This is a genomic window from Mesorhizobium calcicola, assembly GCF_042682105.1.
Taxonomy (GTDB): Bacteria; Pseudomonadota; Alphaproteobacteria; order Rhizobiales; family Rhizobiaceae; genus Mesorhizobium; species Mesorhizobium calcicola.
This window is the reverse complement of sequence record NZ_JBHUGY010000031.1, coordinates 111,752-224,381: the sequence shown is the minus strand read 5'-3', so window position 1 is coordinate 224,381 and position 112,630 is coordinate 111,752. Positions and strand designations below refer to the sequence as shown.

Sequence of the window (112,630 nt, the reverse complement as noted above, 5' to 3'; positions counted from 1 at the left end):
GGCCGAACCGGGTCGACCGCTTTTGCGGCGACCGTCTATGTCATCGATGATGATAATGCTGTGCGGGATGCCCTGAGGGGCCTGTTCAGATCCGTGGGGCTGCATGTCGAGCTGTTTGCCTCCGCCAGCCAATTCCTGCAGGGCAAGCTGCCGGAAACGCCAAGCTGCCTCGTGCTCGATATCCGGTTGCCCGGCGTAAGCGGCCTCGATTTCCAGGCTCATCTTGCAAAGTCGAACATTCAAATGCCGATCGTCTTCATGACCGGACACGGCGATGTTCCGATGTCGGTGCGCGCGATGAAGGCCGGGGCGATCGATTTTCTGACCAAACCATTCCGGGACCAAGACATGCTTGATGCGGTCTACGGCGCGCTCGAGACCGATCGCATAAGGTGGGAATCCGACCAGGAAGCGGCGACGATATCAGCCCTGTACCAAACACTGACTTCTCGCGAAAAGGAGGTCATGCTTTTCGTGACCAAGGGCTTGATGAACAAGCAGATAGCGGGCGAGATGGGCCTCAGCGAAATTACGGTCAAGATCCATCGCGGGCATCTCATGCGGAAGATGGCGGTCCGAACCTTGCCCGATCTGGTACGGATTGCAGAGCGGTTTGGCCTTCGAAGCGCAAACCAATAGCGATGGCAAAGTCGTCATCGTGCAAAAATCTTTCGATCCCACCCGCTCGCTCCAGCAGTTCTCGATGCGGCAGCCGCGGTCCGGCCCCACGCTGGCTCCGCCGTTCGCCGGATATCATCCAGTGACGCCGCCGGCGTGGACGGCCGGTGCCTTGGGCTCGTCATGCAAACGGCGCCGGTTCATTCTTCGCTCACCCTGGTCGTCCTGGCCGCGAGACACCTTCGAGGATCGATCGCAGCTCCTCTCTGCCCCTGGCGATCCGCGACGTCAGCGTGCCTGCCGGAATACCCAGCGCTTTCGTGGCATCGGCATAGGAGAGGCCTTCGACCGCGACAAGCACGAGTGCTGCACGCCGTTCAGGATTGATCTGCTGAAGCGCCGAGAACACGTCCACCGATATGAGCCTGTCGATCTGTGGCGACGTCGCGATCGCATCTATCGTTTCTGAGATCGTGGTCACCGCCTGGGCATGGCGTTTGGCGCGCCGCAACTGGTCGACGAACAGATTGTGCATGATCGTGAGCAGCCAGCGGCGCGGCGTATCGCCAGCCGTCCAGTTCGCCATCCTCGACAGCGCCCGTTCGAGGCTGTCCTGCACAAGGTCGTCGGCGGCATCGCGGTCCCGCAGCAGCGCGCGCGCATAGCCGCGCAGCCGTGGAATCTCCGCGGCGGGCGGCAGTGGCGCACCGCGGCCTTTTTGTTTCCCACCTTGTTTGCGCTGCAGCAAAGTTCTCAGGTCAAGATAGCCTACAAGAACGGGAGTGGTAAACGCCGTCGAGAACTTTAGCAGGAAGGTAAGATCATGAGACGCGACAGCTTGCTGCGCGAGCAGATCGCCTTGTCCAGTGGAGCCAACGCCAGCGCCCTTACGCGTTCCGCCGGATCGGCTTCTGAACGCTGCAAGGCGAGCTGCCAGGCGGCCCGAAACTCTGCTGCCAGCGTGTCGATCACGCACTCGAACAGGCTTTCCTTGCTGTCGAAATGGAAGTTGACCAGACCATGGGAAAGGCCGGCGTGCCGGGCGATATCGTAAACGGTGCAGGCCGCAAATCCACGCTCTGCGATTGCTTCCAGGGCAGCATCGATCAACTGACGGCGGCGCTCGGCGCGCTGTTCTTCGCGCCGAGGCGTGTCGGGGACGGCACGGACGCGATGCGCGGGTCGCCGCCCTTCCTTGGAATCTTCCGTCTTCGACATGGAACTGGATTAGGCAAGCGCAAGGGCACCGTCAAGCGAGCTGTCGAACCGGTGTCACCAACCTTGGGGCGAGACGGCGAACGCTTTTGGGCGAGTTTTCTTAAGCTGCCGGCTGCATGGCCGCTCTCAGCAGCATGCCGAACAGGTCGCGCGGCTCGTCCGGATCGGCGAGCAGGTCGAGTTCCTCGTAGAGGCCGGTTGCTTGCAACTGGTCACGCACATAGCGCAGCGCCGAAAAATCCTCGATGGCGAAGCCGACCGAATCGAACAGCGTGATCTGCTTGGCGTCCCGGCGGCCTTGCGCCCTGGCGGCGATCACTTGCCAGAGTTCGGTCACCGGATGGTTGGGATCCAGCTGCTGGATCTCGCCCTCGATGCGTGTCTGTGGCGGGAACTCGACGAAGATGTCGGAGCGCAGCAGGATATCCCTGTGCAGTTCGGTCTTGCCGGGGCAATCGCCGCCGACGGCGTTGATGTGGACGCCGGCGCCGACCATGTTGTCGGTGAGAATGGTGGCGCACTGCTTGTCTGCGGTAACCGTCGTGATGATGTCGGCACCTTCAACCGCTTCCTGACCGGTTTCGCATATGGTGATGTCGAAACCCATGCCAGCCAGGTTCTTCGCGCATTTCAGCGAGGCGGACCGGTCGATGTCATAAAGCCTGAGCCGGTCGACGCCGGTCAGCGCCTTGAAGGCGATCGCCTGGAATTCCGACTGCGCGCCATTGCCGATGATGGCCATGGTGCGCGCGCCGCTCGGCGCCAGATACTTGGCCGCGACGGCGGATGTGGCGGCGGTGCGCAGCGCGGTGAGGATGGTCATTTCGGTGAGCAGCATCGGGTAGCCGCTGCCGACATCGGCGAGCACGCCGAAGGCAGTGACCGTCTGCAAACCCTGGCGCATGTTCTTCGGATGGCCGTTGACGTATTTGAAGCCGTAGAGGCGCCCGTCGCTTGTTGGCATCAGTTCGATGACGCCGTCATGGCTGTGCGAGGCGATGCGAGGCGTCTTGTCGAAAAGTTCCCAACGACGGAAGTCTTCCTCGATGTAGCTGGCGAGCTCGGTCAGGAAGCGCTCGACACCGATGGCAATCACCAGCTTCATCATGCGGTCGACGCTGACGAAGGGGACGATGTTCAGCTTTGCCGTAGTCATGATCAAAAACTCCCGGAATGGCTGCGGGTCGGGCGGTCCATGATGCGGCGGCCCATCAGGCTCGCCGTCAGGTCGACCATCAGCGTCGCGGTTCGGCCACGTTCGTCCAGAAACGGATTCAACTCGACCAGATCCAGGCTGGAGACGAGGCCGCTGTCGGACAGCATCTCCATCACCAGATGCGCCTCGCGGAACGTCGCGCCACCGGGAACCGTGGTGCCGACTGCCGGGGCAATGGACGGGTCGAGGAAGTCGACGTCGAGACTGACATGCAGCAGCCCGTCTTCCGCCGACACGCGCGCCAGGAAGGCGCGCAGCAGCGGCGCGATGCCATGCTCGTCTATGGCGCGCATGTCATGCACAGTCACGCCGGCCTCGCTGAGCGCGCTGCGCTCGGCCGGATCGACACTGCGCAGGCCCATGGTGCAGATACGCGTGGGATCGACCGCTGCCGGCAGATCCGGGAAATAGCCACTAAAACCCGGCTGGCCGCTGGCATAAGCGAGCGGGACACCGTGCAGATTGCCGCTGGCGGTGGTGTCGAGCGTGTGGAAGTCCGGATGCGCGTCGAGCCACAGCACGAACAGCGGGCGCCCGGTCTCGGCGGCACGGCGGGCGAGGCCCGACACGGTCCCGGCCGAGATCGAATGGTCGCCGCCGAGAAAGATCGGCATGGCATCCTCGCTCGCCGCGTAGGCGGCCGCGGCAATGGCGGATGTCCAGGCCGATATTTCGGGCAGGGCCTTCAGCGCCAAATTGCCATGCACGACGCGCTTTGCCGGAATTGCCTGGACGGCGCCCATATCCTCGACAGCGTGGCCGAGGCCGGACAGCACCTCAACAAGTCCGGCGGTCCGCAGCGCACTCGGCCCCATTTCGCAGCCCATTCTGCCGGCACCGTCCTGCACCGGCGCCCCGACGATTCTGCAAAGCATTGTTGTTCTCGCTCCCCAAGTTCGAATGGGCGAGAGGAGATCATGGCGAGCCGGCAACATGAACAGGTAGAATTGGCAATTCGCAAAGCATCATCTATCGTAATGGCGGCAGAATTGATCAAAGTGGTAACACCCTGATGGATGCGCTGGACGAACGGCTGGTGACGTTGCTGCGGCATGACGCGCGGCGCAGCGTGTCGGACCTCGCCGTCGATCTTGGCGTCTCGCGCGCCACGGTCAGGGCGCGTATGGAGCGGCTGGAACGGTCCGGCGACATCATCGGCTACACGGTGGTGCTGCGCGCCGATGCCGTCGATCAGCGCATCCGCGGTATCATGCTCATCGAGATCGAGGGCCATGCCGCCGACCGCGTGGTCCGTGCGCTGGGCGGCTTCCCCGAAGTCTCGACCATCCACACCACCAATGGCCGCTGGGACCTGGTGGTCGAGCTCGGGACCGCCTCACTGACCGATTTCGATGCAGTGCTGCGGCGCATCCGCCTCATAGCCGGCATAACGGGCAGCGAAACGAGCCTGCTCCTGGCCACGCCGCGCACGACGCGAGCACGACTAACGTAAGGAGCGAACAGGCGATTCTGCAGGCTTGCGACGCCACGCAGAACGGAGGAGCCGCGGTTCAGGCATGAGCCTGGGCGCGAAACTCGCTCGGGCGGCACCAATGGCGCGCCATTGAGACCAATGGCGGCGGCGCGATTATTTCGCGCCGCCGCCATCTTCCGAACGGGATTCGATTCCGCCCATCGTTTCCTAAATCTGGTTTACGCCCATATTGGCGAAGCGGACTGGATCGGCCTTCTCCAGCCGCAACGCCAATATGTATCCCACCACGGCGGCGGCCGGGATCAATGCCGGCAAGATGATCCCGAGCATGCCGCCGGTGGTGCCGGTGAGGTCGCCGAAATGCAGGAAGATGTAGACGAACAGGGCGGCCATGATGAGCCCTGACAGGGCAGGCAGGATCACGGTCGACAGCGCTGGCGCGCCGCTGTGCTTCTTGCGGAAGAAGACGATGACCGCGAGCGAGGTGACGGTCATCATGCCGAGCACGCCGAGCGTGCCGACCTGGCTGATCCAGGTGAACATGTTGAGCACCGGGTCCAGCCCGAGCGCTGCGAAGATCGCCAGCACGACCAGGGCGCCGATCGTCTGAACGACCGAGCCGATGTGCGGGCTCTGATGATCCGCGTGGGTGCGCCCGAAGGCTGCAGGCAGCAGGCCTTCGTCCGGCTCCGCCGTGAAGGACGCAACCCCGGAGAAAAACCATGACAACCAACGTCGCTGTTATCGCAGGTGTGGGATCCGGGCTTGGCGCCTCGTTGGCGAGGGTATTCAGCCGCCAGGGATTCAAGCTGGTGCTGGCGGCGCGCAATGTCGCAAAGCTCGACGCGCTTGCCACCGAGACCGGCGCCGAGGTGATTTCAACCGACGTGTCGGACCCGGCATCGGTGGAAGACCTGTTCCATGCGGTGGATGGCATCGGCCCGCTCTCGCTGGCGATCTTCAATGCGGCCGGCCGGGTGCGCGGCGGCATTGCCGATCTCGATCCGGAGGAGGTGAAAAAAGCATTGCTCGTGGGTGCCTATGGCGGCTTTCTGTTCGGCCAGCAAGCCGCACGTCGGTTGCAGGCCGCAGGCGCCGGATCGATCCTGTTCACGGGAGCCACGGCCAGCGTCAAGGGCTTCGCCATTTCTGCCGGTTTCGCAATGCCGAAGTTCGGTCTGCGTGGGTTGGCGCAGTCGATGGCGCGCGAGCTTGCGCCAAAGAACATCCACGTGGCGCATTTCGTCATCGATGGCGGCATAGCATCCGGCGACCCGGTGCGGTCGCCGGACTCGACCCCGCCCGACCGCTGGCTTTCGCCGGACGCGATCGCCGATGCCTATCTCGCGATCCATCTGCAGCATCGAAGCGCCTGGACGTGGGAGATCGAATTGCGGCCTTGGGTGGAGAATTTTTGACGCACAGGTAGCAGATCTCCGCAGCCGGCGGCCGTTGCCGGCTAATAGTGTATCGGCCCCTTGATCCCGCCGCCGCAGGCGATCGCGTCGCCGTTGATGGCAACGCTTCGCGGCGAAGCCAGGAATGCAACGACGTCGGCGATCTCGGCCATATCGACGAGGCGACCGATCGTGACATTGGCGGCAAGACGTTGTTCGATCTCCTCGGGCGAAACGCCTGCCGAAGCCGCGCGGGCGGCGACCAGGGGAGCGGTCTTTTCGGTGCGGGTCAGGCCAGGATGGACCACTGTCACGTTGATCCCCTTCGGGCCCAATTCGTCGGCGAGATTCTTGGTCAGGGCAGAGACGGCAACATTGCGGATCGAGCCGACGATCGAGCCGGTCTGGCGCGCGGCGAGGCCGCTTATGTTGATAATCCGGCCCCAGCCCGCGGCGGCCATGTGAGGAGCGGCCTCGCGCGCCGTACGAAGATAGCCCATCACCTTGACGTTCACGTCATCCCAGAACAGGTCGTCGGTGATCTCGGCCAGTTTCGGCGGTGGTGCCTGCCCGCCCGGTTTGGCCGCGGCGTTGACCAGGATGTCGAGGCCGCCGAGTGCCGCGACCGTACCAGTCACCAGCGCTCTGACCGAGCTGTCGTCCTGTGTGTCGACGGTCAGTCCGACGATCTTGCGTCCGGTCTCCGTCGCCAGTTCGCGCGCGGCAATGTCCACATCGGCAACGTTGCGGGCGGCGATGACGAGATCGACGCCTTCCAGCGCCAGTTGCCGGGCGATGGCGCGACCAATTCCCTTGCTGCCGCCGGTGACCAGGGCGCGTTTGCCGTCCAGTTGCAGATCCATGGCCTACTCTCCTTGGGTTAGATGGGTGGCTTTACCACTGAAGCTGCAAAGCGGCGGTGCCAAAAAACCATGCAGCACGCAGCCATGGAAGGGCCGCACCAGCAGACTGTTTCTTGCGTCACACCGCCAGGAGCTTGCGGAGAGGGCCGACGATCGCCTCGTCCTGCGGCTCGGTGTCGGAGCCAAAGCGGGCGACGACGATCCCCTTGCGGTCGATCAGAAACTTCTCGAAGTTCCAACTCACCTCGTCGGGTCCGGGCGCGGCACTTTTCCCGGCCATCCGGGCCGCCAGCGTGCTACCCGGTTGGAAGACAGCCTTCGGCAGCGCCTCGATCAACGCTTGATAGACCGGATGCTTCCGTGGCCCTTTCACCGCGATCTTGGCGAACACCGGGAATTCGACACCATGGGTCAACCGGCAGAACTCCTGGATTTCGGCGTCTGTGCCCGGTTCCTGGCCGGCGAAGTCATTGGACGGAAAGCCGAGCACCACAAAACCCTGGTCGCGATAGGAGCGGTAGAGCGCCTCCAGCCCATCATATTGCTTGGTGTAGCCGCATTTGGAGGCGACGTTGACGATCAGCAGGACCCTGTCGGCATATTCACGAAGGCTTGTGGTCGAGCCGTCGGCGCGGCTGAACGGAATATCGTAGATCGAGGCTGTCATAAGCAAAAAATCCTGCAGACAAGATGGCCCCCGTACATTGGTCGCCTAGCCGCTCCCGTCAAGGAAAGCTGTTCTCCAGAACCAAATTGCTGGGCATCTTTCGAGACAGCCTTTAAGTATCTTGGCCGCCGGAATAAGTTGGGTCATGAGCCCCTGTGGGAGATATGAAATGGGCCTTTCCGACGAGAAAGATGCGCCAAGGCTGCTTTCGGAAATCGCCAGCTATCATGCGCATGTCTATTACGACCGACTGAAGACCCGCCCAGTCGCGGAATGGCTGCGCGCCGCGATCGGCGAGCGCTTTCTCGTTCGGCTCGGGAATTGGCATGACGAGAAGGTCGGGCCGCATGACCAATCGATGTTTCAGGTCTCATTCCCAAACGACGTTTTCACCAGCCTGGTGCCGTGGCTGATGCTCAACCATCGCGGCCTCAGCATTCTCGTCCATCCGAACACCACGAACCCGCGGCGGGACCATCTGATTGATCCGATCTGGATAGGAACGCCGCTGCTCGTTCACGGGGAAAGTCTTCCAGACGAGCATGAGGCCGAGGAGGCGTTGCTCCCCAACACCACACCGACCGTCGTGGCCTAATGCATGCCGCCCAAAAGTGGCCCGGTTTTGGGAAACGACATGCATAAAACAAAAGCCTGAAGCGCGTCGCCAGGCGCACGCCCCGATCAGTGTTCGGGTATGCACAAAATCTCCTGCCTTGACCGCGCCGAGCGCGGCCTTCCCATCGACCAGCATCCCACGTCTATCTCAACTCACTTCTTCTTCGGAAGGCGTGGATTTTCTGGTGCAGTGCCCAATTCCGACCGTGCCAGGCGCTTTGGCCTCATCCATTCGGCGCGCGCTTTTTCCGATAACACCAGTCCGTGGCCGGGTCGATCGGGCGCATAAGCGTAACCATCTCGGATTTCGATGGGCTGATCCACCAGATGATCGAAGTTCTGGAATGAATATTCCAACCATTCGACTTCAGGAAGTGCGACCGCCATGTGCACGCCGACTTCCAGGAAAGTGTTGCCTATACTGACCGGTATCCCGAGTTCCGCGGCCAGCCAGCCGATACGCATGACATCCGTCACTTGACCGTGGACATTCAGGATGTCGGCCGCATGCGCTTCCAGAAGAAGCCGCTTGCCCTGCTGATCCAGATACTCGCCGCTGTTGATCTGGGTCCATGTCACGGCATGCCTGAGTGTTCTCAACCCTTCATGGTCGTGACGCAGGATCGGGTCCTCGACCCAGAGAAGATCGTGGCCGGCATCGCGGATCGCCACCAGTTTCATGAGCGCCTCCTTCGAGTTCCAAGCCTCGTTCGGATCGATCATGATTTTGGACCCTGCCGGCACACAGGTCTTCAACAGTCCCAGGCGTCGCAGATCGCGGTCGAAATCCCGGTGGCCGACCTTGATCTTGAAAGCGGAGTAGCCGAGCGACGCCGCGTGGGAGAACAACGTGACGAAGGCATCATCGTCGAGGTGAAAATCGAGGCCGCTGGCGTAGGCCTTCACCCGGTTGCGGCGACTGCCGAGCAAGACATGGAGGGGCAGGCCAGCTTCTTTCGCCGCAAGATCCCAAAGCGCCACCTGAACCGCCTCGTGAAAGGGCAGCGTGTAGCCCCGTTGATTGCCGCCGCGCGGGCGGTTCACACGGTGAACCAGCGCGATCGCCTTGTGTCCGTTCAGGGTCGGCCAAACCTCGTGTTCGAAAACAGCTTCGATCTCCGTCTGGTCAGGCAGCGGATTGAAGAGCGTCTGGATGAACCCCAGGCCCACCTCGCCACTTTCGGAAACGAGTTCCAGCGCGGCGACGTTGACGTCGTCCGCTCGAACCTGACTGTCCCCGATTATCCGGTCGCGGGCGAACTGAAATCGGGTTATACGAAAATGCGAAAGGCTCATCACAAAGGCTTTCTGATCGTTTACAATGATCAACTGATCTATCAGATCGCATCTTATTATCGGACCAACGGAGGTGTCGCAAGTGGCGGGCAAAGCAAAAACCGTCTCTCATCCCCTCGCGGCAGGCACCCGCATGAGCGATGTTGCCTATGAGCGGATACTGGAGGGCTTGTTCGATCGGCGTGTTCCGGCCGGGGCTTTCATTTCGCAAAATGAATTGTCCGCGATCGTCGACGTGCCTGTCGCCCCGCTTCGCGACGCTCTGCGTGTTCTTGAGGCGGAAGGGATTCTGACCATTCACCCGCGCTCCGGTATCCAGTTCATCAGGCCCGGCCTGGAGCTTACGCGCGCAACCTACCAATTCCGCGCCATCATTGAGCGCTCGGCGATCCGCGTCTTTGCCGAGCAAGGCGATGAAGCCGTCATGAATGCCTTGGAAATCCGGCATTCCCGGCTACTTCGGCGCGTCGAGCGAGATGGCCTCGGAAAGGAACAACTGGAGGAGATGGATGCGCTCGAGGGAGAACTGCACGGCGCAATCATCGCCGCACTGCGCAATCCTCTGATCGATAGCACCTACCGACGCATGCACAATTATCTGCGTCTGCTGCGGCTCGACAGGAAGATCACCACACCTATCATGGTCCGGACGCTCAAGGAGCACCTCGACATCCTTGAGGCTTGCGGCACAAGGAATGCCGACGCCGCCGAAGGAAAGCTGCAGTCACATTTCCAGGCCGCGATGCAGCGGAACCTGGGTCTCGTCTGACACGTCAGTAGCGATCCGTCGTTTTGCCGGTTGCGCTCCGCGGTGGTTGCGCGGGGGAATGGTGCTACCTCAACTCCGATTGATCGATCAGTTTGCTGATCTGATATTTCGGGGGAGGTCGCGTGCAGGTGAACAAGCCTGCCGCCGAGGTTTGCAGGCCGCAGAAAAGAGCCGATTTTTCTTTCGGTCGATCCGGCGAGCGTCAACCTGTTCGATCCCGGCAGCGAGCAGCGCATCTAAGGCAGGGCAGCCTAGAGGCGGCGGGGGTAGCGGAACGACGTTGTCCCACATTCAGCCTCAGCGGGTGTGTGCAATCAGGTCCGCCAGGCAATCGCCAGCCTGGGTTCCCGGCACGCCCAGATCTCTGACACTGTCCATGTGGTTGCGGTTCGCAAGAACGAGCGACGTTACTGGCGAGCCCTCCCGCAGCAAGCTCGCTGTGAAGCGATCCGCTTGCCGATGGAAAGGCGGCGTCTCATCGGCTCCGACCAAAACCGTCGTCTTGGTTTGAGCATCATGGCGGTAGGCAAGCGGTGTGAACGTGGCGACTTCCTGATCGGTGATTCCGATCTCGTTGGCGAGAAAGGAATCCTGGAGCGGTTTCAAATCGTAGAGCCCGCTGAGCAGAAGGGCGGCTCTCACATTCGAGGGGGTCTGCTCGCTGTTGAACAGAAACGTTGCAAGATGTGCTCCAGCCGAATGACCACTGACGGTCAGCTCTGCCGGGCTCCCGCCATGGTCGGCGATGTTGGCCAGGACCCACTGCTTGGCGCGGCGCACCTGGTCGACGATCGTCGCCATTCTGACCTTGGGCATCAGCGCATAGTCGAGGATGACGGCAATGGCCCCGGCCTTGGTAATCGTCTTCGCGACGTATGAATAGTCGCGCTTGGAGAACATTCTCCAGTAGCCGCCATGCACAAACATGTGCACCGGCAGGCGATCTCGTTTGCCCTCCGGAAAGAACAGATCGACGGTTTCGGTGGCATCGGGTCCGTAGGCGACATCGGCGACCATTGGAAGGTTCGCCCTGGCATCCTCGCTTCTGCGAACGATCTCGGCGACGATGTCGTCGAACTCGACCACATGATCGCGAATGCGAAACGGATCTTTCAGCATGGTGTCTGCTCAGATGGTCACGGCGATGTATTTCGCCTCCATGAACTCGGAAATGCCGTGCTGGCCACCTTCGCGGCCGAGGCCACTCTGCTTGACCCCGCCAAAAGGCGCCGCCGGATCCGACATCAGGCCGCGGTTCAGTGCGATCATGCCCGACTCGATCCTGGCAGCCACCCGCATTCCACGCGCCAGATCGCGCGTGTAAATGTAGGCGGCAAGCCCATATTCGGTGTCATTGGCGCGCGCGATGACCTCGACCTCGGTTTCGAAGCTAGAGATTGGCGCCACGGGCCCGAATATCTCCTCATGTGCCATCCTTGCGTCGCCCGGCACATCGCGAAGCACCGTGGGAGGATAGAAGAATCCACCTCCGGACAGGACGGAGCCGCCGCACATGATCCGCGCGCCGCGTGCGACCGCGTCAGTGACAAGGCGGTCTATCTTCTCGACCGCCTTTCTGGTGATCATGGGGCCGCATTCCGTGTCCGGGTCGGTCCCCGCCCCGACCATGAGCGATGACATTCGCTTCTCAAGTCCGTCACAGAAGGCTTCATAGATGCCGGATTGCACGTAGAGGCGGTTCGCGGCCGTGCAGGCTTCACCGGCGTTACGCATCTTCGCCACCATTGCGCCATCGAGCGCCGCTTCGAGATCGGCGTCGTCGAACACGATGAATGGGGCGTTGCCTCCAAGTTCCATGGAACACGAGACAACGTGCTTGGCGGCCTCTGCCAGCAAAGCGCGCCCGACACCCGTCGAGCCGGTGAAGGAGAGTTTGCGCACTCGCGGATCGGCCAGCATGGCGGCCGTCACAGGGCCGGGACTTGTGGTTGTCAGGACGTTGACTACCCCCGGTGGAACGCCTGCGTCCTGATAGAGCGCGGCGAGCGCGTAGGCCGTGAGGGGGGTCTCACTGGCCGGCTTCAGGATCACCGTACATCCAGCGGCAAGTGCCGGCGCGATCTTGCGCGTCGCCATCGCGGCAGGAAAATTCCAAGGCGTGATCAGGACACAGATGCCGATCGGTTCGTAGTCGACCACGATGCGGTTGGTGCCGGAGGGGGCAGTGCCGAATTCACCGGTAATGCGAACCGCCGCCTCGGCGTTCCAACGGAAAAATTCCGCTGCATAAGCGATCTCGCCGCGTGCATCTCGCAGGGCCTTGCCGTTCTCCAGCGCAATAAGGGTTGCCAGCGCCTCCGATCGCTCCGTCATCAGCTCGAAGCAGCGCCGCAGTATCTCGGAACGCCTTCGCGGCGACATCGTCCGCCAGCCGTGCGCTGCCTTGGCCGCGGCGTCAACTGCGGCGGCCGCGTCCTCCAAGGTCGCATCGGGTACGGCAGCTATGATGGCTTCCGTCGAAGGATCGATGACCCGAATTCCCCTGCCATCCGCGGACTGCCGCCATTGGCCGCCAATATACAGCCCGTGCGAGATTGTGTGGAACTCGCTGATGCCCTGATCATCCGCCAGAGCCTGTGAAGACGTGTTCATCTCGATATTCCCGGTTGCTTACATGGCACAGCTGGCGAGGTCGCCATCAAAGGCGGCCTGGACCAGGCGTCGCATGGATCCCAAATCGAATGGACGCGGATTGTTCTTGATGAGGCGTTCGATGCCGATCGCTTGTTGCGCCGTCCAATCGAGCTTTTCGGCGGGCAGCCCCAACTCGGCCAACGAGGGGGTGATCCCGATTGCCCCAAACAGCCGGCTGACCTCGCCAATGGTCGCGTCGGCCATCTCGTCGGGCGTCCGGCCTCTTCCATCGAGGGAGAGCGCGTTGGCGATCTCGGCCATCTCGGTTGCCGCGGCTGTTCTGTTGTACTTCATGACATACGGCAGCATGGTCGCGACACCCAATCCGTGAGCGGTGTGGGTGATCGCGCCAACCGGATATTGCACGGCGTGCGCTGCCGCCGTGCCGGCCGTTCCGAACGCACAGCCGGCCGCGAGTGCGCCCATCATCACGTCGGCCCGGGCGTCCTCGTCGGAGGGCTGGCGGTATGCCGTTTCAAGGCTTCGGCCAAGCAGCTTGATCGCCAGCAGTGCGAAATGATCGGTCAAGGCGGTTTTGCCGATAAAGACATGTTTTTGCGGAAGGCCGGGATCGGTCCCGCGCCTGACCGCGGTGAAGGCCTCGATGGCATGCGTCAGCGCATCGGCGCCCGCGATCGCCGTCAATCCCGGCGGGCATGTCATCGTCAGTTCAGGGTCGCAGATAGCCGCGGCCGCGATCAGATACGGGCTGGAGATGCCGACCTTCAGCGTGCGATCCGGATCGGAGATCACTGCAACCGGGGTCACTTCAGAGCCAGTGCCGGCTGTCGTCGGCACCGCGATCAACGGCAGCGTCGGACCGGGCACCTTGAACTCGCCGTAGTAATCCTGGAGCTGGCCGCCGTGACTGATGAGCAACGCGGCGCATTTGGCTAGGTCGAGACAACTGCCGCCCCCGATGCCGATCACCATGTCGGGCGCGAACTCCCGCGCCTCCTCGACGCAGACGGCAACGGTGTCTCGGGGGACGTCGGGTAGCACACGGTCATGCACGAACACATCGATCGAGGCGGCTCGCAGCGCCGCGACGATCTCCCCGAATGGGCCTGTGGCGGCAAATCGTTCATCGGTACAGACGAGCGCGCGACGCCCCAGCCTTGCCGCGACGGCCGGAATGATGTGGCGTTGGCCCTTCCCGAAGAGGATTTCACTCGGCAGCCTTATGGCAGCGAAAAGGCTCATGCTCTGTATCCTGTGATGATGTCTGGATTGGAAGGGCGTTCAGTTCGGTCCAAAGGCGGGCATGGGCCGCGGGCGCGGCACGCTGCTCCAGCAGGGCCATCGCAAGCGCCATTGCGTTGTTTCGAAACAGTCTCAAAAAATATCCTCTATAAAATCGTATAGGATATAGGATTGTATTCGCCGGAGCATCGTGCTAGCAACTCAATGTGTCAAGAGGCAAAACATGCAGGCCATGAACTTACCCATTGCAGACGAAACGAACCTCGCCGGCGGGCGTATCCAGCGATCGGGCAGCTTGGTTGAGGACGTCTATGAAGCGATTTTTGCGCAACTCATGTCGCTAAGGATTGCACCAGGTTCCCGGATCACGGTCGACAGCCTGGTCAAGGAGTTCGATGTGTCACACACGCCAATCCGCGAGGCGCTTGGCCGGCTCGAAGGCGAAGGCCTGGTGCTGAAGACGCATCTGATCGGTTACCGTGCCGCGCCGCAGATCACGAAGCGACGGTTTGACGAACTCTACGAGCTTCGCCTGTTGCTCGAGCCTCATGGCGCAGCCAAGGCAGCCGCCCTCATGGACGAGGCAAAGCTCGCCCTGCTTCAGGAATCGGCGGGCGTCATGGCGCGTCGTGAGGGCAAGGACGAGCGCCTGCGGTATTCCAACTTTGCCCGCCAGGACGCCATTTTCCATGACAGGGTCATGGAATTCGCCAACAACGAGCTCGTGCGCGAGACGCTGGCGCACCAGCATACCCACTTCCACATATTTCGCCTGATGTTCCATTCGCGCGTCACCGAAGAGGCGCTCGACGAGCATGAGGCCATCCTGGCTGCTTTCGCTGCGGCCGATCCTGCCGCGGCCGAGCAGGCGATGCGTCGTCATATCGAGCATTCCCGCGACCGTTTGTTGCTGGCGTTCGACTGAGACTCTCCCGATGTCCATTGCGGCCCGTATCGATGCAGGGAAGGGAGGCGAATTGCATGGGGGTGACCGCGCAAGGCGTTCGGATCCGGTCTTGCGGGCGGAAAATCTCTCCAAGCAGCATGGTCCCGTGACGGTGCTTTCGGAAGTCACCGGTCCAGGGCAACGTCAAGCTGGATGCGCCGTTGATCACGCAGGCCAATGCCAAGGAATTCTTCTTCCCCGTTTCACCCTTCTGAAAACCCAAATCGGCGGGCGAACGCAAGTCTCGCCCGCCCCCTTGTCATAGGAAAGGAACGACCATGCCAGGCAAGAGAATCCTGATGCTGACCGGTGAGTTCACCGAAGAATATGAAATCTTTGTCTATCAGCAGGCGATGGAAGCGGTGGGGCACACCGTCCACGTCGTGTGCCCCGACAAAAACGCCGGTGACGTGATCAAGACATCGCTGCACGACTTCGAAGGCGATCAGACCTACACCGAAAAGCTCGGCCACTATGCGCTGATCAACAAGACCTTCTCCGACGCTGAGAAGCAGCTGGATCAATACCACGCCGTTTACTGCGCTGGCGGTCGTGGCCCCGAATACATCCGCACCGACAAGCGCGTGCAGGCAATGGTGCGTCATTTTCACGAGACCAAAAAGCCGATCTTCACGATCTGCCATGGTGTCCAGATTCTGATTGCGGTCGACGGGGTCGTTCGTGGCAAGAAGGTGGCGGCGCTCGCGGCTTGCGAGCCGGAGGTGACGCTTGCTGGCGGCACTTACATCGATCTAACTCCCACCGAAGCCTATGTGGACGGGACGATGGTTTCGGCCAAGGGTTGGACGGCGCTTGCAGCGTTCATCCGGGAATGCCTGAAGGTGCTGGGAACGGAAATCCGTCACGCTTGAGCTTTGGTCTCGACGCATCCCGGGGGATGCGTCGGTTCCCTTCAAAGGCGAGTCGATTTCATCATTCATCAAATCCAATCAGCGAACGCATCAGGGTTGCTCTTGCCGAAGCCAGATGCCCTCGGCACGCTCGCTCAATCCGCTCGGAGTCGCGGCTTTCGAGCGCATCGATATAGGCGAGATGTTCGAGGATCGCCGCCTGGTTGCGCTGCTTTTCATCCTGCTTGTTCCATTGATAGTGGTAGTGAAAAATGAAGCTGATGATGTCGTAGAAATCGTCGATGAAGCGGTTCGGTGACGCCTCGTTTATGACCCGATGAAACCGGTTGTCGAGGCCGGAAAAGTCGTGAAAGCGGCTTTCAATCCGCTTCAGCAGTTCGGTATGCGCAATCTTGAGCGCGGCGAGCTTGCCCCACAGGGGAGAATTGTCGGGCTGCCGTGAAAACAGATGCGCCGAGCGCAGCTCGAACATCACCCGGATCTCGAACAGCTCAAGTGCGAAATCCTCCGTGAAGCCTTTGAAAAGCCAGCCCGTATTCGGCCTTTTCTCGATCAGTCCAAACCGGCTGAAGCGGATCAGGAACTCGCGAATTCCGTTGGTTGCGACACCGAACTGCCGCGCAAGCTCGAGTTCTTTGATGCTTGCTCCAGGCCTGGTGTCACCCCGCAGCATCCACTCCATGAACTGCTGTTCGACATGCCTGGCCCGTGACGTGGTTTGGGCGTCGGGATAGTAGTCATTTTCGTCGACCGCTCGTCCCGCCGCCCGGATGCCGTTGCGCTCAGTTATGAGTTCGCGGTGAACAAGTTCCTGCAGAACCTTCCGGACGGTCGTGCGGCTGACTCCTATTCGCCGTCTCAGCTCATTCTCGGAGGGGAAGTTCCCGACCAGTTGTCCATCGCGCAGCATACTTGCAGTTCGATTGAAGGCCTTCTTGTAGACGGTGTCGGTTCGCATCGGACCTCCCCTAAGAAATACCTTGTTCTTTCTAGCATGAACTTTATCCATAAAAAACAACTTGACCGAGAGCGATGCCGGTTGTTTTTTATCGATAAGAAGAACCTAAAATACAGCAACGGTTTTTGACGACGAGGCCCGCATGGCTTCGGCGGGGAGGAAGATTTGCCCGAAACGGGAAACACCGGCACGGCTGTCGGCGAGACCGCACTGCTGGCCTCGAAAAAGCCGGAAGCCGTACCTGGCTTGGCGCTCGGCCTGACGCTGCTGAGCGCTGGCCCGGTCATCATACTGCTGCTGCTGATCGCCGTTCTCAGTTTTCTGTCACCCTATTTCCTGACCGGGCGCAACCTCAGCAACATCCTCGCCCAGACCGCCGTCATCTCGGTTGTGGCGATGGGACAGCATCTGGTCATCCTGACGCGCGGTATCGATCTGTCCGTCGGCTCGAACGTTGCACTGGCTTCTGTTGTCGGCGCGCTCAGCTTTCACGCCGGCGCTCCCGCTTTCGCGGTGATTGCGGTGATGGTTGGCTGCGGTGCGGCGGTCGGCGCCATCAACGGGCTCTTCTACGTCTTCGGCCGGCTGCCGCATCCTTTCATCATCACACTGGCGACACTAAGCATCGCCAAGGGCCTGGCGCTCCAATTGGCCGATGGGCGCGCCATCCCAGGAATGCCAGATGCCATCGATGCGCTTGGCCGCGAGGCGGTCTGGGGTCTGCCTGGATCGGTTTTTGTTGTTGCGGGCGTTGCCGCGCTGCTTTTCGTCATGGCCAAGACGATGGTCTGGGGGCGCTGGATCTATGCCGTAGGCGGCCGGCCCGACGCGGCGGTGCGCATGGGCATTCCCGTGTCCTGGGTCCTGGTTTCGGTTTATGTGATCTCAGGGCTGTGCGCCGGCATCGGCGCCGTCATCCTTGCCGGCCGCACCGACGCCGGTTCGCCTTTGTTCGGCAATCTGTTGGAACTGGATACGATCGCCGCGGTGATCATCGGCGGTGCCAGCTTTCTCGGCGGCCGCGGCCATCTTGGCCATGCGTTGATCGGTGCCATCATGATCGGCGTCATCCGCAACGCGCTCAACCTGCTCAACGTCAACGTCTTCTTCCAGCTCATCGTCATCGGCGTGGTCATTGTCATAGCGGTTGAGTCCGATGTGCTGCGCAACTACCTCGAAGGGCGCGTGCGCGTTGTGCAGGCCGGGAGGCAAGCATGAGCGCCGTTGCGTCCAATGGCGATCATGCGGCCACCGCCGACCACCCCGTGCTCGCGGTGCGTGGTGCTACCAAGCGTTTCGGCTCGGTTCTGGCGCTGGACGATGTCAGCATCGAGGTCCGGCGCGGCGAGATCCTCGGGCTTCTCGGCGATAACGGCGCTGGCAAGTCGACGTTGACCAAGTGCATCAGTGGCGTCCATCAGCTCGACACCGGGGCCATCGTTCTCGACGGTTTGCAAACCCAGATCCGCTCGCCGGCGGATGCACGCTTTGCCGGCATCGAAACCGTCTACCAGGACCTGGCGCTGTTCGACAATTTGACGCCCGGACAGAACTTCTTTGCAGGTCGCGAGTTGGCCTGGCCGCAATGGCTTCCGCGCGGCCTGCGATTTCTCCAACAGCGCAGGATGGACGCCGAGACCCGCGTTTTGCTGGCAAACCTCAAGGTCACGTTGCCGCGGCTGGACGCCGTCGTCGCCATGATGTCGGGTGGACAAAGGCAAGCCATCGCCGTTGCCCGGTCGACCGTATTTGCCCGCAAGGTTGTGATCCTGGACGAGCCGACGGCCGCACTTGGCCTGCGTGAATCGCGGCAGGTGCTCAACCTGGTCGCCGCCCTGCGCGACCAGGGCAACGCCGTCATCCTGATCACCCACAATATGGAGCATGTCGTCGAGCTTGCCGATCGCGCCGTGGTGCTTCGCCAGGGCCGCAAGGTTGGTGAACTGGTGCCGACCAAGGACAACAAGCAGGAGCTGGTTTCCATGATCGTTGGAGCCTGACCCGATCGAGATTTGGGGACCGTTCCGGTCCGCAAATGCCTGAAGCGACTTCCGCCGGAAGACGCCTCAATTCCAAGGGAGGAATGGAATGCCAATGAACCGAAAACTGTTCGCTGGGCTGGCGATCGCCGTTGCGTTTGCGATGCCGGCTTCGGCCGCCGACAAGGTCAAGGTCGGCCTGATTACGAAATTCCCGGTGCCGTTCTACTCGACCATGGAAGATGCCGCCAAGAAATACGCGGCCGCTCATCCGGAGATCGAGCTGGTCACCGGCCAGGGCCAGGCGGCTACCGACATTGAAGGCCAGATCGCGCTGATCGAATCCATGATCACGCAAGGCGTCAAGGGTCTGGCGATCACTCCGGTCGATCCGACCGTTGCGCCAGCGCTCGACAAGGCCGTCGCCGCCGGCATCAAGGTGGTTCTCGTCGACAACAGCATTCCTGACTGGAAAGGTCAGACGGCGCTGGTCTCGACCAACAATCTCAACGGCGGCAAGATTGCCGGAGAGTACCTGAAGACCGTGCTCAAGAGCGGCGACAAGATCGGCATCCTGCAAGGTGTTCCCGGCGTGCCGGCGCTGGACGACCGGGTCACCGGCATGATGGAGGGCCTCGGCGACGTCAAGGTCGACGTCGTCGGCAAGGGTGCAACCAATTGCACGCTCGAGCTCGGCACGTCCGTGACCGAGGATATCCTGACCGCCAATCCCGATCTCAAGGCGATCTACTCGGCCTGTGGCCCGCCAATCCCGGGAGCCGTCAAGTCGATCAGCAATGCGGGCATCGCCAACGACAAGATCATCCTTGTCGGCTTCGACGCCTGCTGTGGTGAGATCGAAGCGATCAAATCGGGCGGTGAAGACGCCAGCGTCGCGCAATTTCCAGCAAAAATGGGTGAACTTGGCATCGACACGGTGGTCAAGGCGATCCGCGGGGAAACCGTGGAGGCCAATGTCGACACCGGCGCCGGCCTGGTGACGCCGCAGAACGTCAAGGACTTCGAATAGGCTCCACACCTTGGCCCGGCGGTCTGTCTCAACCGCCGGGTTCTTTTTGGAACATTTCAGGAAGACGGTCCGCATGAAAGCGCTCATATGCCGAAAGCCCGGCGAACTGATCTTCGAGGATCGCCCCGCTCCAGGCCGGCCTGGCGCCGGATGGGCGCTGGTCAGCATCAGCCATGTCGGTATCTGTGGCACCGATTACCACATTTTCGAAGGCAAGCATCCCTACCTGGCCTATCCGCGTATCATGGGGCATGAGCTCTCTGGCACCGTGACCGCGGTAGGCGAAGGCGTTGCCATCGCGCGCGGTGAGCGGGTCGTCGTAAATCCCTATTTTGCCTGCGGCAAATGCATTGCGTGCCGTCGCGACAAGCCAAATTGCTGTGTATCAATCGAAGTGTTGGGCGTTCATCGCGACGGCGGCATGTGTGAAGAATTGCTGGTGCCTGCCGGCAACCTTTACCCGGCCGCAGGACTGTCATTCGTTGACGCGGCCGCTGTCGAGTTTTTGGCGATCGGCGCCCATGCGGTGAGGCGCTCCAAGCTTGCTGCTGGCGTACGCACGCTGGTCATCGGCGCCGGACCCATCGGACTTGGCACGGCACTGTTTGCGCGTATTGCCGGCCAGGCGGTGACGATCATGGACATGAGCAGGGAGCGGCTCGACTTTGCCGAAGGTCAACTCGGTTTTCCCGTTATCGATGGTGCGACGGTGTCACCCGTCGACCCGGTGAGGGAGCGCACCGATGGCGATTGCTTTGACCTCGTCTTCGACGCCACCGGCAGCAAGGCCTCGATAGAAGCCGCCTTCGCTTATGTGGCGCATGGCGGCGCGTTGGTAATGGTCAGCGTCGTCAAGGGCGAGATCAGCTTCTCCGACCCAGAATTCCACAAACGCGAGATGATGGTGATTGGTAGCCGCAACGCGCTTCGCGTTGACTTTGACCACGTCATGGCGGCAATGCACCATGGTGCCATTCCCGTGGCCAAGCTGATAACGCACCACACGACCCTTCAGAACAGTCCGCACGATATTTCTCGCTGGGCACATCAGAAGTCCGGGCTCATCAAGGCCGTGATCGCCTTTTAGATGAATCCGCGCGCTGACGGTACGCTTAAGGACGACCGCGGGATTTTCGCGCTCGGCAGTTCACTCACCGTCTCTCGACGAACCGAGCCGCGCTTCATTCGCCCATATTGCTTAGTACGTCCTGCTTGACGATTTCGACGCAGCGCAGATTGAGCAGTCGAATGACGCCTTTCTCCTTCAGCTTGGTGAAAACCCGCGAGACGGTCTCGATGGTAAGGCCGAGATAGTCGCCGATATCCATGCGCGACATCGGCAGCTCGATTTGCCGCAATCCGCCCTGCCGCTCCGCCATGTCGATCAGAAAGGCAGCGACGCGTTCGATGGCGTTCTGACGACCGAGGACCAGCAGGTGTTCCTGAGCTCTGGTCAGCCCCTTGAGCGCCAGCGGCAGCAACTGATGCGACATGTCGGTCCCGGCAGCCAAACGGAAGACGCGGACACCTGTGGCATTGATCGCTTCGGCGAAGAAATGATGCGTCGTGCCGGCTTCGAAGCCGAATGTCTCTCCCGCCAGATGAAAGGCGCTTATCTGCCGGCGGCCGTCGGCAAGCAGGCGGTAGACACGGACCGCGCCGAACTCGACCTGGTAGAAAGCTCCGGCCTTCTCGCCCTGGGCATAGATTTCCGAACCGGCAGGAAAGAAGCTGATCGGTTGCAGCGGTGCCGAGCCGTAGCTTGCCGGCTGGGCAGGCTTCAAGGGCAGTGCAATTCTGGAGGTTTCGTAGGCGTGCATGGCTGTTTCCCTGGTTGATCCGTGTCACAGCAATCGCTCGAATCCGCGCCACACGAAATTCGGTTATGTCCCTACGGGAAACTACTTAGGAGCAATCCACGCAAGCCTGTTCATGCCCTGAACGCAGGGCAATCCCAGCATCCTTTCAGCCCGCTTTGCTACGGGGCTTGTGCATTGCCTCGGCGAATCCTCGGCAATCGAAGCCTGTAGTGGCTCGGCGTCCAATGGCGAATGCGCCAAGGTCGGCCATGACCGGTCGTCCATTGGATGTTCGTGTCAGGCTATTCCATTGCTTCCCGGCCGGACAACTGCTCGATATGGATGCGGAAGAAAACATGCGGCGTGCTGTCGGCAAGTGAAGGTTCGACCGGTTTCAGAGCGCCAGGCTCCCACCAATCGGCATGCTTGCTCAGCATCGACCACGCATGGTCGCGCTCCACCTTGTGACCGATCCGGTCGGGAAGTTCTTGATAGCGGCCGTGGACGACGACGCTTCTCCATGTTCGCCCTTCGCCGCGCTCATCGACCTGAACGCAGACCAATGGATTGGCACGCATCCATTCGATCTTCTTGCCCAACATGGAAAACGCATAAAGGTGGTTGTCCGAATGGGCGTAGTGTATCGGCACGACGTAGGGCTGGCCGTCCTTCGCGCAGGCCAGGTGGCCGACACGATTGGCGGTCAGTAATTTCGTGCATTCCAGCACGGAAAGAGTGCGGATCAACATTGGCGCGATCTCCTGCTTTTCGAGGCTGCGCTGGACCGAGGTTTCAACACCCCTGCCAGTGTCATGGTTTTGACCCCCAAGGCGGACATTGATCGTGATCAAGCGGTCGGTCCGGCAACGCACATGATTGCCGGCTCAATGTGGCATGCATTTGGTTTGTCGGAAAATGATTCAAATCAAGGCGGGGGCTTGGCACTTTGCGCATCCTGGGGGGATGTGGAAACCGATCCTAAGCGCTCCGTTCGACAGCGATCTCGAACTGGCCGTCCTCGACGAGGATGGCGAGCATGTGCTTGTATTTCCCTGCAGGAAGACACGGAATGGATGGAAGAGCGCCGCGACCGGCGCATATGTCGACATTCACCCGACCCATTGGCGCGACTGGGACTCACAGAGGGCGCCGACAAATATCGGCAATTCCCTTCCTCAATCGCCTTAATTCCTGGGGTCCACGATCAGCGCCATGCGAACCAGATGTGACAGGCTGCTCGCGGCCATCTTGCTCATGACATTGGCGCGATGGATTTCGACTGTCCGCGGGCTGATTCCCAGATCATAGGCGATCGTCTTGTTGGGCAGTCCCGACACAAGGCCATCCAGCACCTGCCGCTCCCGCTCCGAAAGCGTTGACAGGCGCCCGCGGATCTCCGCGGATTGCGGATGGGTTGCATCGACTCGATTGCGATTGCCCAGCGCTGAACGAATCGCTTCGATCAGAATGTCGTCGTCGAACGGCTTTTCGATGAAATCGGCAGCGCCTTCCTTCATCGCTTGAACGGCCAGCGCCACATCGGCATGGCCTGTCATGACAATAACCGGAAGCCTGTGTCCGCGGGTTCTCAACTGGCGCAGGAACTCGATGCCGTCGATACCCGGCATGCGCACATCGGTCACGATGCAACCGTCGACATTGTCCGTTGCCGTGGCCAGGAAGGCTGTCGCGGATTCATGCAGGCGCACTGCAAAGTCGGCTGTGGCCAGAAGAAACCCAAGCGACTTGCGAACGTCGACATCATCGTCGACCACATGCACGAGTTCATTCCCGGCCATTGGCGATCTCTTCCTTGTCCACGACGCGCAAGGTGAACCGGAAAGCGGTTCCTCCAGACGGCATTGCCTCGGCCCAGATATGACCGCCGTGCGATTCGACGATAGTACGGCAAATGGAGAGGCCGACACCCATGCCTTGCTTCTTGGTGGTGACGAAAGGCTGGAAAAGCTGTGCGGAGACCTCCGGCGCGAGGCCAGTCCCTGTATCGATCACGCTCACTTCGGCCATTCCGTCGTCCCTGGCAACGGTCATCACGTGCAACTCGCGGCGGACCGTTCCCTGCATGGCCTCCACCGCGTTGCGCATCAGGTTGAGCAGAACCTGCTGAATCTGGATGCGGTCGGTCAAGACCAGTTCGGCCGCAGGATCGAGCTGGTAGCTGACACGCACATCGGCTTCCCTTGCGCCAACCAGGGCCAGGGATGACGCCTCCTCGATCAGCGCCGGCAGGCGCTCGACGTGGCGCTCGCTTTCACCTCTTGAAACGAAGTCGCGAAGGTGGCGGATCACATTTCCCGCCCGCAAGGCCTGTTCCGCTGCCTTCTCGACCGCCTCCTTCAGCATTGGTGCGTTCTCTTCCGTGCTTTTCTCGAGAAGCCGGCGGCTGCCCTTGAGGTAGTTCGTGATCGCCGTCAGCGGCTGGTTGATCTCATGCGCGAGCGTCGAGGCCATTTCGCCAAGCGCGGTAAACCGCGCCATGTGGAGAAGCTCCTGCTGCTGCTCCTGTATTCTTGCTTCTGCCCGATGGCGCTCGGTCAGGTCGCGGCAAAAGCCGGTGAAGAAGCGTCCGGTTCCCGGATGCATCTCGCCGACGGAAAGCTCCATGGGAAAGGTCGAACCGTCCTTGCGCATCCCCGTGACGGTGCGACCAAGCCCGATGATCCGGCGCTCGCCGGTCGTCAGATAGCGGTGCAGGTAGGCGTCGTGCTCGGCGCGATAAGGCGACGGCATCAGCAGGCTGACATTCTGGCCTATGACTTCGCTGGACTTGTAGCCGAACAGCATTTCCGCGGCCGTGCTGAAAGATTGGATGCGGCCTTGTTCGTCGATGACGACCATTGCGTCTGGCACCGTTGCCAGGATCGAGCGCAGGTGATCCTCACGCAGTCGAAGTGCGGCATTCGCAAAGGAGAGTTCGCTGACATCCGTGCCTTCGACGAAGATCGCGCCGATGCGGCCATCGTCGGCCTTGATCGGCTGATAGACGAAATCCAGGATGCGCTCTTCCGCCGGCTCGTCGTCCTTGTTGCGAAGGGCTACCTTCATGCCCTGGCCTCTGTACGGTTCGCCGGTCTTGTACACTTGGTCCAGCCGTTCGAAGAAGCCTTGCCCTTCCAGCTCGGGAAGGGCCTCGCGTACCGACTTTCCGATCACCCGCCTGTCGCCAATCAGCCGTTGGTAGGCGGCATTGGTCAGTTCGAAGACATGGTCCGGTCCGCGCATCAGAGCCATGAAGCCCGGAGCCTGCTCGAACATTTGCGACAAGACTGATTTCAGCATCGTCCCGCCGGCTGACAAAACCGCGTCGCTTTGGCTCACCTGAGGCCCCTGGGTTCGGCACACATGCAACAAAGGCTAACTATCACTCCCGGCCGCGCACGCAAAACTGATTCAGGCAGAAGTTTGAAGTGCTTGGCGGATCCTTTGACGCGCATCAAGGCGTTGGGCGCTGGCGAATGTCATTCATCATGCATTCGATCTTTTCAGTGAAAGGCCCGTGCAATGTCCTACAAGTCAATCATCGTGAACCTTGCCGTCGATGCACCTCCTGCACCCATGGTGAAGCTGGGGGTCGAGCTTGCGGAACGGTTTGGGGCCTGTCTCATCGGCCTGGCGGCGGCAGATGTCCCGCCACTGGTCGCGACAGGCGATGGCATGGTCTACGAGGGGGAGATCATGCAGATCCAGCGCACGGAAATCGAAAAGCGGCTCGCCGAACTGCGCGCCGAATTCGAGAGACTGGTTCCGGCATCAATCTTCAGCGAATGGGGCCAAGCCGTCTGCAGCCCGACCCGCTTCCTGAGTGTTTCCGCCCGAGCCGCCGATCTTATCGTTACCGGCAGCGAGACAGGGGGAAATGTCTTTCGCGCCGTGGATGTCGGCAGCCTCGCACTCGGTGCTGGTCGGCCGGTCCTGGTTGCCGCGAGCAATACCGAACATGTCATGGCAAAAACCGTGCTGGTTGCCTGGAAGGACGCCCGGGAAGCGCGGCGGGCGATGGCGGATGCGTTGCCATTTCTGGCCAAGGCCAATGAAGTCGTCGTTGCTAAAATCGATACCGACCGCGACGAAGGCATTCGTGACAGTCTCGCCGATGTGGCGGTTTTTCTCGAACATCACGGCATCATGGCGCGGACCGAACTGATTGCCGGCGAGGCCGACGGCGATCGATTGCTGACATTTGCGCGCTCGATCCATGCGGACCTGATCGTCTCCGGCGCCTATGGGCATAGCCGCCTGCGAGAATGGGCATTCGGCGGCGTCACGCGCACGCTGATCCATGAGAGCGGCATCAATCGCTTCATGTCGTATTGACCGCCGGCCGCATCAGGAACGTCAAATCCGCCGCTTGCGGTCACAAGCTGGAATGATCGACCGGAGCGGGCCGCCTGTTGACCGAGATCAATGCAGCAGCTGCCAGCATGGCAATGATCGCCAAGAGGCAAGGAGCGATCGACATGAACCTTCTCGATTACCTGATTTCCGTTGACGCCAGGACCGCGTTGATGGATCGCATGATGCGCAAGCTTGGCGTCGACAGACAGTTGAAGGTCGTGGCGGACCATGCCGCTGTCACCCATCGCGCGGCGGACCGCTGCCGCTCCTGCGGGCACCAGGACGAATGCTCGACCTGGCTTGACGAACACGAGCACGCTGACGACCCGCCAGACTATTGCCGCAACCGCGATCTGATCGCACGGTTGCAGCACGCGGCCGGCCAACGCTAGAAGTTCACCACAAATGCGTCTCAGGCCACTGAGCAAGGCGCGCGGACGGTCGGAGCGGATGGCGATGCCAACAACTTTCCCACCGTCCACGACCGGAGAATGCGCTTGACGCGCGTCGCGCGTTCGAAGATCTCGGTCAACGATGCGTCAGGCGATCGCCGAGAAACGCGTTTGACGGCCCGGCAGGGTTTGACGAGAGTCGACGCAAACGGAATTTATGCCGATAGATTTGCATCCCATGGGACCAGGCAGTTTGGACGATCTATTTTTTCTGGAAGCATTTCTGCTCTTTATCGCGCCCGGGCCGACCAATGCCCTTCTGATGGCGGGCGCGGCCAAGCGACGGAAGGCGATTCCACCTTTGGTCGCACAAGCCTGCGGATACGGGATCGCTGCGGCCTGCTGGTTTTCGCTGCGACCCTTGCTGCCATCCGGCGCCATCCAGGTACTCAAGCTGGTCGCAGCCTTATGGCTCGTAATTCTTGGCCTGCGCCTGATAGGCAGCGGCCGGATCGACGCGTCCGAAGACGGGGATAGCCGTTCTGTTCTGGTAACGACTGCCCTCAATCCGAAAGCCTTTATTTATTGTCTGGCAATCGTGCCGGTGGACGCGAGGCCGTACGAACTGGGCTTCTTCTGGATCGTACTTCTGGTGATCACAGCCGCCACCGGATCGACGTGGCTTTTGCTCGGCAGGCAGCTGAATGGAGGCAAAGAGATGGCAGACAGGGTCGCGGGTGCGGCGCTTATCGCATTCGCTTTGTTGCTGCTTCGACCGTTGCTAGCGATGGCTGCGACCTAGAGCGGTTCGCATTTAGGTTGACTTATAGCCTGCGCTTTCGATGTAGTTGTTGCATTCATTTGGGGTGACGTCGTCGAGGGTGCGGGCGATAGCGTTGTGTACGGCCTGGATGCTTCGTTTGGCGGCACGTCGCATGCAGTGCTTGAGCTTGGCGAAGAGCTTCTCGATTGGATTGAGATCTGGACTGTAGGGCGGCAGGAAGAAGAGCCGCGCTGCGGCGGCCCTGACGATGTCGCGGACGGCTTGGCCCTTGTGAGACCCGAGATTGTCGAGAATGACAATGTCGCCCGGCTTCAGTGTCTTGATGAGTTCGGTTTCGACATAGACACGGAAGGCCTGCGCATTGATGGGTCCGTCAATGACCCAAGGCGCCTCTACCCGATCATGCCGCAGCGCGGCGATGAAGGTCATCGTCTTCCAATGACCATATGGCGCGTGAGCCATCAGCCGCTTGCCGCGCACACCCCAGCCACGCAACGGCGCCATGTTGGTCTTGACCCACGTTTCATCCAGGAAGACCAGGCGCGTTGGGTCAATGCGGGTCTGATAGCGCATCCATTGCGCCCGCCGACGCATCAGCTTCGGCTTGAGCTGCTCAGCCGGCAGAACGGTTTTTTTTGAAGCTCTTGCCCTCGCGATGCAAGAAGCGACCGACGCTGGCGGGGTGGATGATGAGACCCCGGTCAGCCAGTGCGGCCGTCAATTCATGAAGCGTTATGTTGGCATCCCGCTCGACCTCGCTCAGGACGAAAGCACGATGCTCCCCGTCAATCAGATAGGGTCGATGACCGCCCATCTTGCCGGGTGCCGCACTGCCCAGCCGACGCTTGCGCGCCGCCCACTTGATCACGCTCGAAACTGCCACCTTCAGCGCCGCAGCCACCTCTCGGCTCGTCTCGCCTTCTTCAAGGCGAGCCAGTGCCCGTTCCCGCAAATCCATCGAATAAGGCTTGGCCATCTGTCCCGACCTCCAACGGTCAGAACATCGAATCTGATTTGCTCAATCTTGGGAATCCTGATTCAGACAAAACGCAAACCGCTCTAGGCTCAACGCGGACGTCTTTCCAATTTGAATGCTGGGGTCATCATGCGTTCGCAAATTCTTGTGGTGCTGAACTAAGAGACAAGCACCACCGACAGCGGCCCCGCGCAGAAAAGGCTGTCCTTCACTGCCCTTACGCCGGCGACGTTTTCGGCGGCCACAATGGCCGCCTGCCGCTCGCGTTCGTCGAAGATGGCGCCGCTCAGTTCCACCACCCCTTCGTCCACGGTCACGTCGATCATGTCCTTGCCGGCCCATTTCTGCTTCGCAAGCTCGGCGATGATGTCCTGACGGATCCGTTCGTCGTCCATGGCTGCCGGAGCCGATCGGGGCAAGACACTCAGCAGCGCACGCAGAAGATCGGAGCGGGTGACCATACCGATAACCTTGCCATCGTCGACAACCGGAATGCGTTTGACGCGATGGCGCGTCATGAGCTCGACGATCTCGGGCAGCGATGCGTCAGGCGATGCCGTGACGACATCCGTCGTCATCACCTCCTCGATACGGCGTCCGTTGGCTTGAACATATTCGTCAGCGGCCCTTCCGGGGCTCACAAGAAACTCCAGCCAGCGTGAGCGTTTGCGGTTGGTGCCGAGTTCTCCCCGGCGCAGGAAATCGCCCTCGCTGACAATGCCCACCAGCGTGCCGTCGCTGCGAATGACGGGAAGGCCACTGAACTTTTTGGACAGCATCAATCCTGCTGCATCGGAGATTGACGCCGTTGGTTCTATTCCGATGACCGGTGCGGTCATTATGGCTTCGGCTTGCATGTCTGCCTCCTCCAATATCTATCGGATCATTATCGAAGCCTGTGCGGGACATACCTTGATCTGCATCATTCCCGGCATCGACGGACGTCAATTTGACTTGTCGTCCCCGTCGATGAGAATCCGTTCCGCCGCCCCGTCGAGATCCTCATATTGACCGCTCCTCAAGGCCCACAGGAAGCCGGCCAGCCCGAGCGCGCCGAGGAACAGGGCCACAGGTATGAGATAGACGAGCGTCGTCATGAGGATTGTGCCAATGTGCCGATGCTGGAGCGCCTGTCGGGCGCCGCGCTTCTTGCTGGAGCATCCGGCCCAAAGCCCTGCAGCCGCAACGCGTTTCCGATGACCAGCAGCGACGAGGCGGACATCGCTATCGCCGCGATGAGCGGCGTGACATGGCCGAGAACGGCGATCGGCACGGCAACGGTGTTGTAGATGATCGCGATGGCAAGGTTCTGGCGTATCAGCCGTCCGGCCTTCCGCGAGATGTCGAGGGCGAGGGGCACCGCCAGGAGGCTTTCACGCAGGAAGACGAAATCGGCGGCGTTGCGTCCGATGTCGGCAGCGGTGGCCGGGGCGATCGAGACGTGCGCCGCGCCCAGTGCGGGCGTGTCGTTGAGCCCGTCACCAACCATCAGCACCTTGTGTCCGGCTTTGGCCAGCGCCTCTATGCATTCGACCTTGCCGGACGGCAGCAGGGCCGGAACGAAACGCTCGACACCGAGGGTTTCCGCAACGTCACGACAAGCGGCCGCGGTGTCGCCGGACAACATTTCCACCGACACCTCGGCCTCGTTCAACTCGCCAATGCTCGTCCTGGCATCGGCACGCAGTGCATCCTCGAAGACAAAGCACGCGACGATCGTTCCATTCTTCGAAAGAACCGTTCCGCCAAACCCGCCGTACCTGCCTTCGCCACCGGTCCGCGCCTTCCATCCAGCCCATCCGCGCCGACCCAACCGCCAGGTGCTGTCCGCGGTTGTGGCTTCGATCCCGAAACCGGGGTGCTCGCTGACGGCCTCCAGTTTCGGTTGACCGACAGAATTCGCGAAACCGGCTATGGCCTTCGAGAATGGGTGGCGGGAGTGCGCGGCCATGTCGGCTGCGATCGCCAGCATCGCCGGATCGATCGACGACGCGTTGACCAGCCGGGGCTGGCCGAGCGTGAGCGTTCCGGTCTTGTCGAACACCGCTATATCGATCGTCGCCAGGCGCTCCATGGCCGAACCATCCTTGACCATGATGCCGTTTTCGAACAGGCGCCGAGCGGCGACGACCTGCACGATCGGCACCGCGAGGCCGAGCGCGCATGGGCATGTGATGATGAGAACGGCGATGGCGATCGTCACTGCCCGATGCCAGTCGCCGGTTGCCGCCATCCAGCCAAGGAAAGTCACGAAGGCGGTGAGATGTACCACCGGCGCATAGAGCGCCGAGACGCGGTCGGCGATCCGGCGGTAGTGCGCACGACCACCCTCGGCGGCTTCCATCAGCCTGACCATTTCCGCCAGGAAGGAGTCCTTTGCAGCAGCGGTAGCCTCGACGGTCAGCGGGCCGGTAAGATTGAGCGTGCCGGCCTGAACCCGTTCCCCTGACGCCACGGTTTTCGGCGTGCTCTCGCCGGAAACCAGCGAGCAGTCGAGATCGGAGGCTCCGCGAATGATCCTGCCGTCGACGGGGATCCTTTCGCCGGCAGCGACGAGCAGGTGCATGCCCGGTTCGATCTCGCCGACAGGCAGGTAGTCGCGTGTGTCGTCATCGCGCTGCACCATGGCGCCGCGCGCCGCCAGCCGCGCCAGGCCGTTCACCGCGGTGCGGGCACGCTCCCGCATCACGTGATCCAGCGTGCGGCCGATCAACAGGAAGAACAGCAGCGAGACCGACGCGTCGAAATAGGCGTGCTCGCCATGGTTGATGGTCTCGTAGAGGCTCATGGCATAGGCGAGCGAGACGCCGACCGCGATCGGCACATCCATGTTCATGCGACCGTGGCGGAGCGCATTCCAGGCCGAGCGGAAATAGATGCCGCCGGCGAAGGCGAGCGCAGGGATGGCGATCAGCGCCGACACCCAATGGAACAGGTCCCGCGTCGCGCCTTCCGCACCGGACCAGACCGAGACCGAAAGCAGCATGATGTTGCCCGCCGCAAAGCCCGCGACCGCGACGGCGCGGATCAGTTCCGAAAGCGTCTTGTGCTTCTCGCCAACCTCGGGGTCGAACAGATGCGCCTCGTAGCCGAGCCGTCCAAGCGCGGCGACGACCGGCGGAATTTCATTCCCGCGCCACTGGATCGAGACCCGTTTCGTCGACAGGTTGACGCGAACGCCCTCGACGTAATCGAGCCTGCCAAGCGCCGTCTCGATCGCCTGGATACAGGCCGCGCAATGAACCGTCGGCACTGAAAGATCGGTCTGGTGAAGGTCGTCGCCAAGCGATCGGCTCGCCAATCGGATTTCCTGGCTCGAGGGTAAGACGGATGTCTCAAGATCCAGCGCCATTTCCGCGCCCGGCGCACAACAGCTCATTGCAGCGCTCCGTGGGAAATCATGATCCTGCGGACGTCGCGATAGGGTTCCGCGAGACCGGCATCGGCGTCGACTTCGACGATCCAGACGCCGTCCTTAGGCATGTGTTGCGCGGCGAATTCCTGGCCGGAGGCGAGGGCGAGCGTGACGGACTTGTCTTCTTTCTCGTATGCGGGATGGCGAAACAGCACCTTGACGGCATGCAGGGGAACCGGCTTGCCGGCGCCATCAGTGAGGCTGTAGCGGACCTCGCCCCATGCGATGGTCAGTTTGCCGGCCCAGCCGAGAGCCGCCTGCGCGCGCCCTTCCTCGGCCTTTTTGTTGAATTGCTGGCTCGCCACATAGGTGTTTTCGACGACAAGGCCGGTCCAGCTCGTGCTGGCGAGTGTCGCCATGGTCAGATTGACCGCGATGACCACGCCGAAAAAGGCAAGGACGATGGCCAACATGTGCCTGCCGGTGAATTCACGGGATTTCTGCGCGTTGGCGTTCATCTGGCGATCTCCGGCGCGTTGAAGGTGGCGGTGTACTCGTCCGACTCGAAGCTCGCCTTGTCCTCGACCCGGAACGTGAAGGTTTGCGCCGTGCCCTGGATCTGACCCGCCGGCTGTCGCACGAAAACCTTCAGCACCTTCAGCCGGTCGGGTTCGACCGGGATGGCGAAAGAACGGCCTGTGGGGATATCGTCGCCGACCACGCTCATGTCAGCTCCTGGCAAGCCTTGCATGGTGACGACGATCGTCCTTGGCTCCGGGATCATGTTGAGCAGCTTGACGGTGTAACCGTTGCGGATCGAACCGTCCGACAGCGTGACGAATTGCGGATTGCGGTCATGCAGCACGTTGACTTCGAGCCGGTCGCGCGTCAGCAACGAATAGAGCAGGCCCAGGCCGATCAGCGACCACACACCCATGTAGACGTAAGTGCGCGGACGAAAGATCTTGCGGATATGGAAATGGGCCACCTTGTCGGAGAACAAGCCGTCGGCGGTCCGGACCAGCGACGGATTGACTGAACCGGAGCCGCCCGCGGTCGCCAGCATCATGTTGGCGTTGTAGTCGGAGAGCGTCGCGTAGGAGATCAGCCCGCGCTCCCTGCCGAGCTTGTCCATGACGCCGTCGCAGGCGTCGATGCAAAGCGCGCAGGTGATGCATTCGAGCTGCTGGCCGTCACGAATGTCTATCCCCATCGGGCAGACCGCGACGCAGGCATTGCAGTCGACGCAGTCGCCGACGGACTGTCCCGCGGCCTGCACTTTCTTGGCGTGACGCGAGCGCGGTTCGCCGCGCCAGTCATTGTAGGTGACGGTGAGCGAACTTTCGTCGAGCATGGCCGCCTGGATGCGCGGCCATGGGCACATGTAAGTGCAGACCTGCTCGCGCATCAGCCCGCCGAACGTATAGGTCGTCGCCGTCAGCACGGCGACGGTGATGTAGGCGACGGGTGCCGCTGTGCCGGTGAAGAGTTCGCCGACCAGCGTCGGCGCGTCGGCGAAATAGAAGATCCAGGCGCCGCCGGTCGCCGCCCCTATGACCAGCCAGATGGCGTGTTTCGATACCCGCAGCACGAGCTTGCGCGCGGTCCACGGCCCGGCATCGAGCTTCATGCGCGCGTTGCGGTCACCCTCGATGGCCCGCTCGACGACCAGGAACAGATCGACCCAAACAGTCTGCGGACATGTGTAGCCGCACCAGGCGCGGCCGACAGTCGACGTGATCAGGAAAAGACCGACGCCGGCCATGACCAGAAGGCCGGCCACATAGTAGAACTCCTGCGGCCATATCTCGATGAAGAAGAAGTAGAAACGCCGGTTTGCAAGATCGAGCAGCACGGCCTGGTCCGGCGCGAAAGCTCCCCGATCCCAGCGCAGCCAGGGCGTCAGGTAGTAGATGCCGAGCGTAATCGCCATCACCAGCCATTTGAACCGGCGAAAGCTGCCTGAGGCGCGTTTCGGGAAGATCTTCTTGCGCGCGGCATACATTGGCTGGCGCACCTTGGCGGAATTGACCGCCTCGGCTTCAAGCCGTTCTACCTGCGTATTGTCCAGCACATGCATCTCCACTCGCGCCGGCGGCAACCTGCCCATGCTGGGCTGCCGGCGTAAGGAAGTCTTGCAGCAAGGCAGGGTCAGGCGCGTTGATGCAAGTCAAACCGGGTTGCCGGAATGCAAGTCGAGGCCCGGCAGAGCCGGGCCTCGTCGCCTGCGCGGTGAAGGGAGGAGAATAGGCCCCCGCTTCCTATTCTCCGCCGCCAAGCGAATGAACGTAGACCGCCAGCTCCTTGACCTTAGTCTCGCCCAGGCGCGCGCCCCAGGCCGGCATCACGCCCTGTTTCGGCGCGCGGACCTGGGCGGCGATGGCTGCCTCGCCCGACCCGTAGAGCCAGATCGCATCGGTCAGATCGGGGGCGCCGAGCTCCTTGTTGCCTTTTGCGTTGTCGCCGTGGCAAGCGACGCAATTTTCCGCGAAGACCTTGGCGCCGGGCTCAATGAGGCTTGCGTCCTTGATCTGGCCGGAGAGGCTGGCCACGTAGGCGCTGACCTGAGTGATCTGCTCGGGGGTGATGATGTCGCCGAAGGCAGGCATTTCCGACAGGCGCGTGTCCGGATCGGACGCGAAGCGGATGCCGTGCGTGATGGTCTGCTGGATCTGCTCGGCCTTGCCGCCCCACAGCCAATCGTCGTCGTTGAGATTGGGAAAGCCCTTGGAACCTTGGGCGCCCGAGCCATGACATTGTACGCAATTGACCTTGAAAGCAGCGCCGCCGGCAGCGACCGCGAATTCGCGCAAGGCATCGTCCGCGGCAATCTCCGAGACGGTTTTCTGCTCTACCGCCGCGACATACTTGCCCTTGGCGGCTTCAGCCGCGGTCAGCTCGTTCTTGACCTCGTCGCGGCTGGAATAGCCGAGCACCCCCTTCGTCGCCGAGTGCAGCAGAGGCCATGCCGGATAGGCGATGGTGTAGCCGATCGCCCAGACAATGGTGATGTAAAAGGTTACGACCCACCAGCGCGGAAGCGGGTTGTTGAGTTCCCGAATGCCATCCCACTCATGGCCGGTGGTCGAGACGCCAGAGACCTGGTCGATATGCTCGTTGCTCATGATCAGTCGTCCTCAAGGGGAATCCGGGCAGCTTCGTCGGCCAGCTTGCGGCTGCCGGGGCGCAGCGCGAAGGCGATTGCGCCGGCAAAGAAAAGCGCCATGGCGAGCAACGCCCAGCTGTCGGCGAACTCCCGCATCAAATTGTAATCCATCGATAAAACTCCTCAGCGGTAGCCGGCGGCTTCGTCGTAGTTCTTGAAATCGACCAGCGTGCCGAGCATCTGCAGATAGGCGACGAGGGCATCCATTTCGGTGACCTGTTGCGGGTTGCCGTCGAAGTCGCCGATCTTGGCTTTGGGGTAACGGGCTTCCAGGCCGGATGTGTCGGCATTGGGATCGGCCTGCGCCATCAAATCAGCATTGGCATGCGCGATCATGTCATCGCTGTAGGGGACGCCGACACGCCGGTTGGCGACCAGATGCGTGGAGAAATCCTTCACCTCGATTGGCGTGTCTTTCAGAAACGCGTAGCTCGGCATGATCGATTCCGGCACTACTGAACGCGGATCGGCGAGGTGCTCGACATGCCATACATTCGAGTAGCGGTCACCGACCCGGGCGAGGTCCGGCCCGGTGCGCTTCGATCCCCATTGGAAGGGATGATCGTACATCGACTCGGCCGCCAGGCTGTAGTGACCATAGCGCTCGACTTCGTCGCGGAACGGCCTGATCATCTGGCTGTGGCAGAGGTAGCAGCCCTCGCGCACGTAGATGTTGCGCCCGGCAAGTTCGAGCGGCGAGTAAGGCCGCATGCCTTCCACCTTCTCGATCGTGTTGTCGAGATAGAAGAGCGGTGCGATCTCGACGATACCGCCGACGGTCACCACAAGGAGGGAGCCCACAAGAAGAAGCGTGGCGTTCTTCTCGATCAGTGCGTGTCTGTCCATCAAGCCCATTTTCTGGCTCCTTATTCGGCAGGCTGAAGGGTGGGAACGGAGCCGGGCATCGGCTCCTCCTCGCGCTGGTATCCGAGGATGGTCATGGTGATGTTCCAGGCCATGATCAGGGCGCCGGAGAGGTACATGGCCCCGCCGATGGCGCGCATGACATAGTAGGGGTGCATGGCGGCGACGGTTTCAGCGAAGGAGTAGACCAGGAAGCCCTGCTCGTCGTATTCGCGCCACATCAGCCCCTGCATGATGCCGGACACCCACATCACCGCGGCGTAGACGACGATGCCGAGCGTCGCCAGCCAGAAGTGCCAGGTGACCAGCCGCAGCGAGTAGAGCCGGTGACGGTTCCAGAGCTTCGGCACCATGTAGTAGATCGCGCCGAACGAGATCATGCCGACCCAGCCGAGCGCACCCGAGTGCACGTGGCCAATGGTCCAGTCGGTATAATGCGACAGCGAATTGACCGTCTTGATCGACATCATCGGACCTTCGAAGGTCGACATGCCGTAGAAGGCGATGGCCATCACCATCATGCGGATGATCGGGTCGGTGCGGAGCTTGTCCCAGGCGCCCGACAGCGTCATCAGGCCGTTGATCATGCCGCCCCATGACGGCATCCACAGCATGATCGAGAACACCATGCCGAGCGTCTGCGCCCAGTCGGGCAGGGCGGTGTAGTGCAGATGATGCGGGCCGGCCCAGATGTAGAGGAAGATGATCGCCCAGAAATGGATGATCGACAGCCGGTAGGAATAGACCGGCCGGTTCGCCTGCTTTGGCACGAAATAATACATCATGCCGAGGAAGCCGGCGGTCAGGAAGAAGCCGACGGCGTTGTGGCCGTACCACCACTGCGTCAGCGCGTCCTGGACGCCGGAAAAGGCGGAGTAACTCTTGGAGCCCAGGAACGAGGCCGGCATCGACAGGTTGTTGACTACATGCAGCATCGCGATGGTGACGATGAACGACAGGTAGAACCAGTTTGCGACGTAGATATGCGGTTCCTTGCGCTTCAGGATCGTGCCGAGGAACAGGATGAGATAGGCGACCCAGACGACGGTCAGCCAGATGTCAACATACCATTCGGGTTCGGCGTATTCGCGGCTCTCAGTGATGCCGAGCAGATAGCCCGTCGCGGCCATGACGATGAAAAGCTGGTAACCCCAGAACACGAACCAGCCGAGATCGCCGCCGAACAGCCGCGCGCGGCAGGTGCGTTGCACGACGTATAATGACGTGCAAAGCAATGCGTTGCCGCCGAAAGCGAAGACGACGCCGGATGTGTGCAGCGGCCGCAACCGGCCGAAGTTGAACCAGGGCTGGATGTTGAGATCCGGGTAGGCAAGCTGCAGCGCGATGACCACGCCGACGAGCATGCCGACGACCCCCCAGAACATGGTGGCGATCGCGCCGTAGCGGATCGGTCCATCCATATAGGTGGACGGGTCGATCGGAGCGGCACCTTCGAAGCTCGTGTTGCGGATGAGGACGGCGACAAAACCGAGCAACACAAAAAACAGCACCCACATATGCTGCCGGAAAGGCTCGTCCACGCCGAAGCCGGCAGCTACCAGAGCCGCAAATGTGAAAAGGCCCAAAGCGACGATTTGTGTGCCGAACTTCATGACATGTCCCCGACCTCGGATTCCGATGCGCGGACGTCAATCCGCGTGGACACCAATTCCTCAGTCGCGTTGTCGCCGCCTTGATCCATGTCAAAGCTCAGCTCTTTCGGATTGGGCAGCGTTGGTCTCGCGAAAGACTGGGAGGCTGCCATTGAACAGGGACAAAGAAGGGAGATCGACGCTGTTCGAAACACGCCGCGAAGATTGCATGCTTACGGGCCGATCCGGCAGAGAGGCGATCCCTGCCGCGGTGATGAAGCGAGCGCATCGGGAAAAGCTGCAGCTCTGCGACGCGCTGGAAAAAATCGCCGATGCCTTGCCGCGCGTCGATCGCCTGAAATGCCTGGGCACTGCCAACGCCATCGTTCCGCTGCTGCGCGACATCCATCAATATGAAGAGACGATCATCTTTCCGGCATATGAGGCGGCCATAAGCCGCGGGGAGGCCAGTCTTGCCTCAACCCGCCGGCTGCGCGCCGAACATGTCGAAGACGAATGCTTTGCCGCCGAGGTGACGGAGATCCTGCTGGCGATCGGCCATGGCAAGACGATCGACAATGCCGAAGCCGTCGGCTTCATGCTGCGCGGCTTCTTCGAGAGCCTGCGCCGGCATATCGCATTCGAACGGGAGCACGTCCTGCCGAAGATCGGGATTGTCGATCTCGGCTAGAACCGCAATGGGTGCCGAATGCGCCGCCGGGTCTAAAGCGCGTCGCGTTTGAACGGATTCAGGCGACGCGCTTCACGTGGTCTTTGTTTTTATGCATGTCGTTGTCCCAAAACCGGGCCACTTTTGGGGCGACATGCATTAGGCGCCGGAGCGTTGCTCCAGCCGACTGAGACTATCCACCATCACACGCCGGTTGTTCTCGATCCGGATCACCCCGTCGGTTCGCAGTCTGGTCAGCTGGCGGCTCACCGTCTCGATCGTCAGGCCGAGGAAATCCGCTATGTCGGCGCGTGTCAGCGGCAGATCGAAAGTCGCCGACCTGGCAGTTGGGCCGACCGTTGGATCGATGTTCCTGGCGATCATCAGGAGGAAGCTCGCCACTTTCTCCGACGCGCTCTTGCGGCCAAGCGTCACCATCCAGTCGCGCGCCTCGTCGAGTTCGTTCAGCGTCTGCTTGAGCATGCGATGTTCGAGCTCCGGCGATTCCTTCATCATCCGTTCGATGGCCGTCTTCGGAAACGAACAAAGGGAGGCAGCCGTCGCCGCTTCCGCGTTGATCTCGCTTTCCACCTTGAAAGGTCGTCCCAGGAAATCCGGCGCGAACTGGAGGCCGACAATCTGCTGGCGCCCGTCCGAAAGGCTCTTCGTCAGCTTCACCACGCCGGACAGCACGTTCGAGTAGCTGTCGACGGTTTCGGCGTCGCCGATCAGTTCGCTCCCCGGCTCGACACTGTGCCGTGACGAGGTCTTGGCGAGTTCGACAAGCTGGTGGGGATCGAGCGCGCCGCAGACGCCGCGATGCCGTGCCTCGCAGGACTGGCAAAGAACGGGAATGCCGGAACTGTGGATGTCCTGTCTGACGGTCATTTCATCGCTCGAGGTCAAGATGCCGGCAGGATACCACCACCGCCTCGAGAATCGTTGCGTCAGTTTGTCCTTGCCGCCAGCCGCTTGACGAAGATCAAGGATTCGGCGGGCCGCTGTTTCTAGAGTGCCGCTCATGCAGACACAAATAGCCAACGGCACCCATGCAAATCTGACTGTCGCGGCGGGCGAAAACGTTCCGCGCTACACGAGCTATCCGACCGCGCCGCACTTTCATCCCGGCATCGACGCCATATCGGTTCGCGGCTGGATGGAAAGCCTCGAAAGCGATGACGAGATATCGCTCTACCTGCATGTCCCCTATTGCGACAGGCTGTGCTGGTTTTGCGCGTGCCATACCAAGCAGACACGACACTATGCGCCGGTGACGACCTTCCTCAGTGCTCTGCACAGGGAGATCGAAACGGTTGCGCGCCTCCTGAGCGACAAAGGTCGCGTCCGCGCCGTCCACTTCGGCGGCGGTTCGCCGACCATGTTGAAACCCGACGACATGCTGGCGCTCGGCAAGCTCCTGCGGGACCGGTTCGAATTTCGTGCGGATGCCAGTGTCAGCGTCGAAATCGATCCCAACGACATGGACGAGACCCGTCTGGACGCCCTTGCTGCAATCGGCATGACCAGAGCCAGCCTTGGCGTACAGGACTTCGATCCCAAGGTGCAGAAGGCGATCAACCGCGAACAGAGCTTTCTGCTGACCAAGCATGTGGTGGATGGCACCCGGGCTCGCGGTGTGAACTCCGTCAACCTCGACCTGCTTTACGGGCTGCCGCACCAGACGCTCGAAAGCGTTGCCTCGACGGTCACGCAGGCGCTGACGCTGGAACCCGACAGGATTGCCCTGTTCGGATACGCGCACGTACCGTGGTTCAAGAAGCATCAAACGATGATCGACGATGCGTGGCTGCCCCAGTCCGCCGAGCGGTTGGCTCAGTCGCAACTTGCCGCCCGGCTGATCCAGGACGCCGGATACGAGGTCATCGGTATAGACCATTTCGCAAAGCCGGATGACACGCTCGCGGTCTCGGCTCGCGCCGGAATGATCCGCCGGAATTTCCAGGGCTATACCGAGGATCGCTGCGAAACGCTGATCGGTCTCGGGCCATCCGCCATCAGCCGGTTCCGGCAAGGCTACGCACAGAACATCACCGCGACGGGCGAGTACGAGAAGGTTGTGAACGGCGGGCAGCTGGCGACGGCGCGCGGCATCGAGCTGAGCGTCGACGATGTCGCCAGAGGCTGGATCATCGAACGCCTGATGTGCCAGTTCCGTTTTTCGGCAATCGATCTGGTGGAACTCTTCGGCACGGTCGGCGAAAGACTGCTGCTTGAGGCAAGCCGGCTGGCCATCGACGGCTTCGGCAAGATGCTCACGCTCGATGGGGAAACCTTCGTCGTGCCAGAGGAGAGCCGCCCCATTGTCAGGACGGTGGCTGCGAAATTCGATAAATATCTCGAAAAGGGAACGGGCAGGCATTCCGTGGCAGTGTGAGACGGTCCGGGTTACCGGTCAAAAGTGCTCGCCGGCCCTGAACGGGCCGATGCGCGTTCCGGCCGCGATCAGATAGGCGGTCGACCAGCCGAGCAGAAGAAAGCCGTTCACGCCTTCCAGCGCCGCCAGCACGCGCCAGTCATGGACCGGCACCACGTCGCCATAGCCGACGGTCGAAAAGGTGATGGTGGAAAAGTAGAGCGCGGTCTCGAAGTCGGGCAGGATGCCGAGCTGGCGGTACACTCCTGCCCACAACCAGACCTCGGCTGTCATGACGGCAAAAAGGCCCATCACCACGCTGATCATTGCAACGACCCGGCTTCGCCGACCATGCATGCGAAATCGCGCCACCAGATGTCCCATCGCACGGGTGACGGCAATGAGGCCGAAGGTGTGAATGACGATCGTCAGGCTTATGACGATCGTGCCGACGAAGAGGTTGAGAGCCATGCGAGGAAACTAGGAGCCGCGAGCGACGCTTTCCTTGCGTAAAATCAAACCTGGCGCTGGCCTTTCGAGTCTTGAAGCAACCGGTCGGGTTTCGCCAAGTTCGCCTGTTGGCCTTCGCCTGGTGTGGCTGGACCAAGGCGAAAGAACATCGCCAGCTTCAGGCTTGTCGCGATCCGTTCGGCCCGGTCGACAAACACCGCCGCCGTTTCCGGGGCGAAGAGTTCGGCCGCGGTCTGGCCGAACAGGTCCTGCCAGATATCGAAATCGGCCTCAGTGACATCCCCGAGTTTGAGGTGCGCCGGCACCGGCCGGCCGTGATAGTCGCCGCTCTTCAGGATGACGGAGCACCAGAAGTCCGTCATTTTCTCAAGATGAGGCTCCCAATCGCCGGTGATCTCGCGCGCGAAGATCGGCCCGAGGCGCTCGTTCCCCCTGATTTTGGCATAGAATACGCGGACCAGTTTTCCGATCGACGCCCGATCGACGCCGACATGGCTCAGAGGCTGTTCCGCGACGGGGCGCGCCCTCTCAACCGAAGCTGATTTTGAAGTCATTCATGCTCTCTTGTTTCCGCTGCGGTCAGGTTAATCCCAAGCTGCGAATGGTGGCTTGAAGAAAGCTAGGCCGGTCGCGGACAAGCCGGAAACCCAGATTGTCGGGCGGCGTTCCCACGGCGCAGCCGCCGCTCTTGCCGTCGCGGATGAAGTTCGACATGTAAGTGCGGTGGAAGCCCTCCACGGCGTGCACGCCGCAATTGTCGATCGAACTGGCAATCCTCACACCCTCGCTGGCCATGGTTGCGTGGTGGTAGCACGTCGAGGTCCATTCCCAGACGTTCCCCGCAACGTCCGCCAATCCGTTTGAGTTGATACCAAAAGCCCCCTGCACCCTTGGTTCAGGATCTGGCTTCCGGCCGAGCGCGCTCTCGGCGCGATACTGGGCGAGCCAGCGCCGCGCCGGGTTGTTCGGCTCGTTTTCGTCACCCTCTATATCGCTTCGGAATCGTTCGGCGGCGGCATAGGCCCACTCCACATCCGTGGGCAGTCGCCATGTCGCACCTGTGCGGACCGAAAACCAGGTCGCATAGGCTTCGGCATCGATGTGGCTGACGCCGGTGACCGGAACGTTGCCGATCTTGCGCGAGTCGGCGGGCTTGCAGGCGCCGTCCGCCACGCAGCGTGCATAGTCCGACACGCCTACCTGGTATTTCATGATTTCCAGTGGCGCATCGATGGTTTCCTGCACGATGGGCGCCGCGACGGGATGGCTGTCCTTGAGGAATTCCCCGGGCTGTGGGTGATCGAACGAGCCAGGTCCCAGGACAACCAGTTCGCTCACCGCTACCGCTTGGGGAAATTCCGAAGAACTGCTGTCGAGCGCATGGGTTATGCCCGTGCCGATCAGTGCGGCGGCCGCAATTGTTCCGAAGGTGAAGACAGGATCGAAGGACATGGTTTTGAATCCCGCTCCAAGTGCAATCCCTTGGCTCCGCCGCGGGATTGCACCGAGCATCGGATCTCCCGTCTACGAGGCGATCGCCTTGGGCGCTTCGACCTGCATCATCAGATCGTCGTCCCAGCTTCCGTCGACCGTGAAGTGCGCTGTCGCTCCGAGTTCCACTGCCTCGATTAGATTGTGGTTCACATAGGCGTAGACGCCCGGCTGCAGGAAGGTGTAGAGCGCCGCGCCGGCCGACCCGCCGCGGATGAACCAGGTTTCCAGGTCCTTGGCCGGAGGGTTGGCGAACTTGCCCTGTTCCCAGACAAAGTCGCCATGACCGCCGATCAGGTGCGGACGCGTGTCGCGGTTGGCCTGCGAGTGAACGATCAATATCGTTTCGCCGACCTTCGCCTTCATGGCATTGTCGCCGGTCAGCGAACCGGCCTTGCCGTTGAACACCACATGCGTCGGGATCAGCCCGCGCATGACCTTCACGGTGTCGTCGTAGTTGTCGCCGGCCGTTTCATATTTCTTGAATTTTCCCTGCTCGTCGCGCGGGATGTAGAAGTCGTTTTCGCCGATGTAGTAGATGTGGTCGTAGCGAACGGGCTTGCCCTTATCGTCCTTGAGGCCGTCGCGCGGCAGAACCATCACCGCCCCGCTCATGCCTGACACGACATGCCACGGGATCATCGCACCACCTGGCGCGCAGTGGTAGACGAACGTGCCGGTGCGGGTTGCCTTGAAGCGAAGCGTGACCTGCTCGCCCGGATTGATCAGCGTCAGCCCGCCGCCGCCGAGCGCGCCGGTAGCAGCATGGAAATCGATGTTGTGGGCGAGCGTATTGGTGTCGGGATTGATCAGGGTGAGTTCGATATAGTCGCTTTGATGCACGACCATAAGCGGGCCTGGAATCGAGCCGTTGTAGGTCATCGCATTGAGCTGCGTGCCGTCGGCATCGATGACGACTGGCTTCTCCTCGATCGTCATCGTGAATTCGACGACCTTGGGCCCGCCCTTGGCCACTTGCTCATGGGCGTGGACGAACGGCGGCGCGACCAGGGTGACCTTTTCGCGTGGCAATCCAGCGACGTCCTTCGCGCTCGCCACGGCCGGCAATTGGCCAATGGTGGCAACGGCGGCCGCGGTAAGGACAGAGCCTAACAAAGCTTCTCGTCTCGTAAGCATTTCCATCTCCTTTGTTCACCCATCTGATGATCCAAGAATAGCCTGCTCGCGGACAGCGTCTTTGCGCTGGCGCAAATCTGATTTCATTTGTTGGGTTGCTCGAATGACTGGGCGGGGCAGCGGAGCCGGCTGAGCGTCACCAACTGCCAGCTCCGGATCAGCAATCTTGGATAGGGCAAAACGTTGGGGACGGGAGGATGGTGTCGTGTCTCGACGCCCCATATGAAACAGGCCGGACCAGACCGCTCCCCCGGTCTGTCCGGCCTGTGCCTCCGGTAGATTGCGAACCGGAGGGCATCTTGTGAAAACGAGTCAGTTGGAAGCAGCCTTGGTCGCCTCGGCGAACAGTTCGGCGAATACGGGTTTGGCTTTTCCGACCTGCTTGACGGCTTCAGCCGCCTCCAGGTTGACGGGCTTGCCGACCACGACCAGCGCAACCATGCCCATGCCGTAGTGTGGCGCGCACTTCACCCCATAGACGCCCTCCTTGGCGAGGGTCACGGTTATTTCTTCGCTGGGCTTGCCCTTGAAGGCTTCGGCGCCGTCCGGGATCATTCCTTTGATGCTCTCGGCATTGTGGGACTTGTCGGTCGGCACAAACTTGATCGTGTCGCCGGGCACCGCCCGAACAAAGGCGGGTTGGAAGACCATCGAACCTTTCTCACCCTTGTTCAGCATCTGCACGATATGTTCTTCGGCATTTGCAGTGCCGGCAATGGACAGCATGGCGATGGCCGCGGCGATCAGAGGCAGTTTCATTTGGAAATCCTTTCTTGAGTTCTCACGGCATCAACCGGTTGCGCCCTTTCTAAGCCACCAGACGGCTTGGCGATTTGCGCTGGCGCAAACTCGGGAACAAAACATCCCTGGCGCTTTTCATGGAGCGTGGCGCATGGGAGAGAGCCAAGGCACGCGCCTCTTGCCGCCCATCGGTCGCCCATGAGACATTCCAGGACCAGAGGGACTCGGGTGCGTTGGCCGCGGTCAAGTTCGGGAGGGAACAGAGTTGGGTAGCCTCGATCGCTCGCTGATTGCCGGGCTGCCTGTCTTCGAGGGCATAGCCGCCACGGATCTCGATCGCATCCTCGGCCAGGCCAGGTCGCTCCGGATTGCCAAGGACCAACCGGTGTTCGAGCAGGAGCAGGACGCACATTCCTTCTTCCTGCTGCTCGACGGACATGTGCGTGTGGTGAAATCGACGCCTGACGGTCACGAGGTGACTGTGCGGTACATAAGTCCTGGCGACCTGATGGGCATTGCCCATGCGCTTGGCCGTACCACCTATCCGGCAAATGCGATCGCTGCCGCCGATTGCGTGGTTCTTGCCTGGGCAAGTCACTTGTGGCCGACATTCGCAGCGAATTTCCCGAGCTTCGGCGCCAACACCTACAAAATCGTCGGCAGCAGGCTGCAGGACGCCCACACGCGCGTCATCGAGATGGCCACGGAGCAAGTGGAACAGCGCGTTGCCCATGCGCTGCTCAAGCTGGTCAAGCAGGCTGGCAGGAAGACAGAGGAAGGAATCCTGATCGACTTCCCGATCTCACGTCAGGACATTGCCGAGATGACAGGAACGACGCTCCATACTGTGAGCCGGCTGCTCTCGGCCTGGGAAGAGCAGGCATTGGTCAAAAGCGGACGCCAGAAGGTGACCGTGGTCGAACCTCACCGGCTGCTTCTGATCGCCGAGGGCCGTTCGGAGAAGAGCTAGTCGGAGTGGGAACTCTCGACCGCCGCCTGCAGATCGGCGCTGAGTTGGTCCGCGTTCAGGTCGTGCTCCCGTGCCGCGTCGGAAACGGTGTGGAACGAAGCAATTGGGCAGCCGACGCAAAGCAGGCCGTGTTGGAGCACCACCCGGATGGCCGCCGGCGACCCGTGCATGATTTCGTCCATCGTCGCATCGTCGCTGAATTTGCGCTTCATGCCGCTCGTCCAAGTTTGGAAGCGGACATGTTGCATCTGATTTCCGGGATGCTCGTTGCGCTGAGACAAAGAGGAAGCAGCCCGATACATCCTCATTATCCATGAACGGCGCAGATCGTCGACCGCGTCAGGAACCGCTTCTCCCGTCCATTGTCGAGCGAGAACATGCCGCCGCGACCGGGCACCACGTCGATAATGAGATCGGTGTGCTTCCAGGCCTCGAATTGCGAAGCGCCGATGTAGAAGGGCGCGTCTTCGATGTGGCCGAGCAGCACATCATGGTCGCCGACGATGAAACCGCCACGCGGATAGCACATGGGTGAAGAGCCGTCGCAGCAGCCGCCGGATTGATGGAACAGCACCGGACCATGCTCGGCAACGATCTCCGCGATCAGTTCAAGGGCTGCCGGCGTCGCCGTGACCTTCGCATGCATGGTCTTTTCCGGTTTCAAAATTGGGGCGCGGCCCCTCGCGGAGCCGCGCTGCGAGCCAAAGAGGCGATCAGAAGAAGCCGAGCTTCTTCGGGCTATAGCTGACCAGCATGTTCTTGGTCTGCTGGTAGTGGTCGAGCATCATCTTGTGGGTCTCGCGACCGATACCGGACTGCTTGTAGCCGCCGAAAGCCGCATGCGCGGGATAGGCGTGGTAGCAATTGGTCCAGACGCGGCCGGCCTGGATCGCGCGGCCGAAGCGGTAGGCGCGGTTGCCGTCACGCGTCCAGACGCCGGCGCCGAGGCCATAGAGCGTATCGTTGGCTATTGCCAGCGCTTCGTCGTCGTCCCTGAAGGTCGTGACCGAAACCACGGGTCCGAAAATCTCCTCCTGGAAGATGCGCATCTTGTTGTGGCCCTTGAACACCGTCGGCTTGACGTAGTAGCCGCCCGCCAGATCGCCGGGCAGGACGTTGCGCGACCCGCCGGTCAGCACCTCGGCGCCCTCCTGCCGGCCTATGTCGATATAGGACAGGATCTTTTCCAGCTGCTCGGACGAGGCCTGCGCGCCGATCATCGTCGCCGGGTCGAGTGGATCGCCCTGTACGATCGCCTCGACACGCTTGAGGGCGCGTTCCATGAAGGTGTCGTAGATCGATTCGTGGATGAGCGCGCGGCTTGGGCAGGTGCAGACTTCGCCCTGGTTCAGCGCGAACATGACGAAGCCTTCGATTGCCTTGTCGAAGAAATCATCGTCCTCGGCGACAACATCCCTAAAGAAGATGTTGGGCGACTTGCCGCCCAGTTCCAGCGTCACGGGAATGAGGTTCTGGCTGGCATATTGCATGATCAGCCGGCCCGTCGTGGTCTCGCCGGTGAAGGCGATCTTGGCAATGCGCGGCGAGGATGCGAGCGGCTTGCCGGCCTCGAGGCCGAAGCCGTTGACGATGTTGAGCACGCCTGGCGGCAGCAGATCGCCGATCAGATCGGCCCAGAGCAGGATGGCGGCCGGTGTCTGCTCGGCAGGCTTGAGCACGACGCAGTTTCCGGCTGCAAGCGCGGGGGCAAGTTTCCAGCACGCCATCAGCAGCGGGAAGTTCCACGGGATGATCTGGCCGACCACGCCGAGCGGCTCGTGGAAATGATAGGCGACGGTATCGTCGTCGATCTGCGAGAGGCTGCCTTCCTGGCCGCGCACGGCGCCGGCGAAATAGCGGAAATGGTCGATCGCGAGCGGCAGGTCGGCCGCGGTCGTTTCGCGGATCGGCTTGCCGTTGTCCCAGGTTTCGGCGCGAGCGAGGAGATCGAGGTTTTCCTCCATGCGATCGGCGATGCGGTTGAGGATGAGCGACCGGTCGGCCACGCTGGTGCGCCCCCAGGCGTCCTTGGCGGCATGCGCCGCATCCAGAGCCGCCTCGATGTCCTGGGCATCCGAGCGCGCCACCTCGCACAGCAGCTGGCCGTTCACCGGCGAGTGGTTCTCGAAGTAGCGGCCCGAGCGCGGCTCGGCCCATTTGCCGCCGATGAAATTGCCGTAGCGCTTGTCGAAGGGCGCCTTGACCGAGCGTGAGAATTCAACCTTGTTCATGTGTCTTCCTCCCAAAGCCGACGTCGCGGGATGCGACGCTTCGGAAGAGAGACTTGCGATTTCCGCCGCTATTGTCACCGTGCCGAGGACAGTGGGCGGGCGGCATGTGTCGCAGAATTGCGACAGTCACGCGAGGATTCGGATGGTCAGTGAGGCCTGTGGACATCCAGCCGGTTGAGCTTGCGGTGAAGTGTCGCCCGGCTGATGCCGAGCGCCTGGGCCGCAGCCGAGACATTTCCGTCCGCCCGCGCCAGCGCCCGCTGCAGCACGCCGCGCTCCGCCTCGGCGAGGACTTCGGGGCCGCTCTCGGCCCAACCAAGCAGATCGGCGGCGGGCATCGGCCTGTCGAGACACTGTTGCGTAATTCCAAGCGCTAGGCGAGCCGAACGGGTCGCGCCGACCACAAAGTCGTCCGCGTCGACCGCGATCAGCGCGCCCGAACCTTTGTCGGTCACCGGCGCCAGCAGAATTCGCGCCTTCGGGAATGCTATCTTGAAGTTCTCCGCCTCGATCCGGCGCGCCGCGTCGACCACGGCCACCGAGATAAGATTGGCGAAGGCCTCGGTCAGGTCGGCCCGGCAGGAAGACACGTCAAGCGCGGCCACAAGATCTCCCTGGTGATCGTAGATCGGAGCGGTGGTGCAACTGAGCCCCGTGTTGCGCGTATGAAAGTGCTGGTCGCGGTGGATTGTGAGCGCGCGCTGCTCAACCAGGCAGGTGCCGATCCCGTTGGTGCCCTGGCTTTCCTCATTCCAGACCGAGCCGGTCCACAACCCCCATGAATGAAACGTTTCGTCGTCGACCTGGGCACCGCGTCGTTCGACCGGCACGCCCTCACGATCGGCGAGAAGAACACAGCATCCGACGCCACCCACCGCAAGATAGAGGCGGTCCAGGCTCGATTGGGCAGCCCGGACAAGCGGCTCGATGCGTTGCCGGGCCTGCCCCAGTTCCATTGCCGTCAGGTAGCGTGGTGGGCTGCAGTCGGCTGGATCGAGCCGATGCAAATTGGAAGACCGTCGCCAAGAGGCAACCAGCGCGGACTTTGCCGCCGCGTCGGAAGCGATCGCGGCCTGAATGCGGTCGGCATGATAACCGGATAGATCCTCGCCCATGCTATCCCTCCCAAACTCCAACTCTTCCTTTCAATTCCTGGACCAGGTCAGCTGCAAGACCGGGCCAAGCTGTCATCACGCCCTGCTTTCGGATTTCAATCGTCCCATTGTCAATTCGTCGGAAGAACTAGAAGGGCAAGGCATTGCCCCACCAGGCTGGCCCAAATCGATGGTCTCACCGCGAACGTCGAACATCTCTGAACGTCGAACATCTCTGCCGAAACGAACCGTTCAGTCCTGACAACCTACTCGACCTGGATTGGGCATTCATTGATCGAGAGCAAAGTTTCACGCGGCACGACGGCTCGCGACACAAAGCCGGCACCGCCAGCATGCGGCTCGGCTGGCGGTCGCTCGACGCCGAGGCTTACCGGATGGGCGTCTCGCCGCGAAACAGCGGCTGGTGCGCCCGCATCAAGGCGGCAATCCGGTCGGCGACTTTTCGCACCGGCGGGGAGTGACGTTCCTCATGATGGGTGACGATCCACTGGTCGGTTTCGAGTTCGGGGATAGGCTGAGCGACGCGAACCAGCCGTGGATCGCTGTCACCGACGAAGCACGGAAAGACGGAAAGGCCGGCGCCGGCGGCCACCAGTTCGCGCACCGAATGGGTGTTGTTGCCGCGCACGGCGATGCGGTCGCCGTGATGGGCTTGCAGCCAGCGCGCCGAAGCAATGTTTGCCCCGTCGCCGGTGACGCCGACGAACAACCCGGCGGCGATGCCGTTGATCAGGTGGCGCCCTGAATAAATGGCGTGGGCGACCTTGCCGCTCTGACGGCCGGCCAGCCACTGCTCGGTCGGTCGCTCGCTGCGGATGCCGATGTCGGCGGCTCGGCGTCCGATGTCGACCCTGTCAGTGGTGGTGACGAGTTCCACCCTTATGCCGTCATCGACCGTCCAGATCTCGCCGATATGGGCGGAAACGAAGGCCGAGGTCCATGGCCCGGCCGAGACGCGGACAATGCGGTCGGGCAGGCTTCCCTCGCGCCAGCGGGTCAGCGACTGCATTGCTGCCTCGACGTCTTCGGCGCGGCGCAGCAGTTCTTCACCGACCGGGGTCAGCCGGTAGCCGGTCTGCTGACGCACGAACAGTGGTTCGCCGATCTGCTTTTCGAGCGCGGTGACGCGTCGTCCAAGGGTGGCTGCGCTGAGGCGCGTGGTCCCCGTCGCTGCGCTCAAGCCACCCAGCCGCGCAACGTCGAGAAACAACCTCAGATCGTCCCAGTCGATATCCATTTTGCAGAAATGAAAAACTTGTTGCGACCGTGGCTGTAGCGCGAAGCGGCCATCTTACGCAAGTATGCAGGCATTGGAGGCGTTGGACAATCCCGCCTGGCGGGACAGTGACAAGCGCCTGGCTGGCCAGGAAGCCAGCGCAATCCTTTCGATCGCGCATGCGCTTCGCGCCGATGTTTTGCGCTTTCGACCAACCCAGGCGCGCCGGCATTCCGCGCGCCGAAGGAGACGATCATGTTGTATGAACTTCGACGCCGTTTCGCCCGCTGGCTTGCCTATCGCCAGACGCTTGCGAGCTTGAGGCGTGTGCCGGACAGCACACTGGCGGATGCTGGCATTTCTCGCGAAGAGATCCGCAAGTGTGCCCGCTACGCCAGCCTGCGTCGTTGAGACAATGGAGGCGGGCATGCAGCAGCCACTGAGGTCCGGCCGCGCAATGTCGCCATACGGCCGGCGCCCGGCTATACTAGGGCCACTGTTCGGCCCGTCAGGCGTCTCCGACATCCGGCCCCGGGGGGAACTTTCGGCTGATCGGCGGGCTTTTCGGATACCGTCCGTCGGGACGATGTGGAGAATTCGATGCGGAACCTTATGCTGGCCCTCGCGGCCCTTGCGCTCGCTGCCTGCCAATCGGCTCCTGAAGCGCCGCAATCCGCCGCTCCCGAACCGGCCTTGGATCCTGCCGCTGTTGCCCCTGGCCCGGCCATCATCGATCAATCCGTAACGATCACGCCTCCTGCAAAGGGCGTTCCGGCAAAGTACGCTGCTTTTTCGGGCAATTGGGCCGGACGATTGGAGGGCACATCTGAAGGCAAACTGGCTGTTCAATCTGTCTCGTCGAAGGGAGAGGTGACGGTCACCTATGCGTGGGGGATTCTGGGCGACAACAATCCGGGAGAGGCGGCCGGCGCAGGAAAAATCGTAGGGACCACGTTGAAGCTTGGGCGCCTCCCGAATGGCGCGGACGTCAGTTTTGCGATGCTGCCCGACGGAACCCTGGCCGCAACCAATACGCTCGCCGGCCAGACCTACACGGGCGTGTTCGTCAGGCAATGATCAAGGAAGATTCGGTCGCGCTCCCGAAGCAGGTCTGATCGCCAATATCTTAAAACACACCGCCAATGCCTATGCCCGCACCAATATCTGGCGGGGGAGGTGCGGGGCGTTGCGGGGCGGCCTGCGAGCGTTTCGCAGTCTTGCGGTTGGAACCGGTTCGCGAGGAGTCGGCATCCGACGCAACTTTAGCCGGCTTGGCCTTTACGATGACCGGCTGCTTGCAGATTCTGCCGGAGCGCAAAAACAGATCGCCGAGCAGTCCGACTGTCGGCTCGGTCGTCGATGCGACCTGTTTGGTGTTTTTGTAATAGTCGGTGAGGGCGCGGATGGAGCCCGTGCCCCAATCGCCGTCAACCTGCATCCGGTAGCAACCCAGGCGACGAAGTTCCGTCTGGATGCTGCGCGCAAGATCGCCCGCCTTGTCCTTTTCCGCTTCGCCCGCCGATGCGCCGACAATGAGGGTTTCGAGGCCGGAGACGACGCTTTGGCGAGCGCCCTCAACGCTTTCGGTTGGAGACAGATTGGCGACCTGAGTGCCGACCGGCTCAGGCAACCCGGCTGACGGTGCCGGAATCTCGACCGACCGCAACGTCTGCCCGACGACAAGCACGGCAGTTTGCAGATCGCTGGAGGCAAGCTCGACCTGCAATCTTTTCTTTGCGATGGGGTCCGCCAGAATTCGCGAAAGGCTTGCGCTCAATTGTGCTGGATCGAGTGCCTGCTGCTCCGTGAAATAGAACTGCTCGCGCAGGTTCGATTGATCCCACGGCACTTGGCGGCCAGCTGTCAACGCTTCGGTTTCGTTGCGGACGCGGATCATCATGTCCGAGACGCTGAGCCCGGGGATCTCGAGATTCTTCAGCAACGCAACGGTGAACGGGCTGTTTTCGCCGCCGCCATCGGCCGTGACATTGCCGGGCTGAGTGGCAAAGGCAACGAACGTGTTCTCACCGACGTCAACTTGCGCCAGGCCATTGCCCGCGCCGGCGCCGGCACCGAGCGGATTGTTGCGGCACGCATCCAGGAATATGAATGTCTGGCGGTCCCGGCGCGCGAACCTCGCGATCACATCATTCAGCTTGATGGCGCTGGCCGTCAGTTTTTCGAGGCTTTCGGGATCGGGCGTGTCGACCGGAAGCAGGTAGTTTTCACCCTGCAACTGCACGCCATGGCCGGCATAGAAAATCAACACCGCGCTGGCGTCCGGCAGCTTTACATCGGCGTCTCGAAGCAGTTTGGCGAAACCCTCGGTCGAAAGATCGGTTCCCGTCAGGACTTCGAAATTCAGCCGCTTCAGGCTCTCGGAAAGCCTTGTGGCATCGTTTGCCGCGTTGGGGAGATGCTCGAGCCGGGTGCTTTGGTAGTTCGAATTGCCGATGACGATCGCCAGCCGGTTGCGCGGCTGCGGCGACGGGTTCTGCTCGACCGCGGCGCGAACGCCAGCCGAGCCAAGAAGCACGAGAAGCAGAAGCAGCGGGATGCGAAACAGGAGTCTGTGGCAATGCGTCATATCAGCATGCTCGTTCCGGTCTGCGTCAATCCTGGTCTTGCAACCTTCGAAGCGCACCACCACGCAAACACAATCATGCCTGAGCGTATGGACCCCGTGCCGCCGAAGGCCTGCAAAAATTTATACCAAGTATCATGTCAAAGATAGGGAAAAGGGATTTGTATGCGCTCGGTCACTGGACTGTGGAGGATACGATGCCGATCAAGATCAACCTTGCGCTGCCGGTTTATGGCGCAGCCTACAAAAGCGTGTTCGTTCGCAGCCTCTTCGCGGCCCTGACCCACAAGAGCCTGTCCGGCTACGCCTTCACGCTGTCGGAAATCGAGTACACGGACATCCCGTTTTCCCGGAACTATCTGCTGACGAATTTCTACTACGGGAAGCCGGATTGCAGTCACATCCTGATGATCGACAGCGACATGGGCTTTTCTCCTGACCTCATCGCGGCGATGCTGGCGCTGGACAAGCCGGTCGTCGGCACCTTGTATCCCCGGCGCCTGGTCGATCTCCAAAAACTCCACTCGCTGTCGGCGCTGCCCTTCGACAAGGCCTTCGCACAAAGCCTGGAGTTCATCGGAACCCCTGTCGAACCCCGGCAGGAGATTGGGGGCTTTGTCCGGGTAACGTCATGCGGCACGGGCATTTTTCTGGTTTCCCGCGACTGCGTGACGACGATCATCGAGAGATTGCCCGAGACAGTGGACCGCTCTCGTTACAGAAGGAACAAGTACACCGCCCGGTTCGAGAATTTCCTGACGCCGTTCGCGAAGATCGTGACCCCGGAACTGGATCTGCCTACCGATTTTTCTTTCTGTTACCGCTGGTCGGAGCAGTGTGGTGGTGAAATATGGGCAAGCTACGACCGCAAGATTGCACATGCCGGAAACTTGACCGTGTCGGCAGCCTATTCTGATCTCTAGAATATGCTCTTTGAACTGTGGCCCTGGGTGTGAACAGCTCGCTTCGAGCTTTTCTATAGTGACCTTCTGGCCACAGATGGCCTGATAGTCGCCGAGGGCGAGCGCCGAACCATTGCCGTAGTGCGGCTCGCCGCGTACACTTCCGGCCAAGCAGATTGTCAACGGGTCCCAATCAGATGGGACGGTGGTCCAATTCAATCTGCCTTGATTTGTGCCGGTATCAATTTCGCGTAAGGGCGAGGTCGGATGAGAGTGCCGCACGAAGCCTATCAGTTGGCCGGCATCTCGTTGCTTGCCTTGGCGGCAGCATCCACGTTGCAGATATCTGGCGCTGCAGCCTGCTCCGCCACCGCAAAAGGCGGAGGCGATCCGTTCCAGGCGACGTCCGTTACGGTGGAGTGCAGCACGGCCGGCGATTTTCAGGACATCGATGGCGTCTTCACCACCCGGTTTACAGGGTTCGCGAACTCGTCGGAAGTCCTTGTCAACGACTACGATGGCAATGGCGACGATATTGTAGACATTTTTGGCGGCACCCTGACCGACGACGCGGCGACAACGCCCAATGTCGGCGGTCTGCCCGCGGGAGGGTCGACCTCCTTGCAACCAGCGGATGGAACGATCGAACTCCTTGGCGGCAACGACCAGTTTGGGATGTTCTACGGGGATTTGTCGGGCGAGCCGTTCGCCCCCAACGTCGTGGCCAATCTCAATACCGGGGCGGGCGACGACGAGGTCGTCATCCAGGCCGGCAGCATTCAGGACATCGACCTTGGAGATGGCGCCGATAGTGCCGTTATATCCGGCAGCGGCACACAGGTCGGCAATGTGACCGGCGGCGGCGGTAACGACGTGATATCGGTCGGTATCCTCAATACCAAGGAGGGAGTTTTTTACAGCGCGCCAACCCTCGGCGTTGTCTCTGGGGGCGACGGCAACGATATCGTCGACATTGCGGGAGGCAGCGTTGAGGCCGTGGATGCCGGGGCCGGCGACGACCAGGTCAGCGTCAACCGCGATGCCACGGTCGATCTCGATGTTGATGGAGGTATCGGAAACGACACGATAACGGTCGGCGACAAAGCCACCATCGGCGGCAGCATATTCGGCAACGAGGGCAACGATATCGTCAATATCAACGGCGGGACCATCGGGACGACCACGGCGCCGGGTGTCGTCGACCTCGCCGACGGCGCCGATATTTTCAACATGACCGCAGGCCAGGTAACCGGTTCGGTATTCGGCGAAGGCGGCGGCAATACCTACGACGTGAGCGGCGGCAGGATTGACGGTTCGATTTTCGCCGGCAGCCAGAACGACAACGTCACGATCTCAGGCAACGCCAGTATCGGCATCGACCTTGGTGAGGGTGGCGACGGCACCGATTCTGTTGGCCTCGAAGATGGCGACGACAGCTTCCTTATGACCGGCGGCACGCTCGGCGGCGCCGTGAGCGGCGGCGCCGGCAATGACACGATCGATCTGCGCGGCGGCACGATAAACGGCTTCATCGAAGGCAATGACGGCGACGACCGGATTTTCGTATCCGGCGGCGTTCTGAGCGATGAAATCATCGGTGACCTCGGCAACGATACGATCACCATCAGCGGCGGAACGATCGCCGGGCCGGTTTCCGGCAATGAAGGTGATGACCATATCAGCATCTCGGGCGGCACCATCGGCACAGCCGCCGTGCCGACCCAGGTCGATCTCGGCACCGGGGTCAATATTTTCGACATGAGCGGCGGCACGGTCAACGGATCTGTTTTCGGGGAAGGCGGCGGCAACACCTATACGATCAGCGGTGGCACGATCACCGGATCGCTGTTCGCCGGCGGCCTGAACGACAGCGTCACGATTTCGGGTACCGCCAGTATCGGCATCGACCTCGGTGAGGGTGGGGACGGCATCGATTCTGTTGGCCTGGAAGATGGCAACGACAGCTTCCTGATGACCGGTGGCACGCTCGCCGGCGCGGTGAGCGGCGGTGCGGGCAATGACACGATCGATCTGCGCGGCGGCACGATAAACGGCTTCATCGAAGGCAATGACGGCGACGACCGGATTTTCGTATCCGGCGGCGTTCTGAGCGATGAAATCATCGGTGACCTCGGCAACGATACGATCACCATCAGCGGCGGAACGATCGCCGGGCCGGTTTCCGGCAATGAAGGTGATGACCATATCAGCATCTCGGGCGGCACCATCGGCACAGCCGCCGTGCCGACCCAGGTCGATCTCGGCACCGGGGTCAATATTTTCGACATGAGCGGCGGCACGGTCAACGGATCTGTTTTCGGGGAAGGCGGCGGCAACACCTATACGATCAGCGGTGGCACGATCACCGGATCGCTGTTCGCCGGCGGCCTGAACGACAGCGTCACGATTTCGGGTACCGCCAACATCCAGGGCAATGCGCTTGGCGGCTCCGAGGGTATCGTGCCGGGCGCCATAGAATTGGAAGACGGCAACGACACCTTCAACATGACTGGCGGCGCCGTCGGCAGTTCGGTCAACGGCGGCACCGGTAACGACACGCTCAGCCTTCTCTCTGGCTCGATTGCCGGCAATTTCAACGGCAATGCAGGTGATGACGTCATGTCTGTTGCGGGCGGCACCATCGCCGGCAATGTTGTCGGCGATGCGGGCGACGATCAGGTGACCGTCAGCGGCGGTACCATCACCGGGAACGTAACTGGCGACGACGGTGATGATACCATGGCGGTCTCCGGCGGAACCATCGACGGCAATGTCAGCGGCGGTGCCGGATTCGACCAGGTTTCAGTTTCCGGCGGCACCATCAAGGGCGGCATCGACGCAGACCACGTGCATCTCTCAGGCGGCACGATTGGCGGTAACATCACCGGCCTCGGCCCCAACACGCTGATCATCGATAATGTGGGCACGGTCGATCCGCTCAACCTTGCCGACGGGGTCCTGTTCAGCGGCACGGGCGCCAATGGCACCGTCACCGACACCGACCTCGCGGCGGGCGGCAAGAGCCAGAACTTCACCGGCTTCGACAATTTCTCGGCCGACGCCTCCACGCTCCGCTTCAGCGGTGGCACGCAAGGCATCAACCAGCTCAATCTGGGCAACGGCTCGACGCTGTTCATCAACGGCAACGTCAACATGCCGGGTTCGATCATCGCGACGAATTCGCTGATCGACATGACGGACGGTGTCCCCGACGACGTGTTGAAGCTGGGCGGCCTCACTCTCAACGGCGCCAGCATCAGCCTCGACATCAACCAGCAGACGCTGCAGTCGGATCAACTTGTTGCCAGCGCGTTTTCGGCCACCGGCGCCAACACCATCATCGTCAATCTGCTGGGCACGCCGCAATTCGCCCAGGCGACCGATATCCCGCTCATCGTCTCGGCCAGCGGGCCGATTGCCGGAACCTTCACCGTCGAAGGCATTCCCGGCACGCCGGGTTCGCTTTTCACCTATGAGGTTGTAACGGGCGCGAATGGCGGCTTGTTCCTGCGTGCTACGCCGGCCAATTTCGGTATTGCCGCGGCGCCCACCAGCGCCACCAACGCCGGCGCGGTCACGGTGGCAATCGACGCTCTCTACGGCATAAACCGCGACGCGCTCGATTCTGACCTCAACCTCTCGCCCGCAACCGGAGGTGCAATGGTGCCGATTTCGTCCAGCTTCGGCGTCTTCGCCTCCGGCCAGTTCGCTCATACCGAGCATGACGGCTACGACATCAGTGGCGGTGGTTTGAATGGCCCCGGCCCGAGCTTTGATGCCAATGATTTTTCGGCCGCCATCAGTCTGGATTTCAATGCCGCCAAACACTTCCAGTTCGACAAAGAGTATGGCCTGAACGTCGGTATTTTCGCCGGTTATGCGTCGACCGATGTCAACCTCGGCGGGTTCCGGGGATTTGATGCCATCGGCGAAGGCACCAACAAGGCCGGCATGTTCGGCGGCTACGCGCTGTTCCGCAAGAACTACAACTACGCGCTGGTCTCCGCCTCCGGCTTCTTCGGCGGAAGCGACGTGACCAACGGCGTGCTCGGCACCACCGGCAGCTATGACACCAAGGGCTATGCGGTGACGGCATCGGTCGGCCACATCTTCAAGCTGGGCGAGCGTACCCGTTTCGATCTGCGCGGCGGCCTGCTTGGCGTTTCGTTCCGTGGCGATCCCTATACCGACAGCGGCGGCAACGAGTTCGGCAAGAGCCGACTTTCTTTTGGCGCGATCAAGTTCGAGCCAGGCATCTATGGCGATTACACGCTAAGCAACGGCATGGTGCTCAGTCCCTATGCGCGAGTCGAATTGCAGCAGCGTTTCGGCTACAAGAACACGACCGAAATCGACACCAGGGAGATCGCCTTCGACGACGCCGATTTTTCCGCCGCGCTGTCGACCGGCTTCAACCTGAAGGTGTCGGAGTTGACCACCGTTAGTGGCGAAGTCCGTGGCAAGGCATCGTCCGACAGTTCCACCATCGGCGCCAAGCTCGGACTGAAGATCGCCTTTTAGCTGGTATCCACCACACTCAGGCAAGGTGCAGGAACGCTGCAGCCGGATCATGGCCTGGCCGGGTCCGCCAACCGAGATGCTCGCCAAGCGGGGGCAAGTGTTCTATGCTCTCTGTCGGCACCGCATGATCGTGATGTCGATACGGAAGTCTGTTGTCATAGGCAGGGGGGTTCCATGTTCGAAGTCGTCGGATTCTGGTGGAAAACACGGTCAAGAAGCTGGCTCGCCATAGAGACGCTTGGCTTGATCGTTGCGCTGTCCGTATTGCTTTTGCCCGGACTGGGACGCGCCAACGCACAGCCGAACTGGACGCTCGATCCGACCGCTTCGGTACTCACCTATCAGTCGGTCAAGAAGAACACGATCGTCGAAACCAACAAGATCAGGAATATTTCCGGCAGCCTCAGTTCGGCGGGCGATGCCAAAGTCACCTTCGACCTCAATTCGGTCGATACGGGGGTCGACCTTCGCAATGTCCGCATGCGGTTCCTTTTCTTCGAGACATTCAAGTTTCCGACCGCTGAATTGACCGCGAAGGTGGATCCCGCGGCATTTGCCGACCTGGCGACCAAGCGACGCGTGAAGGCGGTTCTTCCGTTCCGCCTCAACCTGCACGGGGTCGACAAGGATATCGAGGCAAACATCGTGGTGACCATGATCAGCGACAACATGGTGTCGGTCGCTTCGGAGGCTCCCGTCGCCGTGCATGTGGAAGACTTCGGACTGCTGCCGAACGTCGACAAACTCCAGCAGGCGGCCAACGTGACCAATATTGTTCCGACGGCTTCGGTGTCGTTCGATTTCGTGTTCACTGCTGACGGCAGCAAGCCGGCGGCTGTCCAAACCGTCGCGGCGAGCGCCGAAGTCGGCCCTGTCGCCACCGATGCGGCAAAGACGAACTTCAGCGACGAGGAGTGCCTCAACCGGTTCGCGGTGCTGTCGCGCACCGGTGCCATCTACTTTCGAACGGCGAGCGCGCGGCTCGATAGCCAAAGCCGCCCGCTGCTTGGCGAGGTCGTCGGTGTCGTTGGCAAATGCCCGGGCCTGAAGGTCGAGGTTTCCGGACACACCGATTCCGATGGGTCGCCGGTCGAGAACAAGCGCTTGTCGGAGCGCAGGGCCCAGGCGGTTGCCGACGCCATTGTCGCCGCGGGCATTGCTCGCACGCAGATCACGGCCATCGGATACGGCGAGGAGCGCCCGGTTGCCGCCAACGACACGCCGAAGAATAAGGCGCTCAATCGGCGGATCGAGTTTTCCGCCACCAAGCTCGTCAACTGAGGAAGGATCTGTTGTCCCGGTGAGTTTCGATCTGATTGCCCGTTGCGGTGGCCTTATGCGCGGCATCGGGCTTGTCGCGCTGGCACTGCTTTTGACGTTGTCTGCCGCCAGTGCCGAACGCCGCGTTGCGCTGGTCCTTGGCAATTCCCAATATCAGCATGCCCCGGCGCTGCCCAATCCGGTACGCGATGCCCAGGCGATGGCCGAACGCCTGAAGAGCCTCGACTTTGAAGTCGTTTCCGGCTTCGATCTGACCAAATTGCAGACCCAGACGACGATCGCTCAGTTCGCAAAGCAGGTGCGCGGTGCCGACATTGCCCTCTTCTTTTATGCCGGCCACGGGTTGCAGGTTTCAGGCAGCAACTACCTTCTTCCGGTCGATGCAGCGCTTGAGGACGAGACCTCGCTCGACTTCGAGGCGGTGCCCGTGGATTTCGTTCTGCGGCAAATGTCGCGCGAGACCAGCATAAGGCTGATTTTCCTCGATGCCTGTCGTGACAATCCGCTTGCCGAGGTGTTGGCAAAGACCGCCGGCGTCAAGGGAGCAAGAAGCGGTCTTGCCGAAATCCCGATCGAGAACGGTGGCGCCGGCACGCTTGTCGCGTTCGCCACCAGTCCTAACCAGGTTGCCTATGACGGATCGGGCGAACATTCGCCGTTCGCTTCGGCGCTGCTCGCGCATATGGGCGAAACAAATGTTTCCATCACCGAAGCGATGAACCGCGTTACCGCCGATGTCTTCAAGGCAACCGCCGGCAAACAGCGCCCTTGGATCAATGTCTCGCTGACCACCGAGGTCGTCCTGCACAAGATCGATCTCAACGCACCGCTGATCGTCGGCGAGGCGAGCGCCCCGCAACCGGAAGGCGGCTCGGATATGCGCAACGCCACGGCAAATCCGTCGGGCTCCGGTGACGACGCCCAACTTGCCCTCAATGTGCTGCGTCAGAAAATCCCGAAGCTCGCTTCGGATGACCCCATCTTTTTCGACCACCCTGTCGATTTCGGTGATCCGGAAATCGACGGCAAGAGCATTGCCGAGCTCATCAAGAGCAAGCCACGCTTCAGTCCGGTGGAGGGGCTCGACAAGTCGGTATGGGAAGGCAAGCACTGCGACGGCTGCCATCAATGGAACGAGGCACGGCTGTGCGAACAGGCGAAAAATTTCGCCGCCAACGATGTCTCTGTTTTGCGCCTGCAGCATCCGCTTGGGACACGCTTCAAGGTGGCACTGGCCAAATGGGCTCAAGGTGGCTGCAAGTAAGTTCTAATATGCATCCGCTGATTGGCGCAGCGCCTCGATCTCGGCCATCTGGATGCCCATTTCGACGAATGCCGAAAGAACGGAAAACCGGTCCGCGAGTGCGACACGTGCCAGTCCGGCCAGAATCCCGGCGTTGACTGCATGGGCGGCAGGAAATGGTTGCAAGGCAGATTCCGTCGTCGCGGCCCTGGCCGAACCATTGTCACGCCATCCCGCGGCCAGGGCAATCCAGCCGACCGGCGTTGTTGGCGGTGTCGCCGCGGCTGTGCTGACGGCCGCCCGATGGCGGGGACTGTCCGGTTCACCCACCCAGTCGTGGACAAGCGCGAGCAATTCGTGATCGCTCTCGTCGAACAGGTCTGCGAGGTGGCTCAGGCATTCATGGGCCCACCACACCGCGGCCCTCTCGGGAAGCAGGTAGGCACAGAATGTAATCGCTTCCTCGGGAACGCGCCCGGCGAGCAGGTCGCGGCAGAACTCGATCGGGCGCTGTTCGGTTGGAAGGGTTCTCATGTCCCGGGCAATGGCGGGATATGCCATGAAAAGATCCCGTGCCGTTTTGAATCGGAGCCCATTGGCCATGATCGCCACGCTTTCATCGAGGAGCTTTGGCCACTCAAGCCCCAGGCGCGGCGCGGGTCAAGTCTCAACCGGTGGGACGACAACAACTGTCGGCTCTGTCCTGCCCTCGGCGTTTGTCGACAGACAATTGCCTCGGAATTTGGTATGATCGCGACCATCGAAACCGCATGCTCAAACAGGAGGAGCCACTATGCAGTGGGGCAGTTCAGCTTTTGTGTTGGCGGTCGTGTTTTGCTCGACCCACGCTTTCGCCGACCCCGTTCAGAAATCGGAAGACATTGTGAAGTTTTTTGCCGGTGCGGCCGATCTCGGCAAGTCTCGAGGAATTTGTGTCGGCTCCGAGGAGGAGTGCAAAAGCAAGAAAAAGGCAAATGACGCGCCAGCAGAAAAATCCAGCCTCGACATGCTGATCAATTTCGGGCTGAATTCGGCCGAACTCGACACCACTGCGCGCGCTGAGCTCGGCGAGTTCGCCAAGGCCCTGAAGGACAACCGGCTGAGCACGTTCAGCTTCGTCGTTGAAGGCTACACCGACGCCACCGGCACGGTGCACTACAATGAGGGCCTGTCGCAACGACGAGCGCAATCGGTGGCGGCCTTCCTGACGGCCAGCGGTGTCGAGGCTGCACGCATCAACCCGATCGGCATGGGCGAAAAGAACTCGCGCAGCCCCAACCCGTACGATCCTGTGAACCGCCGCGTGGAAATGCGGATAAAGACGCAATAGCCACCCAAAACCGCACGGCGGTGCTTGGAACGCCGGCCGTCAGTTCGTGAGCACGCCGCCCATGGCCACACCGGCGCCGAAGATCAGCGCCTTGGTGAGGAAGTCGTTGTTGTCCCGGGGCGGCGGAAGAGGAAGATCATCCTCCCGCGCCACGGTCTCACGGTTGCGCCGCTTCTGAACGACCTTCTGATGTTTGCGGGGCTTCTGTGCCACCGGCCTCAGCGTGCGGACCTTCTGCACCACCTGCTTTTTCGGCTGCGCCGCACGGGCTTGATCGGCAGCGTATCTGGTATCGAGTGCCGCGACCTGCCGGTTTTGGGCCTTCGGGTCATTCAACTCGTCGATGTTCAGCTGCGCCACGGTGGCGAAGCGACCGTTCGGAAACTGGTCGAGATAGGCCTCGTAGAACGGGATGGAACTGCGCTTCGAAGCCTCGTCCCAAAGGCGTTGCTCGACTTCCCACGAAGGAGGATCGCTGGCAACAGGGGCAGGAGCGGATATCGCTGCGGCGTTCGATGCGCCGGCCACGGGATTTGCCGCCGGCGCGACGGGTTTTCCCAGGAAAACCTCGCGTCCCAGCGATGCGTTGTGCCAGGGCCTCTGGCGACCTTGCGTTGTTTCGGCCACTTCGCCGCGCACGCGCGTCAGCGCGCCCTGGATTTCGACGCCGGGTTCGGTCAGATGCCTGGCGAGCGCCGTCGAATAAGGACTGTCGGCGCCGTTGCCGTCGAAAGCGATGGCGCCGGGATCCGTTGCATAGGCAATCAGCAGGCCGCCGGTTCCGACGCCGTCCGATTTTGCTTCGACCGGCGCCAGACCGGTGCCCAACGAGGTGGAACGGCTCTTCGGCATCGAGGCCGCCAGCGTTCTTGCCAGCGGATTGTCGCGGCAGGCATCGAGGATGATGACGCCAACCGCCGGGTCCGGCGGCAACGCAGCCATGAAGTCGTCGATCTGTACGGTACGGGTCTTGAGATAGGCTGGCGACGTCAATTCGGCGTCGACCGGTATCAGGTAGTTCTTGCCGTCGACCTGCATGCCGTGACCGGCATAGAAGATGACCGCGAGGTCCGCGTCGTAGGATTGCTCGGTAAACCGGCTGATAAGGCTGCGCATGCCTGCGTTGTCCTGGTCGACTCCTTCGATCACCTCGAACCCGGCATTGCGCAGCGTCGATGCGATGAGACGGGCATCGTTGGCGGGATTGGGCAAGGTAACCGCATGGACATATTCGCTGTTGCCGATCACCAGCGCGACGCGTTTGGCGTTGGGCGTGGCAGCCTGGGCGCCGGCGGCGGCAAGGGCCCCGAATGCGGCAAGGAAAAGCAGGACAATCCCACTCGGAAAGACGGCGAACGCTTTCATGGACCAGCCCTCCGCCCACCCGGGCGCGCTATTGATGTCTGATGCCAAATTTCGTCAGCGACAGAGTCGTCTGTGCCAAAAATGGCTCTTGGGCATATGTGATCTTGACCACGGTCTTGGTTCACGAACGGCCCGAAAAAAGTTGCCTACGGCAACACTCGGCAGCAGCAACACCAACGGTCCGGGAGATTCGTGCCGCGCGGGCAGGTTCAAAGCGTATTCTGAACCGAGCTTATGAGGGCCGTGACGGCCTGTTTGTATTTTTCGAACTCCGGAGATGTCTGGCGGATCTCCATGGTCGTTGTCCGCGGGCCGGCGTCGGTGGTCACGCGGCTCAGCTTTTGCCCCATCTTCCTTTCAGCCCAGTCGACCACATAGCTGGCTGTCTTGCCGGTAAGAAACGGGTTGGCCTGGATGACGGCCGACCCCAGCACGGCGCTCAGTTGCGCCGAACCTGCCGACACCAGCACCTGATGCGCGCCTTCCATCCCCAGGAAATGACAGAGATAGAGCCGGCCGGCTGTGATCTGGTGACCGCGCGCCCGAAGATAGGCTTCGCCTTCGCGCGCCAGATTGCGCACCATCTCGCGCGAGATGGTGGCATCGTAGCGCAGGGCGAGCAGGTCGGCGGTCGACAGCGTGCGCGCAAGTTCCGGACGATAGGTATTCATCATCCTGATCCAGGTCTTGGTTATGAACTGGCCGGCGCCGGTCGCTGAAGAATTCGGGTTCTTGGCGCGAGCGCTGCCGCCACTTTCGACATGGACGATACGGTCGGTGAGCGTTTCGACAGCGGAATCGTCCGAAGCGACCGCGGTAACCGTGCCCAGCGGGTCGATCGCCTCGCCATTCTGATAAAGTTCGAAATGCAAATGAGGCCCGGTCGAAAGGCCGGTGGTGCCGATATAGCCAATGATGTCGCCGGCTTTCACCTTGGTGCCGACACCGGCCGCGATGGCAAATTTCTGCATATGCGCATAGCGCGTCTCGCGCCCGTTTCCGTGCGAGATCTTCACCAGATTGCCATAGCTGCCGCCATCGCCCTGGAAGGTGATCTCGCCATCGAAGGCGGCTTCGATCGGCGTGCCCACGGGAGCCGCCCAGTCGACGCCCTTGTGGATGCGAACGGTCCCGAGAATCGGATGCTTGCGTGGCCCGAAGGTGGAGGTCATGACCCCGTTGACCGGCGTGACCATGCCGTTGGTGACTGTCAGCGAGCGAACCTGATCGTCACCCGTAACGCAGGCAAACTGGCCGTCGCTCTGCTGGAAGACGAAACAGTCGAGGCTTTTTTCGGCGCCCTGGACGCCCACATACAGGACCCGCCCGGCACCCTCGTCCCCGCCGCGCGGCGTCTGCGAGTAGATCAGCACGAGACGCTGGTCCTCGCTTGCAAAGGCGTCCAGATCCTGTCCTCTCGACAGATACATGATCGCTTCGCCGATCACGCCGGTGGGAACATTGTTGCGGGCTGCCGTCGAGTAGATCGCGTCGAGCAGACGATACTGCCTCTTGTGCGTGCCTTCGGCCTGTGCGCCCGAATAGTTGAACAGATCTTCGCGGACCCAGGGATCGACACCAGATACGAACGCGCCCGTGGCGTTGCGCGTCAGCGTGCCGACGAACACGTTCTTGGCGTAGATCGAAACCTGCATGAGGGACATCGTGGTCGTCTCGCGTGTCGGCCTGAAACCGCGCATGGCAACGACATAACCCGGTTCCAGGCCGTCCCGGTTGAAGAGCGCCTTCAGGGCTTCGCCTGCCAGCTTGGCATCGTCGGCGGAGAAATGCGCATCGAGCGCAACGCTGTCCAAACTGCGGTCGTTGAGGATCTTCACGAACGTGTCTTCGGTCGCCTCGAACCGCTGATACTCATTCGTGACGACTGCGACGCTCGTGTTGTTTTCGATCTGGGTCTTCTGGAATGCGGGAAGGGCTGCATCGCCGGCATCGATGGTCTCACCCCAGCCTGCTTCTGGATCGCCGGCGTCCGCCTTCTGGTCCGGCGATGCCGCGGGTTCGCCAGCGGTGGGCGATGGTTGAAGATCGTTCTGCAGATCGTCGGATGGCGCGGCAGCGGTCTTTCGTTGCGCCTGGAAGAAGGCGAAATCCTCCTGCGTCGACGGTATCGTCGTCATGAATTTTTCGCTGGCGCTAAGCATGACGTCGGACAGAATTTCGATCTGGGGCGAAACGCCGGCCTGATCGAGTTCCGCCGGGCGCGGCATCGTTCGGCCTTTCGTTGCGGCGCCGGCATCGGGCGCCAGGGTGATCCACATCGGGTCCCCGGCAAGGTCGATAATGGCAGGCACATAGACAGATGCATCGGCGGGCACATCGTCCACGCCTTCGACCGCATGCAACTCCTCGTCTTCATCGCCGAACGACCAATAGTCCGCGGTGAGATAGAGGCCGGCGGCGATCGAAAGCAGCAGAACCACCGCGAGACCGGCAGCAAGCCTGCGCCAGAGCGTGCGCCTGCGGAGGGCAGCGCGCGCCTGCTTTTTCTGCTTGAAGCTCGTGTCGATACGGTGCGTCACGGATTGCTTCCGGTCAGGAAGAAGGTCCACCGCACCTGCTCGAGTGTGTCGACTTCGAGAAATTGCGCCGCGATGTGGCCGCGCTGCCAGCATTCGTCGATGCCGCGTATCGAGAAACGCCGCCGCTCGATGCACATTGCGGTGGATCCCGTCAGGATCGCATGACCAAACACGTCCGTTGCATAGATGTAGATGTAGCGGTTCGTCAGTTCCTCGCGGATGACGTTAACGCATTGATTTGCACCGATGGTCCACCAGCCGTCGGTCTGGTCCGCATTGTCGACCTTCTGGCCGACTGCGAGATTGACGACGTCGAGTGTCTGATTGCAGACCGTGAATTCGGCGCGCGCCTGGCTGGATGACAGCACGGCCAACAGCGTGGCGCCCGCCATCACCGCAAGCCTCATGCGGCCCGTCAGGGCAAGCAGGGCTCGAACCGGATCACGCCGCTTTATGGGCAGGCCGGCAGGCGAGTGGGGCAAACACGGGCGGCTGAGTTCCATCGGGCGCCCATGCTATCCGCCGAGCCGGAAATACTTGGCGGTGGCTGAGAATTGAGATCCGTCGGTCTCGATTTCTTCGAGGATTTTGGGCAGCAGCACCGAGGCTGGCGTGGGCGTGGAGAACGCAGCCGCCTGGATATCCTGGGGCCCCGTGATCACCATTATGATCTGCGGCACTACCTTTCCGGCGGCTTTGTCGGCGGCGCCGAGACCAATCGGGATGCTGAAGGTGGCCTTGCCCGGTTGTGTGACGATGCGGTCGTCGAGGTTGAACACCATGCCCTTATGATCGATCAGCAACACACTGGAAATGAGCCCGCCGCGCGTCACCAGGGTGCCGCTGATCGGCGTACCGTTCGGCACCGATGTCCGATCGAGAACAAGCTGCGGCTTGTCGGCTGCGGTCTGCCCCAGAAAGCGCAGAAAGTTGGTGACTTCGCATTGGCTTGGTTCAATCAGGCGGACGCTGATGTCTGGCTCGACATGGAATTTTGCCTGGAAATCGCCCAGCATCCGCTCGAATGGCTGGACCTCGGTGCCAAATCCTTCGATCGCGGCGGCCTTGTCGGTTGCCGACATCAGGGTGGCATAGAAACAGTCGCCGCCGCCGAAGTCACGAACCCAGGAGACGCGTTGCGCGACGTCGTCGACGACCGGGGGGATCTCTGGTTTGGGCACGTTCAACGCGACGACAGGTTGATCCGGCTGTTTGGCCGCCGGTGGCACAGGCTTTTGGCTCTCGGTTTTCGCGACATCCGTCTGGCTGGCAGTGGGTTTGAGTGCCGGCGCGGTCGCCTCGGGCGCTGCCGGCTGGCTGGTCTGTGGCTCGGGCTTTTGGCTCTCGACAACCTCTGGCTGGGCCGGCGGGGGCGTTGAGACCTTCTCGGCTGCTGGCGGGGCTGGAGCGATCGTCTCAGGCGGCGGAGCCGGCTTTTGACTGTCGCTGGCCATCGTATCCGCCTGGATTGTCGGCGATGCCTTTTCGGGCGGCGGCTGCGCGTCCGTTGCGGATGGCTTCGGGGGTTGCTCGGTCTGCGAGGGGACTTCGGCGGGCTTGGCCGGCTGCGGCGTTGGAGCCGCCGCGGCATCTTGCTGGTTTCCAGCCGGTGGTGCGCTGGCCTCCGGCTGCGCGGGCGGCACTGGCTTTGCCGGCTCGGGGGCGTTCGCAACAGTGTCCGAGGGGGCCGGCTTCGACGTTTCTGGTGCAGGTTTTGATAGCTCTGGTGCGGAAAGCGACGGCTTGCCGGCAGTCGGCGTCGCAGGCGTCATGAAGCCGCTCAGATACAGGCCGGCGCCGGAGACGACAGCCAGCGTCGCCAAGGCGGCGATTGCGATGGTTCGGGTCTTCGTGGATTTCTTGGGCACATCAGCCGCGACCGCGCGCGGAGGGCCGGCGGCCGCCGAAGGCCGCGCTTCGGATAAATGCGCGGGCCGCACATGCCTGACGAAGGGCTGCCCACCCGAACCCGTTGCGGCTGCGGCGTCGTGCCTCTCGACATTGGGTGGCTGGGTCTGGGTTTTGGTGTCAGGCGCAAGGGTTTCCCCGGTTCGCGGCAAACCCGGCCGATCGCGGGGTATGGGAGTCGGCGTCGCCGTCCCCTCGATGTCGTCACGCGTCATCCTGGCGATTTCCGCCATGCTGACCGGCCGATCTTGCGGATCCGGTTGCAGCATGGCTTCGACAATGTCACGAAAATTGTCATCGATGTCGGAGAGGTCAGGCACGGTCCGGCGCTTTTCGATGACCTCGAACTGCGAGCCGCTCATGTCGATAGGTTTTCCGCGCAAGGCGGCAACCAGCACCAGCCCCAGGCTGTAGATGTCGGATTGCTCACTGACGTCGCCGCCGTAGAGCCCGAGCTGTTCGGGTGAAACGTAGTTGTACTTTCCCGCGAATTTTCCGCCGATCAGGGTCTCGCCGCCCACGGTCGCCGATCGAGCGATACCGAAATCGATGATCTTTGCGCGGTCGACCCGGCCTCCCGGCAGGATGATGTTATCCGGAGAGAGGTCGCGGTGTATTGCTCCCGCCTGGTGCACGGCGCTGAGGCCGGACGCGAGGCGATGGCAGAGCTTGCGGACCTCGTCCGTCGGCATCGCGCCGCGTCGCATGATGTCGAACAGCGACTCGCCATCGACGAATTCCATGGCAAGGTAGGGACGACCGATGCCGGGATCGATCGTGAAGACGTGATACCGCACGACCGCATCGTGCGACAGGTGGTTGAGGATCGATGCCTCCTTGCGGAACAGAGACAAGATCGTCTGGTCACGGGCGAACTCGGGCAAGACGATCTTGATCGCGACGTGGTCGCCGGTCTGGATGTTATGACCACGGTAGACCTCCCCCATGCCACCGAATGCGATCCGCTCGTCAAGCTCGTAGATGCCGCTGAGTTGCGTGCCCACGGCGGTGTTGGCCACAACAGCCGATATTCGCGTCTTGTCGTCGGCGCTCATCAGCCTCAACCCTCCGCTTTGTAAGGATTTGGATGAGGCGATTGGCCATCGCGCCCGTCTCCGAACTTCACAAGCACGATAGTCACGTTGTCTGTTCCGCCGCGCGCCAGCACCGTTTCCAGCAGGCTTTCGCAGGCCGCCTGAGGTGTCGCGGACACGGTCGCCGCCTCGATCTCGGCGTCGGTGACATGCGCCGTCAGCCCATCGGTGTTCAACACAAATATGTCCCCCGGCATGATTTCGCCTTGCTGGAAATCGATGACGATCTCGTCGCGGACGCCGACTGCATGCGTAATGACATTTCGGCGCGGCCAGGTGAGCGCTTCGGCCGCGCTGATCATGCCCCTGTCGACAAGCTCCTGAACTTCAGTGTGATCCTTCGAGATCTGCGAGATCGAGGCGTTGCGGATTAGATAGACGCGGCTGTCGCCCGCCCACAGGCAGGCAAACCGCCCATCCATCGCCAGCAGCGCCGCAAAGGTGGAGCCAATGGTTATGCCGCGAGATTCGGATATGCCGCGGATCTCGGCATTGGCCCTGCTCAGCCTGTCCTCGAAGCGCGCCCGAAGGTCAGGTGCGGAGCTTGCAATGCCGATCGTTGCCAGATGATCGACGATACTGGCTGAAGCGACCTCTCCCGCGTCATGCCCACCCATGCCGTCGGCCACCACCCAGAGGCCAGTTTGTGGCTCGACCAGATAGTTGTCTTCATTGAGCTCACGGACACAGCCTTTGTGGCTCACGCCGAAGCTTTCAAAGGGAAGGGCGACATTGTTCAATTTGCCACCAAGCGCTTCTCAAGCGTCCTCTGCGGCGCAGCTTTGGGCGCTCGCTCGCGCCACTTTGCCACAGGCTCGACCATTAAAGTATCGAAAACTAAAGGTTTGAGCGCCTGTGGTTACGGAACGGCGCCATGCTGACTAGGGCGAGACCATAGCCACGATTACGTGTGCCTGAATTTTGGCGGCAACCTCGCCGCTACCATGTCTGTCTGCAATCACGGATGCGGCATAGTCGGTTGCAGCTTCCAATTTCCCCGGGTCTCTGGCCTCGATTTCAGCGCGAAGAACAGTTCCCTGACAATACCCGACGGCCGGAAAGCGCGGCGAGGACGCGCGGCTTTGCTCGGCTCTCGTCTCGATCACCACACGGGAGAAGCCTGCCTCCTCCAGCTCGCTGCGGATCAGTGCCGTATCGTGGTAACCGTGCGGCGTGCGTGCCAGAAAGCGCGGCGGATCGTTCGGAAAAATCCTTGCGAGAGCGTTCGTCACATCATTGGCAAATACATTCTCTTCGATGCGATCCCATACGTTGAATAAAAAATGTCCTCCGGGCTTCAGGACTCGCTTCGCCTCGCGGTAGCCAGATGGGCGGTCGGGAAAGAACATCGCGCCGAACTGACAACAAACGAGATCGAAGGTCGCATTTTCAAACGGCAGCGCCAGGGCGTCCGCCTGGCGCCATTTGATGCGACTGTCGGGTGCCTGTCGCGACGCGGCGTAGTCGAGCATCGGCTGGTTGAGGTCGGTCACGATATAGCTTGCGTCGGGGGACAGTTTTGGCGCCAGTGCGCGGGTGACAACCCCAGTGCCCGCGGCGATTTCCAAAACCGCGCTGGGCGACAAGGACGCCGCCCGTTGTGCAAGATCCGCGGCGAACGGCTCGAAAATCAACGGCACCATATAGCGGTCGTAGTTTTCCGGAATCGAGCCGGCAAACACCTTGTCCGTTTCCAACATTGCCATCCTCCGCCGTCCGTTAGACGGCGCGACCCTAGCATACAATTGTTTGTTTGGCCGTCGCATGCATCTGTCTATGGCCGCGCGGCTATGAGTTCACGGCCTGGATCGCTCCCATCTCAAAACGCCTTGGGACAGCTGAACCCGGAAAGCGCGGGGAGGAGGAAGGGACTGGAGCCGGAGCCTGTCTGGATCGTATAGGTAACGTCGCGTCCGCCGATCACGAAGCGCGCTTGCGTGTTGCTGTCATTGCCGGTGATGGCGGCCTTGTCCAGAAGCCGCTTCAGTGCCCATGGCCCTTCGAACCTGATGGCGGATTCGCGGCCCGGCATTTCCGGCGTCAGGCTTAGACTGGCGGACGCGGAAGCCGTACCGATTGGCCAGGTCACCGTGCTTGGCGCGTTACCCGTCTGGTTGCTCTGGACGATCTGACCGTCGACATCGAGTATCGCCGTATCGGCATCGCCATGCAGTGAGAATGGGGTGAAGGTGATGCTGACCGAGGGCACCGAACCGCCCGATGGAAAAAAGGCGCTGCGGATTTCCGCGGCCAGCTGGAAGTCTTTCAGGGTCGATTTCGACAGGTCGCGTCCAAAGCGCGCATCCTGTTTCCAGCTCCAGTCCTGGCCGGTCATGTCGATCAGCGATGCGAGATTTTGCGCGAAGAACCGGTCCATCAACCCGCCCGGGGCGAAAAGTTTCGCGAAATCCGCCATGGCAACATCCTCGGTGGCGTTGCCGGCGAAGGGATAACGGCCGTTGATCGCCGCCTCGCAGGGAGCCGTGACCGTCTGGTCGAGTCTCTGGTTCAGGTTTGCCACCGAGGTTTCGGCGACGTTGCCTTCAAACTCATCTGCCGTCGCGTTGACCATCCGGCCGAGTTGCTTGGGCAGACGCGAGACATTGGCGCGAAGGGTGGCTATCTGCAGCTGCAGATTGGCATTGACGCGCTCCGTCTGCGATGGAACTTCGGCCGCCAGTTGCAGGCTCTGATAGATATCGCTGAAGTTCTGGGTCAGTGCGTCGATCGGGCGGTGTCCGGCAGGGCCGTTCACCAGGGCCTGGAATGATCTGAACTGCGCTTCGATGTTCGCACCTGGATTCAGGTTCTGCATCTCCCCCGTGCCGGCGCGGCTTTGCGATTTGCCTGTGGCGATTTGTATGCCGATGCGGGCCAGGCCCTTGCCCAGATCTGCGGCGCTCCATGGCTGGTTTTGAGCCGTGCCTGCTCCGACCTCGGCGCCAGCGCTGTTGCCGTCACCGGGGTCTCGCGTCAGTGCCGTTTCGTTGGCGATCGCCGCAAAGAGCTGGTTTATCGGTGAGGTTGGCGAGGCAGCGGCGGAAAGCGCGATGTAGTGCGGCTTGTCCGTCAGCATCGCTTTGAATTTCAACTGGTCGAGAACGCTGTTCCACGCCGCTGCGAACTCCTTCCCGTAGCGATCGAGAAGTTCGGGGCCGAGCCTGAGCAACTGCTGGTCGATGTCGCCTTGTTCGCCGCCGCCGCCGAGAACCCACTGCTCGTCGACAAGCATCTGCGCAATGCGCGAAAGTTGCCGGAGATAGAAGGTGTTGAAGCCGGCATGGGTGTAGATACCGGGAACACGAAGGCCTGACAGATCGCTGCCGTCGATGCGCTCGAACAGCAGCTGCGCTTCCGGGCCACCTTTCAGGGAAACAGAGAAATCGTTCAGCGCTGCCGCGTATTCCGCCGACTTGATCAATGCGGAAGCTCGATCGGCGAGGCTCATGCGCCCCAGAGAGCGCTGAGCGGCTTCAACAAGCGGCTGGTTAAGTTCGAAAACGGGATCATAGGCGTCGTCCAATGCAAGCATCGCGCGCAGGTGCTTTTCAAGTTGCTCGCGTCCTGCGCGGTTGTTTTCGCCTGGATATCGGTTCTGTTCCCAATCCTGCTTCATCCAGGAAACGATCAACGTGTCATCGACCTTCGGCGCCTTGCCGCCAAGCATCAGATAGATTTTCAACGGTTCGTAGAGCGCGACGGGATCAGCCATCCTGGCCTGGATCGTCCGCTCGGCCTGGATCAGCAGGCGCGATCGGAACATTCGTTCCAGCGCTTGCCGGTAAGCCGTTTTGGAGGCCGAGAGAAGTCTCTCCCGCTGACTGAGGCCGAACGTCTCCTCGATCGGCGTCGGCAAGTCGCCGGTTTCGAACCCGGCCGGCAGATCGCGCAACTGATCGAGCGGGCCGATGACGTTTTCAAGGTCGACATCGGCGACTGTGGTCGTCTTGAGCAGAGGGTCCGCCGTCTCGCGATACTGGCCCATGGCCCGGGTTGTGGAGGCGATCAGCGACCGGTTGGCCGCGAAGCTCAGGGCCAGGATACCCAGTACAGCGGCAGCGATCAAAGCTATTGCGCCGAGGCCGCCAAATCTGGCGATTGCCGCCCGCCTCGCAGCTGATTTGTCGTACGAAACCCATCCGGATTCGGCAAAAATGACGTCCGTCAGCAGATCATACAAAAAGAAGCTTTTACCGGTTCCGGAAAGATGAGGGCGGGAATTGCTGCCGAAATTGCGGCTGATCGCGCCCAGCACCTGGTCGATCGGCGTTCCCTCTTGCGTGCCTGACGAAAAATACAGTCCACGCAGGCTGACGTTCACCTGGCTGCGGGTCGGATCGAACAGGCTGGCGACAAAACTGGTAATTCGACCCCGCAACGCGCCAAACTGTGCCGGAAAGCCAAAGACGGAGATACGGGTGACCGGATCGGCTTCTTCCTGCAGGCGGTCGGCCATCTCGTCCGCCAGTCGTTTTGCCAGCGCGTCGAATTCGGCAGGGGCCTCGGCGGCCATGTTCCTGTCGCGCTCCGCGGTCTGGAACGTCGCGCCCCACACCTTGCGTCTGCGCGGCTCGTCGAAACCGCCGAAGTAATCCATGAACCCGGAAACAAGATCAGCCTTGGTGAAAAGCAGGTAGACTGGAAACTGGATTTTCAGCGTCTCGTGAATTTCCCTGAGGCGGCTGCGTATCTCGACGATGTGAGCATCGAGCTGCCGATCGTCGAAGCTCATCAGATCGGCAAGGCTGATGGCCAGGATGACGCCGTTTATCGGTTGTCTGGTGCGCCATCGCTTGAGCAGCGACAAGAAGGCGAGCCAGCTCTTCTTGTCGCTCTCAGCATTGGAATCCTGCGTCGTGTAGCGTCCGGCGGTGTCGATCAGCACGGCCTGGTCGGTGAACCACCAGTCGCAGGCTCGTGTTCCGCCAACGCCAGCCACCGGTTGGGCGTCCCCCGAACCGGCAAGCGGAAAGTTCAGACCCGAATTGACCAGTGCCGTTGTCTTGCCGGCACCCGGCGGACCTATGACGACGTACCAGGGGATCTCGTAGAGGAAGTTGCGCTTGCCGCTCGACCGTTTGAGCGCCGCCACCGCCTCATTCATGCGCGCCTCGAGCACCCGCGAGTCGTCATTCCCGTCGTCGTTGTGGGCAACCGCCGTCTCGAGCGCTTTTTGCGCCTTCCTCGCCTGCCAGAAACGCAGCCCGTAGAACAGCGCCAGCGCCGCCACGATGACACCGATGATAGTCGCGCGCAGCCAGGCAGGTCCCAGCGGGCGGGTATCGGCGAAACGGATCAAGGGTCCGGCGAACCACACTGCCGCCGCGAAACCGGCCAGCGCGATCACGCTGAATATCCGCAGCAGCCAACGCGTCATGGGCGCTTCCAACCGGGGCGCTTCCAACTGGCCATGCTCACAATGTTTCCTCCCTGCGGATCATCACATCGACACGGCGGTTCTTGGCGCGTCCCTCTGGCGTCGCATTGTCGGCGATCGGTTCGTCCTCGCCCTTGCCATCGACCGTCAGTCGCGAGGGATTGCTGAATTTCGGTGCCATCATCGTTTCGACAGCCTTCGCCCGGGCGACGGAAAGGTCGAAGTTGGATTTGAACGGGCTCGATTTTCGCGGTTTCACATTATCGGTGTGGCCGACGATCCGGATTGGTCCAGGCTCGGGTTCCAGAGCGGCGGCGATGTCCGCGGCGATGGGCTGGAATTCCGGCTTGGCCTCGGCTTTGCCGGACTGGAACAGCAGGAGATTGTTGATTTCCACCACGATGAAGTCGCCCTTCGTGCCTATGGTCAGCCCACCGCCTTCGACTTCCTTGGCCAGTGCCGAGCGGATGCGATCAATCTGCGCGGTGGCTGCGGGTGGGATGACTTTCGGGGGTTCGGCCAACGGCGCCACGCTGGCGCGCTCGATGGCGACCGGTGTCGATGGGTTGAGTGCCAACAATTCACCAGCGGCGGCGTCGCCTTCATTGGTGATGAAGATCCGCAACGCGAAGAACGCCGCTGTCAGCAGCGCCGACGCCGCTGCCGCGACGATCCAGAGCGGCAGGCGGGCCGGCGGCTGCGCCATCGTCGCCGCCAGGCCCTGCCAGTGCGGCGAGATGTCGTCGCCGGCACGCGCCCGGAAGTAGCGAAGCGTCTCGTAGACGTCGCGCCGAACGCGTTCGAGATTATTGTCTTCGCGCGTCACGCCTCGATACTGGCCCTCGAAACCCAGCGACAGGCAGGCATGCATCAGTTCGAGCAGATCGTAGTGCGGCTCGGGATTGGCCAGTATCTTGTTCAGTGCTTCGTAGAAGCCCGTGCCGGTGGTCTCGGTGTGAAAGAACTGGCGCAGCATGCCGTGTTGCGCCCAGTCGTCACTCTTGGGCCAAGGCAGGTTGCCGATGAGATCGTCGGCGGTTTCGCACAGAGCAAATTTCGCAATCCGCGCATCCTCTTCGGGAACGCCTGCCTTCTCCACCGTGCGGTCGAATTTCTCAATCGCGTCGGCGACATGTTGCGCCAGTGGCTCCGCTTGTCTTTCGACTGATATAAGCCTGAGCTGCCCGAACAGCATCAGCAAAGGCGCTGCCGCAGCGAGCATCGGGTTTGCGACGGAGTATTTGACGATGCCCGCGGCGCTGAGCAGCGTTGCCTGCTCGACGGCTGGCGTCGGCGCGGCGGCGGACGAGCCTGCGCCTGCCGCGGTACCCAAGGCCGCACCTTGATAAATCACGGTTCCGGATGCCCAGCCCGCCGGTGTATGCGGCCCGACAGGATCGAATACCGTTGAATCCTTGACCCGAGAGGGTTGGCCCCCGTCCGCGACTTGTGCCGGAGGAACTGCCGGCGATTTTTGCTCGCGCCGTGGACTTGCACGAATGACGGTCTTGCCCGCCGGGCCGAAGGGGTCGTCCTTCGAGCTCATCGCCGATCGTCCGTGCAGGCGGTGTGCCCGTGATTGGGCGAGATGGGCGCAAAACGGTTTCTGGTCAGGTAAGGGAAATGCAGCCCCTGCCGGCCGTGGCAGTGTCCGGAGGAAGATTGGCTAGAAAGCGCTATCTCGCCGTAACATGACATTTGCCGCAGACCCCCAGCTCAATGAGTCTTACCCGCTTGGCGAACTGTCGTATGCGATCGTAATCTCAGAAATTGTCGATTGGAACCGGATGCCGGGCGTCGAAGGGACTTTTCTTCGCCGACTGCCGGGCCACGCGTTGCTTGGCCAGGTATTTTCTGGGCCATGTATTTTCTGGGCCACCTTTTTTGGGGATCGCCTATTTTTGCTTGTCGGCTTTGGCGTAGGCCTCGCTGAAATAGGCCAGGAATATATCCAGCATGCCGTTTTCGTGTGCTTCCTCCAGGGTCCGCCATGTCGCGACATAGGCATCCCATGCCTGGCTCTTCTTCGACGTGAACGACGTCGGGGGAAGTTTCCTGCCGATCGCCTCTGGCGACAGGTCGTCGAGCAGCCGCGAGAGCGCGGCTTGCATGGCCGCATAGGTGGCGAATTCGTGCGTCTTGAGATCGCGGAATGCATCTTCGATGCTGCGCCTGGCATCAAGATAGCCGGCCCTGCGACGGGCGAACATGATTTCGAGGATGTCGTCGGTTCCCGGAACGAACTTCAGGGGATTGTTGTCCGCGGAACTGATCATCGTTCGTTGCGTGCTCTTGGCCAACATTTTCGCGGCCGCGCGGGCTTTCAGCAGCAAGGTCAGTTCCTCGACCACCGCGCGCAGGACCGCGCCGATTTCGGCGGCCACTTCATGCGGGTCGCGCAATTGAAGCAATTCCGGCGAAATGCCGGCTCCGATGGCGATCTCACGCAGCACCTCGTCTCTGGTCGAAGGCAGGGGTGTGGGGTGCGACGGCGCCGGAACGCGCTGCCCGAACCGTTGATCCGCAGGATCGAAGAAAGCCCCATCTCCGAATTCCAGCGGCCGGCCTGTCGCGGCCGGCATGTCTCGCTGCGTCGAACCGTGGCTGGTTTGAGGATAGCCCGCCGTGGCGCGCTCCTCGTCGATCGATACGAGGATGATATAACGGCCGATCAGCATCCGGTCGCCATGGCCCAGCCGATGCGGACCGGTCATGCGCTGGCTCGATCCATTGATGAACGTCCCATTGCGCGAGATGTCGTGCAACCAGAACGCGCCTGCCTCGTATCGAACCTCGCAGTGCCGGCCCGAGATGAACTTGTCGGGATCCGACAAGGTCCAGTCACAAGCATCGCGTCCGATTTCGAAGCCGCGATCACGCGCTGCGTAGCCGGTCGGCATGCCGGCTGGCAAGGCGTCGATATTGTTGATTTGTAGACTGATGTACATCCAAGATCGCCGTCGATCGTTGATCGATACTCCGCCATTCTAGCAGTTTGCGCGTACAACAGGACAGCTGCGTTTCGAGCCGATGCATCGACAGGGCAGGGTTCGGTCGCCACACGTCCTCTTTGGTCGGCGGGACAACATGTGGTAGGCTCTACTTGGCCTGGTGCGGCGGGTCGAAAAAGTTCCTGAACAGAGTGCTGGAACTTCAATCCACCGCGCCGGCGGCCGCGTCCAGGAGGGGCACGACCCATGCCGAATGAACGTGCCACCGTTGTCCAGACACCGGTTGGCGCCGAGCTGTTGACCTTCACGCATCTTGTCGGGCGCGATGAGATCAGTCGTTGTTTTGCCTATACGGTCGGGTTCGTGAGCACGAACTCCGATGTTGATCCGCTGAAGATGCTGGGTGGCCCGGTCTCGATCGAAGGTGAATCCGATCCGAAACGCTGGTTCAGCGGCATCGTGTCCGAGTTCCGGCTCACCCGCATCGAGGACCGGCTGGCCTATTACGAGGCGGTCGTCAGGCCGTGGCTCTGGTTTCTCGGCAACACCACCGATTGCCGGATTTTCCAAAACAAGAGCGTCGTCGACATCGTCAAGGACGTCTTCAAGAAATACAGCGCGGCGGAATTCGATCTGCGCCTGCAGGGATCCTACCCTCCGCGCGAATACTGCGTGCAGTACGACGAGACCGATCTGGATTTCGTGCAGCGGCTGCTCGAGCATGAAGGCATCCTGTATTTCTTCGAGCATGACGATGGCAAGCACACGCTTGTCCTGGCCGATGCGATGAGCAAGCTGAAGCCTGCGCCGGGCTACGGGAAAGTGCCCTACCACTTTGAAGGTCAGGGTTTCCGGCACGATGTCGAATACATCACCGAATGGATACTGGGCAGTTCGGTGCGCCCAGGCGCATACGCCCACACGGACTATGATTTCAAGAAGCCAGGCGCCGACCTGATGGCCAAGTCGGCCCAACCGTTCAGTCACAAACTGGCTGCGGGCGAGAACTACCGCCAGCCCGGCGCGCATCTCGAAGTGGGCCGGGGCGACAGCCTGGCTGCGATCCGGCGCGAGGAAATCCAGGCTGTGCACCAGCGCATCGCCGCCGTCGGAACCGTGCGCGGCCTGTATTCGGGCTGCACGTTCAAGCTGGATGGCTTCCCGCGCGAGGACCAGAACCAGGAATACCTGGTGGTCAGCGCCGAATACAGGCTGTTCGATCCGGGCTACAGAAGCCATGCCGACGTCGACAGCGAGAACTTCAAGGTGATCCTCGGCCTGGCGCCGACCGCCTTGCCCTATCGCCCATCACGGATCACGCCACGGCCGATCATGCGCGGGCCGCAGACGGCGACGGTGGTCGGTCCGTCCGGCGAAGAAATATTCACCGACAAATATGCCCGCGTGAAGGTCCAGTTCCATTGGGATCGTCTGGGCAAGAAGGATGAGAACAGTTCCTGCTTCGTGCGCGTGTCTCAGACCTGGGCCGGCAGCGGCTGGGGCTTCATCCAGATACCGCGCATCGGCCAGGAGGTGATCGTCGATTTCATCGAGGGTGACCCGGACCTGCCGATCATCACCGGCCGGGTCTACAACGCCTCCCAGATGCCGCCTTACGGCCTGCCCGGCAGCGCCACGCAATCCGGCTGGAAGTCGGACTCATCCAAAGGCGGCGGCGGCTACAATGAGCTGATGTTCGAGGACAAGGCCGGCTCCGAACTGGTCAATTTCCAGGCGCAGAAGGATCACAACCTCCTGGTCAAGCACGACCGCACCAAGCTGGTGCAGCACGACCAGTCCGACCGCATCGACCACGACGCCAAGCATTCCGTCGGTCACAACCTCGACGAGGACGTCGGCAACAACAAGACGGTCAAGGTCGGCGTCGATCAGACGACGAACATCGGCTCGAACGACACCGAAACGGTGGGCGCCAACCGGTCGCTGACGGTCAAGGCCAACGAGACCATCCATGTCGTGTCGAACTCGACGGAGAACATCGATGCCAATCACACGCAGACCGTCGGCATAGTCCAGACCGTCACCGTCAAGGCCGCGCGTTTCGACACCGTCGGCGCCGCCGAGACCCGCAGCGTTGCCGGCGTTCAGACCAACAGCATTGGCGCGACCCGCTCCGTCAGCGTAACGCTGGGGCAGAGCCATGACATCGGGGCTTCCGACAGCTGGACCATCAAATCCGACCAGACGGTGAAAATTAATGGAAATCAGACATTCAATGTAGACGGCGATCATGCTTCGACGATCGGCAAGGGCCGGACCGCCAAGATCACCGCGGACGATGGCACCCAAATCGATGGAGCGCACTCGCTCAAAGTCGGCAAGGGCAGCGGCATCGACATCACCGAAGACAGTTCGATCAAGGTCGGCAAGAATCTGATGATCGACGCAGGCGATTCTATCACGCTGAAATGCGGTTCGGCGACGATCACCATGAAGAAGGACGGCACCATCAGCGTCGAAGGCAAGGACATCTCCCTGAAGGGCAGCGGCGACATCAATATCAAGGCCGACGGCGACGTGATCGTCAAAGCAAGCACGATAAACAACAATTGAGGGCGCCAATATGAAAGTGCTCGAGCGCATAGACGGTGTGGTGATCGGCCTGCTCATCGGCTTCGATGGCGGAATGCCGTTGGTGGTATTTGTCGGCAATCCGCGCGAAACCGCCATCCCGGCGCGAAGTCTCGCCGAACTGGACTCTGCGGCTATTGGTTCGGAAGTGGCCCTGCTTTTCGAGGGTGGCGATCCTTTGCGGCCGCTTGTGGTTGGGCGCATCGTTGAGCCGTTGCGCAAAAACAAGGACCTGCAGATCGTCCGCGACGGTGAACAGGTGTCCATAACCGCAGACCAGCGTATAGAGCTGCGCTGCGGACAGGCGTCGATCATCCTGGAGAAGGACGGGCGCATCACAATTCGCGGCAGCCAGCTGACGAGCCACGCCAGCGGCACCAATCGTATTCGCGGCGGGGCCATCCATCTCAACTGAGGCGTTCACGATGCAGCGGATCGCGTCTATCGCTGCCATCGTGGACCAGCACGCCGGCGACGCGGCCTTCCTCTGGTTCCGCCGCCGCCGTGAAATCGATGGCCCTATCCTCGGCGAAGAAGACATCGGCCGCATCGACCAACGCCTGGATGCAAATCTCGAAGGGCTAATGGCCTCCGGAAAGGCCGGCTGGGAGTCGGCCCAGGCGCATTTCGCCGATTATGCCGAGCCCGGCGAGCTTTTCGTACTCGGGGCACTGGCGCTGCGCTGGGGCGATGCCGAAGCCGTTGCCTCGGCGATCGACGCCGCGGCGACGCTGGGCGAGGTTGGCGTGTCGGCCCTGTCCGGCGCGATCGCGCGCTCGCCGCGCGAAAACCTGCGTCCGTTCGTGGCGGAATGGCTGGACGCGCGCGATGCGCGGTTGCGCGGCCTCGGCCTCGCGGCACTCTGGCATCATCGCGTCGATCCCGGTGCCCGCCTCGGCGATTTGCTGAGCAATCCGCACCCGGATGTTCGCAGGCGTGCGTTTCGGCTTGCCGGCGGGCTGAAACGGCGCGACCTCCTTCCGGCGGTGCTGGACGGACTTGACGGCGACACGCCGAAGGAACGCCTGACGGCCGCCCTTGCGGCTTGCCTTCTTGGCGAAGCGCGCTCCGCTCACCCGGTACTCGACCGGATCGTGCTGGCAGAGCCGGGCCTCGCGTCCGCGGCGATCGAGATGCGCCTTCTGACGACACCCCCGAAGACCGGCAGGGCCTGGTTGCAGGACCGTCTGAAGCAGCCTGCCTTGCGCGCCACCGCGACAGCGGCAATCGGCCTCTTTGGCGACTGGTCGGTCATGCCATGGCTGATCGCCAGAATGCGTGAGCCAGAGCTTGCCTTCGCCGCCGGGCTGGCGCTGCGCGATCTTCTCGATGTGGATTTCAATGATACCGACCTGTTCACGACAGACCCGGCCGTGCTCGGCAAGGAATTTGAATCCCTGACCGCCAGCCCGCTTGCGGTCGCCGATCGCGTGATGGCATGGTGGGACGAGGGGCGCGGCGGGGGCAATCACGAGACCTTTCATTCGATGCGCAGGCTTCGGCTAAACGCAATGCGCGCCGCACTCGCCAAACCGGATGCGCCGCTGACCGATTGGCGCAGGACGCGCCGGTTCCCGGCCTGGATGTGAACGAACACGTTTTGAGTTCAGCGGCGGGTCATGCCGGCCATCACCGCGGCGGCGCGCAGGCCGCCTTCGGAAGCCACCTCGCAGATGGCGGTCCGTCCCGGCGCATAGTCGTTCACAAAACTGTCAGCCGCCAGCATCAGCGCCAGCGCTCCGCCGGCAGCGCCGACGTCGCCGATCGTCATCGCCGGATAGGCGGTGGGCAGGATTTCACGGCGGGTGCGATAGAAGCGGGGACGGGCGATCAGCATTTCCCAGCCGCTGTAACGTTCGCCATTGCTGTTGCTGACGACGAAATTGATGTCTGGCTCCGATGGTCCCGGTCCGCTCACCGCATCGCGCAGGGCGCCGAGCACAGCGCGACCCTGGCTATAGCGGTCCGAAAGCACGCTGTCGGTCTCCTGGGCTGTACCGACGCCATGAATGGCAGCCACCACCGCAGCCTTTCCTTCCGGCTCCCGCGTCAGCCGAACGAAAGCGGCGGCCTCGCCAGGCACGAGACCTTGCGCGTTTTCCGCGCCTTTGAGGCGACCGGCTTTGCTCAGTCGGGAAAGATCGGTTTCGTTGACGAGGCTGTCAACGCCGCCAAGCAGGACCTGTCCGACGTCTGGCTGCTCCAGCAGTTCCACCGCTCGATCGAGAAGGCTGACGCTTGCCGCCGCGCCGCCATCGATCGCACGCGAGGCGGGGTGGAAGCGATTGCCGGTCGCCTTGATCACGGCCGCAAGAAAGCCGGATGGCGGGATATCGTTGTATGCCGGATGATTGCGGAAGCTCTCGGGTGGGGCAAGCAGGATCGCCGTAGCCGCCGAGCCGGCCCTACTCGTTCGCAACGCCTCGACAATGGCGCGCGACGCCATGTTGACGAGCCATTCGCCGTCGGTCGGACGCAACTGGTAATGGGAAGGGATTCGGGAAACGATTTGGACGGCACCAAGGGGCTCCACCAGGGTCTTCTCTTGGAACGCCGAGAGGCCGGCGCGGATTGCCGCTATAGTTTGCAAGGCGTTAAGACCGGCTGGCGTGACCGCGCCGGCGCCGGCGACATAAAGCGGGCGCTTCACGGCAGCCACTGCGGTCTATCGCGCAGAGAGGCATGACCGCTGCGCGGAGCGAGGTAAGCCTTTTGCTTACGGCGTGCCACAAGAAGCGCGGGCGTGACATGACCAAAAATGATCCCGCGCAAGGCAGGCGCATTGCGGCGCGTCACGAAAGACAGTCTGGCCTTCAAGGTTACCCGCCGCAGATCTGGTTCGATGACGATTGTGTCGGCTTGGAAAGAGCGCTCCTCCACCCGGTCATCAAAGATTAAGTGTATCGGCGCCACCACCCGAGGCAGACGAAAATCCCAGCGCCCGTCGGGAGTTAGCCCTATCACGCTGACGTCTTCGCTTCCTGACAATTGCGACAGTTGCTGATCAGCCGGGCTACACAAATTGTAGCGAGGATCGAAGTCTCTTGGCGGCAGCGGCCACTGGGTGTCGATCCATACCTGATCGTAGGTTCCGGCATAATCGATCCGCGGCTTCCATCCGCGGCCCACTGGACCAAAACCGGCCGGCCTTGGTCGGTCGGACGGACTGGTGAACGGCTCGCCCGGATAAGTAATGTTGGGCGCTTGTGTTCGAACGGCCGGATCAGCCGAGCGCGCATGATGGAAGCCCACGCCCACAGGATTACGCTGATCGACTTTTCCGTCGGCCGTCGTCCCCCCATAAGCTCGCTCATAAATTACCGGCATAGTCTGGAACGGATTTGGTGCACTATAGCCGCCCGCATCATAGATACGATCCCCTACGACGTTAAGCACTTTGCGAATGCTGCCAACCCTCAAGCCGACCTGCATCTCACGCGTCGGCTTTCCGTTTGGCGCGTAGGCCGTGCCGTTGAGAATCACTTCGGCCGCAGGTTTTGCAAGGGCGATGTCGGCTTCATGGAGGTTCGAAGACAAGACGGGGTCCCCATAGGGCACGTCGGCGAGTAGTATCGGTAGCTGGCTATCCGCCGGCCTCAAGGCATTTTCATCTTCCTCTGCATCAAAACTGGCAGAAAACAGCGCGACGAAAACCTCCTGCCCATCCATGTCGGGCTGCAGGTGCGTACCTGCTTCAAACGGCGATAGGTTCTCGATCCAGATATCGAATGCCATGCTTCAGCACCAATCTCCGTGCTCATCCAGTCCGATTGGCCAATAAGGCATGCAGGCCAAAAGGCGCACGATTTCCGTTTCCCCCTCATCGATCATCCATTGCAGCAGAAACGTTTCGGGGCGCACGCGCTGATCGGGGCGCTGAGCCTTGTTCAGTTCGGCTACTGCGAGCCACCCGAAACGCACCATCCAGACGACCTTGGGATATGCAGCCGCGCCCGCCAGTCGGTCCGCAAAGGCCGCTTTGACCGCAGCCTGATCATCGAGTCCTCGATTGCGCTGAGCTTGGATCGTGGCAGTCCACCAAGTATCAGCGGCATCGCATACGTCGTGCATCAACATTCTATAGCCATCGAAATATTCTTGATAGACTGCATCGGTATCGGCTAGCCGGACATCCGTTCGAGGCCATCCATCATAGACACCGAGATCGAACATTGCGTTCATCAGGCGATGGATTCCTTCGTCGGTATCGTGCAGCGTTGTGATGGCCATCACACGACATCCTCATGCTGGTTCATTCCAATTGGCACAAAAACCAACCCGTCCACGAGGGGGCTAAGATCGGGAGCAACGAAGGCGATTTCATTCAGCAGCAAGTCTTGAGGGCTGACCACGCCGGTTGGTGTTGACGTGTCGTCGACACCCCATGACATCTCGTCGACGTGACGGTGTTCGATGCGAGCCTCGGATTCCAGAAGCAACTGATCGTTCAGTACTTCCACTCGGAGAAAGTGCTCTCTGAACACAGCAATCACCCTCGGATGACCCGACCTGCCCAATGGCCAACGGGCGACGATATCCTGTGGGGGTGTGTCCTGGAGGCTGCGTATACGGCAAAGGTCCAGCCACCAACGCGTTAGTTCGGGTTCGATCGCCCGAAGTGCTTCAATGTAGCTCTTTTGAATGTCTTTATGGGTATCCATCTAAAATACCTTCTTGGCAAAATCCCAGGCGTCAGCCGCAGCCGCGGCCCTCTTGCCTTGGCTTCTCGCATGAGCAGAGCAGTGCGGTTTCACGACCTTATCCGAGCTCATATGCTGCTTGAAACCTGCGGGCGCAGGCGGCGGCGGCAATTTACACCCACCCATCTTCCACGCCACCGACAGGGGTGGCTGGTGGTCGGGCGTCATGCCCGCTTCCTTCACGCTCCCGTCAGGATTGAAGGTACTTCCTGTTGCGTGCGGCTTGGGGTTCGGCCGTGCGAACACGGCGACCACTTTACCGATGAAGACATTCGCGCCGGCGGCGTCCTTAAGAACTTTGGTCGAGAAAACAGTTGGCGGATTGGGAAGACTGGCGCATTCCCAACACGGCTTGCCTCGGACAGCGGCATATTGATCGTCGGTTAAAGGTGGACGGTGCTTTGTATCATCGTAAGGCGGACAATTGTCCTTGTAGTCCTTGCCGAGCTTGATGATAAAGTTGTTTACGGCCTTGGCGTCGATACAGTTTGGCAAGTCGCTTGCGGTGTTCTGGGCCATCATGTCGCCATGTCGCCCAACTCCCTTTCCCTCGACCTTGACGACAAAGGACCAAAGTTTGAACACCCCTTTGCCTTTGGTTTTGTGCGTTACTACGCCACCACCCTGCGTGCCGGCCTCGTTGCCGGTGCTGGTCGCGATCTCGGATGCGTTTTCGAGTGCCGTGGGATTGCCGCCATCGAATTTGACGCTCTTGCTGCCCTTTGTAAGATCACTTGCCGACAGCACGTTGACATAGGGGATAGGCGCGGGGCCTCCCGGCGGCGGCGGCGGCGTGAGGCACACATCGCCAGGTGCTATGCCCTTACCTGGGCTGCCTTTATGGAAAAAGCCCATCCCTTCGGCAAAGACAGTGTTGGTCATATCTGCAGAACTTCTACGGGCGGCACGGCGCGCATGGCCGGGAGCGCATTCGCTGCGAGATCGTGTATGTCGGAAAAGACCAGTTCCTGTACCTCCCAGTCATCGAGCCAAAACGCGATCCGGCTGTCGCTTCGCGTCGACGGCGCAGGTATTGGAAGACGGCCGATGCGGTCTGATATCCAGGCAGGCGACCATAGATTGTCGATGATTTCGGTTGAAAGCGATGCAACGGCGTCGAACCACGGATCGGCAGCGTCAGGCGGAGTGCCAATACCGACAATCGCGAACGGGTAGCGCCGGCCGACACGGTCCTCGCTCATGCGCCAGACACCAGCGCAAGGCTGGTCACCGAAAATGCCGGGCTGGACGACGAAGCGCCAGACGCGCGGGTTGATTTCTCCCTCATCGGGCCGCGCCAGCAATTCCATCGACATCCAGCGGTCCCAGCGGTCGATGAAAGTCCGCGGCAGGTTCCCGGCGACGAAGTCTCCGGTCGCCGGAATCTTGCCGAAGAAGCCGATGCTCATATCTGTGGCGGACATGTGAACTTCTTGAACATTTCCAAATTGTAGGGGTTTTCGACGCTGGCGGCCTTGAGCTCGAAATCGGCATACACGCCTTTCGTGCCCAGGCGCAGGCTGTAGACATCGGTCAGCGACGTGCCGGCGAAGCGGCCGCTGCGCAGCATCCTCAGCCATGCCCAGCTGCCGGTCTCGTTGAGCATGATTTCGGGCGAGCCGTCGATCGGCTGGAAGGCGAGCGAGATAACGCCGGTGCCGTCTTTGCCGGGCCACGTCATGGGTTGCGGCCGCGTCGCGTTGTTGTAGTAGACGAGGCTCTGGCCATCGAGATTGAGCGTGACGCGCGTGACGTTGGGCGACAGGTCCTTGGGTTCGAGCGTGAAGCTCATCACCGGTCCGGTACCACCGGGAAAGAGATCGTCGCGGATGTGCCTGGCCTGCTCGAACGCTGCCAGCGCCGAAGGATCGAGACCGAAATCGGCACGCCATTTCCATGGCTGGCTGGTCGTGTCGACATAGTTGATCAGGTGGTCGTTGATGAAACCGTCGATCAGCCCGGCCGGTCCGAACAGCCTGGCGAAATCACGCACATTGACGTCCACCGCGCTGTCGGCGCTGAAGGGATAGCGGTCGTTCAGCGCCGCCTGGCAGAAAGGCAGTATGTCGGCCCGCCAGATGGCGTTGAGCTCCGAAGTGACCGCTTTTTGAGTCAAATTGCTGGTGTCACCGGCGATCCCGCCCAGCCAGCTGTTGATGGGGTCGGGCAGGATCTGTGCCTGCCTGGCCACCGCGCCCGTCAGTTCGGCAAGGCCGCCCTGCTTCTTGATGGCATCCTGCGGATTGGGGTTCGCGGTGACCGTCTGTAGGACGTTAGAAAGCGCGGTCAGCGCGACAACCGCCGCATCGAGTGCCGGCGGCTGGCCATCGACCTCGGCGATGGTGCTCTTGAGCGGTTTGAAATGTTCGGCCACCAGATTGCCGGTCAGGTCCACCTCGCTGGCCGACCCGGCGCGTGGAAGCAGTTTCGCACCGCTGGTCGCCAGCTTGCCGAGCTTGCCAAGCTTGCCGAGCAGTTTCGAAGCGCCCTTGGCCGCCGCCTTGTCGTCGGCGGGCGCCTCGTCGGAGCGCGTCAACTCGGTCTCCTGAACAACCGCCGTAAGCAGCCGCTTCAGCGCTGAATCGGCGCTCGAGAGGTCCTTCAGATTTTCGCTGGCGACAGTGAGGTCGGTCAATGGCGCGAGCCGCATGTCGCGCAGGAAGCTGTCCCATTGCGCGATATAGTCGTCATAGTAGAGCTTCAGAATATCCTCCGACAGCGCCGAGACCGAGGTTTCGGAGTTTTCCGAGCAGCCGCCGGCGAAGACCGCGCGATCGAGCGCCGCCTGGGCGGCGACATCGTCGATGCGGTCGAGAATGACGTCGTGGAAGCCGGAATAGGTGAAGGCTCCGGAAATGCCGACGCGAAGCGTCTTGGCGGAACGCCGCGCAAACACCTTGCCGCCGTTGGGGCCGGCGAAATTGGCCGGGATCCATTCCTTGAGCCCGGCCACCGCCGGATCGGCCAGCAACTGCTTGTAGGCTCGCGCCGGCAACGAAATCGTGCACACCGTTTTCAGCGCTTCGGCAACCAGGGCCTGGTCGGGCGCGACATAGCTTTCGTCGACCGTCATCCGGCGGATGGCGGCAAGTTGATGCTCTTCGGCATCGGCGGTCGGAAAGGGTGCCGCGGCCGCGAATTCGGGCAGGCTGTTCACCCACCAGTTCTGGGCGAAATCGGGATCCATCTGCGACAGACCCGTCATCATGCGATAGGTCTTCAAGGCCCCGAGCATGAAATCCGGATCGCGGATCTGCCGCCACATGGTCGCCTCGAGCAGTGCGACCATGCGTGGCTCGAGGACGTTGCGCAAGGCGTGGTCGTAGGTGTCGGTCTGTGCCCGCACCAGTTCCGCCGAGGCCGATGGCCCCAGCAGATTCCGGGCGGCGCCCGGCGGTGCTGTGCGAGCACTGGCGACCGCGTCCATCGCATCGAGCGCGCCGTCCATGGCAGGCTGCTCCACCGATGCCGGGGTTGCGGCAACAGAGGTCAGCGGCGCCTGCAGCGCTTCGAACTGGCCTGCCTGGGCCGAGATCGCATTGCGGTTGTCGTAGTAGGACCAGGTGAACACCCCGGCGGCCAACAGGCCGGCCGCGGCACATGCAGCCGCGGCACCCCGCCAGATCCAGGCGCGGCGGCGTTGCGCCAGCGGGTCGAACGTACCAAGCCCCGCTTCCTTGAAGATGACTTCGGTGAGCAGGTTCTTCAGGAAGAAGCTGCGTTTCTCGACCCTTGGTGCGGGCAGGGCCTGCCGTGGCGGCAGGCCGAAGGAGGAAGACAGCGCCGCGGTCAGCTGGTCGATGGGCGCCCCTTCCTGCGTCGCCGATGTCAGATAGAGCCCGCGCAGCCAGGCGACTTCCTCATACCGGCTTTCGCCGAACATCGCCTCGACCAGCACCTGGATCGGTTCGGACAGGCTCGCGAGTTGGGCCGGAAACCTGAAGATCTCGGCACGGGCAGCGAGTTTGTCCTCATCCTCCAGGCGCGGCACCAGCCGCCGCTCGAGCTCCGTCGCCAGCGTCGAAATTTCCCGTTCGACGGTCTTGGCATCGACGTGCGCATCCAGCGCGAAGGTCGTTCCCCATACCTGTTCGCGCGAGGCGGTGGACAGGCCGCCGAAGAAAGCCTCGAAACCCTTGATCAGGTCGGCTTTGGTCAACATCAGATAGACCGGAAGGCGGATTTCGAGCCGGTCGTTGAGCTCGGCCAACCGGCGGCGGATCTTGCGGCCGTGCGCCTTGATGGCTTCGTCGCCCTCCGAAAGCACGTCGATCGAAAGCGCGACGATCACACCGTTGAGCGCGCGGCGGCCCCGGTGTTTCTTCAAAAGGTCGAGGAAGCCCAGCCATTCCGCCGCGTCCACATCGGGCTGGCTCTCCTGCTGGACATAGCGGCCGGCGGTATCGATCAGAACCGCGTTTTCGGAAAAGAACCAGTCGCAGTTGCGCGTGCCACCGACCCCCTGCAGGTCGTCGGTGAGGTCGATCGGAAAATTCAGTCCGGACTGACGCAAGGCCGTGGTCTTGCCGGTGGCCGGCGGCCCGACGATCACGTACCATGGCATTTCGCGAAGAAACTTGCGCCCGCCCAGCTTGCGGCGCTTCAGTTCGGCCATCACCTCGGCAAACTTGGCACCCACGGCGGCGACGTTCTCTTCGCCGGGGCTGAGCGGCTTTTCCACCGCCGGCGCGGAAATCTCCGCGACGAACATGCGGTTGGCGCGGATCGCCCGGCGCTGGGCGACGATGAGCCAGATCAGCCAGAAGATGACCAGCAGCGCGATGATGACGATGCGCACATTTTCAGAGGCGAACGGTTCGTAGGGACCGACCCTGACGATCGGACCGAACACCCAGATGACCAGGGAAAGCAGCGTGATGCCGATCAGCGTCCACAGCCAGCGCGATGTCAGGACTGCCCAGAGGAAGCGCAGGATGAACATCTCACAGCCTCTTTTCGACGAGCACCTCGACGCGGCGGTTCAAGGCTCGCCCCTCGCGCGTGCTGTCGGTGGCCACTGGATCGGTGGCTGCGCGGCCCTCGGAACGGACGCGGTTCTGCGGCACTCCGTTCTGGACCAGCATGTCGGCAATCGTCTGGGCGCGCGCCTCCGACAGTCGCTGGTTGGTCGACAGCGGATTGGTCTTTTGCAGGGGAACGCTGTCAGTATGGCCGATCACCGTGATGTTTCCGATCAGCTCCTGATTGGCGAGGATCACCTTGGCGATCGACCCGATCAGCGGCTCGAAGCCTTCGGTCAGTTGTGGCCGCGACGACTGGAAGAGTTCGGGGTTGGAGGCCTGGATGATCAGCTTGGCCAGTGAAACGCTCTCGGTGCCGGTGAGGGCGGATTTGAGGTCGGCCGGCGCCCCGGCCTGAAATTCCGGCAACAGCGCAAAATCCACTTTCTCCGGCGGCGGGGCATCGACCTTGGGCGACACACGGCTGATGTCGCCGCGTGCAGGCGGCGGCAACGCGCGAACAAGTGCGGAAAGCTCGACCGCCTGGCTGCTCAGTCCCATCGAGAGCCCGACATGGACCGTGGTGGCAACAACCGCCGCAGCGAGCGCCATGACCCAGATCGGAACGATGAAGCGCTGCGGCTCGTCGGATGCGATCACGCCTTTCCAGTTTGGCGACAGTGGCGCGCCTTCGGCGTCGGCATCGCGCAGGAAGCGTGCCGCCGCCACGCGAACCGCATTGAGCGAGCGGTCGCCCGACCGGCCGGGCACACGATATTTGCCGCGGAAGCCGAGCGCCATGCAGTGATACTGCAGTTCCAGCAATTCGCGATCTCGGTTCGGATGGCGCTCAAGTTCGTCGAGACGTGTGAAGAACTGCGTGCCGGCATCGACATCGCCGCGCAGCATGACCACCAGCGGCTGCCGCGGCCAGGCGCTGGCACCACCCCATGGCGTGTTCAGAGCCAGGTCGTCGAGCAGTGCCGCCACCAACCAGGCCGCCTGGTCGGCCCGCTCCATCGAGGACCCCGCCGACATTGCCGTGTCGCGTGCCCGAACCAGTTCTTCGAGCAATCGGGTACGCAATGCTTCCGGATTGTCCGGCGGCAGCGCACTTTCAAGCTCGGGAGCGAACTCGAGCAAGGGCGCGAATGCGTTGACGAGTGCGTTCGGGTGGGTGCGGGATCGCTTCACCACCGCGCCCGGCAAGAGTGGCGCCATGGGCCGCGGCATCGGCGCGCCGGTCAATCGAATGCGAGTGCGTTCGCGATCCTCCGAAAGTCCGAAAGGATCATCGCGGCTCATGATCTCACCTGTTCACCGAATAGCAGTCCACCTGCGGCTCGCTTGGCAACACGCCCGAAACGCCGATGACGAAGCCGGGAGCATCGAGCAGCGACGCCCAGTGTTCGCTTTTCTGGTCCAGCTCGAGGCACAGCCGATCGCCATCGTAGGGGATCTCGCGCGGCTGCGAATGAAGCGGTTTCAGCGGAATGCCGGGCAAGCGCGATTTCCACAAGCCCTCGAACTGGTCGGCCGAACCAACGGTCGCCTGGTTGACGAAGATCTTGCGCAGCGCGTCCTCCGACAGCTCCGAACCGACCCGGATGACGATCCGGCTGGCCACCAGCAGCTTCGGGTTGTCGATGCGGATTTTCCAGACATTGGTCGAATGCCGCATGACCGGCAGCGCACGCGATTTCGGCTCGATGTAACGCAGGCTGAGGATCAGCGAGCGCAGCGCATCCGCCAGCGCCGAATAGGCGGGGCCGGGCGCCATGTGATCGTAGGCGGGCAACTCGCCCAGCCGTCGCGCGCTCGATCCGTAGGTCGCCATCGAACCGGCAAGCCCGGCGAGTTCCAGGTAAAGCTCGGCTGGATGGAAGACATCCTGGGCCAGCATGTGGGCCAGCCGCGGACGCGCTGCATTGGCGAGATTGAGCATAAGCAGATCTTCGACGCTGCGCCCAGGTCCACCCATGACCATCTTGCCATGCGCCTCGGCGATCTGGTCGAGGCCGGTGACAACTTCCAGAAGCAATTGCCGATACCAGGCCACCGCGCCGGTAATCAGTGTCGGTGGCAGGAAGGTCTCGTCCAGGGAGACGCCGCCATCGGCGCGAACCCCCTTGAGGCCGGCTATCGGCAAGACTGTATAGCCACCGACCGACTTGCCGGGTGCAAGCAGCAGCGCCTGCGGACGGGCGATTTCGATTTCTTCGGGGTCTGAACCGCCCTGGACGGCATCACGCACCGAAACGATCCGCCCATGATATCGTGCTCCCGAGGCGGCGGCGTGCGCCGGATCGAAGCCGACACCGCCGGCAGGCTCCAGCGGCAAGGCGACCAGCACCGGTCCGGCGCCCGTGTCCGGGGTGACAGGCAGCGGTCGCGGCGCGTCCATCATGTCTGGAATGGCGAAAGGTGTCCCGTCGGGGAAGATGCCCCGTGCGGACAGGATCGAGATCTGGCCGGCGTCCAGCAATGCCTGGTCCAGCGTCAGCTGTTGAAAGCCGAACGTATGCAGTTGCCCGGCCTGCAACGCGCCGCGCACCGTCGCCTCGAAGAAGCGATCCTGCTGCTGGAAATGCTGGGTCCGCAGGAAAAGGCCTTCGGACCATAGCACCCTGTTTGCATCGCTCATGCCGCTACTCTCTGCATTGAGCTCCCCTTGCCCTGGCCGCTAGGCGGAAATGCCGCCGCTGCCAAGCGTGACATTGATCGTGAATTTGGATCCCGGCGACACCGACTTGGTTGTCCGCCAGTTCCTGCCGCCAGGCTCGCGGATCAGTGCAACGAAGCCCAGCGCCGTCGCATCCGGCTCAACGGTGATGGTTTTGGATGCGGATTTTCCCGGCCCGACGGCGATCTGGTCGGATCCGACAAGATCACCTGCCAGCGCCGTGCCGGCATCCCCCTGCAGCGCAAAGTAGTCGGCGGAATTGAATTTGCCGGTGCTGCGCAGCCGCATCACGAGAACCGTCACCGGCCGGTCGCCGCCGCCTGGCCCGGGGTTCATGCCGGTGCCGCCGGTCACGTTGACGGTGATCACCGACGGTTTTGGCGGACCGCTCTGGCAAGCCGCAAGCAGCCCTGTCGCGCCCAGGGCAACGACAAATTCACGTCGATCGATCATCTCTCACTCCTCCTCATAAGCATCTCGAAAATCAGTGCCGATTTCGCCAAGAAAGCTTTTTTCCGCGCTCTCGGCGATTTCACGATGGCGTTTCTGGTAAAGCTCCCACAGCTTGGCGCCGCGCCCGCCCGACAGCAGGGTGCCGATCGCCGAATTCGATTTCAGCTCTTCCTCGATCGCTGCCGGGTCAAAACGGTCGATCATCCGCCGCAAAGCGGTCTGTATGCCTCGCCACGCGCGGACGTGATGTTGCGCGAGATCGCGAACCGCGTCGGCGATTGCCGCTTCGCCGGCGAGAAATCCGGGGCTGCGCTCGGCGATAAGCGTCACGATGGCGTCGTCGACCGTCGGCAGAAACTTGAGCGGATTGACTTCGGAGGCCCCGACCATGGTCTGGGCGACGCGAGCATTTCCTTTTTCCTCGGCCCGCTTGCGCAGAAGCTGCATCAGGCCTTCCATCATCAGCCGATATTCGCGACCAAACTTCTCCATTTCCGCGATGCTGTCGCGTCCGGGGAAATCGGCTTCCTCGACGCCCATGCCGCGCAGGAATGCGGAGCGAAGCGCCGTCTCCCCCAACTGCGCCGCTGCCGGCAGGCGGGCGGGTTTGGCAGCAGCGCCCATACGCGGTGGGGGAGGGGCATCCGCCGCTTGCACGGGCAAATCCCAGGGATTGGCGGATTGTGGTCGTTGGCCGCTGCGCTCGCGCTGTCCGGTCGAGCCGGCGCCGTTTGAACTGGGCGCCGTGGCTGGTCCGAAACCAAAATCATCATTGAAATCGGACGGCTTCCCGGCAGCGAGTTCGGCGCCGCGGCTGGGAGACGGCACCGGGTCGAGGCTGAACGGGTCGGCCTGGTTCGCCGCGCCGCCCGGTTCGAAATAAGGGGCGGCATTTTTCGGCACAGGTGTTGAAACCGAATCGAGGCTGAACGGGTCATCGAAAGCAGGCGAGCTGCGCTGGCTGGAGGTGGCGCGCTCGAACGCGCCCGCAACCGGCTGCTCGAATGGATTCGGCAGATCGGCCGGACGTGGCCGTCGCGGCTCTTCCTCGACTTTGGCGGAAAAGAAGTCATCGCGGCCGATGCTCACCGGCGCCCGGGATGCCGGCGGCAGGCGTTCCAGAACCGGCTGGCCGGCCGCGGGTGCTTGAGCGGTCGGCGTTTGCAGGTCGACATGGACGATGTAGTCGCCCAGTCTCAGCCGCATGCCGCTTTGAAGGCGCGTCGACTTGCCGGCGCCGAGCGGGCTGTCGGAACCGTTTATGAACAATCCGCTGCTCGACGTGTCGGTGACGAAATATCCATCTCGCCCGCCAGAGATCTTGCAGTGAGCCCGCGAAACGAACATGTCGGGATCGTCGATCTGCCAGCCAGCGTCCGCGCTGCGGCCGATCACCAACTCGCCTTCGTCCAGCCGGGTCTGCCGCACCGCCTGGGTGCGTGGCCCTTGCTCCAGCGTCAGCAGCAGACTCATGCCGCGACCTCCGCCATTTCCGGCCGCCATCCGACGATCGTCCGCAGCCGCATATCGTCAGCATCGCCCCTTTCGGCGGGCCGCGCAAGCCAGGCGGTCCGGCCGAGCTGTACCGCTCCGACACGGGGCGGCGGCACGGCTTCACGCGCAAGCACGATGCGCAGGTCGACGTCGAGCGATTCCCCGACCATGTCGCGAACGGCCTGCTTGAACAGTTTGAGCCGCTGGCCGCCAGGCAGGAACGCCTTGAAGTCTTCATACCCCAGTGGGCCGACACGCAGTTCGATCCTGCTTTGGCGGTTGAAAACGCGCGGGCCGATCGTCGCCCCCCGGCCGAGTCCGGCATAGGCTTTTGCAAGGCGGGTCTGGAGCCCGGTTGGTATGCTTATCCAGGCGGCGACGAACTCCTTGATCTGAACCGGCACCTTGAATGCTTCCGCCAGGAACAGCGTCAGCCGTTCCGGGCCGTCGACCTGGCTGGCGAGCGAAGCCGCCTGGCGAAGCTTCACTATATCGAGATCGGCGTTCTGGGTGCCGGGAAGTCCGATCCCAGCCATGGCTTCGAGCATGGCGCGAACGCGTCCACCGACCGCGCGTTCGACCTGTACGGCCGGATGCGCATCCGCCCACGCCCGATAATACAGGGCAATCATGCGGTGCTGCAGGATGTTGACGAAGTCCACGAACGTCGTGTCGCTGGTCAGCTGTGCGTCGGTGCCGGCGAACCAGCGCTGCGACAGGCGGTCGAGCACCCAGCGCGTCAGATGCAGCGGCATTGGCCCCTCGGGTCCCAGCAGGCCGAGATTTGCAACCGTGACCCGGGCCGGCGCCTCGTCGCTGGCTTCGCGGAATTGAACCAGGTCGCGCGCGGAAAAGGCGAGGCGCACATGCTGGCCGAGCCGTGCCGGCTCACGGTCGGGGCGGCCGGAATGGCCGAACAGACCGCTCCGCTGTTCGAGACGGCGCAGCAGTTCGAAAAAGTCGAACGTCTCGGACAGACCTACGGCCTGGTTCGGGCCGGGCCTGTCTAGATCAGGTAGCGATTGCCGGGCGTCATCGGCCATGGCACATCCTCCTGCTTCTGCAGCAGCCGCGTGCGGGTTCGCACGAAGCCGTTTATTCCGGCATGACGGGCAAACAGCCGCGCCAGCAAGGCCGAAAGCAGCAAGGTGCTCTGGCCGGCCAGGACCGATTGATCAACGTGCAACGTCACTTCGGTGCCGCGTCCGAAGCACATCGGCCCATCGATCTGCAGCCGTTCGATGACCGGCTGCGAGTCGATACGCACGATCGAATGCACATTGCGGGCAAGGCTCGGATCGCCGCGGTCGGCATAGAGGTCGAGCAGCGCATGCAGAGGGTCGACGCCGCGGCCTTCCTTGGCAAGGCTGAGAAAGTTGAGCGAGAGCTGCGCCACCAGCCGCCAGGCGAGATCGTCGGCTCGCGATTCACCGTCGGCCCCGGCGGGCAGCGCCGCGGGGATAGCCGGCTGCGGTGGACGCAGCGCGCCAAGAAGCCTGACAGTTTCGACCGGGTCGCCGGCCTCCAGCGTCAATGTCGGGTTGTCATCGAGGATCGGCAGATCACGATTGGTGCAAAGCGCCATGACGTCGAGACGCTTCAGCGGCCGATTCGCCGGGCTCGCGAGCGGCCGGGATACGGCCAGGAAAACGTCGTCCCCGGTGTATGACGTGCGGGTCAGGCCGTCGCGCCGCTCCTCCTCCGTCGCGCGGCGTGGGCGCCGTTCCGTCGAATAGACCCACCCACTGCCGCGGTTCTGCCCCAGGCTGAAGAGTTCGGGGATTTCGGCGTCGCTGCCCCCGGTGTCGGCGTCCTCGACGCGAATGACCCGATAGATTTCGAAGTCGCGCGCCCGCGTTCGGTCTGCATGCAAAACCTGCCGCGTCTTGCGCGCATCGACCTCGATGACATTGCACTCACGTTCGAACAGATTGATGATCGGCGTCGCGAAAAGTTCGAAGTCCGCAGGTGTCAGGTCGGCAAGCTCAGGCACCGGACGCCTGAACATGAAGATGAGTTCCAGCCCGGCGGCGCATTGGCGTACGACGGGCTGCAGCCCGGAAACCCGCGCATAATGAAAGCGCTCGGGCATCATGAAATATTCGCGCAGCAGGCGGTACCCCTCGAATGTCGGACGGGTACGCGGCATCAGGGCCTCGTCGTCGCTGATGCCGATCATTTCGGGTACCGGCAAGGCCGATATGGGGTTGGTCTTGCCTTCCGCGCGTGCGCCAACGGTCGAGCAGGCGCCGAAAATCGCGTCGAACAGAAGCGGCGCCTTGGTGCGCCCGGCAAAATAGAGGTCGAGCCGGTCGAGCGCCAATTCGTCGAGCTTGCCTTTTCCGGTCCGGGCCAGCGTGATGCGGAGCGCCGCCTCGCCGCCGACGCCGCCGATCGGCCCTATGCCGGCCATCGCCAGCGCACTGCGATCCTGAAAATAGCCGACCGAAGTGATCGCTATCGGCCATAGGGTCATTTCTTGTGCTGTGGAGAAGGTACAGCGCGTCGACAGGCCGGGCTGCAGGCTGGAAACCAGCCGCGTGTTGCGCTTGACGACGTAGCCCGCGAGCATGGTCTGGACCTGCTGGCCGGGTTTCAGCACCACCATCGCCGTTGCCGGCGCCGGCGTGACCAGATCGGGATAGAGAACCTCGAGCACACTGCGTGAAAATCGCGAGCGCTCGGCGTCGACCTTCAGCCGGGTGCGCGCGGCGAGGAAGGCGACGCCGTCCAGCAGCCGCTCGACATACGGATCCGGACACGGGACCGTATCGAGGGAAAGGTTGCGCGCCACAGCCGGATGCATGTCGGCAAATTCCGCCGCGAGGCCATGAATATGGGTCAGTTCCTCTTCGTAATATTCGACGAAGACCCGATCCATCTCAGGCGTCCCTAATTTCGGTCCGCGCCAAGCCGTTGTCGAGATTGATCGTGGTGCGCAGGCGCATGCGTTCCGGCGTCGGCGTCATGATCAGCACGGCGTCTATCTCGATCTTCAGGCCAACGGTCTTGTCGCCAAGAGTGACCGTGACCTTTGTTGCGCTTTCCTTGAGGCGAGGCTCGAAGGTGGCGAGCACCGTGCGGATCTCACGCGCCAGCACGTCGCGATCAAAGTCGCGGGACGACCGGCCCGAGAAGGAAGGCACGCCGTAGTTGACCACGCTTCGACGGACCTCCGGAAAATCGGCGAGTGACGGCGGGTTTTCCGACATCTGTTCATTTTCCAGGTCGGATAGAAGCGGTGTGGCCTCGAAGCGCTCGGTGTTGAAGAGCGCCTCGATGTCACGCCGCACCGCTTCCCTGAGCACACGGGCCGATACCACCACGCCCCGGCTTTCGATCTCGACGCGGTGCTGGGTCTGAAAGGCCAATCGATGCAGACGGCGTTTCTGATCAGCTGTCAGGTCCGCGTCGGCGTCGATGAGCCGCGCACTGCCGGCAACGAGGGTGTCGAGGCGGTCCGCGCCAAGCTCATCCAGCAAGACATGGCGCAGCCCGTCTATCTCCGAGGTCAGGCCCGGCAGGTCATTGACGAGGCGATCCCAAAGCGACGGCTGGACGGCCTCGCTTTTTGCCCGCAAGCTGCCTGTGATCTGCTGCTTGCCCGCGCCGGGTCGCCGAACCTCACTTGCCGACATAGACATCCATTTCGGCTTCATCATTGCCGTCATAGACGAACTTGATCTTCTTGTAGGCGAAGCTGACGGCTTCCTGGATCAGGTCTTCCTCATCCTCGGCCTGCGACATGTCGTACTCCATGACGAAGGCGTCATTCAGGGTAATGACCAGATAATCCTTGCTTTCGCCATCGATGGTCCGGCGTGCCGAAAACACCACCTCATCAAGGGCCTTGTTATCGAACAACGCCTTTTTCAGGTAGGGCGAGGATTTGTCGTAGTGCTTGGTGAACTTGATCATGCCCATGGACACGCGGCCACGGCGTGAGACCGAATTCGGATCGTAAGGTGCGACCATCTTGTAGTCGACGCCATGGATCTCGATCTCGTCCTCGTGGCCGTCGCGGGTGCTGGGGCCTTTGATATCGGGAACCTTCAGAAAGCCATCAATCTTCGTAGATGTGGGCATTGTCTTTCTCCACCGCTTTTAAAAAACCAGGTTGTTGTTGCTGCAAATCAAGTCTTCACGGACGGTAGTTCCGACACCAGCCGGAGCGAGGCATTGATACCCTCCAACTGGTAATGCGGGCGCAGATAGAAGCGGGCAGCGTAATAGCCGGGCCGCCCCTCCACGCTGTCCACCTGAACCTCGGCGGCGGCAAGCGGGCGCTTGGCGCGCGCCTTGTCGTCGGCAAAGGCCGGGTTGGCCAGCACGTACCGGTTGATCCATTCGGTCAACCAGATCTGCATGTCGGCGCGCTCCTTGAACGAGCCGACCTTGTCGCGCGCAATGGCCTTGAGGTAGTGCGCAAAGCGCGAGACCGGGAAGAGATAGGGCAGGTTGGCGCTCAGCCGCTCGTTCGACTGCGCGTCCGGGTCGACCAGCCGTCCCGCCCGCGTCTCGTCGTCCTGCAGCGAATGCGCGCCGATGAAGGCCGCCAGATCGGTGTTCTTCCGGTGCAGGATCGGCATCAGGCCGAGCTTGGCCAGTTCCGCCTCACGCCGGTCGTCGATGGCGACTTCAGTCGGGCATTTCATTGCGATCGACCCATCGTCGGTCGGGAAACTGTGCACCGGCAGGTTCAGCACCGTGCCGCCGTTCTCGACGCCACGGATCTGCGTGCCCCAGCCAAATAGCTTGTGGCTGCGGTTGATGTTGACGCCCATCGGGAAGGCGGCATTCATCCAGACATATTTGTTATGGTCGCCCTGCACCTCTTCTTCGAAGGTGAAACCCTTCACCGGAACGGTATCGGTGCCGTAGGGCAGGCGCGCCAGGACGCGGGGCATGGTCAGGCCGATGTAGCGCGCGTCCTCGCTCTCGCGCAGCGACTGCCACGAGGCATAGGCCGGGTTGGAGACGATCTGCTGCAGGTCTTGCGGGTTCGGCAATTCCTGCCAGCTGTCCATGCGGAACAGGCGCGGCGAAGCGGCTGCGATAAACGGCGTATGCGCCGAGGCACAGATGCCGGAGATGTTGCGCAGCAGACCGACGTCGCGCGGGTGGTTGGAAAATTCGTAGGCGCCGATCACGCAGCCGATCGGCTCGCCGCCAAGCATCGAATACTCGTCCGTATAGACTCTCTTGAAGATCGGGCTCTGATCCCACATCTGGCCTTCATAGTCTTCGAGCGTGTCGGCCAGCTGCTCCTTGGAAATGTTCATCACCCGGATCTTCAGCTTCTGATCCGTCTCGGTGTTGTTGACGAGATACCAGAGGCCGCGCCACGTGCCTTCCATTTCGCGCACTTCCGGCGCGTGCAGGATCTCGTTGACCTGTGTCGTCAGCATCTTGTCGATGCCGGCTATCAGCGACTTGATCGACTTGATCGCATTGGACGAGATGGTCGTGGTATCGGAACGGGACTGCGCCGCGAGTGCGAGATTGCGCACGAGTTGCTGCAGCTTCTCGCTGTCGTCCTTCTTGACCTTGAAATCCTTCTCGAGGAGCCCGCTGAATTCTCCAAGGTCTATGGCTTCGGCCTCGGCGGCGACGGCGGAGGTCTTTTGCTGTTCGGCCATGATTTATTCCCCAACCTTGTCATCGTCGGCAAGCGCCTGGCTGGCGATCTTGCCAAGAAGCGGCTCGTTGTTCAGAAGCTGCGCAATGCGCTTTTCGGCGTCGACGCGGCCATCCATGAAGCCAAGCAATTCCTCGAGCTGACGACGCATCTTGAGGATCTCGGCCAGTTGCGGAACTTGCGCGGCGATCTTGTCGGGGGCGAAATCGCCCATTTTGGTGAAGGTCAGATCGAGCGCCAGTTCCTCGTCGCGCTCCTGGCCCTCGGCCTGCGGCAGTGTGTTCTTGACCCGGGCTTTGACGCGGGGCCCGAGCGCCTCCATGAACTTGGGGAAGCGGTTCGCGTCGGTCTCGACAAAAGTGCGGTCCAGCACCGACTTTGACGCTTCCTTGGTTTGCGAAGCACCGGCAAGGTCGGCCATCACGCCCATGACGAACGGCAGTTCGATCGTCGTCGGGCTACCATAGGTTTCCACGTCGTAGGCGATCTGCACCCGCGGCGCGCGATTTCGTTCGATGACCTTCGCTTTGCTTTCGGCTGGCATGTGTTGTTACCTTTCATCCTTCTGAGCCGTCTTCTTGACATCGGGAACGCCGGCAAGGAGCCGGAATTCCTTCAGCCCCGACGGGGCGAGATCTTCCATCAGTTCAACGAAATCCATATGCACCATCCGGCGCACACGCCGAGCCAGGTGCGGGATCGGGCTCGACGGTTCGGTGCGGTCATAGAAGGCGACCACGAGGTCGAGGCATTTCACCACGTCGTCGCGCGAGGAAATCCGGTCGGGAAGCCCCGTGCTCGAGTCCGCGTAGCTTGCCATACTTGCCATCGCATCGGCTCCATGACCGTTTCGAACAGGCGTTGCCGGTTCTGCCGGCGGGGGTGGCTTGGCCGCGCCATTCGCCACGGCTGCCGAGTTCCGTTCGAGGGTCGTCAGCAAACGCTGCAGAAACCGTTTTAATTCCGGAACGGGAGCGCCGCCGCCATCGAGACGAGCGTTGAGGGCGGTCTCGACCGCGTCGAGGGCCGCCATCGCTGCCCGGGCGTCGGCGATGAGCAGGACCATTTCTGCGTTGGCTTGATCCATCTGTGCCGCGCATCCGGCACGCACCCGGTTCAAGAGTTGTCCGTGCGCACTGACCAGTGCCGCCTTTTCAGCCGCATTCAACCCCGAGGCGGCTTCCTGGAGCATGACACGGTCGTCGAGCGCACCCTTTTCCAGGTCGATGCCCTGAATCGGACCGATGGCGCGCGGCGCAAAGAACGTCATTTGCCGCAGGTTCGCCAACAACCCGTCCTGACCGTTCTGCAGGTCGAGCAGCGCGTTGACCCGGCGCAAGGCGGCATCGCGTGGCGAAGCGCCGGGCCGCAGTGCCGGATGCATGGTTTCCCAATGCTGACCGAAGGTCTGCGCAATGAGGGTCAGGCCCTGCGCGAGCCCGGCCAGTCCCTCTTCATTGGCCAGCGCGCGCGTGACGATGACGAGCAGGCGCAGGTCCCGCCCATGCGCGCGCAATTCCTCTGCCTTGGCCAGCACCGCCGCCCAGTCGGCCGGAATGGTGCTTTGCGAGGTGGCCTTGTTGTGACCGTCGTGGACGACCTTGATCTGGGCTTCCGTCAGGCGCTCCAGCTCATGAAAAGCCGGGTCGTTGCGCAAATCCTCCCCAGACGGATTTTCACCGTCGAGCGGAGTAAGCCAGAGTGCGACATCAATCACACCAACCCCCAGCAACCGGCCGTCAAACCGTATGTGACCCAACGTTATCACACCGTTGCACTTTACCACAATTCAACGACTGCTCAAAAATTAACAGAAGCTGAACGCGACCGCCCTGGGTGCCGAAATCCGTGGCGTGATCGCCGAACCCTGCATGCGAAATGCATTGCCCGGGCGCGCGCAATTCCGTGGTTGTTTGCAGCCGGTGGGGCAGGACGTCCACAAACGCAAGAAGCCGGCTGAACCGGGCATCGAGCCCTCGTCCATCACGCGCTTTGTCAAGTGACGGCTTATGTGGCAGGTTATCGACTGGCAGATTGCAGGAGCACGTTCGATGGAACAGCGCCGGTCGTCGCAGAGCTTCAAACGCAAGGAACTGGTCGGCAAGCTCAATCCTGTCGGTGTGCGCGCCTTCAAGGCCGCGGCCGATACCGCCAAACTGCGCGGCAATCCTTACGTCGAACTCGTCCACTTCATCGAGCAACTGGTGCTTTCCGACCGCTCGGATGTGCAAATGATAATCGCCGATGCGGGACTGGATGCGAGCCGGCTCACCGCCGATATGACCCGCGCCGTCGACAAGCTGCCTTATGGGGCGACGTCGATCGAGGAATTTTCCGACCATATCTTCCACGCCATCCAGGAAGCCTGGAACCTGGCGACGCTGGAATTCGGCGTCGAAGAGGTCCGCAGCGCGCATATTCTCCTCGCCTGCCTGAAGACGGCGGTGCTGGAAGGCCTGCTGTCGAAGATCAGCGGCGAGTTCGACAGGATCGACGCCGACGCGGTCATCACGCGGTTCGCCGATGTCGTGGAAGGTTCGCTCGAAGCCGGCGCGGCCACGGCGGTTGCGGCGGCCGAAACGCCGAAGCGGGCGCCGGGCGGGGATTCGGCGCTGGCGAAATACGCCACCGACCTGACCCAGCGCGCCCGCGACGGCAAGATCGATCCGGTCGTCGGCCGCGATCCGGAGATCAGGCAGATCGTCGATATCCTGATGCGGCGCCGGCAAAACAACCCGATCCTGACCGGTGAGGCCGGGGTCGGCAAGACGGCGGTCGTCGAGGGCTTTGCCTTGCGTATCGCCCAGGGCGATGTGCCGCCCACACTGCAAGGGGTCAGCGTCCGCATGCTCGATGTCGGATTGATGCAGGCGGGTGCAAGCGTGAAGGGCGAATTCGAAAAACGGTTGAAGGCCGTCATCGATGAGGTTCAATCGTCCGAAACGCCGGTCATCCTGTTCATCGACGAGGCCCACACCTTGATCGGCGCCGGCGGCGCGGCAGGAACGGGCGATGCCGCCAATCTGCTGAAACCGGCGCTGGCGCGTGGCGAACTTCGCACCATCGCGGCAACGACCTGGGCCGAATACAAACAGCACATCGAGAAAGACCCGGCGCTGACCCGCCGATTCCAGGTGGTGAAGATCGAGGAGCCGTCGGAGGCGGTGGCCATTCTCATGTTGCGCGGTGTGGCCGGCGTTCTGGAGCAGCACCACAAGGTACAGATACTGGATGAGGCGATCGAGGCGGCGGTCGGCCTGTCGCATCGCTACATCCCGGCGCGGCAACTGCCCGACAAGGCGGTTAGCCTCCTCGACACCGCTTGCGCCCGTGTCGCCATATCGCAGCACGCCACGCCGGCCGAGGTCGAAGACATCATGCGTCGCCGCCAGGCGCTGGAGGTCGAGCACGGTATCATCGGTCGCGAGGCCGCGATCGGCATTGAGGTGACCGAGAGGCAGGCACGGGTCGACACCGGACTTGCCGAAACCGAGGTTGCGCTGGCCGCGGCGCAACAACGTTGGGATCGGGAAAAAGCCCTGGTTGCCGAGATACTCGAATTGCGAGCCCGGCTGCGCGGCGAAGGTGTGCCGCTCGATGCCGTGGAGACGCCGGAGCCCGATGCCGAGACGGCAGGCGCGCACGCAGCCGGGACTGAGCCGCCCAAGACCGAAACACCCCAAACCGAAACGCCCAAAGCCAAAACGGCCAAGACCAAGGCAGCCAAGACCGACGTGGAGACACCGGCTGCGGCCAATGCCCCTCCACCCGATCCGGCGGCCGATCTCGCCCGGCTGCGCGAACTGATGGCGGAACTCGCCGAGGCGCAAGGCGAAACGCCGCTGATCCTGCCGTCGGTCGACCGCAACGCCGTGGCGGCGGTCGTTCAGGACTGGACGGGAATCCCGACGGGGCGGATGCTGTCGAGCCAGACCGAAAAGGCGCTGCGGCTTGCCGCGACCCTGTCCGAACGCGTGGTCGGCCAGGATCACGCCATGGAGATGATCGCCAAGCGTGTGCAGACCAGCCGCGCCGGGCTCGGCGCGCCGGAAAAACCGGTGGGCGTGTTCCTGCTCTGCGGCCCCTCGGGCGTCGGCAAGACCGAAACCGCATTGGCGTTGGCCGAAACACTCTATGGCGGCGAGCAGAACCTCATTTCGATCAACATGTCCGAGTTCCAGGAGGCCCATACGGTCTCTACCTTGAAGGGCGCTCCGCCCGGATATGTCGGCTATGGCAAGGGCGGCATCCTGACCGAGGCGGTGCGCCGCAAACCCTATTCGGTGATCCTCCTCGACGAGGTCGAGAAGGCGCATCCGGACGTGCACGAGATATTTTTCCAGGTTTTCGACAAGGGCATGATGGACGACAGCGAGGGCCGGCGCATCGATTTCAAGAACACGCTGATCCTGCTGACCTCGAATGTCGGCTCGGAGGTCATCATGGACCGGACCAGGAACGGCACGCTACGGGCCGAGCTCGACGATCTCGATACTGCCTTGCGCAGCCCGTTGCTGAAGGTCTTCCCGGCGGCTTTTCTCGGCCGGGTGGTGACCATTCCTTACTATCCGCTCTCGGATTCGATGATCGAAGCGATCACCCGTCACCAGTTTGCCAAGATCGCTCGCCGGCTGCGTGCAACCAACGACGCGGAATTGGTGATCGGCGACGGTGTCATGGATCTGGTCAAGGCCCGCTGCACCGAGATCGAATCCGGCGGCCGGATGATCGATGCCATCCTGACCAACACCCTTCTGCCGGAGTTGAGTCGCGGCGTGCTGAACCGATCGCTCGAGGGCGAAAAGATGACGAAGGTGACCGTCGGCGCCTCCAAGGAGGGTTTCACCTATTCCTTCGAATAGCTTCAGCCGAATGCTGGTGAGCAGCAGGCGGTTGGCTTCGATTCTCAACAGCGCGGATTCGACGGTCCCTCTTGACCTCGGCTTGCCCCGTTCGCTTCGGTTCTAGTTGGTCTTCAACTGGCCAACGCGGTTCTCGGCGATCCAGCGGGCGGCGAGCACCAGGGCGCCCATGCTGAAATCCTTGCCATGCTTGGCCACCATCTCTTCCGACAGTTTGGCCAGACGTTCGAAAAATTCGTCCTTGCTCTCGTCTTCGGCTGTAAGTTCGGTTTGCATTCCATCCTCCTGTTTCATGCGGACTTGTCCGCTACTTGAACATCTGTGCGGGAAAGGTGACGATCGCGGCGGTGCCGTCGGCACTGCCCATCGCCAGGTGCCGTCCGTCGCCGGACCAGGCAAGCGCGGTGACAGTGCTCCCCAGCGCCCTGACGAGAAGCTCGTCCCGCGCGCCGATCTGGGCGACGGTGATCCGGCCGTTGGCATAGCCGGCCGCAATCAGTTTCTTCTCCGGGTGCGCCGCCACCGTTTCGACCAGGACCAATCCGGTCTGACCAGTCTCCAGCGCGCCCGAGATTTCGCCGCCAAAAGGCGGGGCGGTCATCGACCAGCCGGCTACGCGGAATGCGCCTGATGCAAATAGTGCATTTGCCGGCTGACTGCAGCACACAGACCGAACCGGCGACGGGAATCCCGTGACGATTCCGGCACGGTTGTCGGCCAGGCCGACCAGGGCGAAGCCGCCTGTTTCGAGCCCGCAGGCCAGCCATGTGCCGTCGCCGCTCCAGCGGATCGACGCCGGGCGCGCGGAAAGGGAGACATCACGGATCAAGGCAGCGTCGCCTTCAACCGACCAGATCGACAGTCCCTCGCCAACGCCGCAGGCGAGGTGTTTCCCGCCGGGTGAAAAAGCAAGAGCGTCCATGGACGATGCCGTTGCATGTTTCAGCTTCACCTCGTCGCCCTGGCCACTCGAGAGGAAGACATCATGCCCGTTGCTGACGGCTGTCATATCCGCCCGGGCGCTGTGGTCGATGGCGACGATCGGTCCGTCGATCTTGACCAGCGGCTTCGCTACTTCACCGCCGGCGGTCAGATGCAGCGCTTCGCCGCTCGCCGCGCCGACCAGGAAGCCGGAATGCGCATAGGCAGCGAGCGGGACATCGCCATCTCCGAATGCCGCTGTTGCGATCAACGGCACCGCAGGCTTCTCCCTTGGCCGGATCGTCGTCTGCCCGAGATCGTTGCTCACCCTGAGCCGCGCCTCCGGTGGCTCGTGATCCGCGACCGTGGCAATGGCGACGGTCCCGTCCACGGAGGCAAAGGCGACGGTCGACCCATCGGCGCTGAAGCGCAGATCGGCGATCGCCGACGGCCGCCGCCAGCTGCGGGCCAGAAGGTCGAACAAGGTCAGGCTCTGCATCGTCTGCTGGTTCACGGTGTCTCTCCCATCAGTCCTCGTGCGCCGTTGCCGCGGGCCGGCGATCGACGTCCTCGACATCACCTTCGGCCGCGACGATGCGGTCCTCGCAGGCCGTGCAGGCCTGCATGATCGCCGCCGCGCTCCGCTCTGCCTCATGCAAGTCCTGCACCAGTTGCTCGCTGGCGCCGCTTCTGCCAATTTCCAGCTCCAGGCGCAGCACGTCCATGTCGATACCGGCGCGCTGCTGATTGAGCCGCAACGCCTCCGCGGTGAGCGCGGAAACGCTGGCGACAAGAGCGAGCCGGCGAGCAAGCAGCGCGTCACGTTTGGCGGTACCCGATCCTCCCGTCATGTTTCGCCCCCAGCCAAAGGTTCCTGCGGTTTTTCGAAAGTCGACAGCAATCCGGGCAATGTGCCGGCCTGCGAACGGAACTGTTTTTCGGCCGTCTCGATGTGGCTCTTGAGCTGATCCCAGATGTCGACGCGGATCATCGATGTCGTGTCGCCGGTCAGGCGCTCGATCTCGTCGACACGGAACTGGCGCGTCAGCGAAACGCCGGAGAACACGAAGTCGCGCAGCAGGATCGCGTGGCTCTCGATGAACAGATGGATCATTGGATGCGTTTGCGCGGTGACGCCGCCGGCGGCGAGTTCGGCCCGGATAAAGTCCTGGAAATGGCTCTGCAGGCGGTGCTGGCTCTCACCCATGAAGCGCATGACAAAGACCAGGTCGCGGGGCATCAGCCTGACAAGATCGCCAGCAACGCCATCGGCCTGGCAGGACATTGGCTCTGGTGGCCCCCGGCTGTCCCTATCGTTCGGCATCGTCTTGCTCCAGCGCCAGGGCCCATTCATGGGCTGTCGCCTTCAGATAGTAGAGAAAGACGAGGAATTGAATAGATGATATCTGTTTTCGTATTTGCTGCACTTGCTAACTAAATATATTGCATATGCGAATAGATGTTAAATATTACAAGCGTACGTTACATCTGTAAAACAACGTTACAGTTGGCCGTCCGCGCGCATGTCGAAAGAGTGGCGATTTTGTTTTGAATGCCGGCCATGGGGGGCAATTTCGAATTGGCACGGCGCTTGCGTTGTACATTTTCACAAGAAGCCCATCGCGCTTTGACGCGGTGCCAAAAGAACGAAGGAACGGAGGAAGCAGGCCGCTTCGATACGCCCATCGCATATGCGGTTGGCGCCGCGGATCCTGCCAGGCGCCTCGAGAACCTTTGCCGCGATCCACTTGAATGGCCGGACCATGAGTCGCGCCTGAATGCGCAACCCCTTTGTCGTGCCGTTCGCATTCTCACTTGCGGTGCTGTGCGCCGCTTCATGCCGGGGTCAAGGGACCTGCGGCTCAAACCTGGTGGAGGCTTATGACCATGACGTCTCTGACGCTCAACAAGATCACCTCGCAACGCGGAATTTCCGTCGGCGAGGCAACCAAGAAGATTGCCGATCTCGGCTGGAATCCTTCCTACGTCCAGGAAGCGATGACGTTTCCGACGGACTACAAGATCAACAAGACGCCGCGCGACCCGATGAAACAGGTCCTGCGGTCCTATTTCCCGATGCAGGAAGAGAAGGACAACCGCGTCTACGGCGCGCTCGACGCGGCATTGCGCGGCGACATGTTCCGCAATGTCGAGCCGCGCTGGGTCGAGTGGATGAAGCTCTTCTTGGCCATCATTCCCTTCCCGGAAATCTCGGCTGCCCGCTCGATGGCGATGGTCGCCCGCATCGCGCCCGGTGAGGAACTCAGAACCGGCTTCACCATGCAGATGATCGACGAGTTCCGTCACTCGACGATCCAGATGAATCTGAAGAAATGGTACATGGAGAACTACATCGATCCGGCCGGCTTCGACATCACCGAGGAAGCCTTCGGAAAGTGCTACGCCACCACCATCGGCCGGCAGTTCGCGGAAGGCTTCATCACCGGCGACACGATGACCGCCGCCTGCATGTACCTGACCGTGGTCGCCGAGACCGCCTTCACCAACACGCTGTTCGTCGCCATGCCTTCGGAAGCCGCCCGCAACGGCGACTATGCACTGCCGACCGTCTTCCTGTCGGTGCAGTCCGACGAGAGCCGCCACATCGGCAATGGCCACTCGCTGCTGATGGCGGCGCTCAAGGAGCCGGAAAACCATGTCTTGCTCGAGCGCGACCTGCGTTACGCCTTCTGGCAGAACCACGCGATCGTTGATGCCGCCATCGGCACCTTCATCGAATACGGCACCACCAACCGCGACAAGAACAAGGAGTCCTACGCGGAAATGTGGCACCGCTGGATCTATGAGGACTACTACCGCACCTACATGCTGCCGCTCGAAAAATACGGCATCAAGGTCCATCACGACGACGTCCAGGCAGCCTGGGAGCGCATCACCAAGAAGAACTATGTCCACAAGGTCGGACAGTTCTTCGCGGTCGGCTGGCCGGTCAATTTCTGGCGCATCGAGGCCCAGACCGACAAGGACTTCGAGTGGTTCGAGCACAAATATCCAGGTTGGTACGCCGAGTTCGGCGACTTCTGGAAATGGTACGCCAAGCTCAGCCACAAGGGCGAGAAGGTGCTGCTGTTCAACAGCGACGTCGGCTATGTCTATCCGCACCGCTGCTGGTCCTGCCTCGTTCCCTGCCTGATCCGCGAGGACATGGTGGTCGGCGAAATCGACGGTCAGCTTCACACCTTCGCCCATGAGCTCGACAAGTGGACCGCAACGGTCGCCTTCGCCGACGAGTATCAGGGCCGTCCGACGCCCGCGATGGGCCGCTTCAGCGGCAAGCGCGAGTGGGAGACGCTCTATGATGGCTGGGACCTGGCCGATGCGATCAAGGACCTGAACTTCGTCCGCTCCGACGGCCAGACCTTGGTTCCGCAGCCGCATATGCGCTTCGACGACAAGGAGATGTGGACGCTCGACGACGTGCGCGGCAACACGCTCGGATCGCCGCTCAACGCGTTGCGTGCCATGTCGCCCGCGGACCGTGAGAAGCACCTGGCGGAGTACGCCAAGGGCTTCACCATCAACCCCTGCAATTGATCAGGCCAAAGGGGGGCGGGTTCGTCCCGCCCCTACCTTTCACTGGAGGTCCGTATGTCGGAAACCCACACGGTCAGGCTCAGCCCGGTCGGCGTCGAATTCGACGTCGAGCATGGCGAAACGGTGCTCAACGCCGCGTTCCGCCAGGGCATTGCGCTGCCGCACGGCTGCAAGGAAGGGCAATGCTCGGCCTGCAAAAGCGTGTTGCTCGATGGCGAAGTCGACATGCTCAAATACTCGACCTTCGCGCTGAACGACATGGAGAAGGAGAGCGGGCACGTCCTGTTGTGCCGCTGCATCGCCTTCTCCGACCTGGAAGTCGAGCTTCTCAACTACGACGAGGAGATTTTGGCGAAAGCGATCGCCGTGAAGACGTACAAGGGCCGGATTGCTCGGATCGAGCACCTGACCCACGACATTCGCGGCATCGAGATCGAACTCGGCTCGCCGATGAAGTTCTGGGCGGGGCAATATGTCGACATCACGGTTACCACGCAAAAAGGGGAGACGATTACGCGCTCGTTCTCCATGGCAAATACGCCGGACCAAACCGAAAAACTCTCCTTCATCATCAAAAAATACCCTGAGGGAAAGTTCTCGGGAGAACTCGATTCCGGAGGCATCACCGCCGGAGCCGAAGTCACCGTCGTCGGACCCTACGGAACCTGCTTCCGCCGCGACGAACGGCAAGGACCCCTGATCCTGGTCGGGGCCGGCTCGGGCATGTCGCCGATCTGGTCGATCCTCAACGACCATCTGAAGAGCGGTGAGAAGCGTCCGGTCTATTTCTTCTACGGCGCCCGCACCCGCAACGACCTGTTCTATCTCGACAGGATCGCAGAGCTGGTCGGCAATCATTCCGACGTCACCTTCATTCCCGTGCTGTCGCACGCGAATGACGACGCCGAATGGCAAGGCCAACGTGGCTTCGTGCACCAGAGTGTCGACACCATGCTCAAGCAACTGGCGGTCGACGGGCAGGGCGACGTCCATGCCTGTGGCCCGCCACCGATGATCGATGCGCTTCAGCCGGTTCTGTTCATGAATGGGTTCGAGACGGAGCGGATCTTCTTCGACAAGTTCACCACATCGGCAGGGGCAACGCCGGCCCATTGAGGGGCGGTCACGCAACTGCAACCACAACTGCAACAAGGGAGTGAAGACTATGCCAGCTATTTCGAGTTCAGTCGGATCCGGAGCCGCCGGCGCGGCGATCTTCGCCGACTCCGACAGCCGGAAGTACCGGTATTTCGACCCGAAGGGCCAGCGCGCCACGCACTACGAAGACATGACGGTCGATGTGCAGCCTGACCCGGAGCGGTACCTGATCCAGGACTGGATCATCTCCTTCGCCGACGGCAAGGGCGCTTATGTCAAGCAGAACACCGCCGCACAGAGCTCCAACTGGCATGCCTTCCGCGCCCCCGATCAGGAGTGGGAACGCACGCACTACCAACGCCAGTCGAAAATCGAGACGATGGTGCAGAGCGTCATCAACAATGCCCGCAAGTCGGGGGCGCCGAAGACCTTCGACAAGGCCTGGGTCAAGATCCTGCAGACGCAGCTCGGCGCCTGGAAGCACGCCGAATTCGGGCTCGGCACCTCGCTGATGCAGGCGCAGCGTTACGGCTACACCCAGATGATCAACAACGCGACGCTGACCAACTCGTCCTACAAGCTGCGGCTTGCCCAGGACATCACGCTCTACCTTGCCGAGATCGGCATGGATCTTCCCGGGTGGGACGATGAGCTCGGCAAGAAGGCCTGGCTCGAGGACAAGAACTGGCAAGGCACCCGCGAAGCGGTTGAAACCATCATGGGCGCGACCGATTATCTCGAGCAGTATTTTGCCATCAACATCGTCTTTGAACCGCTGGTCGGCGAAGTGTTCCGCTCCGGCTTCCTGATGCAGATCGCCGCCGCCAACCACGACTTCATCACACCGGCGGTGATTTCGGCGGCCGAGGCCGACTACGAGCGCAACCTCGCCAACACGATCGACCTCATGCACCTGCTCGCCAATGACGAGAAGCATGGCGCTGCGAACAGGAAGCTCTTCCAGGGCTGGGTCAAGAAGCACGGCGCGCTCGCCGACAAGGCAGCCACCGGCCTGCAGCCGGTCTGGTCGATGCCGCATTCCAAGCCGGTCGCGTTCGCCGACGTCCGCGCCAAATCCGAGGAGCGGATTGGCCAGATCCTCGGCGAACTCGGCCTCAAGCGCTGAAACAGGGAGAAAATCGTCATGTCACTAGCAGCACGCGACGCAACGCATTCCAACATCTTCAAGGCGATGAAGGACATCACCTTCGAACAGACGATCTCGCATCAGTGCGGCGTCACCATGAACGACTCGGTCGAGGCTCGCGCCATCGCCGAATTTATGGGCCAGAAGCCGGGGGTGACCATCACCTACCAGCCGGCGCTGATCCGCATCGATGGCGACGGCAAGCTTATCTTCAAGATGGACGCGATCGGCGAATATCTCGGCCGCGAGATTTCGGCCGAGACCTTCGAGGTCAACACCTCCACCCACTACGGCCGCATGGTTCGCGTCGACGACAACACCGTGATCCTGTTCGGCAACATGGACGAGATGTTCGAATACATCGAATAGCCGCCAAGAAAACTGGCGCGCCGCCGGGTGCGGCGCGCCGAACCGATCAACGCGATTGCTGCGGAGGCAACAATGTACAGAACACCGGAAGGCAAGGACATTTTCGTGGTCGACGGCCACACCCATTTCTGGGACGGCAGCCCGGAAAATCAGAAGAATATCCACGGCAAGCAGTTCATCGAATGCTTCTATGCCTATCACACGGGCTTGAGCCCGAAGGAGCAGCTGTGGGAGAAGAGCAAGTTCGAGAAATACAGCGCCGACGATCTCTATCGCGACCTGTTCATAGACGGTCCCGATGATGTGGCGATCGTCCAGTCGACCTATCTCAAGGACTTCTACAAGAACGGCTTCAACACGATCGAGCGCAACGCCGAGGTGGCCAAGCGCTATCCCGAGCGGTTCATCGTCAACGGCGCCTTCGATCCGCGCGACGGCGAGAAGGCGCTGGAATACATCCACTTCCTTAAGGAGACCTACAACGTCAAGGGCGTGAAGATGTACACGGCCGAATGGAACGGCGCCTCCAAGGGCTGGAAGCTGACCGATCCCGATGCCTACAAATGCTTCGAACTCTGCGACAAGCTCGGCATCAGGAACATCCACGTCCACAAGGGCCCGACGATCATCCCGCTCTCGAAGGACGCCTTCGACGTCCATGATGTCGACCACGCGGCGACGGATTTCCAGAACCTCAACTGGATTGTCGAGCATTGCGGCCTGCCGCGCCTCGACGATTTCTGCTGGATCGCGACGCAGGAAACCAATGTCTATGGCGGCTTGGCGGTGGCGTTGCCCTTCATCCATGCGCGCCCGCGCTATTTCGGCGAGGTCATCGCCGAGCTGCTGTTCTGGCTCGGGCCGGAGAAGATCCTGTTCGGTTCCGACTACGCGATCTGGACGCCGCGCTGGCTGGTCGAGAAATTCTGGGCCTATCAGATCCCGCAGGACATCGCCGCCGAACGGGGCGTGCAACTGACCGACGAGATCAAGGAGAAGATCCTCGGCCTCAACGCCGCGCGTCTCTACAACATCGACATCGAAGCCAAGAAGAAGGCGCTCGCCAGCGCGCCCTTCAGCATCGCGGCGGAGTAGCAGCCATGACTACCGCCAGCGTTAACGGCCGCCGCGAGAGGGAACTCTGGCGGCGCCTTGGTGAGGTCAACGACCCGGAACTCGACGAACCCATCACCGAGATGGGCTTCGTCGAGCGGGCGCAGGTGACGGGCGATGGCAGCGTGGAGATAGACTTCCGCCTGCCGACCTACTGGTGCTCGCCCAACTTCGCGTTCCTGATGCTGGATGGCGTCCGCAAGGCGCTCGACCAGCTCTCCTGGGCGCCGGCCTATCGCGTCAAGCTGCACGACCACATGTTCGCGGAAGAGGTCAATCGCGGCATGGAGGCCGGCAAGACATTCGGCGACATCTTTGCCGTACTCGCTGAGGATCAGGATCTCGGCGGCTTGCGTGAAACCTTTGCGATGAAGGCCTTCAAGCGGCGCCAGGAGGCGCTTCTGCGCGGCCTGCGGCAGCACGGCCTGACCGATCGGGAAATCCTCGGCATGGACCTGCCGGCATACGACGTCGCCCGGTTCGAGCCGGGCGAGGCGGACAAACAGAAGCC

Annotated in this window: 105 protein-coding genes (2 of these 105 cut by a window edge); 35 read left to right on the top strand and 70 right to left on the bottom strand. The window is 61.9% G+C overall.

What is annotated here, in order from left to right:
• Window positions 1-639 carry the 3' portion of a response regulator transcription factor gene (locus ACFSQT_RS20970; RefSeq protein ID WP_379021670.1) on the top strand. Its footprint begins 21 nt before the window's first position, so only the last 639 of its 660 coding nucleotides appear in the window; its start codon lies off the left edge, out of view; the stop codon is at window positions 637-639.
• Between the two features lie 190 nt (window positions 640-829).
• Here the strand turns inward: ACFSQT_RS20970 and ACFSQT_RS20965 are convergent, their stop codons facing one another.
• The 4 genes from ACFSQT_RS20965 to rocF form a co-directional block, all read right to left on the bottom strand.
• A complete protein-coding gene (locus ACFSQT_RS20965; protein ID WP_379021943.1) occupies window positions 830-1,363 on the bottom strand; it encodes a sigma-70 family RNA polymerase sigma factor in 534 nt (177 codons plus the stop codon).
• Between the two features lie 59 nt (window positions 1,364-1,422).
• Window positions 1,423-1,836 (bottom strand): TetR/AcrR family transcriptional regulator, encoded by a 414-nt coding sequence (locus ACFSQT_RS20960; protein ID WP_379021668.1) that lies wholly within the window; start codon window positions 1,834-1,836, stop codon window positions 1,423-1,425.
• Window positions 1,837-1,936: 100 nt separating this feature from the next.
• Window positions 1,937-2,992 carry an ornithine cyclodeaminase gene (locus ACFSQT_RS20955; protein ID WP_379021666.1) on the bottom strand — a complete coding sequence of 352 codons (1,056 nt, stop codon included), beginning with the start codon at window positions 2,990-2,992 and terminating at the stop codon, window positions 1,937-1,939.
• 2 nt (window positions 2,993-2,994) lie between these two features.
• Complete coding sequence (rocF, locus tag ACFSQT_RS20950; protein WP_379021664.1) at window positions 2,995-3,927, bottom strand: arginase; 933 nt, start codon at window positions 3,925-3,927, stop codon at window positions 2,995-2,997.
• Window positions 3,928-4,064: 137 nt separating this feature from the next.
• Between rocF and ACFSQT_RS20945 the strand changes: the two genes are divergently transcribed.
• The gene (locus ACFSQT_RS20945; RefSeq protein ID WP_031261243.1) at window positions 4,065-4,505 is read left to right on the top strand and encodes an Lrp/AsnC family transcriptional regulator; all 441 of its coding nucleotides are present in this window, start codon (window positions 4,065-4,067) and stop codon (window positions 4,503-4,505) included.
• A 189-nt stretch (window positions 4,506-4,694) separates the two neighbouring features.
• On the opposite strand, the gene ACFSQT_RS20940 is transcribed toward ACFSQT_RS20945, so the two are convergent.
• The gene (locus ACFSQT_RS20940; RefSeq protein WP_379021661.1) at window positions 4,695-5,216 is read right to left on the bottom strand and encodes an APC family permease; all 522 of its coding nucleotides are present in this window, start codon (window positions 5,214-5,216) and stop codon (window positions 4,695-4,697) included.
• Here ACFSQT_RS20940 and ACFSQT_RS20935 point away from each other — a divergent pair.
• Window positions 5,210-5,905 carry an SDR family NAD(P)-dependent oxidoreductase gene (locus ACFSQT_RS20935; protein ID WP_379021659.1) on the top strand — a complete coding sequence of 232 codons (696 nt, stop codon included), beginning with the start codon at window positions 5,210-5,212 and terminating at the stop codon, window positions 5,903-5,905. The genes ACFSQT_RS20940 and ACFSQT_RS20935 overlap by 7 nt on opposite strands.
• A gap of 41 nt (window positions 5,906-5,946) precedes the next feature.
• Here ACFSQT_RS20935 and ACFSQT_RS20930 read toward each other — a convergent pair whose 3' ends face one another.
• Both ACFSQT_RS20930 and ACFSQT_RS20925 read right to left on the bottom strand, forming a co-directional pair.
• A complete protein-coding gene (locus ACFSQT_RS20930; protein WP_379021657.1) occupies window positions 5,947-6,747 on the bottom strand; it encodes an SDR family NAD(P)-dependent oxidoreductase in 801 nt (266 codons plus the stop codon).
• A gap of 118 nt (window positions 6,748-6,865) precedes the next feature.
• Window positions 6,866-7,414 carry a glutathione peroxidase gene (locus ACFSQT_RS20925; protein WP_379021655.1) on the bottom strand — a complete coding sequence of 183 codons (549 nt, stop codon included), beginning with the start codon at window positions 7,412-7,414 and terminating at the stop codon, window positions 6,866-6,868.
• 169 nt (window positions 7,415-7,583) lie between these two features.
• Between ACFSQT_RS20925 and ACFSQT_RS20920 the strand changes: the two genes are divergently transcribed.
• Window positions 7,584-8,009 carry a DOPA 4,5-dioxygenase family protein gene (locus ACFSQT_RS20920; RefSeq protein ID WP_379021653.1) on the top strand — a complete coding sequence of 142 codons (426 nt, stop codon included), beginning with the start codon at window positions 7,584-7,586 and terminating at the stop codon, window positions 8,007-8,009.
• A gap of 173 nt (window positions 8,010-8,182) precedes the next feature.
• On the opposite strand, the gene ACFSQT_RS20915 is transcribed toward ACFSQT_RS20920, so the two are convergent.
• Complete coding sequence (locus tag ACFSQT_RS20915) at window positions 8,183-9,325, bottom strand: enolase C-terminal domain-like protein (RefSeq protein WP_379021941.1); 1,143 nt, start codon at window positions 9,323-9,325, stop codon at window positions 8,183-8,185.
• A gap of 82 nt (window positions 9,326-9,407) precedes the next feature.
• On the opposite strand from ACFSQT_RS20915, the gene ACFSQT_RS20910 reads away from it, so the two are divergent.
• Window positions 9,408-10,094, top strand: a complete 687-nt coding sequence (locus ACFSQT_RS20910; RefSeq protein ID WP_379021651.1) for a GntR family transcriptional regulator — start codon at window positions 9,408-9,410, stop codon at window positions 10,092-10,094.
• A 297-nt stretch (window positions 10,095-10,391) separates the two neighbouring features.
• Here the strand turns inward: ACFSQT_RS20910 and ACFSQT_RS20905 are convergent, their stop codons facing one another.
• Genes ACFSQT_RS20905 through ACFSQT_RS20895 form a run of 3 tightly spaced genes read right to left on the bottom strand, consistent with a single transcriptional unit; the run spans window position 10,392 to window position 13,952 of the window.
• Window positions 10,392-11,213, bottom strand: coding sequence for an alpha/beta hydrolase (locus ACFSQT_RS20905; RefSeq protein WP_379021649.1), 822 nt, complete (start codon window positions 11,211-11,213; stop codon window positions 10,392-10,394).
• Window positions 11,214-11,222: 9 nt separating this feature from the next.
• Window positions 11,223-12,707: an NAD-dependent succinate-semialdehyde dehydrogenase gene (locus ACFSQT_RS20900; protein WP_379021647.1), complete on the bottom strand. Its 1,485-nt coding sequence runs from the start codon at window positions 12,705-12,707 to the stop codon at window positions 11,223-11,225.
• An 18-nt stretch (window positions 12,708-12,725) separates the two neighbouring features.
• Window positions 12,726-13,952, bottom strand: a complete 1,227-nt coding sequence (locus ACFSQT_RS20895; RefSeq protein ID WP_379021645.1) for an iron-containing alcohol dehydrogenase — start codon at window positions 13,950-13,952, stop codon at window positions 12,726-12,728.
• 223 nt (window positions 13,953-14,175) lie between these two features.
• On the opposite strand from ACFSQT_RS20895, the gene ACFSQT_RS20890 reads away from it, so the two are divergent.
• Both ACFSQT_RS20890 and ACFSQT_RS20885 read left to right on the top strand, forming a co-directional pair.
• A complete protein-coding gene (locus tag ACFSQT_RS20890) occupies window positions 14,176-14,877 on the top strand; it encodes a GntR family transcriptional regulator (RefSeq protein ID WP_379021643.1) in 702 nt (233 codons plus the stop codon).
• Between the two features lie 299 nt (window positions 14,878-15,176).
• Window positions 15,177-15,770, top strand: coding sequence for a DJ-1/PfpI family protein (locus tag ACFSQT_RS20885; RefSeq protein WP_379021640.1), 594 nt, complete (start codon window positions 15,177-15,179; stop codon window positions 15,768-15,770).
• Window positions 15,771-15,831: 61 nt separating this feature from the next.
• Here ACFSQT_RS20885 and ACFSQT_RS20880 read toward each other — a convergent pair whose 3' ends face one another.
• A complete protein-coding gene (locus ACFSQT_RS20880; RefSeq protein WP_379021638.1) occupies window positions 15,832-16,728 on the bottom strand; it encodes a GntR family transcriptional regulator in 897 nt (298 codons plus the stop codon).
• A gap of 165 nt (window positions 16,729-16,893) precedes the next feature.
• Here ACFSQT_RS20880 and ACFSQT_RS20875 point away from each other — a divergent pair, with 165 nt between their 5' ends.
• The 4 genes from ACFSQT_RS20875 to ACFSQT_RS20860 all read left to right on the top strand — a co-directional run bounded on the left by ACFSQT_RS20875 (window position 16,894) and on the right by ACFSQT_RS20860 (window position 20,824).
• Window positions 16,894-17,946, top strand: coding sequence for an ABC transporter permease (locus tag ACFSQT_RS20875; protein WP_379021636.1), 1,053 nt, complete (start codon window positions 16,894-16,896; stop codon window positions 17,944-17,946).
• Window positions 17,943-18,728, top strand: coding sequence for an ATP-binding cassette domain-containing protein (locus ACFSQT_RS20870; protein WP_379021634.1), 786 nt, complete (start codon window positions 17,943-17,945; stop codon window positions 18,726-18,728). Before ACFSQT_RS20875 ends, ACFSQT_RS20870 begins: the two co-directional genes overlap by 4 nt.
• A 142-nt stretch (window positions 18,729-18,870) precedes the next feature.
• Complete coding sequence (locus tag ACFSQT_RS20865; RefSeq protein ID WP_379021939.1) at window positions 18,871-19,737, top strand: sugar ABC transporter substrate-binding protein; 867 nt, start codon at window positions 18,871-18,873, stop codon at window positions 19,735-19,737.
• A gap of 73 nt (window positions 19,738-19,810) precedes the next feature.
• On the top strand, window positions 19,811-20,824 hold the full coding sequence (locus ACFSQT_RS20860; RefSeq protein ID WP_379021937.1) for a zinc-binding alcohol dehydrogenase family protein: 1,014 nt from the start codon (window positions 19,811-19,813) through the stop codon (window positions 20,822-20,824).
• 94 nt (window positions 20,825-20,918) lie between these two features.
• On the opposite strand, the gene ACFSQT_RS20855 is transcribed toward ACFSQT_RS20860, so the two are convergent.
• The 4 genes from ACFSQT_RS20855 to ACFSQT_RS20840 all read right to left on the bottom strand — a co-directional run bounded on the left by ACFSQT_RS20855 (window position 20,919) and on the right by ACFSQT_RS20840 (window position 24,836).
• Window positions 20,919-21,557: a helix-turn-helix domain-containing protein gene (locus ACFSQT_RS20855; RefSeq protein WP_379021632.1), complete on the bottom strand. Its 639-nt coding sequence runs from the start codon at window positions 21,555-21,557 to the stop codon at window positions 20,919-20,921.
• A gap of 281 nt (window positions 21,558-21,838) precedes the next feature.
• Window positions 21,839-22,285: a pyridoxamine 5'-phosphate oxidase family protein gene (locus tag ACFSQT_RS20850; protein ID WP_379021935.1), complete on the bottom strand. Its 447-nt coding sequence runs from the start codon at window positions 22,283-22,285 to the stop codon at window positions 21,839-21,841.
• 435 nt (window positions 22,286-22,720) lie between these two features.
• Window positions 22,721-23,335 carry a response regulator FixJ gene (fixJ, locus tag ACFSQT_RS20845; protein ID WP_379021630.1) on the bottom strand — a complete coding sequence of 205 codons (615 nt, stop codon included), beginning with the start codon at window positions 23,333-23,335 and terminating at the stop codon, window positions 22,721-22,723.
• Window positions 23,322-24,836 carry a PAS domain S-box protein gene (locus tag ACFSQT_RS20840; protein WP_379021628.1) on the bottom strand — a complete coding sequence of 505 codons (1,515 nt, stop codon included), beginning with the start codon at window positions 24,834-24,836 and terminating at the stop codon, window positions 23,322-23,324. The genes fixJ and ACFSQT_RS20840 overlap by 14 nt, the downstream gene beginning before the upstream one ends.
• Before the next feature lie 222 nt (window positions 24,837-25,058).
• Between ACFSQT_RS20840 and ACFSQT_RS20835 the strand changes: the two genes are divergently transcribed.
• The 3 genes from ACFSQT_RS20835 (at window position 25,059) to ACFSQT_RS20825 (ending at window position 27,086) form a co-directional block, all read left to right on the top strand.
• On the top strand, window positions 25,059-25,871 hold the full coding sequence (locus tag ACFSQT_RS20835) for a universal stress protein (RefSeq protein WP_379021626.1): 813 nt from the start codon (window positions 25,059-25,061) through the stop codon (window positions 25,869-25,871).
• A 143-nt stretch (window positions 25,872-26,014) separates the two neighbouring features.
• Window positions 26,015-26,284 carry a DUF6455 family protein gene (locus ACFSQT_RS20830; RefSeq protein WP_379021624.1) on the top strand — a complete coding sequence of 90 codons (270 nt, stop codon included), beginning with the start codon at window positions 26,015-26,017 and terminating at the stop codon, window positions 26,282-26,284.
• Between the two features lie 253 nt (window positions 26,285-26,537).
• Window positions 26,538-27,086, top strand: coding sequence for a hypothetical protein (locus ACFSQT_RS20825; RefSeq protein ID WP_379021622.1), 549 nt, complete (start codon window positions 26,538-26,540; stop codon window positions 27,084-27,086).
• 12 nt (window positions 27,087-27,098) lie between these two features.
• Here the strand turns inward: ACFSQT_RS20825 and ACFSQT_RS20820 are convergent.
• The 10 genes from ACFSQT_RS20820 to ccoN form a co-directional block, all read right to left on the bottom strand.
• Window positions 27,099-28,044, bottom strand: a protein-coding gene (locus ACFSQT_RS20820) for an IS630 family transposase (protein WP_379017129.1) whose coding sequence is annotated in 2 segments (ribosomal slippage) — window positions 27,099-27,704 and window positions 27,706-28,044 — 945 coding nt in all. Because the reading frame shifts where the segments join, the coding sequence is not laid out codon by codon here.
• Window positions 28,045-28,202: 158 nt separating this feature from the next.
• Window positions 28,203-28,901, bottom strand: a complete 699-nt coding sequence (locus ACFSQT_RS20815; protein ID WP_379021620.1) for a CBS domain-containing protein — start codon at window positions 28,899-28,901, stop codon at window positions 28,203-28,205.
• 87 nt (window positions 28,902-28,988) lie between these two features.
• Window positions 28,989-29,141, bottom strand: a complete 153-nt coding sequence (gene ccoS / locus ACFSQT_RS20810) for a cbb3-type cytochrome oxidase assembly protein CcoS (RefSeq protein WP_379021618.1) — start codon at window positions 29,139-29,141, stop codon at window positions 28,989-28,991.
• The gene (locus ACFSQT_RS20805; RefSeq protein ID WP_379021616.1) at window positions 29,138-31,423 is read right to left on the bottom strand and encodes a cation-translocating P-type ATPase; all 2,286 of its coding nucleotides are present in this window, start codon (window positions 31,421-31,423) and stop codon (window positions 29,138-29,140) included. The genes ccoS and ACFSQT_RS20805 overlap by 4 nt, the downstream gene beginning before the upstream one ends.
• Window positions 31,420-31,917: a FixH family protein gene (locus ACFSQT_RS20800; RefSeq protein WP_379021614.1), complete on the bottom strand. Its 498-nt coding sequence runs from the start codon at window positions 31,915-31,917 to the stop codon at window positions 31,420-31,422. Before ACFSQT_RS20800 ends, ACFSQT_RS20805 begins: the two co-directional genes overlap by 4 nt.
• Window positions 31,914-33,479 (bottom strand): cytochrome c oxidase accessory protein CcoG, encoded by a 1,566-nt coding sequence (gene ccoG, locus ACFSQT_RS20795; RefSeq protein WP_379021933.1) that lies wholly within the window; start codon window positions 33,477-33,479, stop codon window positions 31,914-31,916. Before ccoG ends, ACFSQT_RS20800 begins: the two co-directional genes overlap by 4 nt.
• Before the next feature lie 181 nt (window positions 33,480-33,660).
• Window positions 33,661-34,524: a cytochrome-c oxidase, cbb3-type subunit III gene (gene ccoP / locus ACFSQT_RS20790; RefSeq protein WP_379021612.1), complete on the bottom strand. Its 864-nt coding sequence runs from the start codon at window positions 34,522-34,524 to the stop codon at window positions 33,661-33,663.
• Window positions 34,525-34,526: 2 nt separating this feature from the next.
• Window positions 34,527-34,676 carry a cbb3-type cytochrome c oxidase subunit 3 gene (locus ACFSQT_RS20785; RefSeq protein ID WP_379021610.1) on the bottom strand — a complete coding sequence of 50 codons (150 nt, stop codon included), beginning with the start codon at window positions 34,674-34,676 and terminating at the stop codon, window positions 34,527-34,529.
• A 12-nt stretch (window positions 34,677-34,688) separates the two neighbouring features.
• Window positions 34,689-35,420, bottom strand: coding sequence for a cytochrome-c oxidase, cbb3-type subunit II (ccoO, locus tag ACFSQT_RS20780; RefSeq protein ID WP_292178729.1), 732 nt, complete (start codon window positions 35,418-35,420; stop codon window positions 34,689-34,691).
• A gap of 11 nt (window positions 35,421-35,431) precedes the next feature.
• The gene (gene ccoN / locus ACFSQT_RS20775) at window positions 35,432-37,042 is read right to left on the bottom strand and encodes a cytochrome-c oxidase, cbb3-type subunit I (RefSeq protein WP_379021607.1); all 1,611 of its coding nucleotides are present in this window, start codon (window positions 37,040-37,042) and stop codon (window positions 35,432-35,434) included.
• A 253-nt stretch (window positions 37,043-37,295) separates the two neighbouring features.
• Here ccoN and ACFSQT_RS20770 point away from each other — a divergent pair, with 253 nt between their 5' ends.
• Window positions 37,296-37,712, top strand: coding sequence for a hemerythrin domain-containing protein (locus ACFSQT_RS20770; protein WP_379021931.1), 417 nt, complete (start codon window positions 37,296-37,298; stop codon window positions 37,710-37,712).
• A gap of 138 nt (window positions 37,713-37,850) precedes the next feature.
• Here the strand turns inward: ACFSQT_RS20770 and ACFSQT_RS20765 are convergent, their stop codons facing one another.
• Window positions 37,851-38,579 carry a Crp/Fnr family transcriptional regulator gene (locus tag ACFSQT_RS20765; RefSeq protein ID WP_379021605.1) on the bottom strand — a complete coding sequence of 243 codons (729 nt, stop codon included), beginning with the start codon at window positions 38,577-38,579 and terminating at the stop codon, window positions 37,851-37,853.
• A gap of 133 nt (window positions 38,580-38,712) precedes the next feature.
• Here ACFSQT_RS20765 and hemN point away from each other — a divergent pair, with 133 nt between their 5' ends.
• The gene (gene hemN / locus ACFSQT_RS20760) at window positions 38,713-40,086 is read left to right on the top strand and encodes an oxygen-independent coproporphyrinogen III oxidase (protein WP_379021603.1); all 1,374 of its coding nucleotides are present in this window, start codon (window positions 38,713-38,715) and stop codon (window positions 40,084-40,086) included.
• Window positions 40,087-40,104: 18 nt separating this feature from the next.
• Here hemN and ACFSQT_RS20755 read toward each other — a convergent pair whose 3' ends face one another.
• The 5 genes from ACFSQT_RS20755 to ACFSQT_RS20735 all read right to left on the bottom strand — a co-directional run bounded on the left by ACFSQT_RS20755 (window position 40,105) and on the right by ACFSQT_RS20735 (window position 43,923).
• Entirely contained in the window at window positions 40,105-40,536 is a 432-nt protein-coding gene (locus ACFSQT_RS20755) for a potassium channel family protein (RefSeq protein WP_379021601.1), read from the bottom strand.
• A gap of 44 nt (window positions 40,537-40,580) precedes the next feature.
• A complete protein-coding gene (locus ACFSQT_RS20750) occupies window positions 40,581-41,090 on the bottom strand; it encodes a group III truncated hemoglobin (RefSeq protein WP_379021599.1) in 510 nt (169 codons plus the stop codon).
• A gap of 25 nt (window positions 41,091-41,115) precedes the next feature.
• Window positions 41,116-41,988, bottom strand: coding sequence for an SUMF1/EgtB/PvdO family nonheme iron enzyme (locus ACFSQT_RS20745; RefSeq protein WP_379021597.1), 873 nt, complete (start codon window positions 41,986-41,988; stop codon window positions 41,116-41,118).
• Between the two features lie 72 nt (window positions 41,989-42,060).
• Entirely contained in the window at window positions 42,061-43,164 is a 1,104-nt protein-coding gene (gene nirK, locus ACFSQT_RS20740; RefSeq protein WP_379021595.1) for a copper-containing nitrite reductase, read from the bottom strand.
• A 312-nt stretch (window positions 43,165-43,476) separates the two neighbouring features.
• Window positions 43,477-43,923, bottom strand: a complete 447-nt coding sequence (locus ACFSQT_RS20735; protein WP_379021593.1) for a pseudoazurin — start codon at window positions 43,921-43,923, stop codon at window positions 43,477-43,479.
• 247 nt (window positions 43,924-44,170) lie between these two features.
• Between ACFSQT_RS20735 and ACFSQT_RS20730 the strand changes: the two genes are divergently transcribed.
• The gene (locus ACFSQT_RS20730; RefSeq protein ID WP_379021591.1) at window positions 44,171-44,875 is read left to right on the top strand and encodes a Crp/Fnr family transcriptional regulator; all 705 of its coding nucleotides are present in this window, start codon (window positions 44,171-44,173) and stop codon (window positions 44,873-44,875) included.
• On the opposite strand, the gene ACFSQT_RS20725 is transcribed toward ACFSQT_RS20730, so the two are convergent.
• From ACFSQT_RS20725 to ACFSQT_RS20705, 5 genes are all read right to left on the bottom strand, one after another.
• A complete protein-coding gene (locus tag ACFSQT_RS20725; RefSeq protein WP_379021589.1) occupies window positions 44,872-45,087 on the bottom strand; it encodes a DUF1858 domain-containing protein in 216 nt (71 codons plus the stop codon). The two genes, ACFSQT_RS20730 and ACFSQT_RS20725, sit on opposite strands and share 4 nt — an antisense overlap.
• Before the next feature lie 95 nt (window positions 45,088-45,182).
• A complete protein-coding gene (locus ACFSQT_RS20720) occupies window positions 45,183-45,521 on the bottom strand; it encodes a DUF779 domain-containing protein (RefSeq protein WP_379021588.1) in 339 nt (112 codons plus the stop codon).
• A 67-nt stretch (window positions 45,522-45,588) separates the two neighbouring features.
• Complete coding sequence (adh, locus tag ACFSQT_RS20715; RefSeq protein ID WP_379021586.1) at window positions 45,589-47,106, bottom strand: aldehyde dehydrogenase; 1,518 nt, start codon at window positions 47,104-47,106, stop codon at window positions 45,589-45,591.
• Between the two features lie 146 nt (window positions 47,107-47,252).
• Entirely contained in the window at window positions 47,253-48,221 is a 969-nt protein-coding gene (locus ACFSQT_RS20710) for a helix-turn-helix domain-containing protein (RefSeq protein WP_379021584.1), read from the bottom strand.
• A 367-nt stretch (window positions 48,222-48,588) separates the two neighbouring features.
• Window positions 48,589-49,458 carry a LysR family transcriptional regulator gene (locus ACFSQT_RS20705; protein ID WP_379021582.1) on the bottom strand — a complete coding sequence of 290 codons (870 nt, stop codon included), beginning with the start codon at window positions 49,456-49,458 and terminating at the stop codon, window positions 48,589-48,591.
• 234 nt (window positions 49,459-49,692) lie between these two features.
• Here ACFSQT_RS20705 and ACFSQT_RS20700 point away from each other — a divergent pair, with 234 nt between their 5' ends.
• Together ACFSQT_RS20700 and ACFSQT_RS20695 are read left to right on the top strand one after the other, a co-directional pair.
• Window positions 49,693-49,848, top strand: a complete 156-nt coding sequence (locus ACFSQT_RS20700; protein WP_379021580.1) for a YjiS-like domain-containing protein — start codon at window positions 49,693-49,695, stop codon at window positions 49,846-49,848.
• Window positions 49,849-50,037: 189 nt separating this feature from the next.
• Window positions 50,038-50,514, top strand: coding sequence for a hypothetical protein (locus ACFSQT_RS20695; RefSeq protein ID WP_379021578.1), 477 nt, complete (start codon window positions 50,038-50,040; stop codon window positions 50,512-50,514).
• A gap of 49 nt (window positions 50,515-50,563) precedes the next feature.
• On the opposite strand, the gene ACFSQT_RS20690 is transcribed toward ACFSQT_RS20695, so the two are convergent.
• Entirely contained in the window at window positions 50,564-52,024 is a 1,461-nt protein-coding gene (locus ACFSQT_RS20690) for a caspase family protein (RefSeq protein ID WP_379021576.1), read from the bottom strand.
• A 194-nt stretch (window positions 52,025-52,218) separates the two neighbouring features.
• Between ACFSQT_RS20690 and ACFSQT_RS20685 the strand changes: the two genes are divergently transcribed.
• The 4 genes from ACFSQT_RS20685 (at window position 52,219) to ACFSQT_RS20670 (ending at window position 59,989) form a co-directional block, all read left to right on the top strand.
• Window positions 52,219-52,944, top strand: a complete 726-nt coding sequence (locus ACFSQT_RS20685; protein WP_379021574.1) for a hypothetical protein — start codon at window positions 52,219-52,221, stop codon at window positions 52,942-52,944.
• A gap of 246 nt (window positions 52,945-53,190) precedes the next feature.
• The gene (locus tag ACFSQT_RS20680; RefSeq protein ID WP_379021572.1) at window positions 53,191-57,444 is read left to right on the top strand and encodes an autotransporter; all 4,254 of its coding nucleotides are present in this window, start codon (window positions 53,191-53,193) and stop codon (window positions 57,442-57,444) included.
• A gap of 174 nt (window positions 57,445-57,618) precedes the next feature.
• Complete coding sequence (locus ACFSQT_RS20675; protein ID WP_379021570.1) at window positions 57,619-58,725, top strand: OmpA family protein; 1,107 nt, start codon at window positions 57,619-57,621, stop codon at window positions 58,723-58,725.
• A gap of 19 nt (window positions 58,726-58,744) precedes the next feature.
• Window positions 58,745-59,989, top strand: coding sequence for a caspase family protein (locus tag ACFSQT_RS20670; RefSeq protein ID WP_379021568.1), 1,245 nt, complete (start codon window positions 58,745-58,747; stop codon window positions 59,987-59,989).
• Window positions 59,990-59,992: 3 nt separating this feature from the next.
• Here the strand turns inward: ACFSQT_RS20670 and ACFSQT_RS20665 are convergent, their stop codons facing one another.
• A complete protein-coding gene (locus ACFSQT_RS20665; RefSeq protein WP_379021566.1) occupies window positions 59,993-60,529 on the bottom strand; it encodes a DUF6931 family protein in 537 nt (178 codons plus the stop codon).
• A gap of 232 nt (window positions 60,530-60,761) precedes the next feature.
• Here ACFSQT_RS20665 and ACFSQT_RS20660 point away from each other — a divergent pair, with 232 nt between their 5' ends.
• Window positions 60,762-61,298 (top strand): OmpA family protein, encoded by a 537-nt coding sequence (locus tag ACFSQT_RS20660; RefSeq protein WP_379021564.1) that lies wholly within the window; start codon window positions 60,762-60,764, stop codon window positions 61,296-61,298.
• 39 nt (window positions 61,299-61,337) lie between these two features.
• Here ACFSQT_RS20660 and ACFSQT_RS20655 read toward each other — a convergent pair whose 3' ends face one another.
• The 9 genes from ACFSQT_RS20655 to tagH (ACFSQT_RS20615) all read right to left on the bottom strand — a co-directional run bounded on the left by ACFSQT_RS20655 (window position 61,338) and on the right by tagH (ACFSQT_RS20615) (window position 76,530).
• Entirely contained in the window at window positions 61,338-62,663 is a 1,326-nt protein-coding gene (locus ACFSQT_RS20655) for a caspase family protein (protein ID WP_379021562.1), read from the bottom strand.
• A 209-nt stretch (window positions 62,664-62,872) separates the two neighbouring features.
• Window positions 62,873-65,203, bottom strand: a complete 2,331-nt coding sequence (locus tag ACFSQT_RS20650; RefSeq protein WP_379021560.1) for a M23 family metallopeptidase — start codon at window positions 65,201-65,203, stop codon at window positions 62,873-62,875.
• Window positions 65,200-65,610 carry a DUF1036 domain-containing protein gene (locus ACFSQT_RS20645; RefSeq protein ID WP_379021558.1) on the bottom strand — a complete coding sequence of 137 codons (411 nt, stop codon included), beginning with the start codon at window positions 65,608-65,610 and terminating at the stop codon, window positions 65,200-65,202. Before ACFSQT_RS20645 ends, ACFSQT_RS20650 begins: the two co-directional genes overlap by 4 nt.
• Before the next feature lie 108 nt (window positions 65,611-65,718).
• Window positions 65,719-68,166, bottom strand: coding sequence for a serine/threonine-protein kinase (locus ACFSQT_RS20640; protein ID WP_379021556.1), 2,448 nt, complete (start codon window positions 68,164-68,166; stop codon window positions 65,719-65,721).
• A 5-nt stretch (window positions 68,167-68,171) separates the two neighbouring features.
• Entirely contained in the window at window positions 68,172-68,945 is a 774-nt protein-coding gene (locus ACFSQT_RS20635; protein ID WP_379021554.1) for a PP2C family protein-serine/threonine phosphatase, read from the bottom strand.
• 141 nt (window positions 68,946-69,086) lie between these two features.
• Entirely contained in the window at window positions 69,087-69,905 is an 819-nt protein-coding gene (locus ACFSQT_RS20630; protein ID WP_379021552.1) for a class I SAM-dependent methyltransferase, read from the bottom strand.
• A 119-nt stretch (window positions 69,906-70,024) separates the two neighbouring features.
• A complete protein-coding gene (gene tssM / locus ACFSQT_RS20625) occupies window positions 70,025-73,582 on the bottom strand; it encodes a type VI secretion system membrane subunit TssM (protein WP_379021550.1) in 3,558 nt (1,185 codons plus the stop codon).
• Window positions 73,583-73,619: 37 nt separating this feature from the next.
• A complete protein-coding gene (gene tssL / locus ACFSQT_RS20620) occupies window positions 73,620-75,128 on the bottom strand; it encodes a type VI secretion system protein TssL, long form (protein WP_379021548.1) in 1,509 nt (502 codons plus the stop codon).
• A gap of 349 nt (window positions 75,129-75,477) precedes the next feature.
• Window positions 75,478-76,530: a type VI secretion system-associated FHA domain protein TagH gene (gene tagH, locus ACFSQT_RS20615; protein ID WP_379021546.1), complete on the bottom strand. Its 1,053-nt coding sequence runs from the start codon at window positions 76,528-76,530 to the stop codon at window positions 75,478-75,480.
• A 249-nt stretch (window positions 76,531-76,779) separates the two neighbouring features.
• Here tagH (ACFSQT_RS20615) and ACFSQT_RS20610 point away from each other — a divergent pair, with 249 nt between their 5' ends.
• The 3 genes from ACFSQT_RS20610 to ACFSQT_RS20600 are packed head-to-tail and all read left to right on the top strand — an operon-like array spanning window position 76,780 to window position 80,714.
• Window positions 76,780-79,107, top strand: coding sequence for a type VI secretion system Vgr family protein (locus tag ACFSQT_RS20610; protein WP_379021544.1), 2,328 nt, complete (start codon window positions 76,780-76,782; stop codon window positions 79,105-79,107).
• 10 nt (window positions 79,108-79,117) lie between these two features.
• Entirely contained in the window at window positions 79,118-79,540 is a 423-nt protein-coding gene (locus ACFSQT_RS20605; protein ID WP_379021542.1) for a DUF6484 domain-containing protein, read from the top strand.
• A gap of 10 nt (window positions 79,541-79,550) precedes the next feature.
• Entirely contained in the window at window positions 79,551-80,714 is a 1,164-nt protein-coding gene (locus ACFSQT_RS20600) for a hypothetical protein (RefSeq protein ID WP_379021540.1), read from the top strand.
• A gap of 17 nt (window positions 80,715-80,731) precedes the next feature.
• Here ACFSQT_RS20600 and ACFSQT_RS20595 read toward each other — a convergent pair whose 3' ends face one another.
• From ACFSQT_RS20595 to tssA, 18 genes are read right to left on the bottom strand one after another with little or no spacing between them, the layout of a single operon-like run.
• Window positions 80,732-81,775 carry a hypothetical protein gene (locus ACFSQT_RS20595; protein WP_379021538.1) on the bottom strand — a complete coding sequence of 348 codons (1,044 nt, stop codon included), beginning with the start codon at window positions 81,773-81,775 and terminating at the stop codon, window positions 80,732-80,734.
• Entirely contained in the window at window positions 81,772-82,860 is a 1,089-nt protein-coding gene (locus ACFSQT_RS20590; RefSeq protein ID WP_379021536.1) for a DUF2169 family type VI secretion system accessory protein, read from the bottom strand. Before ACFSQT_RS20590 ends, ACFSQT_RS20595 begins: the two co-directional genes overlap by 4 nt.
• A gap of 3 nt (window positions 82,861-82,863) precedes the next feature.
• Window positions 82,864-83,355: a hypothetical protein gene (locus ACFSQT_RS20585; RefSeq protein WP_379021534.1), complete on the bottom strand. Its 492-nt coding sequence runs from the start codon at window positions 83,353-83,355 to the stop codon at window positions 82,864-82,866.
• The gene (locus ACFSQT_RS20580; protein WP_379021532.1) at window positions 83,355-83,786 is read right to left on the bottom strand and encodes a hypothetical protein; all 432 of its coding nucleotides are present in this window, start codon (window positions 83,784-83,786) and stop codon (window positions 83,355-83,357) included. Before ACFSQT_RS20580 ends, ACFSQT_RS20585 begins: the two co-directional genes overlap by 1 nt.
• The gene (locus ACFSQT_RS20575; RefSeq protein ID WP_379021530.1) at window positions 83,787-84,707 is read right to left on the bottom strand and encodes a PAAR-like domain-containing protein; all 921 of its coding nucleotides are present in this window, start codon (window positions 84,705-84,707) and stop codon (window positions 83,787-83,789) included.
• On the bottom strand, window positions 84,704-85,249 hold the full coding sequence (gene tagF / locus ACFSQT_RS20570; protein ID WP_379021528.1) for a type VI secretion system-associated protein TagF: 546 nt from the start codon (window positions 85,247-85,249) through the stop codon (window positions 84,704-84,706). Before tagF ends, ACFSQT_RS20575 begins: the two co-directional genes overlap by 4 nt.
• Window positions 85,231-88,767 carry a type VI secretion system membrane subunit TssM gene (gene tssM / locus ACFSQT_RS20565; RefSeq protein WP_379021526.1) on the bottom strand — a complete coding sequence of 1,179 codons (3,537 nt, stop codon included), beginning with the start codon at window positions 88,765-88,767 and terminating at the stop codon, window positions 85,231-85,233. Before tssM (ACFSQT_RS20565) ends, tagF begins: the two co-directional genes overlap by 19 nt.
• A 1-nt stretch (window position 88,768) precedes the next feature.
• A complete protein-coding gene (gene icmH / locus ACFSQT_RS20560) occupies window positions 88,769-90,091 on the bottom strand; it encodes a type IVB secretion system protein IcmH/DotU (protein WP_379021524.1) in 1,323 nt (440 codons plus the stop codon).
• A 4-nt stretch (window positions 90,092-90,095) separates the two neighbouring features.
• Complete coding sequence (gene tssK, locus ACFSQT_RS20555) at window positions 90,096-91,430, bottom strand: type VI secretion system baseplate subunit TssK (protein ID WP_379021522.1); 1,335 nt, start codon at window positions 91,428-91,430, stop codon at window positions 90,096-90,098.
• 39 nt (window positions 91,431-91,469) lie between these two features.
• The gene (gene tssJ, locus ACFSQT_RS20550) at window positions 91,470-91,922 is read right to left on the bottom strand and encodes a type VI secretion system lipoprotein TssJ (protein WP_379021520.1); all 453 of its coding nucleotides are present in this window, start codon (window positions 91,920-91,922) and stop codon (window positions 91,470-91,472) included.
• Window positions 91,923-91,925: 3 nt separating this feature from the next.
• Window positions 91,926-93,395: a type VI secretion system-associated FHA domain protein TagH gene (tagH, locus tag ACFSQT_RS20545; protein WP_379021518.1), complete on the bottom strand. Its 1,470-nt coding sequence runs from the start codon at window positions 93,393-93,395 to the stop codon at window positions 91,926-91,928.
• Window positions 93,392-94,459 carry a type VI secretion system baseplate subunit TssG gene (gene tssG / locus ACFSQT_RS20540; protein WP_379021516.1) on the bottom strand — a complete coding sequence of 356 codons (1,068 nt, stop codon included), beginning with the start codon at window positions 94,457-94,459 and terminating at the stop codon, window positions 93,392-93,394. Before tssG ends, tagH (ACFSQT_RS20545) begins: the two co-directional genes overlap by 4 nt.
• On the bottom strand, window positions 94,423-96,297 hold the full coding sequence (tssF, locus tag ACFSQT_RS20535; RefSeq protein WP_379021514.1) for a type VI secretion system baseplate subunit TssF: 1,875 nt from the start codon (window positions 96,295-96,297) through the stop codon (window positions 94,423-94,425). Before tssF ends, tssG begins: the two co-directional genes overlap by 37 nt.
• Window position 96,298: 1 nt before the next feature.
• Window positions 96,299-97,054 (bottom strand): type VI secretion system baseplate subunit TssE, encoded by a 756-nt coding sequence (gene tssE, locus ACFSQT_RS20530; RefSeq protein WP_379021512.1) that lies wholly within the window; start codon window positions 97,052-97,054, stop codon window positions 96,299-96,301.
• A complete protein-coding gene (locus ACFSQT_RS20525; RefSeq protein WP_379021510.1) occupies window positions 97,041-97,502 on the bottom strand; it encodes an Hcp family type VI secretion system effector in 462 nt (153 codons plus the stop codon). Before ACFSQT_RS20525 ends, tssE begins: the two co-directional genes overlap by 14 nt.
• A gap of 47 nt (window positions 97,503-97,549) precedes the next feature.
• Window positions 97,550-99,055, bottom strand: coding sequence for a type VI secretion system contractile sheath large subunit (gene tssC, locus ACFSQT_RS20520; protein ID WP_379021508.1), 1,506 nt, complete (start codon window positions 99,053-99,055; stop codon window positions 97,550-97,552).
• A gap of 3 nt (window positions 99,056-99,058) precedes the next feature.
• A complete protein-coding gene (gene tssB / locus ACFSQT_RS20515; RefSeq protein WP_379021506.1) occupies window positions 99,059-99,598 on the bottom strand; it encodes a type VI secretion system contractile sheath small subunit in 540 nt (179 codons plus the stop codon).
• Window positions 99,599-99,604: 6 nt separating this feature from the next.
• On the bottom strand, window positions 99,605-100,771 hold the full coding sequence (tssA, locus tag ACFSQT_RS20510; RefSeq protein WP_379021504.1) for a type VI secretion system protein TssA: 1,167 nt from the start codon (window positions 100,769-100,771) through the stop codon (window positions 99,605-99,607).
• Window positions 100,772-100,907: 136 nt separating this feature from the next.
• On the opposite strand from tssA, the gene ACFSQT_RS20505 reads away from it, so the two are divergent.
• Both ACFSQT_RS20505 and tssH read left to right on the top strand, forming a co-directional pair.
• Window positions 100,908-101,057, top strand: coding sequence for a hypothetical protein (locus tag ACFSQT_RS20505; RefSeq protein ID WP_379021502.1), 150 nt, complete (start codon window positions 100,908-100,910; stop codon window positions 101,055-101,057).
• Window positions 101,058-101,105: 48 nt separating this feature from the next.
• Window positions 101,106-103,916 (top strand): type VI secretion system ATPase TssH, encoded by a 2,811-nt coding sequence (tssH, locus tag ACFSQT_RS20500; RefSeq protein WP_379021500.1) that lies wholly within the window; start codon window positions 101,106-101,108, stop codon window positions 103,914-103,916.
• 102 nt (window positions 103,917-104,018) lie between these two features.
• Here tssH and ACFSQT_RS20495 read toward each other — a convergent pair whose 3' ends face one another.
• From ACFSQT_RS20495 to ACFSQT_RS20480, 4 genes are read right to left on the bottom strand one after another with little or no spacing between them, the layout of a single operon-like run.
• Window positions 104,019-104,192 (bottom strand): hypothetical protein, encoded by a 174-nt coding sequence (locus ACFSQT_RS20495; protein WP_256750209.1) that lies wholly within the window; start codon window positions 104,190-104,192, stop codon window positions 104,019-104,021.
• Between the two features lie 31 nt (window positions 104,193-104,223).
• Window positions 104,224-105,351 (bottom strand): WD40 repeat domain-containing protein, encoded by a 1,128-nt coding sequence (locus tag ACFSQT_RS20490; RefSeq protein ID WP_379021498.1) that lies wholly within the window; start codon window positions 105,349-105,351, stop codon window positions 104,224-104,226.
• Between the two features lie 13 nt (window positions 105,352-105,364).
• On the bottom strand, window positions 105,365-105,688 hold the full coding sequence (locus ACFSQT_RS20485; RefSeq protein ID WP_379021496.1) for a hypothetical protein: 324 nt from the start codon (window positions 105,686-105,688) through the stop codon (window positions 105,365-105,367).
• Window positions 105,685-106,191 (bottom strand): hypothetical protein, encoded by a 507-nt coding sequence (locus ACFSQT_RS20480; RefSeq protein WP_379021494.1) that lies wholly within the window; start codon window positions 106,189-106,191, stop codon window positions 105,685-105,687. The genes ACFSQT_RS20485 and ACFSQT_RS20480 overlap by 4 nt, the downstream gene beginning before the upstream one ends.
• Before the next feature lie 527 nt (window positions 106,192-106,718).
• Between ACFSQT_RS20480 and ACFSQT_RS20475 the strand changes: the two genes are divergently transcribed.
• The 6 genes from ACFSQT_RS20475 to ACFSQT_RS20450 form a co-directional block, all read left to right on the top strand.
• Window positions 106,719-108,392 carry an aromatic/alkene/methane monooxygenase hydroxylase/oxygenase subunit alpha gene (locus ACFSQT_RS20475; protein ID WP_379021492.1) on the top strand — a complete coding sequence of 558 codons (1,674 nt, stop codon included), beginning with the start codon at window positions 106,719-106,721 and terminating at the stop codon, window positions 108,390-108,392.
• 54 nt (window positions 108,393-108,446) lie between these two features.
• Window positions 108,447-109,508, top strand: a complete 1,062-nt coding sequence (locus tag ACFSQT_RS20470; protein ID WP_379021490.1) for an NADH:ubiquinone reductase (Na(+)-transporting) subunit F — start codon at window positions 108,447-108,449, stop codon at window positions 109,506-109,508.
• A 49-nt stretch (window positions 109,509-109,557) separates the two neighbouring features.
• On the top strand, window positions 109,558-110,616 hold the full coding sequence (locus ACFSQT_RS20465; protein WP_379021488.1) for an aromatic/alkene monooxygenase hydroxylase subunit beta: 1,059 nt from the start codon (window positions 109,558-109,560) through the stop codon (window positions 110,614-110,616).
• An 18-nt stretch (window positions 110,617-110,634) separates the two neighbouring features.
• Window positions 110,635-111,006, top strand: a complete 372-nt coding sequence (locus ACFSQT_RS20460) for an MmoB/DmpM family protein (RefSeq protein WP_096455128.1) — start codon at window positions 110,635-110,637, stop codon at window positions 111,004-111,006.
• A gap of 72 nt (window positions 111,007-111,078) precedes the next feature.
• Complete coding sequence (locus tag ACFSQT_RS20455; protein ID WP_379021485.1) at window positions 111,079-112,101, top strand: amidohydrolase family protein; 1,023 nt, start codon at window positions 111,079-111,081, stop codon at window positions 112,099-112,101.
• Between the two features lie 5 nt (window positions 112,102-112,106).
• Window positions 112,107-112,630 carry the 5' portion of an iron-sulfur cluster assembly protein gene (locus ACFSQT_RS20450; RefSeq protein WP_379021483.1) on the top strand. Its footprint extends 274 nt past the window's final position, so the window shows 524 of its 798 coding nt (coding positions 1-524); it begins with the start codon at window positions 112,107-112,109; the stop codon falls past the right edge of the window.

What these genes read in the sequence shown, in the direction of transcription:
- ACFSQT_RS20960 (WP_379021668.1), bottom strand. Translation starts at nt 1,836, where the DNA reads ATGTCGAAGACGGAAGATTCCAAGGAAGGGCGGCGACCCGCGCATCGC.
- ACFSQT_RS20955 (WP_379021666.1), bottom strand. Translation starts at nt 2,992, where the DNA reads ATGACTACGGCAAAGCTGAACATCGTCCCCTTCGTCAGCGTCGACCGC.
- rocF (WP_379021664.1), bottom strand. Translation starts at nt 3,927, where the DNA reads ATGCTTTGCAGAATCGTCGGGGCGCCGGTGCAGGACGGTGCCGGCAGA.
- ACFSQT_RS20945 (WP_031261243.1), top strand. Translation starts at nt 4,065, where the DNA reads ATGGATGCGCTGGACGAACGGCTGGTGACGTTGCTGCGGCATGACGCG.
- ACFSQT_RS20935 (WP_379021659.1), top strand. Translation starts at nt 5,210, where the DNA reads ATGACAACCAACGTCGCTGTTATCGCAGGTGTGGGATCCGGGCTTGGC.
- ACFSQT_RS20930 (WP_379021657.1), bottom strand. Translation starts at nt 6,747, where the DNA reads ATGGATCTGCAACTGGACGGCAAACGCGCCCTGGTCACCGGCGGCAGC.
- ACFSQT_RS20925 (WP_379021655.1), bottom strand. Translation starts at nt 7,414, where the DNA reads ATGACAGCCTCGATCTACGATATTCCGTTCAGCCGCGCCGACGGCTCG.
- ACFSQT_RS20920 (WP_379021653.1), top strand. Translation starts at nt 7,584, where the DNA reads ATGGGCCTTTCCGACGAGAAAGATGCGCCAAGGCTGCTTTCGGAAATC.
- ACFSQT_RS20915 (WP_379021941.1), bottom strand. Translation starts at nt 9,325, where the DNA reads ATGAGCCTTTCGCATTTTCGTATAACCCGATTTCAGTTCGCCCGCGAC.
- ACFSQT_RS20905 (WP_379021649.1), bottom strand. Translation starts at nt 11,213, where the DNA reads ATGCTGAAAGATCCGTTTCGCATTCGCGATCATGTGGTCGAGTTCGAC.
- ACFSQT_RS20900 (WP_379021647.1), bottom strand. Translation starts at nt 12,707, where the DNA reads ATGAACACGTCTTCACAGGCTCTGGCGGATGATCAGGGCATCAGCGAG.
- ACFSQT_RS20895 (WP_379021645.1), bottom strand. Translation starts at nt 13,952, where the DNA reads ATGAGCCTTTTCGCTGCCATAAGGCTGCCGAGTGAAATCCTCTTCGGG.
- ACFSQT_RS20890 (WP_379021643.1), top strand. Translation starts at nt 14,176, where the DNA reads ATGCAGGCCATGAACTTACCCATTGCAGACGAAACGAACCTCGCCGGC.
- ACFSQT_RS20885 (WP_379021640.1), top strand. Translation starts at nt 15,177, where the DNA reads ATGCCAGGCAAGAGAATCCTGATGCTGACCGGTGAGTTCACCGAAGAA.
- ACFSQT_RS20880 (WP_379021638.1), bottom strand. Translation starts at nt 16,728, where the DNA reads ATGCGAACCGACACCGTCTACAAGAAGGCCTTCAATCGAACTGCAAGT.
- ACFSQT_RS20870 (WP_379021634.1), top strand. Translation starts at nt 17,943, where the DNA reads ATGAGCGCCGTTGCGTCCAATGGCGATCATGCGGCCACCGCCGACCAC.
- ACFSQT_RS20865 (WP_379021939.1), top strand. Translation starts at nt 18,871, where the DNA reads ATGCCGGCTTCGGCCGCCGACAAGGTCAAGGTCGGCCTGATTACGAAA.
- ACFSQT_RS20860 (WP_379021937.1), top strand. Translation starts at nt 19,811, where the DNA reads ATGAAAGCGCTCATATGCCGAAAGCCCGGCGAACTGATCTTCGAGGAT.
- ACFSQT_RS20855 (WP_379021632.1), bottom strand. Translation starts at nt 21,557, where the DNA reads ATGCACGCCTACGAAACCTCCAGAATTGCACTGCCCTTGAAGCCTGCC.
- ACFSQT_RS20850 (WP_379021935.1), bottom strand. Translation starts at nt 22,285, where the DNA reads ATGTTGATCCGCACTCTTTCCGTGCTGGAATGCACGAAATTACTGACC.
- fixJ (WP_379021630.1), bottom strand. Translation starts at nt 23,335, where the DNA reads ATGGCCGGGAATGAACTCGTGCATGTGGTCGACGATGATGTCGACGTT.
- ACFSQT_RS20840 (WP_379021628.1), bottom strand. Translation starts at nt 24,836, where the DNA reads ATGCTGAAATCAGTCTTGTCGCAAATGTTCGAGCAGGCTCCGGGCTTC.
- ACFSQT_RS20835 (WP_379021626.1), top strand. Translation starts at nt 25,059, where the DNA reads ATGTCCTACAAGTCAATCATCGTGAACCTTGCCGTCGATGCACCTCCT.
- ACFSQT_RS20830 (WP_379021624.1), top strand. Translation starts at nt 26,015, where the DNA reads ATGAACCTTCTCGATTACCTGATTTCCGTTGACGCCAGGACCGCGTTG.
- ACFSQT_RS20815 (WP_379021620.1), bottom strand. Translation starts at nt 28,901, where the DNA reads ATGCAAGCCGAAGCCATAATGACCGCACCGGTCATCGGAATAGAACCA.
- ccoS (WP_379021618.1), bottom strand. Translation starts at nt 29,141, where the DNA reads ATGACGACGCTCGTCTATCTCATACCTGTGGCCCTGTTCCTCGGCGCG.
- ACFSQT_RS20805 (WP_379021616.1), bottom strand. Translation starts at nt 31,423, where the DNA reads ATGAGCTGTTGTGCGCCGGGCGCGGAAATGGCGCTGGATCTTGAGACA.
- ACFSQT_RS20800 (WP_379021614.1), bottom strand. Translation starts at nt 31,917, where the DNA reads ATGAACGCCAACGCGCAGAAATCCCGTGAATTCACCGGCAGGCACATG.
- ccoG (WP_379021933.1), bottom strand. Translation starts at nt 33,479, where the DNA reads ATGCATGTGCTGGACAATACGCAGGTAGAACGGCTTGAAGCCGAGGCG.
- ccoP (WP_379021612.1), bottom strand. Translation starts at nt 34,524, where the DNA reads ATGAGCAACGAGCATATCGACCAGGTCTCTGGCGTCTCGACCACCGGC.
- ACFSQT_RS20785 (WP_379021610.1), bottom strand. Translation starts at nt 34,676, where the DNA reads ATGGATTACAATTTGATGCGGGAGTTCGCCGACAGCTGGGCGTTGCTC.
- ccoO (WP_292178729.1), bottom strand. Translation starts at nt 35,420, where the DNA reads ATGGGCTTGATGGACAGACACGCACTGATCGAGAAGAACGCCACGCTT.
- ccoN (WP_379021607.1), bottom strand. Translation starts at nt 37,042, where the DNA reads ATGAAGTTCGGCACACAAATCGTCGCTTTGGGCCTTTTCACATTTGCG.
- ACFSQT_RS20770 (WP_379021931.1), top strand. Translation starts at nt 37,296, where the DNA reads ATGAAGCGAGCGCATCGGGAAAAGCTGCAGCTCTGCGACGCGCTGGAA.
- ACFSQT_RS20765 (WP_379021605.1), bottom strand. Translation starts at nt 38,579, where the DNA reads ATGACCGTCAGACAGGACATCCACAGTTCCGGCATTCCCGTTCTTTGC.
- hemN (WP_379021603.1), top strand. Translation starts at nt 38,713, where the DNA reads ATGCAGACACAAATAGCCAACGGCACCCATGCAAATCTGACTGTCGCG.
- ACFSQT_RS20755 (WP_379021601.1), bottom strand. Translation starts at nt 40,536, where the DNA reads ATGGCTCTCAACCTCTTCGTCGGCACGATCGTCATAAGCCTGACGATC.
- ACFSQT_RS20750 (WP_379021599.1), bottom strand. Translation starts at nt 41,090, where the DNA reads ATGACTTCAAAATCAGCTTCGGTTGAGAGGGCGCGCCCCGTCGCGGAA.
- ACFSQT_RS20745 (WP_379021597.1), bottom strand. Translation starts at nt 41,988, where the DNA reads ATGTCCTTCGATCCTGTCTTCACCTTCGGAACAATTGCGGCCGCCGCA.
- nirK (WP_379021595.1), bottom strand. Translation starts at nt 43,164, where the DNA reads ATGCTTACGAGACGAGAAGCTTTGTTAGGCTCTGTCCTTACCGCGGCC.
- ACFSQT_RS20735 (WP_379021593.1), bottom strand. Translation starts at nt 43,923, where the DNA reads ATGAAACTGCCTCTGATCGCCGCGGCCATCGCCATGCTGTCCATTGCC.
- ACFSQT_RS20725 (WP_379021589.1), bottom strand. Translation starts at nt 45,087, where the DNA reads ATGAAGCGCAAATTCAGCGACGATGCGACGATGGACGAAATCATGCAC.
- ACFSQT_RS20720 (WP_379021588.1), bottom strand. Translation starts at nt 45,521, where the DNA reads ATGCATGCGAAGGTCACGGCGACGCCGGCAGCCCTTGAACTGATCGCG.
- adh (WP_379021586.1), bottom strand. Translation starts at nt 47,106, where the DNA reads ATGAACAAGGTTGAATTCTCACGCTCGGTCAAGGCGCCCTTCGACAAG.
- ACFSQT_RS20710 (WP_379021584.1), bottom strand. Translation starts at nt 48,221, where the DNA reads ATGGGCGAGGATCTATCCGGTTATCATGCCGACCGCATTCAGGCCGCG.
- ACFSQT_RS20705 (WP_379021582.1), bottom strand. Translation starts at nt 49,458, where the DNA reads ATGGATATCGACTGGGACGATCTGAGGTTGTTTCTCGACGTTGCGCGG.
- ACFSQT_RS20700 (WP_379021580.1), top strand. Translation starts at nt 49,693, where the DNA reads ATGTTGTATGAACTTCGACGCCGTTTCGCCCGCTGGCTTGCCTATCGC.
- ACFSQT_RS20695 (WP_379021578.1), top strand. Translation starts at nt 50,038, where the DNA reads ATGCGGAACCTTATGCTGGCCCTCGCGGCCCTTGCGCTCGCTGCCTGC.
- ACFSQT_RS20690 (WP_379021576.1), bottom strand. Translation starts at nt 52,024, where the DNA reads ATGACGCATTGCCACAGACTCCTGTTTCGCATCCCGCTGCTTCTGCTT.
- ACFSQT_RS20685 (WP_379021574.1), top strand. Translation starts at nt 52,219, where the DNA reads ATGCCGATCAAGATCAACCTTGCGCTGCCGGTTTATGGCGCAGCCTAC.
- ACFSQT_RS20680 (WP_379021572.1), top strand. Translation starts at nt 53,191, where the DNA reads ATGAGAGTGCCGCACGAAGCCTATCAGTTGGCCGGCATCTCGTTGCTT.
- ACFSQT_RS20675 (WP_379021570.1), top strand. Translation starts at nt 57,619, where the DNA reads ATGTTCGAAGTCGTCGGATTCTGGTGGAAAACACGGTCAAGAAGCTGG.
- ACFSQT_RS20665 (WP_379021566.1), bottom strand. Translation starts at nt 60,529, where the DNA reads ATGGCATATCCCGCCATTGCCCGGGACATGAGAACCCTTCCAACCGAA.
- ACFSQT_RS20660 (WP_379021564.1), top strand. Translation starts at nt 60,762, where the DNA reads ATGCAGTGGGGCAGTTCAGCTTTTGTGTTGGCGGTCGTGTTTTGCTCG.
- ACFSQT_RS20655 (WP_379021562.1), bottom strand. Translation starts at nt 62,663, where the DNA reads ATGAAAGCGTTCGCCGTCTTTCCGAGTGGGATTGTCCTGCTTTTCCTT.
- ACFSQT_RS20645 (WP_379021558.1), bottom strand. Translation starts at nt 65,610, where the DNA reads ATGAGGCTTGCGGTGATGGCGGGCGCCACGCTGTTGGCCGTGCTGTCA.
- ACFSQT_RS20640 (WP_379021556.1), bottom strand. Translation starts at nt 68,166, where the DNA reads ATGAGCGCCGACGACAAGACGCGAATATCGGCTGTTGTGGCCAACACC.
- ACFSQT_RS20630 (WP_379021552.1), bottom strand. Translation starts at nt 69,905, where the DNA reads ATGTTGGAAACGGACAAGGTGTTTGCCGGCTCGATTCCGGAAAACTAC.
- tssM (WP_379021550.1), bottom strand. Translation starts at nt 73,582, where the DNA reads ATGACGCGTTGGCTGCTGCGGATATTCAGCGTGATCGCGCTGGCCGGT.
- tssL (WP_379021548.1), bottom strand. Translation starts at nt 75,128, where the DNA reads ATGAGCTCGAAGGACGACCCCTTCGGCCCGGCGGGCAAGACCGTCATT.
- tagH (WP_379021546.1), bottom strand. Translation starts at nt 76,530, where the DNA reads ATGTACATCAGTCTACAAATCAACAATATCGACGCCTTGCCAGCCGGC.
- ACFSQT_RS20610 (WP_379021544.1), top strand. Translation starts at nt 76,780, where the DNA reads ATGCCGAATGAACGTGCCACCGTTGTCCAGACACCGGTTGGCGCCGAG.
- ACFSQT_RS20605 (WP_379021542.1), top strand. Translation starts at nt 79,118, where the DNA reads ATGAAAGTGCTCGAGCGCATAGACGGTGTGGTGATCGGCCTGCTCATC.
- ACFSQT_RS20600 (WP_379021540.1), top strand. Translation starts at nt 79,551, where the DNA reads ATGCAGCGGATCGCGTCTATCGCTGCCATCGTGGACCAGCACGCCGGC.
- ACFSQT_RS20590 (WP_379021536.1), bottom strand. Translation starts at nt 82,860, where the DNA reads ATGGCATTCGATATCTGGATCGAGAACCTATCGCCGTTTGAAGCAGGT.
- ACFSQT_RS20585 (WP_379021534.1), bottom strand. Translation starts at nt 83,355, where the DNA reads ATGGCCATCACAACGCTGCACGATACCGACGAAGGAATCCATCGCCTG.
- ACFSQT_RS20580 (WP_379021532.1), bottom strand. Translation starts at nt 83,786, where the DNA reads ATGGATACCCATAAAGACATTCAAAAGAGCTACATTGAAGCACTTCGG.
- ACFSQT_RS20575 (WP_379021530.1), bottom strand. Translation starts at nt 84,707, where the DNA reads ATGACCAACACTGTCTTTGCCGAAGGGATGGGCTTTTTCCATAAAGGC.
- tagF (WP_379021528.1), bottom strand. Translation starts at nt 85,249, where the DNA reads ATGTCCGCCACAGATATGAGCATCGGCTTCTTCGGCAAGATTCCGGCG.
- tssM (WP_379021526.1), bottom strand. Translation starts at nt 88,767, where the DNA reads ATGTTCATCCTGCGCTTCCTCTGGGCAGTCCTGACATCGCGCTGGCTG.
- icmH (WP_379021524.1), bottom strand. Translation starts at nt 90,091, where the DNA reads ATGAGCCGCGATGATCCTTTCGGACTTTCGGAGGATCGCGAACGCACT.
- tssK (WP_379021522.1), bottom strand. Translation starts at nt 91,430, where the DNA reads ATGAGCGATGCAAACAGGGTGCTATGGTCCGAAGGCCTTTTCCTGCGG.
- tssJ (WP_379021520.1), bottom strand. Translation starts at nt 91,922, where the DNA reads ATGATCGATCGACGTGAATTTGTCGTTGCCCTGGGCGCGACAGGGCTG.
- tagH (WP_379021518.1), bottom strand. Translation starts at nt 93,395, where the DNA reads ATGAGTCTGCTGCTGACGCTGGAGCAAGGGCCACGCACCCAGGCGGTG.
- tssG (WP_379021516.1), bottom strand. Translation starts at nt 94,459, where the DNA reads ATGGCCGATGACGCCCGGCAATCGCTACCTGATCTAGACAGGCCCGGC.
- tssF (WP_379021514.1), bottom strand. Translation starts at nt 96,297, where the DNA reads ATGGATCGGGTCTTCGTCGAATATTACGAAGAGGAACTGACCCATATT.
- tssE (WP_379021512.1), bottom strand. Translation starts at nt 97,054, where the DNA reads ATGTCGGCAAGTGAGGTTCGGCGACCCGGCGCGGGCAAGCAGCAGATC.
- ACFSQT_RS20525 (WP_379021510.1), bottom strand. Translation starts at nt 97,502, where the DNA reads ATGCCCACATCTACGAAGATTGATGGCTTTCTGAAGGTTCCCGATATC.
- tssC (WP_379021508.1), bottom strand. Translation starts at nt 99,055, where the DNA reads ATGGCCGAACAGCAAAAGACCTCCGCCGTCGCCGCCGAGGCCGAAGCC.
- tssB (WP_379021506.1), bottom strand. Translation starts at nt 99,598, where the DNA reads ATGCCAGCCGAAAGCAAAGCGAAGGTCATCGAACGAAATCGCGCGCCG.
- tssH (WP_379021500.1), top strand. Translation starts at nt 101,106, where the DNA reads ATGGAACAGCGCCGGTCGTCGCAGAGCTTCAAACGCAAGGAACTGGTC.
- ACFSQT_RS20495 (WP_256750209.1), bottom strand. Translation starts at nt 104,192, where the DNA reads ATGCAAACCGAACTTACAGCCGAAGACGAGAGCAAGGACGAATTTTTC.
- ACFSQT_RS20485 (WP_379021496.1), bottom strand. Translation starts at nt 105,688, where the DNA reads ATGACGGGAGGATCGGGTACCGCCAAACGTGACGCGCTGCTTGCTCGC.
- ACFSQT_RS20480 (WP_379021494.1), bottom strand. Translation starts at nt 106,191, where the DNA reads ATGAATGGGCCCTGGCGCTGGAGCAAGACGATGCCGAACGATAGGGAC.
- ACFSQT_RS20475 (WP_379021492.1), top strand. Translation starts at nt 106,719, where the DNA reads ATGACCATGACGTCTCTGACGCTCAACAAGATCACCTCGCAACGCGGA.
- ACFSQT_RS20470 (WP_379021490.1), top strand. Translation starts at nt 108,447, where the DNA reads ATGTCGGAAACCCACACGGTCAGGCTCAGCCCGGTCGGCGTCGAATTC.
- ACFSQT_RS20465 (WP_379021488.1), top strand. Translation starts at nt 109,558, where the DNA reads ATGCCAGCTATTTCGAGTTCAGTCGGATCCGGAGCCGCCGGCGCGGCG.
- ACFSQT_RS20460 (WP_096455128.1), top strand. Translation starts at nt 110,635, where the DNA reads ATGTCACTAGCAGCACGCGACGCAACGCATTCCAACATCTTCAAGGCG.
- ACFSQT_RS20455 (WP_379021485.1), top strand. Translation starts at nt 111,079, where the DNA reads ATGTACAGAACACCGGAAGGCAAGGACATTTTCGTGGTCGACGGCCAC.